General features: G+C 65.4%; 97 protein-coding genes, 1 tRNA gene and 1 pseudogene (2 of these 99 running past the window's edge). 55 read left to right on the forward strand and 44 right to left on the reverse strand.

Annotation, left to right across the window (positions count from 1 at the left end; all coding sequences use genetic code 11):
* The 3 genes from JAO74_RS14175 to JAO74_RS14185 form a co-directional block, all read right to left on the reverse strand.
* A protein-coding gene (locus JAO74_RS14175) for a Y-family DNA polymerase (RefSeq protein WP_199039397.1) crosses the window boundary here: on the reverse strand, positions 1-516 show its 5' portion. Its footprint begins 756 nt before the window's first position; 516 of the gene's 1,272 nt are visible here — the first part of the coding sequence; its start codon is at positions 514-516; the stop codon falls past the left edge of the window.
* Positions 513-914, reverse strand: a complete 402-nt coding sequence (locus tag JAO74_RS14180; RefSeq protein ID WP_332908819.1) for a LexA family protein — start codon at positions 912-914, stop codon at positions 513-515. Before JAO74_RS14180 ends, JAO74_RS14175 begins: the two co-directional genes overlap by 4 nt.
* 75 nt (positions 915-989) lie before the next feature.
* Entirely contained in the window at positions 990-1,193 is a 204-nt protein-coding gene (locus JAO74_RS14185; RefSeq protein WP_199039400.1) for a hypothetical protein, read from the reverse strand.
* 135 nt (positions 1,194-1,328) lie between these two features.
* Between JAO74_RS14185 and JAO74_RS14190 the strand changes: the two genes are divergently transcribed.
* Both JAO74_RS14190 and JAO74_RS14195 read left to right on the forward strand, forming a co-directional pair.
* Positions 1,329-1,565: a hypothetical protein gene (locus JAO74_RS14190; protein WP_199039403.1), complete on the forward strand. Its 237-nt coding sequence runs from the start codon at positions 1,329-1,331 to the stop codon at positions 1,563-1,565.
* 3 nt (positions 1,566-1,568) lie between these two features.
* Positions 1,569-1,976, forward strand: coding sequence for a hypothetical protein (locus JAO74_RS14195; RefSeq protein ID WP_199039406.1), 408 nt, complete (start codon positions 1,569-1,571; stop codon positions 1,974-1,976).
* 51 nt (positions 1,977-2,027) lie between these two features.
* Here the strand turns inward: JAO74_RS14195 and JAO74_RS14200 are convergent, their stop codons facing one another.
* On the reverse strand, positions 2,028-2,321 hold the full coding sequence (locus tag JAO74_RS14200) for a hypothetical protein (protein ID WP_199039409.1): 294 nt from the start codon (positions 2,319-2,321) through the stop codon (positions 2,028-2,030).
* Positions 2,322-2,849: 528 nt separating this feature from the next.
* Here JAO74_RS14200 and hsdR point away from each other — a divergent pair.
* From hsdR to JAO74_RS14220, 4 genes are read left to right on the forward strand one after another with little or no spacing between them, the layout of a single operon-like run.
* Positions 2,850-6,230: a type I restriction-modification system endonuclease gene (gene hsdR / locus JAO74_RS14205; RefSeq protein WP_233151022.1), complete on the forward strand. Its 3,381-nt coding sequence runs from the start codon at positions 2,850-2,852 to the stop codon at positions 6,228-6,230.
* A gap of 13 nt (positions 6,231-6,243) precedes the next feature.
* The gene (locus JAO74_RS14210) at positions 6,244-7,725 is read left to right on the forward strand and encodes a class I SAM-dependent DNA methyltransferase (protein WP_199039415.1); all 1,482 of its coding nucleotides are present in this window, start codon (positions 6,244-6,246) and stop codon (positions 7,723-7,725) included.
* Positions 7,722-9,182 carry a restriction endonuclease subunit S gene (locus JAO74_RS14215; protein ID WP_199039418.1) on the forward strand — a complete coding sequence of 487 codons (1,461 nt, stop codon included), beginning with the start codon at positions 7,722-7,724 and terminating at the stop codon, positions 9,180-9,182. The genes JAO74_RS14210 and JAO74_RS14215 overlap by 4 nt, the downstream gene beginning before the upstream one ends.
* A gap of 2 nt (positions 9,183-9,184) precedes the next feature.
* Entirely contained in the window at positions 9,185-10,285 is a 1,101-nt protein-coding gene (locus tag JAO74_RS14220) for a PDDEXK family nuclease (protein ID WP_199039421.1), read from the forward strand.
* Positions 10,286-10,295: 10 nt separating this feature from the next.
* Here JAO74_RS14220 and JAO74_RS14225 read toward each other — a convergent pair whose 3' ends face one another.
* Positions 10,296-11,636: a tyrosine-type recombinase/integrase gene (locus JAO74_RS14225; RefSeq protein WP_199039424.1), complete on the reverse strand. Its 1,341-nt coding sequence runs from the start codon at positions 11,634-11,636 to the stop codon at positions 10,296-10,298.
* Between the two features lie 223 nt (positions 11,637-11,859).
* On the opposite strand from JAO74_RS14225, the gene JAO74_RS14230 reads away from it, so the two are divergent.
* The 4 genes from JAO74_RS14230 to JAO74_RS14245 all read left to right on the forward strand — a co-directional run bounded on the left by JAO74_RS14230 (position 11,860) and on the right by JAO74_RS14245 (position 15,868).
* Positions 11,860-12,393, forward strand: a complete 534-nt coding sequence (locus JAO74_RS14230; protein ID WP_199039427.1) for a helix-turn-helix domain-containing protein — start codon at positions 11,860-11,862, stop codon at positions 12,391-12,393.
* A 927-nt stretch (positions 12,394-13,320) separates the two neighbouring features.
* Positions 13,321-13,920 carry a hypothetical protein gene (locus tag JAO74_RS14235; RefSeq protein ID WP_199039429.1) on the forward strand — a complete coding sequence of 200 codons (600 nt, stop codon included), beginning with the start codon at positions 13,321-13,323 and terminating at the stop codon, positions 13,918-13,920.
* 746 nt (positions 13,921-14,666) lie between these two features.
* Positions 14,667-15,299: a hypothetical protein gene (locus tag JAO74_RS14240; RefSeq protein WP_199039432.1), complete on the forward strand. Its 633-nt coding sequence runs from the start codon at positions 14,667-14,669 to the stop codon at positions 15,297-15,299.
* A 499-nt stretch (positions 15,300-15,798) separates the two neighbouring features.
* A tRNA-Ser gene (locus tag JAO74_RS14245) sits at positions 15,799-15,868 on the forward strand.
* 34 nt (positions 15,869-15,902) lie between these two features.
* On the opposite strand, the gene JAO74_RS14250 is transcribed toward JAO74_RS14245, so the two are convergent.
* The gene (locus JAO74_RS14250; protein ID WP_199039435.1) at positions 15,903-16,688 is read right to left on the reverse strand and encodes a DUF2189 domain-containing protein; all 786 of its coding nucleotides are present in this window, start codon (positions 16,686-16,688) and stop codon (positions 15,903-15,905) included.
* Between the two features lie 50 nt (positions 16,689-16,738).
* Entirely contained in the window at positions 16,739-17,224 is a 486-nt protein-coding gene (locus JAO74_RS14255) for a TspO/MBR family protein (RefSeq protein WP_199039812.1), read from the reverse strand.
* A gap of 41 nt (positions 17,225-17,265) precedes the next feature.
* Here JAO74_RS14255 and JAO74_RS14260 point away from each other — a divergent pair, with 41 nt between their 5' ends.
* Genes JAO74_RS14260 through bchO form a run of 3 tightly spaced genes read left to right on the forward strand, consistent with a single transcriptional unit; the run spans position 17,266 to position 20,791 of the window.
* Complete coding sequence (locus JAO74_RS14260) at positions 17,266-18,240, forward strand: ATP-binding protein (RefSeq protein ID WP_233151047.1); 975 nt, start codon at positions 17,266-17,268, stop codon at positions 18,238-18,240.
* A gap of 59 nt (positions 18,241-18,299) precedes the next feature.
* On the forward strand, positions 18,300-19,919 hold the full coding sequence (locus JAO74_RS14265; protein ID WP_199039815.1) for a magnesium chelatase subunit D: 1,620 nt from the start codon (positions 18,300-18,302) through the stop codon (positions 19,917-19,919).
* Complete coding sequence (bchO, locus tag JAO74_RS14270) at positions 19,916-20,791, forward strand: alpha/beta fold hydrolase BchO (protein WP_199039440.1); 876 nt, start codon at positions 19,916-19,918, stop codon at positions 20,789-20,791. The genes JAO74_RS14265 and bchO overlap by 4 nt, the downstream gene beginning before the upstream one ends.
* Positions 20,792-20,910: 119 nt before the next feature.
* On the opposite strand, the gene JAO74_RS14275 is transcribed toward bchO, so the two are convergent.
* Positions 20,911-21,843, reverse strand: coding sequence for a hydratase (locus JAO74_RS14275; protein WP_332908824.1), 933 nt, complete (start codon positions 21,841-21,843; stop codon positions 20,911-20,913).
* On the reverse strand, positions 21,744-23,297 hold the full coding sequence (crtD, locus tag JAO74_RS14280) for a 1-hydroxycarotenoid 3,4-desaturase CrtD (RefSeq protein WP_199039446.1): 1,554 nt from the start codon (positions 23,295-23,297) through the stop codon (positions 21,744-21,746). The genes JAO74_RS14275 and crtD overlap by 100 nt, the downstream gene beginning before the upstream one ends.
* A 72-nt stretch (positions 23,298-23,369) precedes the next feature.
* On the opposite strand from crtD, the gene JAO74_RS14285 reads away from it, so the two are divergent.
* The 11 genes from JAO74_RS14285 (at position 23,370) to JAO74_RS14335 (ending at position 34,440) form a co-directional block, all read left to right on the forward strand.
* The gene (locus tag JAO74_RS14285) at positions 23,370-24,500 is read left to right on the forward strand and encodes a methyltransferase (RefSeq protein WP_199039818.1); all 1,131 of its coding nucleotides are present in this window, start codon (positions 23,370-23,372) and stop codon (positions 24,498-24,500) included.
* Between the two features lie 63 nt (positions 24,501-24,563).
* Positions 24,564-25,490 (forward strand): chlorophyll synthesis pathway protein BchC, encoded by a 927-nt coding sequence (bchC, locus tag JAO74_RS14290; RefSeq protein WP_199039449.1) that lies wholly within the window; start codon positions 24,564-24,566, stop codon positions 25,488-25,490.
* Positions 25,487-26,470 carry a chlorophyllide a reductase iron protein subunit X gene (locus JAO74_RS14295; RefSeq protein WP_199039451.1) on the forward strand — a complete coding sequence of 328 codons (984 nt, stop codon included), beginning with the start codon at positions 25,487-25,489 and terminating at the stop codon, positions 26,468-26,470. The genes bchC and JAO74_RS14295 overlap by 4 nt, the downstream gene beginning before the upstream one ends.
* A complete protein-coding gene (gene bchY, locus JAO74_RS14300; RefSeq protein ID WP_269845949.1) occupies positions 26,460-28,067 on the forward strand; it encodes a chlorophyllide a reductase subunit Y in 1,608 nt (535 codons plus the stop codon). Before JAO74_RS14295 ends, bchY begins: the two co-directional genes overlap by 11 nt.
* Positions 28,064-29,524 carry a chlorophyllide a reductase subunit Z gene (bchZ, locus tag JAO74_RS14305; protein WP_199039454.1) on the forward strand — a complete coding sequence of 487 codons (1,461 nt, stop codon included), beginning with the start codon at positions 28,064-28,066 and terminating at the stop codon, positions 29,522-29,524. Before bchY ends, bchZ begins: the two co-directional genes overlap by 4 nt.
* A gap of 147 nt (positions 29,525-29,671) precedes the next feature.
* Positions 29,672-29,836, forward strand: a complete 165-nt coding sequence (pufB, locus tag JAO74_RS14310; protein WP_199039457.1) for a light-harvesting antenna LH1, beta subunit — start codon at positions 29,672-29,674, stop codon at positions 29,834-29,836.
* Between the two features lie 48 nt (positions 29,837-29,884).
* A complete protein-coding gene (gene pufA, locus JAO74_RS14315) occupies positions 29,885-30,064 on the forward strand; it encodes a light-harvesting antenna LH1, alpha subunit (protein ID WP_199039459.1) in 180 nt (59 codons plus the stop codon).
* 122 nt (positions 30,065-30,186) lie between these two features.
* The gene (pufL, locus tag JAO74_RS14320; RefSeq protein WP_199039462.1) at positions 30,187-31,011 is read left to right on the forward strand and encodes a photosynthetic reaction center subunit L; all 825 of its coding nucleotides are present in this window, start codon (positions 30,187-30,189) and stop codon (positions 31,009-31,011) included.
* Between the two features lie 14 nt (positions 31,012-31,025).
* Complete coding sequence (pufM, locus tag JAO74_RS14325; RefSeq protein ID WP_199039465.1) at positions 31,026-32,000, forward strand: photosynthetic reaction center subunit M; 975 nt, start codon at positions 31,026-31,028, stop codon at positions 31,998-32,000.
* Positions 31,997-33,115: a photosynthetic reaction center cytochrome PufC gene (gene pufC / locus JAO74_RS14330; RefSeq protein ID WP_199039468.1), complete on the forward strand. Its 1,119-nt coding sequence runs from the start codon at positions 31,997-31,999 to the stop codon at positions 33,113-33,115. The genes pufM and pufC overlap by 4 nt, the downstream gene beginning before the upstream one ends.
* An 83-nt stretch (positions 33,116-33,198) precedes the next feature.
* Entirely contained in the window at positions 33,199-34,440 is a 1,242-nt protein-coding gene (locus JAO74_RS14335; RefSeq protein WP_233151024.1) for a c-type cytochrome, read from the forward strand.
* Positions 34,441-34,453: 13 nt separating this feature from the next.
* Here JAO74_RS14335 and hemA read toward each other — a convergent pair whose 3' ends face one another.
* Genes hemA through bchF form a run of 14 tightly spaced genes read right to left on the reverse strand, consistent with a single transcriptional unit; the run spans position 34,454 to position 49,653 of the window.
* Entirely contained in the window at positions 34,454-35,677 is a 1,224-nt protein-coding gene (hemA, locus tag JAO74_RS14340; RefSeq protein ID WP_199039474.1) for a 5-aminolevulinate synthase, read from the reverse strand.
* Positions 35,674-36,468: a putative photosynthetic complex assembly protein PuhE gene (puhE, locus tag JAO74_RS14345; RefSeq protein WP_199039476.1), complete on the reverse strand. Its 795-nt coding sequence runs from the start codon at positions 36,466-36,468 to the stop codon at positions 35,674-35,676. The genes hemA and puhE overlap by 4 nt, the downstream gene beginning before the upstream one ends.
* Positions 36,465-37,532 (reverse strand): magnesium-protoporphyrin IX monomethyl ester (oxidative) cyclase, encoded by a 1,068-nt coding sequence (gene acsF, locus JAO74_RS14350; RefSeq protein WP_199039479.1) that lies wholly within the window; start codon positions 37,530-37,532, stop codon positions 36,465-36,467. Before acsF ends, puhE begins: the two co-directional genes overlap by 4 nt.
* Positions 37,529-37,825, reverse strand: a complete 297-nt coding sequence (locus tag JAO74_RS14355; protein WP_199039482.1) for a hypothetical protein — start codon at positions 37,823-37,825, stop codon at positions 37,529-37,531. The genes acsF and JAO74_RS14355 overlap by 4 nt, the downstream gene beginning before the upstream one ends.
* A complete protein-coding gene (gene puhC, locus JAO74_RS14360; protein WP_199039485.1) occupies positions 37,822-38,301 on the reverse strand; it encodes a photosynthetic complex assembly protein PuhC in 480 nt (159 codons plus the stop codon). Before puhC ends, JAO74_RS14355 begins: the two co-directional genes overlap by 4 nt.
* Complete coding sequence (puhB, locus tag JAO74_RS14365; protein WP_199039488.1) at positions 38,298-38,933, reverse strand: photosynthetic complex putative assembly protein PuhB; 636 nt, start codon at positions 38,931-38,933, stop codon at positions 38,298-38,300. The genes puhC and puhB overlap by 4 nt, the downstream gene beginning before the upstream one ends.
* Positions 38,930-39,691 (reverse strand): photosynthetic reaction center subunit H, encoded by a 762-nt coding sequence (gene puhA / locus JAO74_RS14370; RefSeq protein WP_199039491.1) that lies wholly within the window; start codon positions 39,689-39,691, stop codon positions 38,930-38,932. Before puhA ends, puhB begins: the two co-directional genes overlap by 4 nt.
* An 11-nt stretch (positions 39,692-39,702) precedes the next feature.
* A complete protein-coding gene (locus JAO74_RS14375) occupies positions 39,703-41,148 on the reverse strand; it encodes a BCD family MFS transporter (RefSeq protein ID WP_199039494.1) in 1,446 nt (481 codons plus the stop codon).
* Positions 41,145-41,843 (reverse strand): magnesium protoporphyrin IX methyltransferase, encoded by a 699-nt coding sequence (gene bchM, locus JAO74_RS14380; protein ID WP_199039496.1) that lies wholly within the window; start codon positions 41,841-41,843, stop codon positions 41,145-41,147. Before bchM ends, JAO74_RS14375 begins: the two co-directional genes overlap by 4 nt.
* Entirely contained in the window at positions 41,843-42,748 is a 906-nt protein-coding gene (gene bchL / locus JAO74_RS14385) for a ferredoxin:protochlorophyllide reductase (ATP-dependent) iron-sulfur ATP-binding protein (RefSeq protein ID WP_199039498.1), read from the reverse strand. The genes bchM and bchL overlap by 1 nt, the downstream gene beginning before the upstream one ends.
* Positions 42,749-42,758: 10 nt before the next feature.
* On the reverse strand, positions 42,759-46,286 hold the full coding sequence (locus tag JAO74_RS14390; protein WP_199039501.1) for a magnesium chelatase subunit H: 3,528 nt from the start codon (positions 46,284-46,286) through the stop codon (positions 42,759-42,761).
* Positions 46,276-47,853, reverse strand: coding sequence for a ferredoxin:protochlorophyllide reductase (ATP-dependent) subunit B (gene bchB, locus JAO74_RS14395; protein WP_199039504.1), 1,578 nt, complete (start codon positions 47,851-47,853; stop codon positions 46,276-46,278). The genes JAO74_RS14390 and bchB overlap by 11 nt, the downstream gene beginning before the upstream one ends.
* Before the next feature lie 4 nt (positions 47,854-47,857).
* Positions 47,858-49,135: a ferredoxin:protochlorophyllide reductase (ATP-dependent) subunit N gene (locus JAO74_RS14400; RefSeq protein ID WP_199039508.1), complete on the reverse strand. Its 1,278-nt coding sequence runs from the start codon at positions 49,133-49,135 to the stop codon at positions 47,858-47,860.
* Positions 49,132-49,653, reverse strand: a complete 522-nt coding sequence (gene bchF / locus JAO74_RS14405; RefSeq protein ID WP_199039511.1) for a 2-vinyl bacteriochlorophyllide hydratase — start codon at positions 49,651-49,653, stop codon at positions 49,132-49,134. Before bchF ends, JAO74_RS14400 begins: the two co-directional genes overlap by 4 nt.
* Before the next feature lie 218 nt (positions 49,654-49,871).
* On the opposite strand from bchF, the gene JAO74_RS14410 reads away from it, so the two are divergent.
* From JAO74_RS14410 to JAO74_RS14420, 3 genes are all read left to right on the forward strand, one after another.
* Positions 49,872-50,774 carry a cobalamin B12-binding domain-containing protein gene (locus JAO74_RS14410; protein WP_199039514.1) on the forward strand — a complete coding sequence of 301 codons (903 nt, stop codon included), beginning with the start codon at positions 49,872-49,874 and terminating at the stop codon, positions 50,772-50,774.
* A gap of 36 nt (positions 50,775-50,810) precedes the next feature.
* Positions 50,811-52,253, forward strand: coding sequence for a transcriptional regulator PpsR (ppsR, locus tag JAO74_RS14415; RefSeq protein ID WP_199039517.1), 1,443 nt, complete (start codon positions 50,811-50,813; stop codon positions 52,251-52,253).
* Positions 52,254-52,638: 385 nt separating this feature from the next.
* Positions 52,639-52,911, forward strand: coding sequence for a hypothetical protein (locus tag JAO74_RS14420; protein WP_199039520.1), 273 nt, complete (start codon positions 52,639-52,641; stop codon positions 52,909-52,911).
* A gap of 102 nt (positions 52,912-53,013) precedes the next feature.
* Here the strand turns inward: JAO74_RS14420 and paoC are convergent, their stop codons facing one another.
* From paoC to paoA, 3 genes are read right to left on the reverse strand one after another with little or no spacing between them, the layout of a single operon-like run.
* Entirely contained in the window at positions 53,014-55,224 is a 2,211-nt protein-coding gene (gene paoC, locus JAO74_RS14425; protein ID WP_199039523.1) for an aldehyde oxidoreductase molybdenum-binding subunit PaoC, read from the reverse strand.
* Positions 55,221-56,171, reverse strand: a complete 951-nt coding sequence (locus JAO74_RS14430) for an FAD binding domain-containing protein (protein WP_199039526.1) — start codon at positions 56,169-56,171, stop codon at positions 55,221-55,223. The genes paoC and JAO74_RS14430 overlap by 4 nt, the downstream gene beginning before the upstream one ends.
* Positions 56,168-56,800: an aldehyde dehydrogenase iron-sulfur subunit PaoA gene (gene paoA / locus JAO74_RS14435; protein WP_199039529.1), complete on the reverse strand. Its 633-nt coding sequence runs from the start codon at positions 56,798-56,800 to the stop codon at positions 56,168-56,170. Before paoA ends, JAO74_RS14430 begins: the two co-directional genes overlap by 4 nt.
* A 91-nt stretch (positions 56,801-56,891) precedes the next feature.
* Between paoA and JAO74_RS14440 the strand changes: the two genes are divergently transcribed.
* On the forward strand, positions 56,892-57,821 hold the full coding sequence (locus JAO74_RS14440; protein ID WP_233151026.1) for a LysR family transcriptional regulator: 930 nt from the start codon (positions 56,892-56,894) through the stop codon (positions 57,819-57,821).
* 428 nt (positions 57,822-58,249) lie between these two features.
* Here the strand turns inward: JAO74_RS14440 and JAO74_RS14445 are convergent, their stop codons facing one another.
* From JAO74_RS14445 to JAO74_RS14465, 5 genes are all read right to left on the reverse strand, one after another.
* Positions 58,250-61,216, reverse strand: coding sequence for a M16 family metallopeptidase (locus JAO74_RS14445; protein ID WP_416194313.1), 2,967 nt, complete (start codon positions 61,214-61,216; stop codon positions 58,250-58,252).
* A 132-nt stretch (positions 61,217-61,348) separates the two neighbouring features.
* Positions 61,349-62,356, reverse strand: a complete 1,008-nt coding sequence (locus JAO74_RS14450; RefSeq protein ID WP_199039539.1) for a FecR family protein — start codon at positions 62,354-62,356, stop codon at positions 61,349-61,351.
* The gene (locus JAO74_RS14455; protein WP_199039542.1) at positions 62,353-62,922 is read right to left on the reverse strand and encodes an RNA polymerase sigma factor; all 570 of its coding nucleotides are present in this window, start codon (positions 62,920-62,922) and stop codon (positions 62,353-62,355) included. Before JAO74_RS14455 ends, JAO74_RS14450 begins: the two co-directional genes overlap by 4 nt.
* Positions 62,923-63,111: 189 nt before the next feature.
* Positions 63,112-66,237, reverse strand: a complete 3,126-nt coding sequence (locus tag JAO74_RS14460) for a TonB-dependent receptor (RefSeq protein ID WP_233151027.1) — start codon at positions 66,235-66,237, stop codon at positions 63,112-63,114.
* Positions 66,238-66,497: 260 nt separating this feature from the next.
* Positions 66,498-69,356, reverse strand: a complete 2,859-nt coding sequence (locus JAO74_RS14465) for a M16 family metallopeptidase (protein ID WP_199039549.1) — start codon at positions 69,354-69,356, stop codon at positions 66,498-66,500.
* Between the two features lie 416 nt (positions 69,357-69,772).
* Between JAO74_RS14465 and JAO74_RS14470 the strand changes: the two genes are divergently transcribed.
* From JAO74_RS14470 to JAO74_RS14490, 5 genes are all read left to right on the forward strand, one after another.
* Entirely contained in the window at positions 69,773-70,432 is a 660-nt protein-coding gene (locus JAO74_RS14470; RefSeq protein WP_199039551.1) for a TetR-like C-terminal domain-containing protein, read from the forward strand.
* Positions 70,429-71,181: an SDR family NAD(P)-dependent oxidoreductase gene (locus JAO74_RS14475; RefSeq protein WP_199039555.1), complete on the forward strand. Its 753-nt coding sequence runs from the start codon at positions 70,429-70,431 to the stop codon at positions 71,179-71,181. Before JAO74_RS14470 ends, JAO74_RS14475 begins: the two co-directional genes overlap by 4 nt.
* A 74-nt stretch (positions 71,182-71,255) precedes the next feature.
* Positions 71,256-71,402, forward strand: coding sequence for a hypothetical protein (locus JAO74_RS14480; protein ID WP_233151029.1), 147 nt, complete (start codon positions 71,256-71,258; stop codon positions 71,400-71,402).
* On the forward strand, positions 71,395-71,763 hold the full coding sequence (locus JAO74_RS14485) for a hypothetical protein (RefSeq protein WP_199039561.1): 369 nt from the start codon (positions 71,395-71,397) through the stop codon (positions 71,761-71,763). The genes JAO74_RS14480 and JAO74_RS14485 overlap by 8 nt, the downstream gene beginning before the upstream one ends.
* Before the next feature lie 252 nt (positions 71,764-72,015).
* A complete protein-coding gene (locus JAO74_RS14490; RefSeq protein ID WP_199039563.1) occupies positions 72,016-72,756 on the forward strand; it encodes an SDR family oxidoreductase in 741 nt (246 codons plus the stop codon).
* 57 nt (positions 72,757-72,813) lie between these two features.
* Here JAO74_RS14490 and JAO74_RS14495 read toward each other — a convergent pair whose 3' ends face one another.
* Complete coding sequence (locus JAO74_RS14495; RefSeq protein WP_199039566.1) at positions 72,814-73,062, reverse strand: hypothetical protein; 249 nt, start codon at positions 73,060-73,062, stop codon at positions 72,814-72,816.
* On the opposite strand from JAO74_RS14495, the pseudogene JAO74_RS14500 reads away from it, so the two are divergent.
* Positions 73,059-73,388: pseudogene (locus JAO74_RS14500) on the forward strand (integrase core domain-containing protein); the annotation flags it as partial. The gene JAO74_RS14495 and the pseudogene JAO74_RS14500 sit on opposite strands and share 4 nt — an antisense overlap.
* A 118-nt stretch (positions 73,389-73,506) precedes the next feature.
* Positions 73,507-73,821, forward strand: coding sequence for a hypothetical protein (locus JAO74_RS14505; protein WP_199039572.1), 315 nt, complete (start codon positions 73,507-73,509; stop codon positions 73,819-73,821).
* Here JAO74_RS14505 and JAO74_RS14510 read toward each other — a convergent pair.
* Complete coding sequence (locus JAO74_RS14510) at positions 73,797-74,498, reverse strand: PEPxxWA-CTERM sorting domain-containing protein (RefSeq protein WP_199039575.1); 702 nt, start codon at positions 74,496-74,498, stop codon at positions 73,797-73,799. The genes JAO74_RS14505 and JAO74_RS14510 overlap by 25 nt on opposite strands.
* Positions 74,499-75,692: 1,194 nt before the next feature.
* Here JAO74_RS14510 and chlG point away from each other — a divergent pair.
* From chlG to JAO74_RS14535, 5 genes are read left to right on the forward strand one after another with little or no spacing between them, the layout of a single operon-like run.
* Entirely contained in the window at positions 75,693-76,601 is a 909-nt protein-coding gene (chlG, locus tag JAO74_RS14515; RefSeq protein WP_199039579.1) for a chlorophyll synthase ChlG, read from the forward strand.
* Positions 76,598-77,938: a BCD family MFS transporter gene (locus JAO74_RS14520; RefSeq protein ID WP_332908821.1), complete on the forward strand. Its 1,341-nt coding sequence runs from the start codon at positions 76,598-76,600 to the stop codon at positions 77,936-77,938. Before chlG ends, JAO74_RS14520 begins: the two co-directional genes overlap by 4 nt.
* The gene (locus JAO74_RS14525; protein ID WP_199039583.1) at positions 77,935-79,119 is read left to right on the forward strand and encodes a geranylgeranyl diphosphate reductase; all 1,185 of its coding nucleotides are present in this window, start codon (positions 77,935-77,937) and stop codon (positions 79,117-79,119) included. Before JAO74_RS14520 ends, JAO74_RS14525 begins: the two co-directional genes overlap by 4 nt.
* Before the next feature lie 6 nt (positions 79,120-79,125).
* Positions 79,126-79,608 carry a TspO/MBR family protein gene (locus tag JAO74_RS14530; RefSeq protein WP_199039585.1) on the forward strand — a complete coding sequence of 161 codons (483 nt, stop codon included), beginning with the start codon at positions 79,126-79,128 and terminating at the stop codon, positions 79,606-79,608.
* 6 nt (positions 79,609-79,614) lie between these two features.
* Complete coding sequence (locus tag JAO74_RS14535) at positions 79,615-79,860, forward strand: hypothetical protein (protein ID WP_199039884.1); 246 nt, start codon at positions 79,615-79,617, stop codon at positions 79,858-79,860.
* A gap of 43 nt (positions 79,861-79,903) precedes the next feature.
* Here JAO74_RS14535 and JAO74_RS14540 read toward each other — a convergent pair whose 3' ends face one another.
* Entirely contained in the window at positions 79,904-80,440 is a 537-nt protein-coding gene (locus JAO74_RS14540; RefSeq protein WP_199039588.1) for a c-type cytochrome, read from the reverse strand.
* A 161-nt stretch (positions 80,441-80,601) separates the two neighbouring features.
* Between JAO74_RS14540 and JAO74_RS14545 the strand changes: the two genes are divergently transcribed.
* Both JAO74_RS14545 and zwf read left to right on the forward strand, forming a co-directional pair.
* Positions 80,602-83,862, forward strand: a complete 3,261-nt coding sequence (locus JAO74_RS14545; protein WP_416194314.1) for a glycoside hydrolase family 2 TIM barrel-domain containing protein — start codon at positions 80,602-80,604, stop codon at positions 83,860-83,862.
* Between the two features lie 65 nt (positions 83,863-83,927).
* On the forward strand, positions 83,928-85,421 hold the full coding sequence (gene zwf, locus JAO74_RS14550; protein ID WP_233151030.1) for a glucose-6-phosphate dehydrogenase: 1,494 nt from the start codon (positions 83,928-83,930) through the stop codon (positions 85,419-85,421).
* 111 nt (positions 85,422-85,532) lie between these two features.
* Here the strand turns inward: zwf and JAO74_RS14555 are convergent, their stop codons facing one another.
* Positions 85,533-85,949, reverse strand: a complete 417-nt coding sequence (locus tag JAO74_RS14555) for a hypothetical protein (protein ID WP_199039591.1) — start codon at positions 85,947-85,949, stop codon at positions 85,533-85,535.
* A gap of 97 nt (positions 85,950-86,046) precedes the next feature.
* On the opposite strand from JAO74_RS14555, the gene JAO74_RS14560 reads away from it, so the two are divergent.
* Together JAO74_RS14560 and JAO74_RS14565 are read left to right on the forward strand one after the other, a co-directional pair.
* Positions 86,047-86,277 carry a hypothetical protein gene (locus tag JAO74_RS14560; RefSeq protein WP_199039594.1) on the forward strand — a complete coding sequence of 77 codons (231 nt, stop codon included), beginning with the start codon at positions 86,047-86,049 and terminating at the stop codon, positions 86,275-86,277.
* Positions 86,274-88,076, forward strand: a complete 1,803-nt coding sequence (locus JAO74_RS14565) for a hypothetical protein (protein ID WP_199039598.1) — start codon at positions 86,274-86,276, stop codon at positions 88,074-88,076. Before JAO74_RS14560 ends, JAO74_RS14565 begins: the two co-directional genes overlap by 4 nt.
* Before the next feature lie 3 nt (positions 88,077-88,079).
* Here JAO74_RS14565 and uxaC read toward each other — a convergent pair whose 3' ends face one another.
* Positions 88,080-89,519, reverse strand: a complete 1,440-nt coding sequence (gene uxaC / locus JAO74_RS14570) for a glucuronate isomerase (protein WP_199039601.1) — start codon at positions 89,517-89,519, stop codon at positions 88,080-88,082.
* 56 nt (positions 89,520-89,575) lie between these two features.
* On the opposite strand from uxaC, the gene JAO74_RS14575 reads away from it, so the two are divergent.
* Together JAO74_RS14575 and JAO74_RS14580 are read left to right on the forward strand one after the other, a co-directional pair.
* Positions 89,576-91,084: a UxaA family hydrolase gene (locus tag JAO74_RS14575; protein ID WP_199039604.1), complete on the forward strand. Its 1,509-nt coding sequence runs from the start codon at positions 89,576-89,578 to the stop codon at positions 91,082-91,084.
* Positions 91,081-92,502, forward strand: coding sequence for a mannitol dehydrogenase family protein (locus JAO74_RS14580; RefSeq protein WP_199039607.1), 1,422 nt, complete (start codon positions 91,081-91,083; stop codon positions 92,500-92,502). The genes JAO74_RS14575 and JAO74_RS14580 overlap by 4 nt, the downstream gene beginning before the upstream one ends.
* A 148-nt stretch (positions 92,503-92,650) precedes the next feature.
* Here the strand turns inward: JAO74_RS14580 and JAO74_RS14585 are convergent, their stop codons facing one another.
* The 4 genes from JAO74_RS14585 to JAO74_RS14600 all read right to left on the reverse strand — a co-directional run bounded on the left by JAO74_RS14585 (position 92,651) and on the right by JAO74_RS14600 (position 98,341).
* Positions 92,651-93,289: a 2-dehydro-3-deoxy-6-phosphogalactonate aldolase gene (locus tag JAO74_RS14585; RefSeq protein ID WP_199039610.1), complete on the reverse strand. Its 639-nt coding sequence runs from the start codon at positions 93,287-93,289 to the stop codon at positions 92,651-92,653.
* Entirely contained in the window at positions 93,286-94,167 is an 882-nt protein-coding gene (locus JAO74_RS14590; protein WP_416194315.1) for a 2-dehydro-3-deoxygalactonokinase, read from the reverse strand. Before JAO74_RS14590 ends, JAO74_RS14585 begins: the two co-directional genes overlap by 4 nt.
* Positions 94,164-95,747: a sodium/sugar symporter gene (locus tag JAO74_RS14595; protein WP_199039613.1), complete on the reverse strand. Its 1,584-nt coding sequence runs from the start codon at positions 95,745-95,747 to the stop codon at positions 94,164-94,166. The genes JAO74_RS14590 and JAO74_RS14595 overlap by 4 nt, the downstream gene beginning before the upstream one ends.
* Positions 95,748-95,971: 224 nt before the next feature.
* Positions 95,972-98,341 (reverse strand): TonB-dependent receptor, encoded by a 2,370-nt coding sequence (locus JAO74_RS14600; protein WP_199039616.1) that lies wholly within the window; start codon positions 98,339-98,341, stop codon positions 95,972-95,974.
* Positions 98,342-98,482: 141 nt separating this feature from the next.
* Between JAO74_RS14600 and JAO74_RS14605 the strand changes: the two genes are divergently transcribed.
* A complete protein-coding gene (locus tag JAO74_RS14605; protein ID WP_199039619.1) occupies positions 98,483-99,577 on the forward strand; it encodes a mechanosensitive ion channel family protein in 1,095 nt (364 codons plus the stop codon).
* Between the two features lie 83 nt (positions 99,578-99,660).
* On the opposite strand, the gene JAO74_RS14610 is transcribed toward JAO74_RS14605, so the two are convergent.
* The 4 genes from JAO74_RS14610 to JAO74_RS14625 form a co-directional block, all read right to left on the reverse strand.
* Positions 99,661-101,052 (reverse strand): alpha,alpha-trehalose-phosphate synthase (UDP-forming), encoded by a 1,392-nt coding sequence (locus JAO74_RS14610; protein WP_199039622.1) that lies wholly within the window; start codon positions 101,050-101,052, stop codon positions 99,661-99,663.
* Positions 101,049-102,830 carry a glycoside hydrolase family 15 protein gene (locus JAO74_RS14615; protein WP_199039625.1) on the reverse strand — a complete coding sequence of 594 codons (1,782 nt, stop codon included), beginning with the start codon at positions 102,828-102,830 and terminating at the stop codon, positions 101,049-101,051. Before JAO74_RS14615 ends, JAO74_RS14610 begins: the two co-directional genes overlap by 4 nt.
* The gene (otsB, locus tag JAO74_RS14620) at positions 102,830-103,573 is read right to left on the reverse strand and encodes a trehalose-phosphatase (RefSeq protein ID WP_199039639.1); all 744 of its coding nucleotides are present in this window, start codon (positions 103,571-103,573) and stop codon (positions 102,830-102,832) included. Before otsB ends, JAO74_RS14615 begins: the two co-directional genes overlap by 1 nt.
* Positions 103,574-103,740: 167 nt before the next feature.
* The gene (locus tag JAO74_RS14625) at positions 103,741-105,111 is read right to left on the reverse strand and encodes a helix-turn-helix domain-containing protein (protein WP_199039642.1); all 1,371 of its coding nucleotides are present in this window, start codon (positions 105,109-105,111) and stop codon (positions 103,741-103,743) included.
* A gap of 128 nt (positions 105,112-105,239) precedes the next feature.
* Between JAO74_RS14625 and JAO74_RS14630 the strand changes: the two genes are divergently transcribed.
* The 8 genes from JAO74_RS14630 to JAO74_RS14665 form a co-directional block, all read left to right on the forward strand.
* A complete protein-coding gene (locus JAO74_RS14630; protein WP_199039834.1) occupies positions 105,240-106,748 on the forward strand; it encodes an acyl-CoA carboxylase subunit beta in 1,509 nt (502 codons plus the stop codon).
* Positions 106,749-106,844: 96 nt separating this feature from the next.
* Entirely contained in the window at positions 106,845-107,261 is a 417-nt protein-coding gene (gene mce, locus JAO74_RS14635) for a methylmalonyl-CoA epimerase (RefSeq protein WP_199039644.1), read from the forward strand.
* Positions 107,261-108,043: an enoyl-CoA hydratase-related protein gene (locus tag JAO74_RS14640; RefSeq protein ID WP_199039646.1), complete on the forward strand. Its 783-nt coding sequence runs from the start codon at positions 107,261-107,263 to the stop codon at positions 108,041-108,043. Before mce ends, JAO74_RS14640 begins: the two co-directional genes overlap by 1 nt.
* A 1-nt stretch (position 108,044) precedes the next feature.
* Positions 108,045-110,375 carry a methylmalonyl-CoA mutase gene (scpA, locus tag JAO74_RS14645; protein ID WP_199039648.1) on the forward strand — a complete coding sequence of 777 codons (2,331 nt, stop codon included), beginning with the start codon at positions 108,045-108,047 and terminating at the stop codon, positions 110,373-110,375.
* The gene (locus JAO74_RS14650; protein ID WP_199039651.1) at positions 110,372-110,752 is read left to right on the forward strand and encodes a lysozyme inhibitor LprI family protein; all 381 of its coding nucleotides are present in this window, start codon (positions 110,372-110,374) and stop codon (positions 110,750-110,752) included. Before scpA ends, JAO74_RS14650 begins: the two co-directional genes overlap by 4 nt.
* On the forward strand, positions 110,683-111,744 hold the full coding sequence (gene bioB, locus JAO74_RS14655; RefSeq protein ID WP_416194316.1) for a biotin synthase BioB: 1,062 nt from the start codon (positions 110,683-110,685) through the stop codon (positions 111,742-111,744). The genes JAO74_RS14650 and bioB overlap by 70 nt, the downstream gene beginning before the upstream one ends.
* A gap of 117 nt (positions 111,745-111,861) precedes the next feature.
* Positions 111,862-113,964 carry an acetyl-CoA carboxylase biotin carboxylase subunit gene (locus JAO74_RS14660; protein WP_199039654.1) on the forward strand — a complete coding sequence of 701 codons (2,103 nt, stop codon included), beginning with the start codon at positions 111,862-111,864 and terminating at the stop codon, positions 113,962-113,964.
* Positions 113,965-114,035: 71 nt separating this feature from the next.
* Positions 114,036-115,343 carry the 5' portion of an efflux transporter outer membrane subunit gene (locus tag JAO74_RS14665; RefSeq protein ID WP_199039657.1) on the forward strand. The gene runs 210 nt beyond the window's last position, so only the first 1,308 of its 1,518 coding nucleotides appear in the window; the start codon lies at positions 114,036-114,038; its stop codon lies off the right edge, out of view.

Consider the following 115,343-nt stretch of genomic DNA (forward strand, 5'->3'; position numbering starts at 1 on the left):
AAGGGCGTCATCGCGCAGATCAGCAACCCCGTTCATGCTCGGGTTCTTCTTGGCGGCGGCGTTGGCCAGCTTTGCCAGTGTCTTCGTCTCGGCGATACCGACGCACGTCGGGATGGTGGTCCACTGGCGCACCTGATCCCGCATCGCATGGGCATGGGCGACCAGATCGCGATCCTCGAATCCAGCCAGGTCGAGGAACGTCTCGTCGATCGAGTATATCTCGAAGTCGCGGGCGAAGGCTTCACAGGCGGCGATCACCCGCCGCTGCATGTCACCGTACAGCGTGTAGTTCGACGACAGCACCCGGATGCCATGCGCCCGCACCTTGTCGCGCAGGTGATGGATGGGGTCGCCCATCTTGATGCCCAGCGCCTTCGCCTCGGCCGATCGGGCAATGGCACAGCCGTCGTTGTTCGACAGGACGATCACCGGCACGCCGACGAGGCTGGCATCGAACGCCCGCTCACAGGACACATAGTAGTTGTTGCAGTCGATCAGGGCGATCGGAGGGCTCATGCCATCTTGCGGGCAACGCCGACGACGACGCCCCATATCTCGACGTTCTCATCCACCAGGATCTCGGTAAAGCCGTCAGCTTCCGGCACCAGCCAATGCCTGCCATCGACATAGCGCAGCCGTTTCAAGGTCCGGTCGCCGAACACCAGCGCGACGACGATCGCGCCCGACTGCGGCTTCTTCGCGCGGTTCACGACGATCAGATCGCCGTCGTTGATGCCGGCGCCTGCCATCGACTGGCCATCGACCCGCATGATGTAGCTGGCGGCGGGGTGCTCGACGAGCCAGGCGCCGAGATCGATCGGCTCCTGCATGTCATCCTGAGCGGGCGAGGGAAAACCCGCCGGCGTATCGCACAGGAAGAACGGCACCTCGTGTGGCACCAGCTCGAACGGCACATCATGAAGGGTGAGAGCGACCCTAGGACGCCTTGTCGTCACGATCGAGAGGCGGGGCCTTGCGGGGCGCGTCACCTACAGGATCGCAGGCAGCGGAAGCTGCTGGTGGGGGACGGCCAGTACGGCCCGCGCGTCCTGCGCTGCACCCACCGCCTGCCGATAGTGGACAGTGCAGTACCGCTCAGCCTCCTCGAAGCCGATCGGCGCCCATTCGTCGGACGGATACACGTTCTCGTAAATGGCGCGGGCAGCCGCGCGCAGCTGCAGATCATGCTGCATTTCGTCCTCCAGCAGTGGCGATCACCGCGGGGGCGGCGTGGACATAGCTACGCGCATGACCGATTGATTCGCAAGAACATTGCGTGAACATCGGTTTGATGCGATGCCGCCGGCCGACACCTGAAGGGCTCGACCATGACCGATTATGACGACAACCAACCAGCCGAGAAGCCACCGTTCGGCAAGTGGCTGCTGACCCAGCGCGATCGCGGCGACTGGGTCGATGGTATCGCCGATGCCGCCCGCGCGGACCGGACGTTTCCGAAGAACGGCGACCCCGAGGCGGTTCGTGGCCACCTCCGCAAGCAGCAGGCTGACGGTGATGCCTTCGCGGCGATCGACGACGCCGAGAGCGACTGGATGGCAGCCTGACAAATGATCATTGCCACGTTGATTGCCGCCGCCCTGCCCTACTTCACCTGCGACGTGATCAAGGTTCACGACGGCGATGGGCCGCTCTGGTGCCGGTCGGGTGAGAAGATCCGTGTTGCGGGCATCCAGGCGCCCGACTTCGAGAGCGCCGAGCCGTGCCGCCGGCCGGTTGCCAGGCGAGCGAACTACACCTGCGATGATCGGGCGGCCGAACGGTCGCAGCGCATCATGTCCAGACTGACCATGGGCAAGCGGCTGTCTTGCCAGCCGACCGGCAAGAGCTTCAGTCGCATCGTTGCGCGCCGTACCCTGCCGGACGGCCGGTCACTGTCCTGCGCGGCGATTGCCGGCGGGGCAGCGATCAGGTGGGATCGTTATTGGCGGCAATACCGGATGGGGGAATGCAACTAGCGGTTTTGGATGCCTTACCGGCACGGCTAGTTGCCGGCCGGCCTACCGGATTCAAACGTCAGGCCCCGCGTAGGGCGTGATCACTTTGTCGAGCGTAGTGATCACCCAGCCAAATCCCATCTGATACTCGCCGATGCCCGCGACCTCACCAAGCAATGACTCACGCACCTCAGCATGCTGGTTCTTTTGAATATGCTTTCGCCAAGCGGGATCAATTGAAAACTCGCTGGGCTCAATCCCTTTCATCTGATGCCATGAAGTTGCTAAAACCGCCGCATGATCAATTGACCATGCGAACACGACCTGCGTCGGGTGCGCAGCACTCTCAAGTATGTAAACTTTCATCAATTCATCTCATTAACGTTATTGGTTTAAAAGCAATAACTACAATCTTAATAAGATGCGGCTGGATTTTGTATATTAGGATAAAGTTTTTGAATTAATCATCTTGTTAACTCTAGAAGATTCTCGCTGTCAGCAAACCGCTTTGTTAGTTTGCCTCCCCTTAACGCATCGGAATACCCATCGTTAACAGCGTCAAATGCGGCATGAGGGCCGAGAAGTGTGACCACTGACAATGCATCGTCCTTCCTGAGCCGCGCGTATCAAAGACACCGGGTCTGGAACGACCGCCTCACCGTCAGGCCCTTTATACTGCGATGCTATCATTCTAACCGCTTCTATAGGAACTGAACGTTAGCCTAGTCTGCAGGTCGACTAGCTGTCATTTGAGCCTTAGACGGACTGACATCATAGCGTCCCGCTATCCCGGGTGAGCGACGTACGACCCGGAATAGCATGCTCGTTTTCGGATCTGCGAATCCAACATCTTGAGGTCCGGGGACTTCGTGTTAGGGTTACGCCATGGGGGACATGACTGGCAATTTCGCGTTCTTAACGGCTCATAGTCCTCAATTGACCAAATTGGGTCAATTGGCTGAACGCTATTTTGCAGACGACCCGCCGGCCGGATTAATCAAGTTAAGGCAGTTTGCAGAAATCACGGCCAAGAGCGTTGCTGCTCGCCATGCCTTACTACCGATTCAAACGGTGTCGTTCGATGATGTACTGCGGAGGTTGCGCGCTCGATCGATCCTGCCTCGTGAAATTGCCGATCTTTTCTATCATCTGAAGCGCACTGGAAACGCAGCGGTTCACGAGGATTTGGGCAGCGCGGGTGATTTACTGACGTCGCTGAAAATCGCCCGCGAGATCGGCATCTGGTTCCACCGGAGCTATGAGGGGCACCCCAATTTTAAGCCGGGTCCATTCGTCCCGCCGGTGCCGCCCACCAATGTCGGCAAGGTGCTCGCGGACGAAATGGCGCAATTGAAAAAAGCTATCGCCGCGAGCGCGAATAGTGAGGCGAAGGCTGTCCTAGCCGCGCAGGGCGCCGAGAAACGGCGGGCGCTCAGCGAGGATCAGGCGGAGCGGGACGCACGGGACAAGGCGTTCTGGGAGAACTACGCAGTCGAGACCGAAGCGGCCTTACGCACAGCGGAAGCCGCTCTCGCGAGCATGCATGGACGCGCTGCTACCACCCCGCCTCAGCAACTTGACCTGTTGGCGAACCTCGCGGGCGAGGGTGCGAAGCGGGTCGAACTGGATGAGCAGACGACGCGGGTTCTCATCGACGATCGGCTGCGGGCGGCCGGCTGGACGGTTGATAGTGCAGTGCTCAGGCATGCGCTCGGCGCAAGACCTGACTATGTCACGCCGATCGCGATTGCGGAGTGGCCGACCAATAGCGGTCCCGTCGACTATGCCCTGTTCATCAAAGGGCGCTGTGTCGGCGTGATCGAGGCGAAGCGGCAAACCAGCGATGTGCCCGGCCGGATCGGTCAGGCCAAGCGGTACGCTCGCGACATTACGTTGACGCCCGACGAGTTGCCACCCGGCGGCCCTTTGATCGAAAACGAGGACCGTTTTCAGATACCCTTCGTCTTTGCCACTAACGGCCGCGCCTATGTGAAGCAGCTCGCGACCAAGTCCGGTACCTGGTTCTGGGATGCCCGTGTTCCTGGCGAGCCGCCACGCGCGTTAGTCGACTGGTTCTCGCCCCGCGATCTAAGCGAGCGGCTGGAGCAGAACATCGGCGTTGAGCTTGGCATCGTCGGCGAACGCGAACTTGGCGTCACTGGCCTGCGCCCCTATCAGCGTGATGCCATCACAGCGGTCGAGAACGCCATTGCCGGTGGCCGGCACCAGATACTCTTGGCAATGGCCACCGGCACCGGCAAGACCCGCCTCGCTATCGCGCTGATGTATGAGCTGCTTCGTACACAACGTTTCCGCCGCATTCTATTTCTCGTAGATCGCAATGCGCTTGGCCGCCAAACACGAGATGCGATGAGCACCACCGACACGAGTGGGTTCTACAAGTTCGATCAAGTTTTCCCGGTAGCCGACATGGCGCGCAAGTTCCCTGAGGCGACCGATCGAGTCCAGGTCGCCACCGTCCAAGCAATGATTTACCGTGTCTTTGACAATCCCGGCGCCGATCACCCCACCCCCGGTACCTACGACCTTGTGATCGTCGATGAAGCGCATCGCGGCTACACGCTTGACGCGGAACTGCGGGAGGACGATCTCGGTTTCCGAAATCTAGAAGATTACCTGTCGGCCTATCGCCGCGTGCTCGACTATTTCGATGCTACCAAGGTTGCGCTGACCGCTACGCCCGCGCTCCACACTCGTGACATCTTCGGCGCGCCCGTCTTCCGCTACGGCTATCGTCAAGCGGTGATCGACGGCTATCTGATCGACCACCGCCCGCCGCGCCGCATCACCACTGCGCTCAGCCAGACCGGGATCAGCTTCGAGCAGGGTGAGGAGGTCACGATCTTCGACCCGCGCACCGGCGAGGTCGACCTGTTCGACCTCGAGGACCAGGTCGATTTCGAGATCGCGCAGTTCAACAAGCAGGTCCACACCCGCGCCTTCAACCGCGCGGTCGCCGAGGCCATCGCCGCCGAATGCCCGCCCGACCAGCCCGGCAAGACGCTGCTGTTCGCCGCGCGCGACGACCATGCCGACATCCTCGTCGACGAACTCCGCGCCGCGCTCATCGCCGAATACGGCCCGCAACCGCACGACATCGTCGAGAAGATTACCGGCTCGATCGACAAGCCGCTCGACCGCATCAAGGCGTTCAAGAACGATCCGCGCCCGAAATACGTCGTGACCGTCGACCTGCTCACCACCGGCATCGACGTCCCCGCGATTACCAACCTGGTGTTCGTCCGCCGCGTCAACAGCCGCATCCTCTACGACCAGATGATCGGCCGGGCGACGCGCCGCTGCGACGAGATCGCCAAGGAGTATTTCCGCATCTTCGACGCAGTCGACATCTACGCCAACCTCCAGGAGGTCACCGACATGCGCCCGGTCGTGGTCGATCCCGGCCTGACCTTCGGAACGCTTGTCGGCGACCTCGAGCGCGCCGCCACCGACGAGGACCGCGCCTTTGTCCGCGATCAGATCGTCGTCAAACTACGCCAGCGCATCAAATACATCAGCGACGATCGCCGCGAGGCGCTCGAACTCGTCGTCGGCCCACTCGGTGACTTGGCCGACCGGCTGAAGGACGCGCCCGTCGCCGACACCATCGCGCTCTTCCGCCAGCACCCGTCGCTCGCCACCGTGCTTGATGCCGCCAACCCCGCGCGCACCAGCGACGGTATCTACATCTCCGACCACGACGACGAACTCGTCTCGATCGAGGATGATTTCGGCGAGAAGGCGACGCCCGGCGATTATATCGAGAGCTTCGAGGCGTATGTCCGCGACAACATGAATGCGGTTCCGGCAATGATCGCCGCCACCCAGCGCCCGCGCGAGCTGACCCGCAAAGAGCTGAAGGAACTCGCCATCCTCCTAGACGCCAAAGGCTTCTCCGAGGCGAGCCTCCGCCGCGCTTACGGCAGTGCGCGCAATGCCGACATCGCTGCGCACATCATCGGCTTCGTCCGCCAGGCCGCGCTCGGAGACCCGCTCGTCGCGTATGAAACGCGCGTCGACAACGGCGTGCAGCGCATCATCGCCAGTCGTACCTGGACCGCCAAGCAGAAGCAGTGGCTCGCCCGGATCGGCCGTGTCCTGCGCGCGCAACCGGTGGGCGATCCCGAGATTCTCTCGGACCCCCTATTCGCACAACATGGCGGCTTTGCAGTAGTCGACCGCGAGTTCGATTCCGGGCTAGGGGAGGTGCTCAAAGACCTGAACGTCGCGATCTGGGAGACCCGCGCGGCATGACGAAAGATCCCGTATGAATCCCTCCGCCGACCTGGTGAACAAGCTGTGGCGCCTGTGTGCGCTGCTCCGCAAGGATGGCGTAACCTACCAGCAATATGTCACCGAGCTCACCTATCTGCTGTTTCTCAAGATGGCGTCCGAGCAGAAGGATGAGAGCCGCATCCCCGAGCAGTATCGCTGGAGCGCGTTGAAATCTGCAAATGAGACCGAGGTCCTGACGCGCTACCGCCAGGCGCTGATCGATCTGGGCGACGGTACCAAGATCGCCGACCGCTCGATCGTCGCGATCTTCCAAAATGCCGCGACGATCGTCCGTGAGCCCGTCAACCTGCGCAAGCTCATCGACGCGATCGACGGCCTGCACTGGTATAGCGAGGAGCGCGATGCGTTCGGCGATGCCTATGAGGGCTTGCTCCAGAAGATGGCGGAGGAAACCAAGCGCGGAGCTGGCCAGTATTTCACACCGCGCGTCCTGATCGACGTGATCGTCCATCTGATGCAACCCGAGCCGGGCGAGGTCATCCAGGATCCGGCGGCCGGCACCGGCGGCTTCCTTATTGCCGCCGACCGCTACATGCGCGCAATCACCGACGATTATTTCACCCTGTCGCCCAAGCAGCAGGCGTTCCAACTTAATCAGGCGATGCGCGGCATCGAGAACGTGCCCGACACCTTCCGTCTGCTCCAGATGAACCTGCATCTGCACAATATCGACCCCGATCACCTCGATCTGGCCGATACGCTAAGCCCGCGCGGCGCGGCGGCGAAATACAAGAATGCGGACCTGATCCTTACCAACCCGCCGTTCGGACCGGCTGGCGGTCCGCCGACGCGCGACGATCTGACGATCACAGATCGTGTCTCGTCCTATCAACTCCCCTTCGTCGAGCACGTCATCCGCTCGCTGAAGCTCGGCGGCCGGGCGGCGGTTATCGTGCCCGACAACATCCTGTTTGACGACGGCAAGGGCAAGCTCCTGCGCCAGCGCCTGATGAGCTGGTGCAACCTCCACACCATCCTGCGCCTGCCGATTGGCATCTTCTACGCGCAGGGCGTTAAGACTAACGTCCTCTTCTTCACCCGCTCAGACAAAGAGGCACCGCTTGAGGACGCGACCCAAGCTGTATGGATCTACGACGCCCGCGCCAACATGCCGAGCTACGGCAAAAACAGACCGTTCGGTATGTCCGACCTCGACGATTTCGTTGCGGCGTTCGGCGATGATTGCGATGGGCGTGCGGACCGGGCCGACGAGGGTGAGGGAGGCCGGTTCCGTCGTTTCGGACGCGAGGCGGTCGCTGCACGGGGCGACAATCTCGACATTAGCTGGCTTAAGGACACTAGTGGCGACCCCGAGGACGGGCTGGAAACACCCGACGAGATCGCCGCGGCGATCGAGCTGCATCTCGCCAACGCGATGGTCGAAGTGCGCGATCTAATTGAAGACATGGAGGAGAACGTGCCGGCGATCGTTCTGGCGGAGCCGGTAGAGTGACGTTGCCAAACGGATGGGCGGCTGCAACTATTGCCGAGATTGCCGACACGAAGCTCGGTAAGATGCTGGACGCTGCCAAGAATAAGGGCGATCACGTCCCGTACCTGCGCAACGTAAATGTTCGCTGGGGAGAGTTCGACCTATCCGACTTGTTCGACATGCGCGTCACGCCAGACGAGTATAATGATCTCGCAGTTCAGGATGGAGATCTTTTCGTCTGTGAGGGCGGGGAACCAGGACGTTCGGCTATTTGGTGCGGAGGTCCTCAACGCATCGTTTTTCAGAAAGCCCTTCACCGAGTTCGTACGCGCGCAGGGATTGAGCCGAGCTATATAGCCCGGTATCTCAAACATGCGGCGGATACGAACGCACTCTCTGACCTTTTAACCGGCAGCACGATCAGGCATTTACCGCAAGTTGGACTGCAAAGAATACAGCTTAACCTACCACCATCTGCTGAGCAACGTCGCATCGTCTCCAAGCTGGACGTGCTGACCGCCCGCCTCGCGCGTGCGCGGGTAGAGCTGGATCGGTTGCCGACGCTGTCTAGACGCAGCGAACTGTCAATCTTGCGCGCCGGCGTCACCGGCGCACTAAGTGAGGGATGGCGAGCAAATTCAGGTTTTGAGAGCACCTTCGAGTTGCTGAAACGCATCCCCATGCCGGTTCAGGGCAGAGGGGGGCGCGAGGCCACTGGTAAAGTAATTCAAGGAGTCGCAGCGTTAGCTGTTAATGATCCGGCTACGCCATTACCCGTTGGATGGGCTTGGGTGCCGCTCCTTCGCGTCGCGAAACAAGAAACCGGTCATACGCCGAGCCGCTCAAAGCCGGAGTATTGGGATGGAGGCGTGCCTTGGATCGGGATCCGTGACGCCGGTGCACATCACGGCCGGCCTATTGCCGAAACAATGCAGACGATCTCTACGGAAGGGCTCGCGAATTCGTCGGCGCGGTTGCTGCCTGCGGGAACAGTCTGCCTGTCTCGCACGGCATCGGTCGGGTACGTAACCATGATGGCACGGCCGATGTCTACCAGTCAGGACTTCGCCACTTGGACCTGCACTGAAGCTCTTATACCCGAATACCTGATGTACGTCCTGATGGCAGAAGGCGAAGACATCAAAAAGTTCGGGATGGGGTCGACCCACACGACAATCTATTTTCCAGAAGTTCGCGCGTTTCACATCGCTTTACCTCCGTTAAACGAACAGCGCGAGATCGTGGCGCGGATCAAGGCATCGCTTGCTCGCGCCAACCGCGTCGAAGCGGAGACCGTCCGCGCCCGCGCCCTCCTCGACCGGCTCGAGTCCGCAATCCTCGCCAAGGCGTTCCGCGGCGAACTGGTGCCGCAGGATCCGAATGACGAGCCTGCCAGCGTCCTGCTCGCCCGCATCCGCGTCGAGCGTGCCGCCGCGCCCAAACCGAAACGCGGACATCGCGCGGCGGCGGGTGCCTGACCATGCCGATCCGTCATAGCATCTGGAAGGTCGGCAGCTCACCTGCGCCGCTCGGTGAGTCAGCGTTGCCGAGCGAGGCGCTGCTCGAGCAGATGATCGTCGCTGCGCCGCAGATCCTCTCTGACGAATGGATGATCATCGGCCGGCAGGAAGATACAGGCTTCGGCGGCCGGATTGATCTGCTCGCGATCGCCCCCGACGGCGGGCTGGTCCTGATCGAGCTGAAACGCGGGCGCACGCCGCGCGACGTCGTAGCGCAGGCGATCGACTATGCGATCTGGGCCGAGGCGCTAGATGCGGAGGCGATCGGCCGCGTCTATGCACGCTTCTCGAACGGCGGTAATCTCGCCGCGGATTTCCGCGCGCGGTTCGGCCTGCTGCTCGACGAGGCGATGCTCAACCAGAGCCTGCAAATCGTCATCGTCGCGGCCAGCCTCGATGCCAGTTCGGAACGGATCGTCGGCTATCTTGCCAAGCGCGGGATCGCGATCAACGTGCTGTGCTTCCAGGTGTTCGACACCGCAGCCGGCCAGCTCCTGAGCCGCGCCTGGCTGATCGACCCGGTCGAAACACAGGTCGCGGCTACCGTCGACACACGACAGGGCGAGCGCGAGCCGTGGAACGGCGAATATTATGTCTCCTTCGGCCACGGCATGGGTCGCGACTGGGATGAGGCACGCCGCTTCGGCTTCATCTCGGCCGGCGGCGGTGCCTGGTATAGCGGTACGCTGCGGCTGCTCGATCCGGGTGACCGGGTCTGGGTTAAGGCGCCGGGATACGGCTTCGTCGGGGTCGGCGTGGTGCGCGGCGAGCCGGTGGCGATGCGCGACTTCGAGCTGCGCGACGGCGACGGCCCGGTGTTATCGGCGGCGGACATTCTTACCAAGGCCAGCTATCACAACGAATTCATCGACGATCTTGACCGCTGTGAATATTTCGTACCCGTAGAATGGATCGCTACCGTTGGCTTGGATGCCGCGATCCACGAGGTTGGCATGTTTGGAAACCAGAACACCGTCTGCGCACCGAAGACACCGAAGTGGCGCCATACTGTCGACCGGCTTAAAACGATGTTTCCAGCTTGGAGCAACGCTCCAAGATGAGCGTAAGGCGTCACACCATCAGGTGGAAAATCTTTGCCCTGTTATGATCGAGCAGGTGAGCTTTGGTCAGCTTGCCCACATCAGCCCAGAATGACTCCACTCCGTCAATAAACTGCGTGAGGTACTCCGGCCGAAGGTGTCGGTAATGCCGATTATTTGTGCCAGTACCTCGGTGGCCCGCTGCCGTCTCGATCTGAGCCTCCGGGACACCCCGTCTATGCATCTCCGTACTTGTGGTGTGTCGAAGGGTGTTGGGCGAGCCTAATCCAATCAGCTTCGGTCGCGGTACGGTTTCACCGAGCTTGTGCCTCGGCGGAAGCCATACTGGTTTGCCATCACCATCTAATGCCTGCTGACAGATCCCAGCGGCGACAAGCGTCTTATTAAATGCGTTCTTGATGCTGTCTGTGGGGAGGTATTCAAACCACGGCTCGCCGGTATCGCGATCGACGTGTCGCTTCTGCCACTGGATCGCGCGCCCTTGATATAGCTCTAGCCACGGCGCAAGCGTCGGGCAGATCGGGACGATCGATCGCCGCTTCTTGGTCTGTTGACGGCCGGGCGCATTGAAGTGAATGAGCCCGTCGCGAACCTGCTTGTCCTTATCGAGATCGAGAACCGCCTCTACCCGGGCATTGGTACTCAGCATAATCATCGCGAACATGTGAATGTGCTGGCGGTCTCTAAGCGACCATGCCGCCTCCAGCAGCTGCGCAACCTGTTCCACACTGTAGACTACGTCACGAGGCTCGCCCTTGTTCTTCACGTCTGGAACGAACGGTGCCGAGGCAATCATATTTCGCTTCCAAGCCCAATTAAGAGGCTGCCGAAGGGCTGCGGTATCTCGTGCGATTGTATGGCCGCTGACGCCCTGTTGAACTCGCCACGCATGGAAACGCTCTACAAGTGCCGAGTTGATGTCTGCGACCGTCGGTGGTCCAGAAAGGCGACCCGCGCTTCGCTCTTCAGCAAAGAATTGCAGCCAATGCGCGACCCCATTTGCATACCGCACCGGGTCAGCGAGGTTTGGTTGCGCATGTTCGATAAGCCAATCAGCCATGAGCTTCTCGACATAAACCTGAGCAATCGGGGCCTCGACGGGCTTTTGGTTTGATAGGTAGTGCTCGGCTAAAGCGTCTTGGGCGGCCTTCGGCGGCTGACCCGTGTTACCGCCGCCAATGCCAAGCGACTTGCGGCATGTCCGACGTCCTCGGCCGTCTGTCCCATCAACATACCAGCAGATGGCCCAATCGTCTCGATCGGCGCGATACCAGAGCCAATAGGCGCCGAGCTCATGGCGCTTCGAGCCAACGTTCTTTGTGGCACGTGATCGTGGTTGTCCTGCTGGCATAGAGCATTCAATTCTTCGGCTTCGAGGGTGGCTATGACCGCGTACACGCGGGGGGACATGAGCACTTGAACCTGGGCGTGATCGAGATGCAGGCGACCACCATTGCGAACTGCCTTTCTGAGTTTGTTCGCGAGATCGTTACAAGCTGTCATGGTGTATGTGGTATCACATACACCATGACAGGTCTAGCTCTGCGCGCAGCGGAAACGCTAAGGTCGTGGTTGTGAAAGAGGATGTGAAAAGTGACCATCCGTTGGCCGGTACGAAAGCGGCACGTATGCTTGCTCAAGGCATACAGATGGCGGCTGAGCGCGATAAGCTGAGCCTTCGTGAGATTGCCAAGGCATTAGGTCACAAGAACCCATCCATGCTTTCGCAATGGGCTAATGGTCGTGTGCCCATCCCGATCGAGCGGGTCGCAGAGCTGGCTGATGCGTTGCAATTAGATGGCCAGTTGTTCATGCTGGCCGTGCTGTCCCAGCGCCATCCATCTGTGGACTGGGGTATCATCGAAGATCGACTCACGCCGGCTTACGCCTTTGTAGAACGGCTTCAGAGTATCGCTGGCAAGCCAATCGAAGAGTTTGAACCGGGACAGGTCAAGGTTATGAACGAGGTTGCGGCGGATCCGCAAGCAGACCGCCGTTGGATTTCGGCTCAAGAGTCGGAGATGATTGAAGCTCTTAGAATACTGACTTGGCCTATGGCGGATGACGAGGTTAGTAGGATTGCCGCAAAACTTTATTCCAATAAGTAATAGATAAATACCATGGTGATACGCACCGTCCTTATAATGCGGCAATTATCCAAGAGTATATCGGTCATAAGGCTGCGGATGGTCTCGTGGATGGCTAATATCCGCAAATTATTCGACCAATAGGCAGCATCCGGATGTTTGGCATGATTGTTTACTAGGACATGTCTAACATAGAACATATGCATAACCCGTCGTACCCTGTCAGTATAGGCGATGCACGCCATTAATTTGACCGCAAAGGATCAGTTAAATGGCCTCGTCACGGGATTGCTAGGGCAAGGTAAAGTCCAATCGGGCTTAAATATCATGGGCCGGGCGAAGGTGTACTGGAAACCATGAGAACTCTATGTTGATTAGTAATAATTGCGCAAAAACAACAATATATCGCTATTTTCCTGTATAACAGAAACTTGAAGGTGGCCATTAAGTTAAGGCGCAGCCGGAAACCACCGGCTGCCCGCTGGACGGCTTGAATGAGGCAGATGAAGCGGTAAGAGCCGCTTTTTGCATCAAGCGTATGGCATCATGGCGACATCAGACCCCAAAAATATCGATCAAATTGAACGTATTCTAAATCTATCCTATCGAAACCAGCTGTATTGGGCAGCAGGGTCGCATCCGTGGCAAGATATGACGCTGCCGGAAACCCCTATCGATTACGCGATGGTAAGTGAGATAGAAGGAAACGTCACCCGAATGCCACCTCTTGGGGGGCGGCCGTGTTTTGGAAATCCAATCGCATGGGCCGTGCATGGTGTCGTCGAAAGCATACCTACTAGAAGAGGGCCACAAAAGACACGGTGCGGAAGGTGTAAGGCACGTCCCGCATGTGGTCGGATTTCTGAAGCGCGACTATCCGTGACAGCGGAGGTTCAGGCGGCATACAGCAATTTTCGGAAGGCTGGGGGACCGTCAGGACTTGCTTCGTTGAACCGGGAGGGCGCCAAGCGGATGCTAGGAGGGCTCATACAGGTGTTGGTAGCACACGGTGAGTTTACCAGCGTGAACGACGCTTATGCACTTGCTTGGCCGGTCATGCGGAGGGAGCATATACGTCGCCAAGCAACTCTCCGACAGCAAATTCAGCGTCGTCGAAATGTCAAGACAGAGCTTAGCAATGGCCAAATCCCCGAGGTGCTTTCAATGCACATGGAGGTGGAGCGGCAGCATCGTTCTATCCGCTTCCGTGAATATGCCAAATGCAAGGAGGCGCCACTACAAATCAGGATCGACCCAGGCGGCGACAATGCTCGCTTTACCGCCGATGCGTGGCTTGCACGTGAACGACGGAAGATACGGCGTCAGTCTGTGACTGCATACGGTATTGCCAAGGAGCTGAAGGAAATTGAGCGGTCCTATGGTCTTGGCTTTGAAGTTTTGCGCGACCGAGTAAATAAGGCGTTGAAGCGCATTGAAATTTTAGAGGCGGCAACATTTCGAGAGTCTGGAGAAAGGGTGTGGGATCGCTTTGATGCTAAAATTGCCCTTAGGGATCTGATGGTTCCACCCCCCTACGAAGCCGTATGATGTGCAAGTGTCAAACCCCCTACGAAAGGCAGGGGTGAAGCTTGTTTCAACAAGTTCTGCGGGATGAAGGAACTTGGTCTGACCACCGACGGTACCCTACGAAAACACGTCACGCATTTTCGCAACCTTCTCTTGAAGAAGGTATTCGTGGGTGGGGTATCCTACCACCCACACAGAAAGAAAAAACAAGAGTGAATGGGCGCCTCGGTGTTCTCAACGTTAGCTTGACCATTATTTGAATAGGTGTCCCTCGGCGTTGACCCATTGTCAGTCTGTGAGTACCCCTTTGTCGTCCGTCGTTTAAGTGGTTAAGACGCGCGCCTTTCCTCAGGCCATTGGCCTGCCTTCCACCGCGTAATGCTGGGGTTCGATTCCTCGGCCGGACACCAATCATGCCGCTTGTGCTCAACCGAACGCCGCCTTTCCGACGCTTCCAGGGCCGCATCGGAAGTTCCACTTATCGTTTGAACACGATTTTCGTGGGTTTGGAAAGTATTGCTGAGGGTCGGTCCACCACTGGGGCTCTTGCTGTCAGTTGGCCTGTTCCTCCAATCGAAAAGGCTCGGCAAGTTGCTGATCAAGCTCGGATCTTCGCGTCTACCGGCGCTCTGGTTATGTCAACAGACCTACTTGACGTCTACGTAAGAGAACTAGCTAGGCAAGATTGGCTGACGTTTAAAGTGGAAGCTGCGAAGATAGCTACGAAAGCGGTAACACGGCCGAGTAATGCTGGGGGAGAGTATTCAATGAGCGAAAGGTTTGGTGCTCTTTGCGCAGATTTAGCGATAAGCTGCGACGTTGAGCTTGCAATCATCGATATGATTTCAAAGTGGCGGAATGTAGCCGTGCACACAGATGATAGATCGGTGAAGCTGGCTTCTTCCACGAAAGCAATCTTAAAGGACGCAGCTCATTCATTGCGTCAGAAAAATTCTCACATCGACATCAATCTGGCCGTCGAAAATCTCGAGAATAGAAAGATGCCAGTGCCGAAGGAGATTACGACGCTTATTTCCATGTCCGTAAACTTTTGCCGTAAAGTCGATCAAGCAGCGATCGTTCGAGTGGCGGGAAACCGCGAAGGGATGCGGCAAGTGGTGGACCGGATACTAGCTGATTGCCTTCAACAGAGTGACAAAGCGTCGGCAATGCTGGCAGAGCTAATGCAGGGCAGCTTGGATCGCAAGAAGCGTGGTTTGAGGAACGTCCTGAGAAATTTAGGAATCAGCGAATTAGCAACTACCCAAGGGCGATCGGCGGGGCGTCGGACAGATGACGGCGAAGCCCTCCCCGTCTCTGCCCTTCTCCCGGACAGCTACCTTGACGAGCTGGCGGAATTATCGTTGCCGCAGTTGAGGCAACGCTTTCTGCTTGCTTAAGTGTGACGGCGCGCTTTGTAGACTATGAGCGGCGCCATTGAGGATGAGGGCCACCAAGTGTTCTCGCAGCTGCACCAATACGTCCGGGAGGGTAACATCATCCAAATTTTCGCAATTGACCGCCTGGACTGCGACACGCTCAACGATCGCGCAATGGTCCATAGCTTATCGACAAGGGTGTCTCACCGACGTTCTGGACCTCGGCGTTATCGGTAGAGGCGTAGGGGAGCTGATCGTCGCCATCTTGGCGGAGTTGGCCGAAAGGGAGCGTCAGCGGATCAGGGAGCGGTACGAGAGCAGACGCAAGGCTGCCCATGTGGTACTTAGAGCGGCGGGTTGGACTCATAATGCCAAGGTGAGCTTGGTAAGCCCTAGAGCGGCCGACGGGAGCGAGGTCAGGGCGTGGCAGTAGGCGAACCTTGGTATCGCGCTGGTATCGCAAATGCTAAAAAGTGGGGGTCGATCAGGACTCTTAAACTACAAAAACTACCAGTTTTCAGCCCTTTTTGCATGATATTCTCGCATTCGTAATGCGGGGGTCACAGGTTCGAGTCCTGTAAGCGGCACCATATCATCGATCCATCCACCACCGTTGCCCGCTGTTCAGCGGACGACGACGCGCGTGTAGAGGTGCCAAGTGGCGTAGCCGAGCCATGGCAGCACCACCGCCAGCCCGATCGCGGCGGGCAGCAGGCCGAGCAGCAGCAGACCGGCGACGCGCAGACCCCAGCCGAACGCCTCGCGCGGATTCTTGCTGACGGCGGCGATCGAGGTGCGGACGGCGACGCCGGCGTCGACGGGCTTGTCGACGACCATCGGGAACGACACCCAGGTGAAGACCAGCGTCGCGATCGCGAAGGCCGCACCGGCGAGGTTGCCGAGCACGATCATCATCCAGCCGGCCTCGGTCGTGAAGACGCGGGACAGGAAGGCGGAGATATCAAGCGGGGCATCGACGCCGAAGGTGGCGCCGTAGATCGCATAGGCCACGATCAGCCAACCGACGAACAGCACGGCAAGGCCGGCGGTCAGCATCGCCAGCGGCGTGCGGCTGCGCCCGTTCAGGGGATCGAGGAAGTGCCACCAGCTCGAATCGCGACCCTCTTCGCGGCGGCGGGCCAGTTCGTAGAAGCCGGAGGCGACCGCCGGCCCGGCGATCGACAGCCCCGCCACCAGCGGGAAGAACAGCGGCAGCAACGGATCGTTGAACGTCACCACCACCGCGATCAGGCAGATCATTGGATAGAGCAGGCCGATGAACAACAGATCGCCGCGCTTCTCCTGAAAATCCTTCCATCCTTCCGCCAGGGCCCATTTCAGGTCGCCGTTATCGATCCGCCGGATGTCGGGGATGGTCGGAAGCGCTGCGGTGTCCTGAAAGGTCGGCATGGGGAGATCTCCATATCCTGTCGGCGCGGGCTACCCCCCGCGTCATGGGGTCAGTCGAATGGACGGTTGAGACGAACGATGGCGCTGTTCAGCCACGCGGCGAAGCTGACCCAGAGCAGGTAGGGAACGATGAGCAGGCTGGCGAAGGACGAGATCGGCCAGAGTCCGACGACCAGCGCGACGAGCGATGCCCACAGGAACACGACCTCGATCAGCGCCCAGTCGGGGCGGCGGGCGCGAAAGAACAGGGGGCTCCACAAGGCGTGCAGGACCGCGTTGGTCGCGAACAGGGTCACCACGCTGATCCGCGCCGTCCGGTCAGGCGCGGCGTTCCAGGCGATCACCGCCGACCATGCGGCCAGCCCGAGGATGATGGTCCAGGCCGGGCCGAACAGCCAATCGGGCGGTTGCAGCGCCGGTTTGCGCAGGTCGCGATACCATTCGCCGATCGGCGTCATCAGCCCGCCGAACACCCCGAGGAACAGGGCGACGGCGGCGGCCACGATGATCGGCGTCGAGGGCAAGACGGTGTCCATCTTGTGAAGTGTCCAACGCATGGTACACCTTGTGCGTGCGGATGTCCTTCCCCTTTTCTGCGATCGTCGGTCAGGACGAGATGAAGCGGGCGCTGCTGATCGCGGCGGTTGACGCGTCGGTTGGCGGCGTGATGGTGTTCGGCGATCGCGGCACCGGCAAATCGACCGCGGTGCGCGCACTGGCGGCGCTGTTGCCGCCGGTCGCGGCGGCGGACGCGGGGTATCAGGACGGCAGCCCGCGCAAGGGCAATGTCGCGGTGCCGTTCGTCGACCTGCCACTGGGCGCGACCGAGGACCGGGTGGTCGGGGCGCTCGATCTGGAACGGGCGCTCGGCGCCGGGGTGAAGGCGTTCGAGCCGGGGCTGCTGGCGCGCGCGCATGGTGGCTTCCTGTATATCGACGAGGTCAACCTGCTGGAGGATCATATCGTCGACCTGCTGCTGGATGTCGCAGCATCGGGCGAGAATGTCGTCGAGCGCGAGGGGCTGAGCGTGCGGCATCCCGCGCGGTTCGTGCTGGTGGGCAGCGGCAATCCGGAGGAGGGGGAATTGCGGCCGCAATTGCTCGACCGGTTCGGACTGTCGGTGGAGGTGCGCACACCGCAGGCTTTGAAGCAGCGCGTCGAGATACTGAAACGCTGCGATGCGTTCGAACGCGCGCCCGATGCCTTTGCGGAGACATGGCGGCGGGCGCAGCGCAAGACGTTGAAGCAGATCGCGCGGGGGCGGGCGGCGCTGGCGGCGGTGACGGTGCCGGATTCGGCGCTGACCTTCGCGGCACGGCTGTGCATGGCGGTGGGGGCGGACGGATTGCGCGGGGAGTTGACGCTGATGCGATCGGCGCGGGCGCTGGCGGCGCTGGACGGCGCGACGGTGGTGACCGCCGACCATATCGCGACGGTGGCGCCGATGGCGCTGCGCCACCGCTTGCGCCGCAACGTGTTGGACGAAACCGGATCGACGGCGCGGATCGAGCGGGCGCTGGACGATCTGGCTTTGGAGGACGCGGCGGCGTGAGCGGGGCGGGCGACGTGTCGTCCGATCGACCGGCGCCCGATGCGCTTTGGGACGCGGTGATGGCGGCGCGGCTGTGCGCGATTGATCCGGGTTTGAGCGGCATGGTCCTGCGCGGGGGTGGTGAGGTGCGCGATGCGGTGATCGCGACGTTGCGCGACGGGATGCCCGATGGCGCGCCGATGCGGCGGGTGCCGTCGCATATCGATGACGAACAGTTGCTGGGCGGGATCGACCTGACCGCGACATTGGCGTTGGGCAGGGCGGTGGCGCAGGCCGGTCTGCTGGCGGAGGCGGATGGCGGGATCTTGGTGCTGCCGATGGCCGAGCGGCTGTCCGATGCGGTGGCGGGGCGGTTGGCGGCGGCGATCGATTCGGGGGCGTCGCGGTTCGTGGTGGTGGCGCTGGACGATGGCATGGAGCCTGACGAACGGCCGCCGACGGCATTGATCGAACGGCTGGCGTTCCGGGTGGATTTGACGGAGGTCGTCAGGTGGCGGGGTGGCGAGGGATTGTCGCCGGACCTGTCGGCGCGTGACTCTTCCACGGCAATAACGGAAGCGGATGCCGTCGATGCGCTGGTCGCCAGCGCCGCTGCGCTGGGCATCGATTCGGCACGGGCCTCGCTGTTCGCGCTCAGGGCGGCGCGGGCGTCGGCCCGGCTGGCGGGTCGCGACTCGATGGCGGCGGAGGATGTGGCGCTGGCCGCTCGGCTGGTGCTGGGGCCGCGGGCCGTGCGGATGCCGGCGCCGTCGGACGAGTCCCCGCCCGACGCGCCACCGCCGCCGGCATCCGACGTTGGCGACGAGGAGCGGGGCGAGCCGGGTGCGCTCGACGACATCGTCCTGGCGGCGGCGCTGGCGGCGTTGCCCAGGGACATTCTCGCGCGCATCGCCGCCGGGCGCGGGCGCAAGACGACACGGGCGAGCGGGGCGGGCGAGCGGCGGGCCTCCGGCGCGCGGGGGCGGCCGATGGGCGCGCGGGCCGGCATGCCCGGCGGCGGACGGCGGCTGAGCCTGATCGATACGCTGCGCGCGGCGGCACCGTGGCAGCGGTTGCGCAGCGGCACGGGGGTGAAGATCCGGCGCGACGACCTGCGTATCCGCCGGTTCGAGACGCGGGCGCAGGCGCTGACGATCTTCGCAGTCGATGCGTCCGGCTCCTCTGCGCTCGCCCGGTTGGCGGAGGCCAAGGGCGCGGTCGAACTGTTGCTGGCCGAAGCCTATGTGAAGCGGGCGGAGGTGGCGCTGGTCGCGTTTCGCGGGGTGGCGGCGGAGTTGTTGCTGCCGCCGACGCGCTCATTGGTCCGGGCGCGGCGATCGCTTGCCGAATTGCCGGGTGGTGGGGGAACACCGCTGGCGGCCGGGATGAATGCGGCGCGCGAACTGGCGCAGAATGCGCGGGCGCGTGGGCGGACGCCGTTCGTCGTCCTGCTGACCGACGGTCGCGCCAACATCGCCGCCGACGGCACCGCTGTTCGGGCGGTGGCGGAGGCCGATGCCGAAGCGGCGGCGCGGGCGATCGGGGCGGCGGGGATCGCGGCGGCGTTCGTTGATATCTCGGCGCGACCGCGACCGGAGGGGGCGGCGCTCGCCGCTGCGATGCGCGCGCGCTATCTGCCGCTGCCGCGCGCCGATGCGGCGGCGATGCATGCGGCGGTACGCGCGGCGCAAGCCGGATGAGCACCGCGCCGTGCTGGGACGTGGAGGGGCGCGACTGGCCGAACCGGGCGCACAGCCGTTTCGTCGATGCCGGGCGGTTGCGGTGGCATGTGCAGGCATGGGGCGAGGGGCCGGTCTTGCTGTTGCTGCATGGTACGGGGGCCGCGACGCATAGCTGGCGGGCACTGGCGCCGTTGCTGGCGAAGTATTTCACCATCGTCGCGCCCGATCTGCCGGGGCATGGTTTCACCACGGGTCGGCCGGTCGGCGGGCTGTCGATGCCGGCGGTCGCGCGGGCAGTGGCCGATCTGTTGCGGGCGATGGCGCTCGTGCCACAGGTGATCGTCGGCCATTCCGCCGGCGCGGCGATCATGATCCGCATGACGATCGATGGACAGGCGGCGCCGGCCGCGCTGGTCGGTCTGGATGCCGCGTTGCTGCCGTTTCCGGGGCTCGCCGCGCAATTGTTTCCGGCGCTCGCCCGTGCGCTGTTCGTCAATCCGTTCGCGCCGCATCTGTTCGCGCAGATGGCGCGACGGTCGGGAGAGACCGGCCGGTTCCTGGCGCGCAGTACCGGGTCGCGGATCGATGCCGAGGGGGTGCGTTGTTACGAGCGATTGTTCGCGACGCCGGGGCATTGCGCCGGGGCGATCACGATGATGGCAGACTGGAATCTGGAAGCACTGCGCCGCGACCTGCCGCGCCTGTCGACGCCATTGCTGCTGGTGCATGGCGAGGGCGACACCGCGATCCCGATCGCCACCGCGCGCACGGCGGCGGCGATGGTCGGCGACGGGCGCGTGATGCCGCTCGCCGGACTGGGCCATCTGGCACATGAGGAGCGGCCGGGCGAGATGGCGGCGATCATTCGCCGGTTCGTGGAGGGCCGATGATGGGAAACTGGTCGTTCGGACTGCTCGACATGGCGATCGTCGGCGTGCCCGCGATCGTGTTCGGCATCTGGCAGCTGGTGTCGGTCAACCGTGCGATCGCGAAGGACCGGAAGCCGCCGTCACCAGAACGCCCGCGGCATCCTGTAGGGGAGCATCGACTGGACGATCGGTGAGCGGAACCGACCGAGCGACAGGCTTTCATGGACCGCCGCCACGTCTTCGCCGAACAGCCGCGTCGCAAGTGCGGTGCGGGCATAGAAGGGCGCGTCGATCCACGTCTTGATGACGCGGGGGGCGTGGCCGGCATCGGCGCGGGTGGCGCGCTTCACCAGCCAGCCGGTGCGCGGCAGGGCGGCGGCGGCAGGCTGGACGACGTCGTGCCAGCGTCCCTGTCGGTCGAATTTCAGCGCGAGATCGAACGGTGCGCCGTCATGCCGGCGACCTTCGTACAGCACGGCGACGTCGTTCTTCAGATGCGCACGCGACCAGTGCCAGTCGTCGAAACCATCCTCCAGCGGCTCTTCGCCGAAATTCGAATCGACATACCCGTCGCCGGACCAGCGCACGCCCGGATGCGTCATCTCGACCGAGACGCGGGCGCGCGGCGCGACGGGATGCCAGCGATGCCGCCCGGCGGGGTCGAGGGCGAAGGCGGTGGTGCCGATCATCTCCGGCGAGACGCGCACCGTGCCGCGCACACGATATGGCAGCGGCGCGGAGATCTCGTCGATCTCGATCACCAGCGTATCGCCGTCCCATGACAGGCCACTGGGGCCGACGGTGAAATGATCGGCGCCGCGATCGACGCGGGTCGCGGGGCGCTCGGTCATCGCCCAGGCGTTGGCGCGCGGACCGCTGAGCGAGACGTTGATCGCGCAGTGGTTGTCGGGCCGGCGACGGCCGCTGAGCTTGTAATAGGGGGAAAAGACGCTGCCGACGAAGGCGATGATCGTCAGCCCGTGGACACCGTCCGCACTGGTGGCGTCGATATACCACCAGGCATAGCCGTTCGGACGGACCGCGACGTCGAAGCGCGGTCCCTGAGCAGGCAGGCGGCGGCTAGTCGGCCGGAAAGCGCCGCCATCGGGATGCCCGCGCCGGGGTGGGTGCTCCCGCCCGCGCAATAGAGCCCAGGGATCCGTGTCCGGCTGCCCTGCCGGCGGAAGGAGGCCGCCCACCCGTGCGAGGCCGGTCCATAAAGGGCTCCACCCGTCGACGGAAACATCGCCGCGAAATCGACCGGCGTCGTCAGCACCGTCGACGGCGCCAGATCGAGCGAAAGCCCCGCCCGCGAAACGCTGTCCAGCATATGCCGTCTGCATGTGTCGATCTCCGCTGGGGTGAAGCCGGCGCCGTCGCCGGTGGGTGGGGCGTTGACGATGATCTGCAGGCGCTCGTCGCCGGAAGGCGCCTTGCCGGTGTCGTCGCGGTCCTGCGCGCAGACGTACACGCTGGGCGCGTCCGCGAGCCGTCCGGCGGTGAGGGCGGTGAACTCGGCGGCGTAGTCGGGGGAGAAGAAGACGTTGTGGCGAGCGAGCGGAAAGCCGGATGCCCGCGCCTGTGCCGTCCAGACCATCGCGCTCAACGAGCGGCGTCGCGGTGCGACCGGCGCGGCGGCGTGCCGGGCCGCTTGCCCGAACGCGCCGGCCCCGATCGCGGCGGGATCGGCGTTGCAGACCACGGCGGTCGCGCCGATCCGCTCGCCGTTCGCCAGCATGACGCCGGCGGCGCGGCCGTGTTCGACGAGGATATCTCGAACCGGGGTGCCGTAGCGAAAGCGTACGCCATGGCGTCGTCCGAGCGCTTCGAGTGCCTGCGCCAGCCGGTGCATGCCGCCATCGACCAGCCACACGCCGCTGGCTTCGACATGTGCGATCAGCATCAGCGTGGCGGGGCATCGGAAGGGGGAGGATCCGCAATAGGTGGCGTAGCGGCCGAACAATTGCCGCAACCGGGCGTCGCCGAAATAGCCGCCGAGCGCGCGCCACAACGATGTGTAGGGTCTGAGCGTGCAGTAATCGACGAAGCCTCGCGCACCCATTCGCCAGCCGAGCGTGATCGGATCGGTCTTCGTGTCGCGCAGGAACGGGGCGTCGAGGGCTTCGAACAGCCGCTTCGCCTCGACGCGGAAGGCGCGATACCCGCGCGCATCGGCCGCACCGGCGAAGTCGCCGATTGCGGCCTCGCTCCGGTCTGGATCGGCGAACAGGTCTAGCCGGGCACCGCCCCATGCATGGCGAGCGAGCGTCGTGGCGGGCCGCATCGTCAGGTGATCGGCGAGCGACGCGTCGCAATCGGTGAAAATCTCTTCGAACACATGGCGCAGCGTGAATACCGTCGGGCCGCCGTCGATCGGCCGACCATCGACCATCACCGCCCTTAGTTTGCCGCCCGGCCCCGACGCCGCATCGACCAGCGTCACGTCGCATCCGCGGGCGGCGAGCAGGGCGGCGCTGACCAGCCCGCCGACTCCTCCCCCGATCACGACCACGCGTTCGTCCGGCATGCGTCCGCATCCTCCGTTGACCTGACGCTAGCATGTGTCCAGACAACTGGACATATGGTTTCGTCTATCATCATGAATTCCGGGTGGCGTGGCCGCTGGATCGGCTGGCGGAACCACTGGTTGTCATCGCCCCGGTTTCAGCGGTTCGCGGCACGCTTTCCCCTGACCCGGCCGATCGCTCGACGACGGGCGCGGACGTTGTTCGATCTGGTCGCCGGCTTCACCTATTCGCAAATCCTGGCTGCGTGCATCGAAACCGGGCTGCTGGAGATGCTGGCGGAAGGGCCGCAGGATACGGCGACGATCGCCGCGCGGATCGACCTGCCGCTGGCCGGTGCGGAGCGGCTGTTGCGGGGGGCGACGGCGCTGGGGCTGGTCGAGCGGCTGGGCGATGGATGGGCTCTCGGTGGCGACGGCGCGGCATTGCGCGGCAACCGCGGCATTGCGGAGATGGTGGCGCATCACCGCCTGCTCTACGCCGATCTTGCCGATCCGGTCGCGTTGTTGCGGCGGGGCGGCGGCGGCGGGGCGTTGTCCGGCCTGTGGCATTATGCGGAGGATTCAGGGCGCGGCGATGCCGCGTCGGTGGCGGATTATTCGGCGCTGATGGCGGCGTCGCAGCCGATGGTCGCGGCGCAGGCGATCGACGCCTATTCTTTTCATCGCCATCGGCGGCTGCTGGATGTCGGTGGTGGCGAAGGGGCCTTTTTGCAGGCGGTGGGAGAACGCGTACCGGCGCTGGCGCTCGGATTGTTCGATCTGCCCGCCGTCGGCGATCGCGCGCGTGTGCGGTTCGACTCGGCCGGTCTGTCCACCCGGACGCAGATATATGGCGGTGATTTCCTGCGTAATCCTCTGCCGCCCGGGTATGACATCATCTCGTTGATCCGCGTGCTGCACGATCATGACGATGCGTCCGCGATGGCGTTGTTGCGTCAGATCAATCGCGCGCTATCGCCGGGCGGGACGCTGTTTCTGGCCGAACCGATGGCGGAGACGCGTGGGGCGGAGCCGGCTGGCGACGCCTATTTCGGGTTCTATCTGCTGGCGATGGGGTCGGGCCGTCCGCGCAGTGCCAAAGAGATTGCGGCCATGCTGCGCGCGGCCGGGTTCTCGCACATTCGGCATCGACGAACGGCGATGCCCATTACCACTTGTGTCATTACGGCAAAATCAAAGTGTCCAAATAAATTGACAATATAAAGCGTCCAGATAAGATTACGGTTGACGCAGCAGTTTACGGTCTGCGCATGGGGAGATGGGCGTGTGGACGCGGTAGCGGTCATACTGGAGGCACCGGAAAGATTGGCGCTGCGAAAGCTGGCGCTGACGCCGATGACCACCGACCATGTCCTTGTCGAGATCGACTGGAGCGGCATTTCATCCGGCACCGAAAAGATGCTGTGGACGGGCCGGATGCCGAACTTCCCCGGCATGGGGTACCCGTTGGTGCCCGGGTACGAGTCGGTCGGCCGGATCGTCGATGTCGGCGCGGAGGCGCGGTCGCGGATCGGCGAATGGGTCTTCGTCCCCGGCGCGAATTGCTATCAGGGCGCGCGGGGATTGTTCGGCGGTTCCGCCCGCCATGTCATCCTGCCCGCCGCCCGCGCCATCCCGATCAGCGAGTCGCTGAGCCGTGACGGCATCCTGCTGGCGCTGGCGGCGACGGCGCATCATGCGATCGCGATCGGTGGCGTGCCCGACCTGATCGTCGGCCACGGCATTCTCGGCCGGCTGATCGCGCGGATCGCCGTGGCGTGTGGCGGTAGCATTCCGACGGTCTGGGAAACCAACCCGGATCGCCGCGGCGGGTCTGGTTACGAGGTGATCGATCCCGCCGCCGATCCGCGTCGGGATTATGGCGTCATCTGCGATGCCAGCGGCGCGCCCGACATTCTCGATCTCGCCTTTGCCCGGTTGGCCAGGGGTGGCGAGGTGATGCTGGCGGGGTTCTACGATCGCCTGTCCTTCGCCTTTCCGCCGGCGTTCATGCGCGAGGCGCGGCTGCGGATCGCGGCCGAATTCTCGCCCGCCGATATCGCCGCCACGCTGGCGCTGATCGATACCGGGCTGCTCGATCTGGATGGCCTCGTCAGTCATGTCCGCCCGGCGGCAGAGGCGGTCGATGCCTATCGGCAAGCCTTCACCGACCCGGCCTGTCTGAAGATGGTCCTCGACTGGAGAGCGATATGAGCATGTTCGATCCCGGCGCGCTCCGCAAGGAAGCGTCGCACGAGCCGGATCCGGTGCCGACCGGGCCGGTGACGAAGGAAACGCAGATCATCGCGATCTATGGCAAGGGTGGCAGCGGCAAATCGTTCGCGCTCGCCAATCTCAGCTATATGATGGCGCAACAGGGCAAGCGCGTGCTGCTGATCGGCTGCGACCCCAAATCGGACACGACCAGCCTGTTGTTCGGCGGCAAATCGACGCCGACGATCATCGAGACCAGTTCGAAGAAGAAGCTGGCCGGCGAGGAGATCGGGATCGAGGACGTCTGCTTCCAGCGCGACGGCGTGTTCGCGATGGAACTGGGTGGGCCGGAGGTCGGGCGCGGATGCGGCGGACGCGGCATCATCCATGGGTTCGAAACGCTGGAGAAGCTGGGCTTCCACGAATGGGGCTTCGATTACGTGCTACTCGATTTCCTGGGCGACGTGGTGTGCGGCGGCTTCGGCCTGCCGATCGCGCGGGACATGTGCCAGAAGGTGATCGTCGTCGCATCGAACGACCTGCAATCGCTCTATGTCGCGAACAATGTCTGCAAGGCGGTCGAATATTTCCGCAAGATGGGCGGCAATGTCGGCGTCGCGGGGATGATCCTGAACAAGGACGACGGCACGGGCGAGGCGAATGCGTTTGCCGCCGCTGTCGGCATCCCGGTGCTGACCGCGATCCCGGCGAACGAGGACATCCGCAAGAAATCCGCGAACTACCAGATCATCGGCAAGCCCGGTGGGCAATGGGCGTCGCTGTTCGAGGAACTGGCGGTGAACGTCGCCGAGGCGCCGCCGCTGCGGCCCGCCCCGCTCGACCAGGACGGGTTGCTGGGTCTGTTCAGCGCGGATGTTACGGGGGCGGACTATGCGCTGAAACCGGCGACGCAGGCCGATATGCGGGGTGCGGCCTATGTCGCGAAGCCGTCGCTGGAAGTGGTGTACGATGCGGTCTGACGTCGTTCTCGATCCTCCCCGGCAAGGGGCTGAGGGGAAGGGCGTGCGGCACGTCGATACGCTCGATCTGGGCGGCTCCCCTCCACCACGGCCTGCGGCCGCGGTCCCCCTCCCCGTGCCGGGGAGGATCGAGGAAGGTGGCTGCGGATCGAAGGACACGCTGCGTGCCGCTGCGATCACTGCCGGTAAGTCCGACGTGCTCGATCGCTACGCCGCGGATTATCCCAAAGGCCCGCACGACCAGCCGCAATCGATGTGCCCGGCGTTCGGATCCTTGCGCGTCGGGCTGCGCATGCGGCGCACCGCGACGGTGCTGTCGGGGTCGGCGTGCTGCGTCTATGGCCTGACCTTCACCTCGCATTTCTACGGCGCGAAACGCAGTGTCGGATATGTGCCGTTCTCGTCCGAAACGCTCGTCACCGGCAAGCTGTTCGAGGATATCAAGGAGGCGGTCGAGGGACTGGCCGATCCGGCGCTGTACGACACGATCGTCGTCACCAATCTGTGCGTGCCGACCGCGTCGGGCGTGCCGTTGCAACTGCTGCCCGACCAGATCAACGGCGTGCGCGTGATCGGTATCGATGTGCCGGGCTTCGGCGTGCCGACCCATGCCGAGGCGAAGGACGTGCTGGCTGGTGCCATGCTCGCCTATGCGCGGCGGGAGGCGGAGGTCGGGCCGGTCGCGGCGCCCGCCAATCGCGTCGATCGTCCGACCGTGACGCTGCTGGGTGAGATGTTCCCCGCCGACCCGCCGGGTATCGGCCTGATGCTGGAACCGCTGGGCCTTGCCGCCGGGCCGGTTGTGCCGACGCGCGAGTGGCGCGAATTGTATCAGGCGCTGGATGGCGCGGTCGTGGGGGCGATCCACCCGTTCTACACCGCCAGCATCCGCGAGTTCGAGGCGGCGGGGCGGCCGGTGGTGGGATCGGCGCCGGTCGGCGCGGACGGCACGGCGGCATGGCTCGACGCGATCGGCGCGGCATGCGGGATCGCGCAGGACAAGGTCGATGCGGCCAAGAACCGCTTCATTCCCGCCATTCGCGGTGCGCTGGCTGCCCGCCCGATCGCGGGGCGGATCACGGTGTCCGGCTATGAAGGGTCGGAGCTGCTCGTCGCGCGGTTGCTGATCGAGAGCGGCGCCGATGTGCCGTATGTCGGCACCGCCTGCCCGCGCACGATATGGTCCGATCCCGATCGCGCCTGGCTGGAGGCGCATGGCGCCCGCGTTCAGTATCGCGCCAGCCTGGAACAGGACATCGCTGCGGTCGCGGAATTTGGTCCCGATCTGGCGATCGGCACGACGCCCGTCGTCCAATATGCCAAGCAGCGGTCGATCCCGGCGCTGTATTTCACCAACCTGATTTCGGCCCGGCCGCTGATGGGGCCGGCGGGGGCGGGAAGCCTGGCGATGGTCGTCGGCGCCGCGCTCGCCAACCGGCACCGGTTCGAACGGATGACCGCATTCTTCGATGGGGTGGGCGTCGGCCCGACCGCCGGGCAATGGGAAACGACGCCAGTCGCCCGACCCGAGTTCAAGGCCAAATTCGCCGCCAAGCGCATCGCCGCCGCCAAGGCGGAAGAAAGCGTCGGCGTATGACGCTGATCCTCGATCATGACCGCGCGGGCGGGTATTGGGGCGCGGTCTACGCGTTTACCGCAATCAAGGGATTGCAGGTCATCATCGATGGCCCGGTGGGGTGCGAGAATCTGCCCGTCACGTCGGTGCTGCATTACACCGACGCGCTGCCGCCGCACGAATTGCCGATCGTCGTCACGGGGCTGGGCGAACAGGAGCTCGGCCGCGACGGGACCGAGGGCGCGATGAAGCGCGCGTGGAAGACGCTCGATCCCGATCTGCCGGCGGTGGTCGTCACCGGATCGATCGCCGAGATGATCGGCGGCGGCGTGACGCCGGAAGGCACCAATATCCAGCGCTTCCTGCCGCGCACGATCGATGAAGATCAATGGCAGGCGGGCGACCGTGCGCTGACCTGGTTGTGGACGCAGTTCGGGCCGAAGAAAGTGCCGGCGCCGCGCGTGCCGAAGGATGGCGGGAAGCCGCGCGTCAACATCATCGGGCCGATGTACGGCATTTTCAACATGCCCTCCGACCTTGCCGAGATACGCCGGTTGGTCGAGGGGATCGGTGCCGAGATCGGGATGGTGTTCCCGCTCGGCAGCCATCTCGCCGATGTGCGCAGGCTGGCCGAGGCGCAGGTCGATATCTGTATGTACCGCGAATTCGGACGCGGACTTTGCGAGGCGCTGGAGCGGCCGTATCTGCAGGCGCCGATCGGGCTGGAATCGACGACGCTGTTCCTGCGCAAGCTGGGTGAACTGACGGGCCTGGACCCCGAACCGTTCATCGAGCGCGAGAAGCATACTACGATCAAGCCGCTATGGGATCTGTGGCGGTCGGTGACGCAGGATTTCTTCGGCACCGCCAGTTTCGGGATCGTCGCGACCGATACCTATGCGCGCGGCATCCGCCATTTTCTGGAACAGGATATGGGGTTGCCCTGTCACTTCGCGGTGTCGCGCTGCGCGGGTTCGAAGTCCGACAACCAGACGGTCAGGGACATGATCCGCGACAATCCGCCGCTGGTCCTGTTCGGCAGTTTCAACGAGCGCATGTACATGGCGGAGGCGGCCGGAAGTGCCGGGGGAATGCGTGGGTGCTACATCCCGGCCAGTTTCCCCGGCGCGGTGATCCGCCGGCACACGGGAACGCCGTTCATGGGCTATGCCGGCGCGACGTACCTCGTCCAGGAGGTCTGCAACGCGCTGTTCGACGCGCTCTTCCACATCCTGCCGCTCGCGGGGCAACTCGACAAGACGGAGGCGACGCCGGCACGGATCGAGCGCGCGGTGATGTGGGACGACGCCGCCAAGACCGAATTCGACGCGGTCGTCGATCGCGCGCCGGTGCTGGTGCGCATCTCGATGGCCAAGCGCATCCGCGATGCCGCCGAGCGCGCCGCGCGCCGCGCCGGCGAACCCTCCGTCACCATCGAGCGCCTGACGCTCGCCATCACCGAAAGCCGCGGCACATGACCGCGACCAGCCTTGCCCGCCCGATCGCCGCCCCACTAGGCGCACCGGGGCGGACCACCCGATCCCCGTGGGCGTCCTGCCTGCGCGGATGCCGCCGGGGAGCGCGTTTCACGCTCCTGTCCTCGTCGGAGCAAACGGAGACGTGAAATGAGCGACTTACGACATACGGACGAAAGGATGGGGCCGGGTACGTACCTGAGCCCCGAAGAAGCCAAGGAATTTCACAAGCTGTTCATCACCAGCTTCCTGATCTTCACCGCGGTGGCGATCGTCGCCCACTTCCTGGTGTGGAACTGGCGGCCCTGGCTCTGACCGGGCCGGTCGGGAATTTCGGATACAAGACGAGAAAGGAACCACGCCATGTGGAGACTCTGGCTGATCTTCGACCCGCGCCGTGCGCTGGTCGCGCTGTTCATCTTCCTGTTCGTGCTGGCATTGCTGATCCATTTCATCTTGCTGAGCACCGACAAGTTCAACTGGCTGGATGGACCGCGCACCCCGCCCGTCACGACGGCGATCCCCGCGGCCCCCGCGACCTGAACAAGGATCGCGATCACGATCCCGGATGGACGGGGCCGACCCAGGTGTCCGCCACCTCCGTTCGGGATCAGGGTATCATCTGAACGACGACCGCCGTGCGATGGCGGCGGGGAGGTGTGGGCATGGCGCTGCTGAGCTTCGAGCGAAAATACCGGGTGAGGGGCGGCACGCTGATCGGCGGCGACCTGTTCGACTTCTGGGTCGGGCCTTTCTATGTCGGTTTCTTCGGCGTCATCACCGCGATCACCGCATCGCTGGGCACCGCCCTGATCTTCTACGCCGCGTCGCTGGGACCGACCTGGAACCCGTGGCTCATCAGCATCGCGCCGCCCGATCTCAGTTACGGTCTGGGGCTGGCGCCGCTGCGCGAGGGTGGGTTCTGGCAGATCATCACGCTCTGTGCGATCGCGGCGTTCACGTCGTGGGCGCTGCGCGAGGTCGAGATCTGTCGCAAACTAGGCATCGGATATCACGTCCCCTTCGCCTATGGCTTCGCGATCTTCGCCTATGTCAGCCTGGTCGTCATTCGGCCGTGGATGCTGGGCGCTTGGGGCTTCGGCTTTCCTTATGGTATTTTCAGCCATCTCGATTGGGTGTCGAACACCGGCTACCAATATCTCCATTTCCATTACAATCCGGCGCATATGCTGGCGGTCAGCTTCTTCTTCGTGACCGGGGGGGCGCTCGCTTTTCACGGCGCGCTGGTACTGTCGTCGGTCAACCCGCCCAAGGGGCAGCCGGTGAAGTCGCCGGAATATGAGGACGCGTTCTTCCGCGACACGATCGGCTATTCGGTCGGCACGCTGGGCATCCACCGGCTCGGCCTGTTTCTCGCGCTGTCGGCGGGTTTCTGGAGCGCGATCTGCATCATCATATCGGGGCCGCTGTGGACACGCGGCTGGCCCGAATGGTGGACGTGGTGGCTCAACCTGCCAATCTGGTCTTGAGGGGGAGACGGACGATGGCACGTTATCAGAACATGTTCACCCAGGTGCAGCTGCGCGGACCGCTGGAGGCCGGGCCGCCGCTGCCCCCCGGCAGCTTCGCACGCGGTAACCTCAGCGTCTATAATTACTGGGCCGGCAAGCTGGGCGCGGCGCAGATCGGACCGATCTATCTGGGCAAGCTGGGCATCGCCTCGCTGACCTGCGCCTTTCTCAGTTTCGAGATCATCGGGCTGAACATGTTCGCCAGCGTCAACTGGGACCCGGTACAGTTCGTCCGGCAACTGCCGTGGCTGGCGCTGGAGCCGCCGGGGCCGGGATGGGGCTTCACGCTGGCGGTGCCGCTGGCGCAGGGCGGCTGGTGGCAGATGGCCGGATTCTTCATGACGAGCGCGCTGATCCTGTGGCTGCTGCGCACGTTCCGCCGGGCAAAGGCGTTGGGTCTTGGCAACCATGTGCCGTGGGCGTTCGCGGCGGGCATATCGCTGATCCTGACGCTGGGTTTCATCCGGCCGATGCTGATGGGCAGTTGGGCCGAGGCGGTGCCGTTCGGCATCTTTCCTCACCTCGACTGGACCGCGGCATTTTCGATCCGGTACGGCAATTTGTTCTACAATCCGTTCCACTGCCTGTCGATCGTGTTCCTGTACGGGGCGACGCTGTTGTTCGCGATGCACGGTGCGACGATCCTGGCGGTCGGTCGCTATGGCGGCGAGCGCGAGATCGAGCAGATCACCGATCGCGGTACGGCCGCCGAACGCGCCGCGCTGTTCTGGCGGTGGACGATGGGGTTCAACGCGACGATGGAATCCATCCACCGCTGGGCGTGGTGGTTCGCGGTGCTGTGCCCGCTGACGGGGGCGATCGGCATCCTGTTGACGGGGACGGTCGTCGACAACTGGTATCTGTGGGCGGTGCTGCACGGTTATGCGCCGGATTATCCGAGCACCGGCGTCATCGATCCCGCCACCTTGCCGGGAGCGCCGCAATGAGGGGACATTGGAACAGCATCGCCGTCATCGGTGGTGGCACCGCCGGGCTGTTGCTGCTGGCCGGTTGCGAGCCCGGTGCCAAGAATGTGACGCAGACCGGGTATCGCGGCGCCGGACTCGACCAGATCGTCGACCGCAGCAGCCTGGCCAAGGCGGCCGCCATCCCGGCCGAACCCTATCCCCTGCCGCCCGATGGCGGCCCGACCGCCGGCGAGAGTTATGAAAACGTCCGGGTGCTGGGTGCGGTGAGCAAGGAGCGGTTCGACCATCTGATGGCCGAGATGAACCAGTGGGTCGCGCCGCCCGAGCAAGGATGCAATTACTGCCACAACCCGGAAAATCTGGCGTCGGACGAGAAATACACCAAGGTCGTCGCGCGGCGGATGCTGCAGATGACGCGAACGATCAATTCGCGCTGGGCCAGCCACGTCAAGGATACCGGCGTGACGTGCTACACATGCCACCGCGGCAATGCCGTGCCCGAGTATAAATGGGCGTTGGCACCCGGTGCGCTCAATCCGCATTCGATCCTGGGCAACAAGCACGGGCAGAACACGCCGGACGCCAATGTCGGCTATGCGTCGCTGCCGTCCGATCCGTTCGCCGCCTATTTCGAGGGGAAGGGCAACATCCGGGTCGCGTCGAGCGAGGTGTTCCCGTCATCGAAGCATGTCGTGTCGATCAAGGACGCCGAGAAAAGCTATGGCCTGATGATGCACGTCAGCTCGGCGCTGGGCGTAAATTGCACCTATTGCCACAACACCCAGTCGTTCCGCGCGTGGAACCTGAGCCGGGCGCAGCGCGGCACGGCCTATTACGGCATCCGCATGGTCCGCAACATCAACGACGACTATCTGACGTCGCTGGCATCGGTGTTCCCCGCCAATCGCAAGGGGCCGCAGGGCGACGTGTACAAGGTCAACTGCACCACCTGTCACCAAGGCGTGTCGAAGCCGCTGGGTGGCATCAGCATGATCGCGCAGGCGCCGTCGCTGAGGGGGCCGGCGGTCGAACCCGCCGGCGCGGCCGCCGGGGCAGCGGTGCCGCGCGCGTTCAATCAGCCGGGGGCGATGACCGGCAAGAACGAACCAGCACCGATTCCTGCAAGACCATGATCCTGTCGTGCCGCCGGAGATGGGCGGCATGATAACTTAACATCGATCAGGAACCTTTGCTGCGGATCGGCATTTTCGGTTCTATGCTCGGATGGCTTTTCCCCCGGCGAGCGACCCAGTGGCTGGGCCCGCTTTTCGCCGCCGGCGCTGGTGCGCTGTTGCTTGCCGTCATCGTCGTCACGACCGGCATCGTCGATCTTTCCGCCGCCAAGCCGCACCCGGAAGGATGGGCGCGTTTTCTCCATTATGTCTTCGAGCGATCGACGGCGTTCCATGCGGATGCGAAGCCGCCGGCCGATCTCGATACGCCGCTGCGCATCGCAGCCGGTGCTGCCTATTACGGGCAGGTCTGCGCGCGCTGTCACGGCGGGCCGGGCTTCGGCCAGAATCCGGTGGTGCTGTCGATGCATCCGCGGCCGCAATATCTGGTTTCCGATCTGCCCGTTGCCGGGTTCACCGCCCCTGAACTGTTCCGGATCGTCAAGGCGGGGGTGAAATACAGCGCGATGCCGGCCTGGCCGGCCGAGCGTCGAGACGACGAGATCTGGCATCTGGTCGCGTTCCTGCGCGCGATGCCGCGGATGTCGCCCGACACGTTTCGCCGGCTTGCGGTCGTCGATCCGGGCAACGGAGCGGCGACGATTCCGTTTGGTCCGCCCCCGGCCTTGCATCGCTATGGCCTGCGCAATGATAATGAGCCGCCGGTCGGTGATTACGGGTACAAGACGCCGGTGTACGGCATGGCGGGCTACGCGACCGGCAGTAACGTCATCGCGACCTGTGCGCGGTGCCACGGTGCCGATGGCGCGGGCGGCGGTGCGTTTCCGAACCTGACGTTGCAGCGTCGCGACTATCTGGCCGCGACGTTGACCGCCTATGCCGCCGGGCGGCGGCGCAGCGGATATATGCAGATGATCGCCACCGAATTGTCGCCCGCGCAGATCGCGGCACTGGCGGATTATTATTCGGCATTGCCCCGCCGATCGAGCGCCACGCCGGCAACCGTCCCGGGGATCGGTCAGCAGGTCGCCCTGAGCGGACTGCCATCGGTTGGGGTCGCGCCCTGCGCCTCATGCCACGGCATCACGCGCGCGGCGTCGCGCGCCTATCCGCTGCTGGAAGGGCAGGCGGCATGGTATCTCGCCAACCAGATGCGGGTTTTCCGCAGCGGCGGGCGCGGCAGCATTGTCGGCGACAAGCCCGACGATCCGATGGTCGCGATCGCCAAGCGGCTGACGGATGCGCAGATCGACGCGGTCGCCGCCTACTACGCCGCGCAACCACCCGCCCGCGTGCAGAGCTTTGCAGCGGTCGGGGGGCGGTAAAAGGCGGGCGCGCCTATGCCGCCATCTGGCGACGGGCCAGCGCGCATTGCGACCAGATTTCGCTCAGCGCCTCGATCAGCCGGTCGATGTCGTCGTCGGTATGGACGGGCGATGGCGTGATGCGCAGGCGTTCGGTGCCTTTCGGTACGGTCGGGTAGTTGATCGGCTGCACATAGATGCCGTGATGCGCCATCAACCAGTCAGAGATCATCTTGGCGTGGTGCGGGTCGCCTACCATCACCGGGATGATGTGGCTGGGATTGTCGAGATGCGGGATGCCCATCGCGTCGAGCCGGTCGCGGACAATCTTCACCCGGTTCTGATGGCGGACGCGTTCGATCTGGCTTTCCTTCAGGTGCCGGATCGATGCCGCGGCCCCCGCCGCGACCGCTGGTGGCAGCGCGGTCGAGAAGATGAAACCGCTGGCGAAGCTGCGCACGAAATCGCACAGGTTCCTCGACGCGGTGATGTACCCGCCCATGACGCCGAAAGCCTTGCCCAGCGTCCCCTCGATCACGTCGATCCGGTGCATCAGCCCTTCGCGTTCGGCGACGCCGCCGCCGCGTGGACCATAGAGGCCGACGGCATGGACCTCGTCGATATAGCTCAGCGCGCCATGCCGTTCGCAGACGTCGAGGATCTCGGCGATCGGCGCGATGTCGCCGTCCATCGAATAGACGCTTTCGAACGCCACCAGCTTTGCACGGCCCGGTTCCACTTCGGACAACAGCCGGTCGAGATCAGCGACGTCGTTATGCTTCCACCGTCTGCACGTCGCGCGGCTGTGGCGGATGCCCTCGATCATCGACGCGTGGTTGAGCGCATCGGACAGCACCACGCAATCGGGCAGCCGCGACGCCAGCGTCGACAGCGCCGCCCAGTTGGATACATAGCCCGAGGTGAAGATCAGCGCGGCTTCCTTGCCGTGCAGATCGGCAAGTTCCGCCTCCAGCAGGACATGCTGGTGATTGGTGCCGGAGATGTTGCGCGTGCCGCCCGCCCCCGCGCCGCAGCGGTCGAGCGTTTCGTGCATCGCGTCCAGCACCTTGGGATGCTGGCCCATGCCCAGATAGTCGTTGGAGCACCAGACGGTGACGTCCTGAACCTGCCCGTCATCGGTCCATCGCTTCGCCCGGGGAAACCGGCCGGCCTGACGTTCGAGTTCGGCGAAGACGCGGTAATTGCCCGCTTCACGCAATCCGTCGAGCTGTTCGGCGAACACCGCGTCGTAGTTCATTGTCCTCTCCCCACGCATTCGATCGATGCGGCCTTTGCGGCCTTGTTGTTGATCGCCCAGCGAAACATCCTAGCATCGCGCAGCGGCAATACCAGAAACAGATGTTCGACCACGCCCAGCACCGCGAGACCGGCGATCAGTGTCGCGCTCGCCGCCGCACCGCTGCCGGCAGGTGATGCCTCGGCCACCAGCCACGCCCGGACGGCAAGCCCGCTGCCGAACAGGATCGACACCGGGAACAGCGGGTTGCACCGGCGGCGGCGGAAATAGCTTTTCAGATACGCCAGCTGCGCCGGAAACACCTCGTCGCTGAGATTCGGGACACCCAGATACAGGTTGAACTTGGCCGACAGCCGCAACACGAACAGCAACAGGAACGTCAGCGGTGCGGCCTGGTTGGGCTGGTTCCAGGCGATCGCGAACAACAGGCCTGCGGTTGCGGCGATCGCCAGCTCGTGATGGATGACTGTCGCGGTCGCGGCCTTGAACCGCGTCCAGCCGACCGCACCCGCCGGGCATTCGTCACGGTTCGGGCCGGCGACCTCGCCCATCAGGAAGCTCATCTCGTGCCAGCCCCAGATGACGATCGCGGCGGCGAAACCGGCATAGGCCGCACCCGCGCCGTCATCGCCGGCCTTCAGCCACACCAGTGCGATGGCGGCGATCGCGACCAGCCCGGCGAGCGTCAGGCTGGTCCGGAATGTATGCCGCGGACGGCTGTCGAGCCAGACGATCGCGGCGGTGCCGATGAACCACATCAGGAGCGCGAAGAGGAGCGGCGGGATGCTCACCAGGCCGGGACCAGCCGGACATTGGCGGGCGCCTCGTTACGCTTCACCGGCGTGGTGTAGAGCCGTACGAAGGCGATGGCGGCGGCGGCGGTCAGTGCGACGCGCCTGATCCCGCCGATCACACCGCCGCGCTTCTTGGCGGCATCGATGCCGCCGGCGATACGGCGCATCCGCTCCAGCCCGCGCGCGAAACGGGGGCTGTCGGTATCGAGCACCACCGGGAACACCTGACGCGTGATCGTCGAGCAGATCGTGAAGACGCGCGCGTCGTACTCGGTCGGGTCGATGCCCAGCGCCTTGTGGAAAGCGGGGCGGTTGTGATCGCGGACATACATCGTCGCATAGACGGCGACGAGGAAGAACCGGATCCACCATCTGTTGATGCCGCGAAGCAGCGCGGGGTCGGTGCGCATCAGGATCGCGAAGGCGTCGCCGTGGCGGAATTCGTCGTTGCACCACAATTCGAACCAGTCGAAAATCGGGTGGAAACGCAATTCGGGATGCGCCGCCAGATGGCGGTAGATCGTGATGTAGCGCGCATAACCGATCTTTTCGGACAGATAGGTCGCGTAGAAAATGAATTTCGGCCGGAAATACGTGTATTTCTTGGTGCGGGTCAGGAAGCCCAGATCGATGCCGATGCCGGCATCCTTCAGCGTATCGTTGATGAAGCCGGCGTGACGGCTTTCGTCGCGGCTCATCAATTTGAACAGCTGGCGGATATCGGGGTTGGTCACCCGCTTGGCGATTTCCGCATAGAGGATGCAGCCGGAGAATTCGGCGGTCAGCGAACTGACGAGGAAGTCGATGAATTCCTGGCGCAGGCCATCGGGCAGGCTCTCGATCACGCCGTCGAACGCCTGTGTGCGTTTGAAATGCAGCCTGTTGGGATCGCTCGCCATCTCGGCGATCAGCGCGTCCCATTCGGCGCGGACGGGGGAGACGTCGATGCGATCCATCGCGGCGAAATCGGTGGTGTAGAAGCGTGGCGACAGGACGGTGTCCTCGCGCGCGATGGCCAGCGTTTCGGCGTCGGCGCGGTTGATGGGGGTGATCGCGTTCATACCATGGTCCGATCGCTGAAGCTGACTTCGTAGAGTTCGGTCATCTCGAAATGGCCGGCGAACTTGGTCCAGAGCCGCTCGATCGTGCTCGCGCGTTCGACCGTGGCGATGCGATCGACGACGCGGCGCTCACCGAAACCGATGCTGATCGGCGCTCCGTGCACGCGCACCCGGTCGCCGGGGCCAACGGCGTAATCGCCGGCGAGCACGACATGCGCGCACAGGAATTCGTCGCTGTGTTCGATCTCGACGCGGCAGGGCGTGTCAAAGGACGTGCGATGCAGCGCGATCATGCCGTGGGTGCCTTCAGCAAGGCGGCGAAGGCGGCGCGGTTGCTCGATCCGAATGCGGTCAGCTCGATCGAACGGCCGGTGGCTGTGTCGGTCAGGGAAAGTTCGCCATCATGCCATGATGTCAGCGTGAACGGCGGTGCATCGCCGATGCCGTGGGCGCGTCGTTCACGGGCCAGTCCGCGCATCACGCCGCGGATGAAGCCGGTCTTCTCGCCCGCGTGGATCACCGCCGCCGTCCGGTGCGGGTCCACATCCTCGATCACCACGGCCCCGTCGGCGCGATCGAGAAAGCGCAGCGTGCGCGTGGCGACCGGCGCGATGTGGTTCTCCGCCCGCATCGCGACGGGCGACGCGGCGGCGGGGATATGCGCGATCCGCACGATGCTGGTCGCTGCCAGCGCGAACGCCACCAGTCCGCCGGCGATCACCAGCGTGCCGCGCGGCAGCATGTCGGCATGGGAGGCGGGGGCGCTCATGCCGCCTGCGCCTTGGCGAATGCCGGCATCGATGCGTCGCACGGTTCGACGGCGGCGATGCGGCCATCGGGTTGGGCGGCGAGGCAGGTGCGCGCGACCAGCGCCGCCACCGCTTCGGCGTCGGCGATCGATCGCAGCATCGGCTGCGGCGCGGTGACCTTCCACGGCCGGGCATGGGGCCAGAGCGCGAGGTAGCCGAGCGTCGGCGACCCCGCCGGGGCCAGCGAGACGTCGCCGGTGGCGTCGGCGCGGAGGGCGAGATCGACCGAGGCGATCATTCCCAGCGGCAGGTTGATGCACTTCGGCACCGCGATGCCGACACGCATCACGATGCGGCGATTGGTGAGCGTGTAGATGGTCGTGCGCGCCGATCCCCACGCCAGCAGATGGAGAAGCACGACGCCGACGATGCCCAGCGTCGCCGTCATCACGACGCCGACATAACTCTCGCTCGATAATGCCAAAGCCAGCGCCACCACGGTCAGCGCGGCGAAATAGCCGGCGATCAGCCGGGTGTGGAACGCGGTGCGGGCGAGGGCGCGCCAGTCGGGCGATCCCTGCCACAGGATACGCTCGCCGGCGGGCAGTTCGCCGGGCAGGCCTGGGATCGGTTCGATCTCGTATTCGGTCACAGGTATGGCTCCTGTCGGGCGGCGTTGGCGTAGAGATAGCCGCCGCCGAAATAGGCGGCGACGCGCTCTTCCTCGTACAGCGTGATCCGGTCGAGCGCGGCGGGCCGGGGGACGCCGGCGAACTGCGCGCCGTTCAGCGCATCGATCACGACCCGGCGACGGCGGCGATCGACCCGGGCCATCATCATCGGCGCCAGCACGCCGTCGGTGCCGATCTGGATGTAACGGACCAGCCGGTCGGCCCGGTCGATCCACAGATCGCTGACCGTTCCCGCCACGACGCCATCCGCGCCGACCACCGGCCAGCCGTGCAGATCGGAATCCTTCGCGGCGACCCAGAAGTCGGCGGCGGTGCTGATCGGGACGATGCGGGGATGCCCCTCCATATCCAGATCGGGCCGTCTGGCGCGCTCGACCCAGGCGGCCGGGCCGATGCCATCCACCAGCGGATCGCCGGTCGGCGCATAGGGCGCGCCCGCGAAGCGATCGGTACGGCGTGCGGCGATATCGACCGGCTCGCGGCCCTTGGTGGGCGCGGTGACGACGCCGTGCCCGAACGGCAGCAGGAACGACTTGGTGGACGCGGTGTGCATCGCGCCGCCGAAGCTCTCGATCCGGCCGGACACCTCGTCCTCCAGCGGATAGCCCTCCCGCCGGTCTTCGCGGCGGAGGTAGAAGACCAGCACGACGAAGAATAGGACGAAGGCCCAGAAGACCAGCAGCGCGACATCGAGGCCGGGGGTGAGGGTGGGATGCATGGCGGTCCCTTTCAGATCGGAAATTCGCTGAGGCCGAAGCGGGTGGACGGCGGGTCGGTGCGGACGCCGGCATCGGCGCGGACCAGCGGCCCGAGCGCGATGAGCGTGCCGAGCAGCAACAGGATTTCGATGCCATAGACGACGGCGTAGCCGGTCGCCGGCCCGGCAAGCGTCGAACCGAGCCGGTGCGCGACCGCCGCCGCCGATACCGCATCACGCGTCAGCGCGCCGATCGCGATGGCGAGACCGGCCGCCGTCGCCTGCACCGCGCCCCATGCGCCGAGTGCAAGGCCGGTGCGGCCTTCTTCCGGATCGGCGATCGCCATCGCCGCGGTCAGCGTGCCGACCGAGAACAGCCCCCCGCCCGCGCCGATAAAGGTCGCACCGACCGCCAGCAGGGCGGGTGCCTGCAACGGACCGGCGAAGATCACGCACAAGAACGCGGCGATGCCGGCGACGCCGCCGAAACCGGCCAGCCGATGCGGATCGGCCCCGGCGGCGAGCTGGCGCGCGGCATAGGTGAAGCCGGCCAGCATCCCCGCCGCCCACAAGGCGGTGAGGGAGGTCGTCGCGCCGACCGACAGGCCGAGGATCTGGCCGCCATAGGGTTCGAGGAGCACGTCCTGCATACTGAACGCCGCGGCGCCCAGCCCGACCGCCACCAGCAACCGGATCGTACGTGGGCGGGCGATGAAGATGGCCCAGACCTCACGGAAGGCCGGATGCGCGGTGTGGATCGCGGTGGCGTGGCGGTTGCGCGCTTCCTGTTTCCATAGCGCGACGATGTTCAGCACCATCGTCAGCACCGCCGCGCCCTGCACGATCTGGACGAGCCTGGTCGGGGTGAAATCGGCGAGCGCACGGCCGATGACGATCGCGCTGACCAGCATGCCGACCAGCAGCATGACGTAGAGGAGGGCGACCACACGGGGCCGTGACTGTTCGGTAGCCAGATCGGTGGCGAGCGCGAGTCCGGCGGTCTGCGTCGTATGCATCCCCGCCCCGACCAGCAGGAATGCGAGCGCGGCGCCGATATGGCCGACGATCGCCGGTCCGTCCCCCTGGCCCGTCATCACCAGCAACGCGAACGGTAGCAGGGCGAGGCCGCCGAACTGCATCAGCGTGCCGAACCAGATATACGGCACCCGCTTCAACCCGAGGACCGAACGATGCGTATCGGACCGAAACCCGATCAACGCGCGCAGCGGCGCGAACAGCAGCGGCAGCGACACCATCGCCGCGACGATCGACGCCGACATGCCCAGCTCGACGATCATCACGCGGTTCAGCGTGCCGGTGAGCAACACCGCCGCCATTCCGACCGATACCTGAAACAGCGACAGGCGCAGCAGCCGGCCGAGCGGCAATTCCGCCGTTGCCGCGTCGGCGAACGGCAGGAAACGCGTGCCGATGCGGTTCCAGAACGCGCCGCTGCGCAGGGTCGCGATACGGATCACCGCGGCAGCACCTCCAGCGCGTGGCTGGTGTAGAAACCGCTGGAGATGCGTTCGCCGCGACCGATCCGGGCGTGTGGCATCGCACCGGCGATCAGCGTGCGCAGCAACCGCTCGCGGACCGGTTCGATCGCCGGGGCCCGGTCGGCGCGCGGGAACAGCTTGCCGATCGCGTGCATGACGACGAGCGGCCGGGTCGATGGCGCGAAGGTGAATAGCAACGAACCGCGCGTGCGATCGGCAAGGCCGGCGACGACATCGACGATATCGAACGCGTCGTAATGGATCAGCGAATCCATCGCGACGACGTGATCGAACCGGCCGAGCGCGGGATCGAGCATATCGCCGACGCGCCAGTCGATGGTCAGGCGCGCGGGCGCCCGTTCGCGTGCCACATCGACCAGACTGGCGGCGACATCGATCGCGACCACCTCTGCCCCGCGCCGCGCCGCCTCGACCGCCAGTGCACCCGTTCCACAACCGGCATCGAGCAGCCGCAGGCCCGTCATGTCGGCGGGCAGCCACGACAGCAACGTCTTGCGCATCCGGTCGCGGCCGGCGCGGACGGTGGCGCGGATACCGCTGACCGGCGCGTCAGACGTCAGCCGTTCCCACGTCTTCGATGCGGTGCGATCGAAATACGTCTCCAGCCGGGTACGGCGGTCGGCGTAACTGGTCGAGGGAAAAGCGGTCGCCATCACTCGAACCCCAGGAATTCGAAAATCTCGCGATCCTTCATCGGCTGCGCGTCGAGCGGTTCGCAGCCGGCCCACATCTGCGCGGCGAGACGCTTGTATTCGAGGCAGGCGGCGTCGACCTCGGGTGTCGATTCCATTTCGAACAACGTGCATTTCTTCAGGCGCGACCGGCGGATCGCGTCGAGATCGGGGAAATGCGCCAGCCGCTTCAGGCCGGTCGCCTCGTTGAACCGGTCGATCTCGTCGGTGGCGGCGGAGCGATTGGCGATGACGCCGGCCATGCGCACGTCGTAATTCCTCGCCTTCGCCTTGATCGCGGCGACGATCCTGTTCATCGCGAAGATGCTGTCGAAATCGTTCGCCGCCACCACCACCGCGCGTTCGGCATGCTGCAACGGCGCGGCGAACCCGCCGCACACGACATCGCCGAGCACGTCGAAGATCACGACGTCGGTATCTTCCAGCAGGTGGTGCTGTTTCAGCAGCTTCACCGTCTGGCCGACGACATAGCCGCCGCAACCGGTGCCGGCCGGCGGGCCACCTGCCTCGACGCACATCACGCCGTTGAATCCTTCGAACATGTAATCTTCGGGCCGCAGCTCCTCGGCGTGGAATTCAACGGTTTCGAGCACGTCGATGACGGTCGGCATCAGCTTCTTCGTCAGCGTGAACGTGCTGTCGTGCTTGGGATCGCAGCCGATCTGCAACACCCGCTTACCGAGCAGCGAGAAGGCGGCGCTGAGGTTGGACGAGGTGGTCGACTTGCCGATCCCACCCTTGCCATAAACGGCGAATACCTTGGCCGTGCCGATCCGGTCGGCGGGGTCGAGCGCGACCTGCACCGACCCCTCGCCATCGAGGGTCAGACGGTCGCGGGTGCGGATCGGGGGATCGAACAGGGCCATCAGATTTTCCTCATGCCGCCACCGCGGTGACGCCTTCCAGGCGGTCTTCGAGTTCGTCGCTGGCGGCGTGGAGCGCCGCGAGGGTGGCGGCATCGGGCGCCCAGAACTGCCGGTCGCTTGCCTCGATCAGGCGGTGGGCGACGCGCGCCGACGCCTTGGGATTGAGCGTGGCGAGCCGTTCGCGCATCGCGGCGTCGAGCACATAGGTTTCGCTGATCCGCTGATAGACCCACGGGTTCACCGTGCCGGTCGTCGCCGACCAGCCCATCGTGTTGGTGACATGGCTCTCGATCACGCGCACGCCCTCGAACCCGTGTTTCAGCATCCCCTCGTACCAGAGCGGGTTGAGCATCCGGGTGCGGGTTTCCAGATCGACCTGTTCGGCCAGCGTGCGGACCTTCGTCGGCCCTTGCGTGGCATCGACGATGTAGATCGGCGCGGCGCTGCCCTTCGCGCGGGTGATCGAGCGGCTGATGCCGCCCAAAGCGTCGACATAATGGTCAATGTCGGTGACGCCGAGTTCGACCGAATCGAGGTTCTGATAGGCGAGATCGACGCCGGCCAGTGCCGATTTGAACAATGCCGCCTGTCGCGCGGGGATGCCGGTGCGGCCATAGGCATAGCCCTTCTGCCGTTCGAACACCTCGGCGATCTCGTCGGGATCGCTCCATGCGCCATCGTCGATCAGCATGTTGACGTTGGCGCCGTACGACCCCTCGGCATTGGAGAAGACGCGCAGGGCCGCGGTTTCGAGATCGCAGCCATGGATGGCGGCGTGCGACAGGCTGTGCTTGCGGACGAAGTTCCGGTCGAGCGGCTCGTCGGCATCGGCGGCGAGCCACGCGGCCTCGGCGATCATGCGCGTCTGGAGGGGCAACAGGTCGCGGAAGATGCCCGACAGCGTGACGATGACGTCGATGCGTGGCCGGCCAAGCTCGGCGAGCGGGATCAGTTCCGCCCCCGCCAGCCGGCCATATCCATCGAAGCGCGGGCGGGCGCCGATCAGCGCCAGCGCCTGCGCGATCTGGATGCCTTCGGATTTCAAATTGTCGGTGCCCCACAGCACCATCGCCAGCGTTTCCGGGAAGGCGGCGGTCGCGGTGTGGCGGGCGATCAGTTCGTCGGCCTGCGCGATTCCCTCGGCACAGGCGAAGGCGCCGGGGATGCGGAAGGGGTCGAAGCCGTGGATGTTGCGCCCGGTCGGCAATACCTTGGGATTGCGCAGCACGTCACCGCCGGGCGCCGGCCGCACGAAACCGGCATCGAGCGCATGGACGAGCGCGTCGAGTTCACCATTGCCGTCGGTCAGGTCGGCACCGGCCGCGATCATCTGCGCGCGCTGATCCTCGGGAATCGGCCGGCCCAGCACGTGCAGGCCGTGCGGGATCAGTTCGCGCTCCACCTCGTACAGGCGCGCGGCGAGCGTCGAGATGTCGCCGGCATCGAGATCGAGCGTCCCGGCCTGCGTCGCGATCATCGGCGCGAGGGCGGCGCGCTCGTCCGCCGATGGCGACGACCGCCAGCGTTCGAGCAGCGCCTTCAGATCGGCCATCCCCTTGTACAGGCCGGATTGCGCGAGGGGCGGCGTCAGGTAGCTGACCAGCGTAGCGCCCGACCGGCGCTTGGCGATCAGCCCTTCGGACGGGTTGTTGGCGGCATAGAGATAGATGTTGGGCAGCGCGCCGATCAGCCGTTCGGGCCAGCAATCGCCGGTCAGCCCCGCCTGCTTGCCGGGCATGAATTCGAGCGCGCCATGGGTGCCGAAGTGAAGCACGGCCTGCGCCCCGAAATCCTCGCGCAGCCAGCGGTAGAAAGCGCTGAACGCGTGGGTGGGGGTGAAGCGGCCCTCGAACAACAGGCGCATCGGATCGCCCTCGTAACCGAAGGCGGGCTGGATGCCGACGAACACCTGCCCGAACTGCGCGCCCAGCACCTGAATGCTGCCGCCGTCGCTTTGCTGTTTGCCCGGCGCGGGGCCCCATTGTGCCTCGATCGCGGCGAGATGCGGTTCGCGGCGGACATGGTCGTCGGCGGGGATACGGACATGGACATTGGCATCGGCGCCGTAGCGGGCGGCGTTGCCGTGCAGGACGGCGTCGCGCAGCGCATCGACATCGGCCGGCACCGCGACGTCATATCCTTCGCCCGACAGGCGGGTCAGCGTGGCATGCAGCGATTCCCAGACCGCCAGATGCGCGGCGGTGCCGGTCGCGCCGGCATTGGGCGGAAAGTTGAACAATATGATCGCGAGCCTGCGGGTCGCCCGCTCGCTACGGCGTAACGTGACGAGCGCGGCGACTTTCGCGGCAAGCGCCTCGGCCCGTTCCGGGCAGGATTGCATCTCGCGGGTCAGGCCGGAGGCGGGAAAGCGGCAGCGTCGCCCGCAGCCGGTGCAGGGCTCGCCCGATCCGTCCGCCCGGCCGCCGAACACGCTCGGCAGGATCGCACCGTCCAGCTCGGGAATGGCGACCATCATCGTCGCCTCGATCGGCAACAGTCCCTGACGACCAGCACCCCATTGCTGGAGCGACTGGAACTCGATCGGGTGCGCGGCGATGTAGGGAACGTCGAGCTGCGCGAGCATCGCCTCGGCCGCGGCGTCGTCGTTATAGGCGGGGCCGCCGACGAGGCTGAAGCCGGTCAGCGACACGACCGCATCGACGGTGGTGCGGCCGTCCTTCATGAAGAACTTCTCGATCGCGGGGCGCGAATCGAGGCCGCTGGCAAAGGCGGGGACGACGCGCAGACCCCTGGCCTCCATCGCCGCGATCACGCCGTCATAATGACCGGTATCGCGGCCGAGCAGATAGGAGCGCAGCATTAGCAGGCCGACGGTGCCGTCTGTTTCCTTCGCGGCCGGCAGTGCGTCGATCCGCTCGGCCATGCGGCCCGGCATCCGTGGGTGATAGACGCCGACATCGGGATAATCGCGCGGCGCCTCGGCCCGCTCGGTGTGGCCGGCATAGCGATGCGCGAGCGCGCGGATCATGGCGACGACATTGTCGTCCGACCCCGCCAGCCAATATTGCAGCGTCAGGAAATAAGCGCGGACGTCCTGTGCGGTGCCGGGGATGAAGCGCAGCATTTTAGGCAGTCGGCGCAGCATCTTCATCTGGCCGGCGCCCGACGAACCCCCTGATTTCGACGAGCCGCGCAGGCGTTTCAGCAGGGCGAGCGGGCCTTTGGCGGGCTTGTCCATCCGATAGTCGCCGAGCCGCGTCAGCCGCACGACCTCGCTGCCCGACATCAGGCCCAGCATCGCCGCGCATTCCTCGCGCCGCGCCGCCAGTGCGGGGAGGACGGCGCGAATGTGATCGTCGAGGAACAGCATCGTCGCGATGACGATGTCACCGCGCGCGATGTCGGCGATGCAGCGGTCGAGCGCGCCGGGGGTGCGGTCCCAGTCGGCAGCGGCGTGGAAGCCGATCGTGATACCCGCATCCTCCGCAGCGAAGCGAGCCGCCGCGCGCTCGGCCGCGCCCGACAGATGGTTGTCGAGCGTGACGATCACGACGTGCAGGGGCGCGCTACCGGGCATAATGCGCCTTCGCGTCGTACAGCGTGTCGAGCGTGATGGTGGACAGGTTGCGCTCGGTGGCGAACTTTTCGGTGTTCCGCCGCGCCTTGCCGCGGACGAAGAACGGGATTTTCAGCAGCTCGCGTTCCGCATCGGCGGACCATAAATCCTCCTCGGCACGGGGAGGGGTCAGGGGTGGGCTTGTTCCATCGTAGTTTGCTGTCGAAACAGGCCCTCCCCCGACCCCTCCCGCAAGCGGGAGGGGAGCAGAGGGAAGATGGCTGGCGCCGCCGGCATCCGAGAATTCGAAATCGTCGCGGAACATCGTCAGCAGATGCTCCTCCAGTCCCATCACCAGCGGATGGACCCAGGTGTCGAACAGCACGTTCGCGCCCTCGAACCCCATCTGCGGGGCATAGCGAGCGGGGAAATCCTGCACATGGACGGGTGCGGAGATAACCGCGCAGGGGATGCGCAGACGCTTGGCGATGTGGCGTTCCATCTGGGTGCCGAGCACCAGTTCCGGCTGAAGCGTCTGGATCGCCGCCTCGACCGCGAGATAATCGTCCGTGACGAGCGGCTCGACGCCGTAGAGGGCCGCCGCGACGCGCAGGTCGCGGGCGAACTCGCGGTTGTAGCAACCGAGGCCGACGACCTCGAACCCCAGTTCGTCGCGCGCCACGCGGGCGGCGGCGATGGCGTGCGTCGCGTCGCCGAAGATGAAGACGCGCTTGTTGGTCAGATAGGTCGAATCGACCGATCGGCTCCACCACGGCAGGTTCGATGTATCGAGCGCGACGGTGGCATCGACGCCGGCGATCGCGGCGACCTCGGCGATTAAGTCGCGGGTCGCGCCGTGGCCGATCGGCACGGTGCGCACGGTCTTCTGGCCGAAGCGGCGTTCGAGCCAGCGGCACAGCGTGTCGGCGATCTCGGGATAGAGGCAGATGTTGAAATCGGCATCGCCCAGCCGCGCCAGATCGGCGGGCGTCGCGCCCAGCGGGGCGGTGACGTTCACGGCGATGCCGAGACGGTCGAGCAGACGCGTGATCTCGATCACGTCGTCGCGGTGGCGGAAGCCGAGCGCGGTCGGCCCCAGGATGTTGGCGGTGGGCCTGCCGCCATCGGGCCGCGGGGCGGGGACCGTATCGGCGCACATCCGGCGGGCAAGCTGGTAGAAGGTTTCCGCCGCGCCCCAGTTCTCCTTGCGCTGATAGCTGGGCAGTTCGAGCGCGACGACCGGGCAGGGCAGGCGCATCGCCTCGGCAAGGCCGGCGGGGTCGTCCTGGATCAGTTCTGCGGTGCAGGATGCGCCGACCAGCATCGCCTGCGGCTGGAACCGGGCATAGGCGTCGCGCGCCGCCTGCTGGAACAGTTCGGCGGTATCCTTGCCCAGATCGCGCGCCTGAAACGTCGTGTAGGTGACCGGCGGACGCTGCCCCCGCCGCTCGATCATGGTGAACAGCAAGTCGGCATAGGTATCGCCCTGCGGCGCATGGAGGACGTAGTGGACACCCTGCATCGCGGTGGCGATCCGCATCGCGCCGACATGGGGTGGTCCCTCATAGGTCCAGACGGTCAGCTGCATCGCCTCAGACCCTCAACACGTCGCGCCGCCGCAGCGGTCGCGCGAAGAGTTCGGCGAGGTCGCCGGCCTGGTCGAAGCCGTGGATCGGCGAGAAGACCAGCTCGATCGCCCATTTGGTCGTCAGCCCCTCCGCCTCCAGCGGGTTGGCGAGGCCGAGGCCGCAGACGGTCAGGTCCGGCCGTGCGGCGCGGAGGCGGTCAAGCTGGCGATCGACGTCCTGCCCCTCGCTGAGGAGCGTTCCCGCCGGCAGCAGCGCGAGCTCTCCAGCGAGGTGGCGGCGGTGGAGATAGGGCGTGCCGACCTCGACCGGGATCATGCCGGCCTCGGTGGCGAGGAAGCGTGCCAGCGGCACCTCCAGTTGCGAATCGGGCAGGAAGGTGATGCGCTTGCCCGCCAGTCGATCGCGCGAATGCTCGATCGCGCGCTTGGCGCGCTCGCGGCCCGGTGCGATCACGCGGCGGAAATGCATCTCGTCGATGCCGAAGGAGCGGGCCGCGGCGTGCAGCCAGTCGGTCGTCCCCTCCGCGCCGAACGGGAACAGCGCGTCGAGGCGGCGTGCGCCGCGATCTTCCAGCGTGCGGGCGGTCTCGCCGAGGAACGGCTGGGCTAACAGGAAGCGCGTGTGGGGGCCGACCGGCGGCATGTCGTCCGCCCGCCGTGCCGGCAGGACATGGACGGGAGCGATGCCGAGGTCGGCGAACAGCCGCAGGAACTGGTCCTCGACGACATCGGGCAGGGCGCCGACGATCATCAGGCTCGGCGCATCGGTGGTGTCGGCCGGCAGATCGGCGACCAGCGCGGCGAGGCAGGCGTCCTCGCCCTCGGTAAAGGTCGTCTCGATGCCGGAGCCGGAGTAGTTGAGGATCTTCGTCACGCCGGCATGCTTGACCGACAGGCGCGCGGCGGCGCGCGTCAGGTCGAGCTTGATGACCTCCGACGGGCAGGAGCCGACGAGGAACAGCAGCTTGATGTCGGGGCGGCGGGCGAGCAGCCGATCGACGACGCGGTCGAGTTCCTCGTTGCAGTCGGCCATGCCGGCAAGGTCGCGTTCCTCGATAATCGCGGTGGCGAAGCGCGGCTCGGCGAAGATCATCACGCCCGCGGCGGATTGCAGCAGGTGCGCGCAGGTGCGCGAACCGACGACGAGGAAGAACGCGTCCTGCACCTTGCGATGCAGCCAGATGATGCCGGTCAGGCCGCAGAACACCTCGCGCTGACCACGCTCGCGCAGCACCGGTGCGGCGTCGCACCCCGGGGTCGTCGCGGGCAGCGCCGGGGTCACCCGGACACCGCCATGCGGGCGGGCGCACCACCCTGAAGCCGTGCGGCGCGCAGTTTCAGCAGGAACTGCGTCGCGTTGATCGCATAGGTGGCATAGGCCGCCAGGGCGAGCAGCATCCGGTTGCGCTCGGTGCCGACATCACCGGCCAGCGCCACCAGATAGGCGGTGTGGAGGGCCAGCACGAGCATGCTGAACACGTCCTCCCAGAAGAAGGCGGGGACGAACAGCCAGCGGCCGAACACGATCTTTTCCCAGATCGATCCGGTAATCATGATGGCGTAGAGCGCGATCGTCTTCACGACGATCGAGATCGTGGCGGCCTCTGATCCCCGACCGGTGGCGAGGTAGCGCAGCACCAGTGCCAGGCTGATGAGGAAGATCAGGAACTGGATGGGGGCGAGAATGCCCTGCACCAGCGTCCACCGGGTCGAGTCGCGGCGGCGGCGCTGGTCGGCGTCGTACAGCGGCGGGGTGCCGCTTCGTATCGCTTTTGCGAAATCTGGGTCGTTCGCCCGCATCGCTCTCCCTCGCCCTTATTGTCAGCGAGACTAGAACTACCTCGATCAAAGTGTCAATTAAAACTGACGTCCAATGTTGTTGACACATAGTGCGGTGCGGCGTGTTTGGGTTGTTGCCTCTACCGTTGATCGAGGATAAGTTTCGAGTCGCGAAGCATGGCGAAAACGCCGGTCTCGCAAGTAGGGCGATTGGGTCGGCCTGGCTGGGAGAGCCGGTGATGGCGTCGTTGGCGAGATATGGCGATACGGATGCGGCCCGGAGCGATGCTTCGTCGGCCCGCCGGTTTCGCGCCGATGCCGAGGGACTGGCCGCGTTTCGCCTGCTCGCCGATGTCGAATGCGAGCGATCACTGTCCGCCCTGATCGAAAGCGAAATCATTCCGCGCCTGATGATCGCGCACGCATCCGGCCTCCCCGATGCGCCGACGACCGATGGCCGCGCCACGATCGACGCGGTCGAGATCGCCGATCTCGCGCCGCTCGCGCTGATGGTCGAGGCGGACGCGTTGCTGGCCCATGTCGAGGCGATCCTGGCGCGGGGCGTATCGGTTGAGACCGTGATGGTCGACCTGCTGGCGCCGACGGCACGCCTGCTGGGCGAATATTGGGAGGACGATCGCTGCGATTTCGTCGAGGTGACGATGGGATTGTGGCGGTTGCAGGAGGTGGTCCACGAGATCGCCGCGCGTTCGCCGGGCAATCGGCCGGTCGCGCCGGGCGGGCGGCGCGCGCTGTTCGCCTCGATGCCCGGCGACCAGCATAATTTCGGCACCGTGGTGATCGACGAACTGTTCCGCCGCGATGGCTGGACGACCGACCGGATGAGCGATGCCGCAACGCCCGACCTGCTGAAGCGGGTCGGCGAATCATGGTTCGACATGATCGGATTGACGATAAGTTGCGACTGCCATATCGCCGGCCTGACGTCGGTTATTGGTGCGATGCGGAATGTATCGAAGAACCCACGTGTCTGCATCATGGTCGGCGGCCGGATTTTCAGTGCCGATCCCGATCTTGCGGCACATGTCGGTGCGGATGGTACGGCGCAGGACGCCAGACTTGCCCTGAAGGTCGCTGCGGATCTGGTCCGTGCGCGTGAGGGGGATATCCTGACGGTCTGAACGATTATCGGTCTTCCGGGAGTGCGACGCTCGTCGATGAACAAGCCTATCGCCCTGTCTCGTAAAGCGACCTTTGCCACGCCCGATACCATGCCGGGCGCGTTGTCCGCCGGCGTCGCCGCGACGTTGCTGGCGGCGGTCGGGGACGTCGCGTTCATCCTGTCGGCCACGGGGGACATCTTGGATATCGCCGTGTCGCACGGCGATCTGGTCAATCACGGGTTCGCCGACTGGGTCGGCAGCGCGTGGATCGATACGGTGACGGGCGAGAGCCGGACGAAGATCGCCGAGATGCTGGCCGCGGCGACGGCGGGCGATACGGCGCGCTGGCGGCAGGTGAACCATCCCGCGGCCGGGGGCGACGTGCCGGTCCGGTATCTGGTGATCGCGCTGGGCGAGGGAGAGCGGCTGATCGCGATCGGTCGCGACATGCGCGGCGCGGCGGCGATGCAGCAGCGGCTGTTGCAGACCCAGCAATCGCTGGAGCGCGACTATATCCGGCTGCGTCAGGCCGAGACGCGGTATCGCCTGTTGTTCGACATGGCATCCGAGCCGGTGCTGATCGTCGATGCCGAAACGCGCCGCATCCGCGAGGCCAACCCGGCGGCGCACGACCTGCTGGACGTCAGCGATGGCGCGCTGATCGGCAATCCGGTGAACATGATCGTCGCGATCGAGCAGCGCGACGACCTGATCGCGCACCTGGGTGCGTCGGAAGCGGCCGACGATGTCAGGCCGGTCATCCTGCGGCTGGCCAACCGGCGCGGCGAGGCGCGGATATCGGTGCGGCTGTTCCGGCAGGCGCGCACGCCGATGCTGATCCTGCGCATCGAGCCGGCCGAGAACACGATCGCCGGCCACCGGTTCGACGCCACGCTGGCCGAGGTGGTCGAGCGGATGCCGGATGCGTTCGTGCTGGTCGATCGCGACATGACGGTGCTGACCGCGAATGCGGCGTTCTTGGAACTGACCGAACTGCCGTCGATCGACCGGGTGGTCGGCGGGCGGCTGGGGACGTGGCTGGGCCGGCCGGGCATCGATCTGGAACTGATCGTCGGTCAGTTGCGCGAACATGGATCGGTGCGCAACGTCGCGACCATCCTGCGCGGCGCGGCGGGGGCGCAGGAGGAGATCGAGATTTCCGGCGTCATCGCGCCCTCCGGACCTTTGGCCGGGCAGGGCGAGTGTTACGGCTTCACGATCCGCAATGTCGGGCGGCGGCTGCGCAGCGTGCCGGCGGCCGGCGGCGATGTGCCGCGGTCGGTCAGCCAGCTAACCGAACTGGTCGGGCGGATGTCGCTGAAGGAGATCGTGCGGGAAAGCACCGACATGATCGAGCGGCTCTGCATCGAGGCGGCGCTGGTCTATACCTCGGACAATCGCGCATCGGCGGCCGAAATACTGGGGGTCAGCCGGCAGAGCCTGTATTCCAAGCTGCACCGGCATGGGCTCGGCAATCTGGTGTCGGGCGACAACTGACGCCGGGTACGGATGCGCGCGGAAAGTCGCTAAAGTCACACTCTCCCACGTGCGCGCGGGCGGGCGCATGGGTGTACGCGCGCGGGGGCGGGCGGGGATTATAGATCGACGGTGGCAAAGAGCGGTTGTTCGACGGGGGTAGTTCTTCGTCTTCGTGTAGGACAGGGGTGATTTTGTGATGGCTGAACCCGGCGGCTGGCTGAAGTTTGATGATCCATTTCTGTCCGTTCGTGTTGAGTAGGGACCGAGTGGCTCCGCAGGAGCGTATCGAGGGCTCGTATCGAAGCACTGTTCCGCGTGATGATCTGTCTCTCGATATGGACCCCTTCGACTGCCTGCCCATGCACGCGCTTAGCAACCGTATCGCGGGTCAAGCGGGATCGACATGCCATGGTCGATCATGGCGTCGGCGGTTGCCTCGTCGATGCGGCGATCTCTTGGCCAGAAAGGCCAGATGCCGCTCGACAGAACCGGTGACGGGCGGCTGGCCCGGGATCAGTTCGCGCTGCTTCTCTTGGGCTGCGGCATCGACAAGTTGGCGACGTCGGCGGACCGCGATGCCGAGCGTGTAGCGTGTGAGCAGCGCGGGCAATCAGATACCGGACATTGCCGCCCGAACTTCGTGCTTTCGACGACACTACCAACTAGCGGATCGTAGCCAGGAACAGCATGTGGTCATTCACGTGCCTTGATCCGCCCGTCAATTCAGACGCTGGTTCATCTCCGCCGTTCAAAATGCCGGGCGAGATTGGCCATCGAATCACGCAAGCGCCGGCAGCCGGTCGAGATGCTTCTCAAGCGTGATCGGATATTCCCGCACCCGAACACCCGTCGCGTTGTAGATCGCATTGGCGATCGCCGGCGCCACTCCGGTCAGACCCAGCTCACCCACCCCCTTCGCCTTCACCGGCGAGATCGTCGGATCGACCTCGTCGATAAAGAAGGCGTCGAGATGCGGGATGTCGGCGTGTACCGGCACCTCGTAGCCCGCAAGATCGTGGTTCACGAAAAAGCCGAAACGCTTGTCGATCGCCATGTCCTCCATCAGCGCCGCACCGACGCCCATCACCATCCCGCCGATCACCTGGCTGCGCGCGGTCTTGGCATTGAGGATGCGTCCCGCCGCGCAGACCGCGAGCATGCGTCGCACCCGGACCTCGCCGGTATAGGCGTCGACGGCGACCTCGGCGAAATGCGCGCCGAAGGTTTGCTGCTGGAATTGGTCGGCTAGCTTCGCAAACTCCATCAGGTCCTCGACCACGATGTCGCCGTCCTTGGCCGCGTCGGCGAGTTTTACCGATCGGTTGCCGCTATGCACATGCCCATCGGCGAAATCTACGTCGGCCGTATTGAAGCCGAGCCGCTGAGCCACGGTTTCGCGCAGCTTCGTGCACGCGGCATAGACGCCCGCGGTCACCGACGGCGCGCCCTGCTGACCACCCGATCCCGGCGTTTCCGGGAAAGTGGAGTCACCGAGTTTGACGACGATCCGGTCGGGCGCGACGCCCATCATCTCGGCCGCGGTCTGCTGGACGACGGTATAGCTGCCGGTGCCGATATCCGTCATGTCGGTCTCGATCGTCACGACGCCGGTCCGGTCGAGCCGCGCCCGCGCACCGGCCTTGGCGATCTTGCCACCACGGATCGCCCCGGCCATCCCCATGCCGATCAGCCATTGCCCCTCGCGGACGGCGCTCGGCGTGCTCCGGCGCTTGTCCCAGTGGAACCGTTGCGCGCCCTCTCGCAGGCAGCGGACGAACGCTCTGGTGGAGAAAGGCTTGTCGGGATTTTCGGGATCGACCTGCGTATCGTTCACCACGCGCAGCTCGATCGGATCCATCTTCAGTTTTTCCGCCAGCTCGTCCATCGCAATCTCGAGCGCCATCAGTCCGGGCGCTTCGCCGGGTGCACGCATCGCGTTGCCCTCGGCCAGATCGAGCGTTGCCAGCCGCATCCGGGTCAGCCGGTTCGCGCCGGCGTAGAGCGTCCGTGTCGAGGTGACGGTCGGCTCCGTCCGCCCACCGACGAGGTTGCCCGACAGGCTGTCGTGCCCGATCGCCGTCAGCCGCCCGTCACGGCCCGCCCCCAACTGGACACGCTGGATCGTCTTGGGCCGATGGATCGTGGTGTTGAACATGATCGGCCGCTGCAACGCGATCTTCACCGGGCGCTTGACCACGCGCGCGGCGATCGCCGCCAGCGCCAGATCGATCTGCACGGTCCCCTTACCGCCGAAGCCCCCGCCGATGTAGGGCGAGATCAAGTGGACGTTCTGCTTGGGGATGCCGAGGATCAGTCCCAGGTCGCGCGTCCCCCAGTTCATCTGCTGGATCGATGTCCAGCACGTCACGCGGTCGCCGTCCCATTTGGCGATCGAGGCATGCGGCTCCATCATCGCATGGGCCTGATCGGGAACCGTGTAGGTCTCGTCGACCTTGACCGGAGCCGCGGCGAACGCCCTGGCAAAGTCACCGACCCGCTTCTCATTGGGACCACCGAACTCGCCCTCCGGCGGAACCGGCGCGCTCCCGTTCTGCGCCGCCAGATCGAACCGTCCCGCCGTCCGCTGGTAATCGACGCGGACCAGCCCTGCCGCCGCCCGTGCCTGCTCGAAGGTTTCCGCGACGACGACGGCGACCGGTTGATGATAATGGTCGACCTCCGGCGCGGCGAGCATCTTCTGGACATAGAACTTGCCGACCCCGGGTTTGCCTGCATTGAGGTACGTAACGACCCCGATCACGCCGGGCGCGCGTTCCGCATCACGCGTATCGATCGACGTGATCCGGCCCCTGGCGATCGCGGCGCCGAGGATGTAGCCATAGGCAAAACCGGGCGCTACATCCTGCCATTCATAGGCATAGGTCGCCGTGCCGGTGGTTTTCAGATGCCCTTCGTAACGATCGAGAGGCTTGCCGAGCACCTTCATCCGGTCGGTCGGATTGGTGCCTGCGGGTGTATCGAAGATCATGGCTTTACCTCTGCAAGCACCGCCGCGAGGGTGCGCGTCGCGAGTGGGATCTTGAATGCGTTGTCGTCGGTCGGCCGCGCGTCGGCGAAAACGGCGTTCGACATCTCGACCGCACCGCGGGGCATCGCCGCCTCCGCGGCCTCCACTCGCCAAGGGCGATGGGCGACACCGCCGAACGCTGCGCGTCCGCTGCCGTCGCGCTGGACGATGGCGGCGACCGAGACGAGCGCGAATGCATAGGACGCGCGGTCGCGCACCTTGCGGTAGACATGCGTCCCACCGACCGGACGCGGTAGCGTGACGGCGGTGATGAGTTCACCGTGATCGAGCGCGTTATCGCGTTCCGGCGTGTCGCCCGGCAGCGTATGGAAGCTGCCGATCGGGATGGATCGTGTCTTCCCGTCCGCCCTCACCGTCTCGACCGTGGCATCGAGCACGCGCATCGCAACCGCCATGTCGCCGGGATAGGTTGCAATGCAGGCGTCGCTCGATCCGATGACGGCAAGCTGGCGCGAATAGCCGCCGATTGCCGCACATCCCGACCCTGGCTTGCGCTTGTTGCAGGGCTGGTTCGTGTCGTAGAAATACGGGCACCGCGTCCGCTGAAGCAGATTGCCCGCGGTGGTCGCCTTGTTCCGCAGTTGGCCGGATGCACCCGCGACGATGGCGCGGCTGAGTACGCCATAGTCCCGCCGGACCCGCTCGTCGCTCGCAAGTGCCGTGTTGGTGACGAACGCTCCGATCCGCAGCCCGCCAGCCTCAGTCGGCTCGATCCGGTCGAGCTTGAGGTCTTGTACGTCGACCAGATGGGTAGGCGTCTCGATCTCCAGCTTCATCAGATCGAGCAGGTTGGTACCGCCCCCCAGGAACCGCGCGCCGGGATTGCTCGCGACTATCCCAGCCGCGTCGGCAGGCGTCGTGGCTCGCTCATAAGTGAAGCTCTTCACGCGCGCGCTCCTGCAACGTCGGCCATCGCGTCGACGATGTTGGAATAGGCACCGCAACGGCAGATGTTGCCGCTCATCCGTTCCCGCATCTCGGCACCGGTCGGCTTTGGCGCTGCCATCAGATCGGCCTGGGCATGGCTTGGAATGCCCCGCTTGATCTCCTCCAGAACGGAAACCGCGGAGCAGATCTGGCCGGGCGTGCAGTAGCCGCACTGGTACCCGTCATGCTTCACGAAGGCAGCCTGCATCGGGTGGAGGCGCTCTGGCGTGCCGAGGCCTTCGATCGTCGTCACGGCATCGCCTTGATGCTGGACAGCAAGGCTGAGGCAGGCGTTGATCCGCTCGCCGTTGACGATGACCGTGCACGCGCCGCACTGTCCGTGATCGCAGCCCTTCTTGGTACCGGTCAGGTGCAGATGTTCGCGCAGTGCATCGAGCAGCGTCGTGCGCGGGTCGAGCGTCAGCGTTTGAGACGCGCCGTTCACTGTCATGGCGACCTTGTACGTCGGCACGGCTTTCACGGGCGGCGCGGCTTCGGCCGTTTCACTTGCAAATGAAGATACCGCGGCAGTGGTGGCGCTGCTCATCAGCATTTCCCTTCGGGATAATTGAAAAGTCTCACTGCCCATCCGGACCTCCGCATGCGCGCTGTCGGCGCCGATCAGGACTATTAAACGCTTTCGGGCGAAGCAGGTTACCCGGAGGCTACTTGATGCGACCATGAATCAGGTTCAGCATCAGCCCATGCTTGTCACCCGTACAAACCTGACTGATCTGACCTACTTTCTGGCGATTGCGCGGCATCGCAATTTTCGCATGGCCGGGCTCGAGCTTGGCGTGTCCGCCTCCGCGGTCAGTCATGCACTGAAGAGTTTCGAGGGGCGTGCAGGCGTCCGCCTGATCAACCGGACGAACCGAGCCGTGACGTTGACGTCGGCAGGCAAGGCGCTGGAGAAATCGGTTTCGGGGTCGTTTGCCGACATCGGCTCTGCACTCGAGGGTCTCGATCAGCTCCGCGCCACTCCTGGCGGGAAGATCCGCATCAACGCCGTGGTCGACGCGGTAACGCTGGTGCTGGGCCCCGTGCTGGCTGAACTGTCTCGCCGCCACCCCGATATCGAAGTCGATCTGGTATCCAGCAACCGCATTGTCGATGTCGTGGGCGAGGGGTTCGACGCCGGCGTGCGCTATGGCGGGACCGTTCCCGAAGACATGATCGCGCAGCGTCTTTCGGCCGATCTCCGCTGGGTTGTGGCAGCCTCCCCCGGTTATCTTGAAGAGCACGGCACGCCGGCTCATCCAGACGAGTTGAAGAAGCACCGCTGCCTGGGGGTGCGTCTCGGTGACGACAGCATCTATCGCTGGGAGTTCGAGGGGCCGGACGGTGAATTCGATGTGGCCATCAAAAGTGCGATGACCGCTGACGACAGTCGATCGACCCTGGCGATGGCGCTGAACAGTGGAGGCCTGACGTTCGGCCTTGAGCCGCTGTTTGCCAAGCATGTTGCCGACGGTAACCTTCGCCTCGTGCTGACCGACTGGGCGACGACGGGGCCGGGCTTCTATTTATACTATTCCGGACGCCGGCAGGTACCAGCGGCTTTGCGTGCCCTGCTGACTATAGCGGGTGAACTGAAACCGCTTGGCTGACACCTGCTTGTGTCATCAGGCATTCACCTGCGTCGTCGAAATCTAGTTCTTCCCTCGACGATGCGACGACCCCAATCATGGCCATTCCAGCGAATGGCGGCCTTTGTAGAACCGGTCATTCCGAAGGGAACGAGTATCCGCAAAGGAATATCAAGGTACGCCGAGAGGCGGTAGATCGATGCGCACCCCATCCTGCCGGATGGCCTCATTGGCGCCAAACCCCGATGGAGCGGGCTTTTTCGTCAGGTCTGGCATAGCTGACCTGACGAAAAGAGAGCCGGTTTTCTTATCAAGACCGGACCAGAGACGGTGTGAGGCTCACCTCGATTCAGACTGTATAGTCAATGGACCAATCAGACGGGAGTAGCTCGATCGCAAAGCCCGCTACTGGTTTTCGAAAGCTATTCACTGGCTTCTGACAAATTGGGTCAAAGCGGCGGCAGGGCGTCCTCTGCTTTCATGACCCTGACGGGAAGTTTCAGCGCGTCGAGTTGAGGCCGGATGATGGCGGCATTGCCGACGATGGCCCATACCCAGCGATCGGCCGAAAGCTGGGCGCGCAGCGCCGCATTGGTTTCCTCGAGCGTGACCGCCCGGTATCGGGCGTTCGCTTCCGCCGGGTAGGTATCGGACCGGCCATTCCGGCGCACATCGTCGAGCGCGCCGACAATGCCATCGCGCGTGGCGAAGCGCGAAGCGGCACCACCGAGTGCTGCCGCCTTTGCAGCCGCCAGTTCGTCGGCCGTTATCGGGCGCTCGTCGAGGACTTCCTTAAGCTCCCTGATCACCTCGGCGATGACGGGGCCTGCCTTGTCCTGCTGGACGCTGCCCTCGAAGGAATATTGCGATCCGTAACGCCGGCGATCGAAGCTGGCATATGACCCGTATGTCCAGTGCTTGTCCTCCCGCAGGTTCATATTGATTCGAGATCCGAAGCTGTTGCCCAGCACCTTGCTGGCCAGGATCAGGGCCGGGGCCGGCTCGCTGTCACCGATCGGCACGGTCTGCCGGCCGACGATATCGGCCTGTACCGCCCCGGGAAGATCGATGAGGACGATCCCGGGCACGCCGGGTCTGGGGTGATGGACGACCGGTGCACGGGGTTCCGTCTTGCCGGAAACCTTCCAGTCACCGATGGTCCGCTCCAGTACGGGCAGCAATTCGGCCAGACTTTTGTCGGACACGACGACGATGCTGGCATATTCCGGCCTGATCCAGCGGGTGAACGACGCCCTCAGCCCCGCCTGGTTGACCGCGCCGATATCTGCCGCGGTGTCGTACATGAGCAACCAATTGTAGGGCGAGCCCGCGTCGACCAACGGCGATATGGCTTCGGTCGTCAGCGTCGATGGTGACAACCGCGCGCGCGCCAGCCGATCGATGCTTTCCCGCTTAAGGCGTTCGAGCGCGGCCGCAGAGAAATCCGGTGAGATCAACATGTCGCGGACCATGCCGAGGCCATCGCCGAGGCTGACGTCAGGCGCATCGAGCACGACGCTGCCCTGGTCCAGACCGATACTGGCACCCAGATTCAGGCCGAGGAGTTCCTTGCGCCTGTTGATCGACTCTTCGCCCTGTCCGGCAAACCCCTTGTCGAGCAGCGCGTACATGAATCGGATGGAATAATCGCCGGGCACGTCCAGCTGAGTGCCTTCGAAGCTCATCGAGATCTTCGTGAAAGGCACGGCCGATCCGCGGGCATACAGCACGGGAATGCCGTTGCTGAGACGGGTCCGTTCGATCGCCGGAAAACCGGGATCGGAGGGTGCGGCGACGGACGGCAGCGGTCGTGGCTTGCGCCTGGCGGCCAATTGCGAGGGGGGCTCCGGTGCGATCGCCGGCACCGCCGGCACGGTCACAGCAGATCCGTCGATGCCCTCGTCTTCCTTCGGGGTCACACGCGGTCCGGGCATCACGGTCAATTCATATCGCGGCCGGTCCAGCCACTTGCGAGCGACGGCCATGAGGGAGGCCGGCGTCTGCGCCGCGTAGATGCGAAGGTTGCCCTTGTAGGCGTCGGGGCTGCCTTGCGTCATCATGCCGTCTGCAAGCGTCGAACCACGTGATGTCACATTCTCCAGCGAGCGGGCAAAGCCATAGGTATACCGCGCCATGAAGCGGGCGACGGCATCCGCATCCGGTCGACCGGCAAGAAAGGCGGCGATCTCGCGATCGAGTGCGGCGGCTGCGACCGCGGGATCGATCCCCGGGCGCACCGTGCCCGTGATCGTGAACTGCCCCACTTGCGCATTCGAGGAGTTATCGACGCTGACTGTCTGAAACAGCTTTTGATCGCGAACGAGATGTCTCGTCAGAAGATCATCCTCGCCACCGTTCAGAACTTCCATCACGGCATCCAGCACGAAACTGTCTCGGTCCTGGACGCCGGGCACCGACCATTCCCGGACGATGATGGGACTTGTGACGGGCGCCGTGACCGTTTCACTGATCGTGCGTTTCAGGGGTGCCGGCACGACATCGGGGCGAATGTTGCGCGGTCCCGCGGGGATAGCACCGAAATACTTCGTCACCAGCCGGCGCGCAGTAGGCAGATCGACATCACCGGCAAGGACGAGCAGCGCGTTGTTCGGGGCGTAATGCGCCCTGAAGAACGACCGCACGTCGTCCAGATCGGCGGCGTCGAGGTCCTTCATCGATCCGATGACCGAATGACCATAAGGATGGCTGGGGGGATATAGCGCGGCGCGCGTCATGGTGTCGACGATGCTGGTGGGCGAGGCAGACCCGTTTCTCTTCTCGTTCTGGACGACACCCCTCTGTTCGTCGAGCGTCTTCTGGTCCAACGCCCCCAACAGGTGACCCATCCGGTCGCTTTCCATGAACAAGGCACGATCCAGCGCCTGCGTGGGGATGTATTCGTAATAGTTGGTGCGGTCCGAATTCGTGGAGCCGTTCACGCGGCCGCCGACATCGGTGAGTGGCTTGAGATAGTCTCCCGGTACGTTTTCCGACCCATTGAACATCAGGTGTTCGAACAAATGGGCAAACCCGCTACGCCCCGCCGGTTCGTGCTTGGAACCGACATCATAGGAGACGCTGACCAGAACCATCGGGGTGTTGCTGTCGTGATGCACCAGAACGCGCAGCCCGTTGGGCAGCGTGAAACTGTCATAGGGGATATTCACCTGATCGATGAAGCGACGGATATCCGCGCTTGCAAGGGCAGTGTCTGTATTCGGGTTTTCGGCCGTCGGCGTGACCATCGGCTTCGCCATGGCTGGCGCTGCCATCAGCGGGAGGAAGAAGGCGCAGCACATCAGGACGTGGCGTAGGCGCATGAGATGGTCACTCCAAAAGCGCTGTGGATTCCGCGATCGGATGCCCTGATGCCTGCCGTTTGGCGCATCGACGTCCGTCCGGAGCGTCGCCGTCATGAATGGGTTGGTACCCACCCGTCCCCGGTCGCTCAGGAGGGAAGACAATCGACCGACGCAAACCCGTAACGCCTGGATTTCAAGCAGCAGCTTGCGGGATCGGTGCGATGCGCTGTTACGGCCGGCGATGGATCAGCGGCTGAGGACGATCGCCCGATCCTTGCGACTGACCCGAACGCCGTAAGCCCGTTGAAGAAGTGCGACGAAATTGTCCGCTTCATCGGTACGGAACGATCCTCCGATCCGCAGCGTACCGACGGCAGGATCGGTGCGCATGGGCGGGTTACCGTAACGATTGAACTCGGCGACGGCATCCGCGAGCGGCGTGTTGTCGAACACGATCCTGCCGTCGCGCCAGGCCGTGAGTGCTTCCACCTTCTCCGGCAGATCGGGATCTACCTCGATCCGGTCTGCCCGAGCGACGGCGATATCGCCTGCATCCACGACGACGCTCTTGATCGATCCGGCAGACGCCTGCGTGTCACGTACGTTCACCCTGCCGGACAACACGACCACTGTGACCTTCGCGCCGTCGTTCCGCACCGAAAAACGCGTGCCGAGCACGGTAATGGTGCGCGGACCGGCGTGGACGACGAAGGGCCGGCCGGGATCGTGAACGATATCGAAATAGGCCTCGCCGCTGTCGAGCCAGACTTCCCGGCCCTGCAGGTCCGGGGAGCGCCGCAGCAGGGTAGCCGTGTTCATGTCCACATGGCTGCCATCGGCAAGCGTCAACGATCGGCGTCCGCCCTGAGGCGTCCGATAGTCTCCAGTCTCGGCCTTTCCCCACGGCCTGATCGGACCACCCCACCAGATCCCGCCGACCGCGAGAGTCAGCGATGCGGCAATTCCCGCGGACAGCGCCCACCGGGGCAGGTAGTCGGGCATCTTGGTCCAGCGCGAGGATCTCCGGCGGCGCAAAGGGCCGGCGGCACGTGCTTCCCCCAGCGCAGCAATCCTGTCCGCCGCCTGCCAACCATGTTCAAGCCGCCAAAACGCGGCGCGGTGCGTCATGGCCAGATCGAGCCATGACGCCAGTTCGGCTTCGTCACGCTCGGTCCATTCGGGCTCCTCTCGCCTGAGTATCCATCGCGCCGCCTCTTCCTCGATCACGACGGCTGATCGACGGTCGGCAATCATTGCATTTTCTCTCTGCGTGATCGCACCGAAGGTCCACGTTTGATTCGCCCGCTACCACCCAGCATGGCATCGGCCATTGCGCGAACACCAAGCACGAGTTGTCGTTCCACGGTATCACGCCCGACCCCCATGCGCTCTGCCGTTTCACGGGTCGAAAGGCCTTCCACCTTGCGTAAACGGACGACTTCTCGACAGCGGGGTGGTAGAGCCTCCAGGCCGTCATTTGCCCGCCGCAACGCGTCGCGTGCGTCGAGATGTCGATCCGACGCCATGAGATCAGCATTCCTGTCCATCGTTTCGATATCGCGTAATTGCTCGAACTGCACGACGCGGCTGCGCTTGGTGCGATTGATAAGCATGTTGCGAGCAATCGCAAACACATAGCCGCTAACGTTTACTGGAATTTCGTGGCGGGCGCCAGAGAGCGCCGCCTCATAAACGTCTTGCCTCAGATCGGCCACATCGTCGCCCGATCGCCAATTCCGGGCCAAATACCTGGTGAGAGCAGGCTCCAAAGGAAGAACCTGCTCACAAAACCAATATTTTAACCTTAAGTCGTCAATCATGTGAAGAGCGCTGCATGCCATCACCTATCTTGTGGTGATGGCGGTGGACAGGGATATGTTTGCAACGGCTGGCGATTAACGATCTGCTGCCGGCAAGCACTTAACCGGATCACAGATGCACTTGGAAGTTATCCGAACAACTGATTGCTGTCCGAAATGCCCGTCGCCCAGCCCCGTCGACGTATCGGCTCAGAACACTTTCTGGACGCGAAGGTAGAACGAGCGCAAGCGTGGATCTCCATAGGAGCTATAATATAGCGGTGCAGTGCTCGTGTCGAATGGCGGACGCTTGTTCAAAACGTTATTGATCCCGGCGCTGATCGTCGTTCCGGACAATACCTGATAGCTGGCGTTGATATCGTGATAAGTCTGGCTTTTCACGTAAGCAGAACCTTGCGCCGGGACAAAACCTCTCTCTTCGTTCAGTGCATACCGGTCAAAGTAGCGAATCTGCCAGCCGAGATTGACATTATCCTTGCTCCAGTTGATCGCTGCGCTTCCACGCCAGCGCAGCGATCCGTTCGACCCGGCAGCCGTCGCAAATCCCAAGGGAACGACGCCGGCATAGTCGATTGCCGGCAGGCCGGGGAAACTCTCCACCAGCAGCGACCTCACGAAGGTAGCGCGCGAAGTGACGGCCAGATCGCCGCCCAGCAAGCGGTGACCATAGTCGAGCACGAAATCGACGGCTTCGGTCGAGGCGCCGAGAAGGTTGACGAGCGACACATCCAGGCTTGTGATCGGTCCGACGGCAAAACCGCCCGATGCCTGCCCCCGGGTGACCCGATCGGGGTTGGCGGCGAGAAATGTTTCGAAGAAGGCCTGGGTTTCTCCGATCAGAAGGGGGAATTGCGGATCGAAATAGATGTCACGCTTCTTGATACGGGTCCAGTCGGCGGACACCCGCAGGCCAGGCACGAATGCCGGGGTCACGATCACCCCCGCCGACAACGTCTTGGATGATTCGGGTCTGACATCGGGGTTGCCCCCGCTGGCACCGGGTATCTCGTTTGCGAAGGCACCGGGGGTGCCTATGACTTCATTACCGCGCGCGGGATCTTTGAGTAAGAACTGCAGCGCTGGCTGTGGCACCTTGACCAACTGCGTCAGGCTCGGCGGAAGATAGCCCGTCGTATAGGATCCGCGGATGACCAGCGGTTTGACGGGGATCCAGCGGAAACTGATGCTGGGGTCGATATGAGAATTGCGGGTGGTGCTGCGCACGACCTCGGCACCGGCTGGCGGACAGCTTGCGAATGGATCGGTGGCGGGTAACGCCGAATTGCTGCCGAAGCAGGCATAGGGATCGGCGCCATTCCCGACATATTTCTCCGCGCGGGCGGACAGGCGCAGTTCGAATTGCCGGATCAGCGGCAGTCGGTTGGCTTCACCGATGATTGGAAATGCAATTTCTCCATAGGTCGACCAAGTGCGTTGATTGGCAGGCGCCGCATAGGTCAGAATGGATTTCGTTACTCGATTGGAGGCCGATACGACCGCGCCGTTACGTTGATCGACGAACTCGATGTTCAGCGTCATCTGCGTTTTTCCGCCGGGCAACTGAAGCGGAAGTGGACCGGCAACCCGCAATGACGGCGCAAATGTCGATGACGTGCCGGGGGTCCGTTTACGACCAAAAGGGAGATCGTCGTAATTCAACACGAGTGGTTGGATAGTCAGATCGCGCAGGACGTTTTGCTGCCCCTCGGAGAGCTCCAGTTCCGTTGTCGTGCTGATGCGGGACAACTCGACGTCGCTGACGAACCGGCTTTTCGCGTAAGACAAATCCACCGCCGCCTGCCAGTCCCACGGCAGTTTCGCGATGAAACCACCGATTACAGACATGCTTTTTTGACGGTTGCGGACGGTGCTTTCCAAAGCGACCCCAGGCAGGGCAACCTGAATTACCTGCTGAAAAGGATTCTCGGGCGCATCCTCTGAGACGTAAACCGTCTGCGGTCCGCGAGAGACGCCGCTGGACGAGTTTGTTCGCGCCCATGTCGCACCGACATAGCCTGTGAGACGATCGTTGAATTCGCGTCTGACCGTAAGCGAGCCGTTGATCCGCTCCGATCCGTACAGCAGCGGTGCGCGACGACCGGACCCGACGGAAGAGTCGTTCAGATCGTAATTGTACATCCCATTGGCAGCGACCAGGGGCGCAACGCCGTCCGTGGACAGCCCGCGATAGCCGGCGGGAATGGTCCCGTAGGTCAGGGGCATGGTTGCGCCGCCATATTCGGGCTTGAGCGTCAAGGCGTTGGCGTTCGTCGTGAAGTTGGGCTGTGTCCCGTTAGGAACGGTTTGAAAACGTCCTTCGAAAAAAGCCGGATCGTTCGCGCGGATTCTGGCGATCGAACGTGCCGCCAGATCGGCGCGATCACCATAAAGCAGTGGTCGCGACTTTTGCCAGCCGCCGGCGAAGGATATTCTGGTGCGTCCCCCTTCCACGGGGAGGCCGTAGGTGACGTCGACCTGCCCCTCACCCTGGGCGAAATCGGTGGTATTGCCGTAGGATGCCGAAATCTCACCGCCGGTATAGTCGCGCTTCAGGACGATGTTGACGACGCCCCCCGAAGCACCGCTGCCGTAGATGCCCGACGCCGAGGAGGCGAGCACTTCGATACGCTCGATCGAGGCGAGCGGGATGCCGGTGATCGAAGGCTGCGTCAGGTTGCCGTCCCCGATATTGACGCCCGGCTGACGGCGGCCGTCGACGAGGATCAGGGTATCGCGAGCACCGAGGCCACGCAGGTTGATGGAACTGAGCCCCCGCGTATTGTCGGTGCCGCTGTTGGCGCCGCGCGCCTGCTGGCTGACGACGGGCGATGTATTCACGTTGAGGCGATCGCGCAGGAACGTTTCCAGATTTGGGGAGCCGCTGCGCTGGATCTCCTCGCGCGTCAGGACGATGAAGGGCTGACTGTCATTCTGCGTACGGGCGATGCCGGTATTCAGCGACCAGGACGATCGACCGGTCACTAGAATGTCAGGCGTGGCGTTGCCGCCATCCGCCTCCACGACCATCTCCTTCGGGATGATCGCGACGGCGCCGTCCGGCTCGTCCATTCTGACGAAGCCCGAGCGGGCAAGGAGGATGTCGAGGGCCTCGTCGGCCGACATCATGCCCCGCACGCCCGGCGTACGTTTGGCAGTCATATCCTCAGAGCGGAAGATGATCGACCGCTTCGTCAGCCGCGACCATGTCTTCAGCGCCGCATCCAGTGAGCCGACCGGGATGTCGAAGGTCTGTCGATCGGGAGCAGTCTTGTGCAGGCCGGTCTGCGCATGCAGCGGCGCTGTCAGCGCCAGCATGGCGGTACCGAGCAGGGTGGCACGAATCCGGGACCGGACGAAAGGCATGTCGATATTCTCCCCCGGCAGCCTTTCCCCAAGACTGCATCTACATGCAGGGACAATCGGCAGTCACAAACCCGTAACGTATTTTGGTTCCCCGATCGGATTATCCGAGAAAATATATATGGTGACCCGTTTCATGGACGGTGCCGGTTCCGCCGGGATGGGACCATCGTCGCGTCCGGAGCCGGCAGCTTGCCGGCCCCGGGCACAGAACCTCAGAGCGGCGGCAGGACGTCCGCGGCTTTCACGACCTTCACGGGAAGCCCCAGCGCATCGAGCTGGGGCCGAATGATCGCAGCGTTGCCGACGATGGCCCATACCCACCGATCAGCCGAAAGCTGTGTGCGCAAGGCGGCGTTGGTCTCTTCAAGCGTTACCGCGCGGTAGCGGGCGCTCGTTTCTGCGGGGAAGCTGTCCGGCCGATCATATTTGCGGATTTCTTCGAGCGAACTGGTGATCCCGTCACGACTGGACAGGCTGGCCGCGGCCTGTCCGAGCGCCGCGCCCTTGACCGCCGACAGCTCCTCCGCCGTTATCGGCCGCTCGTTCGTTACCGATTTGAGTTCCTTGAGAACCTCCGCGATCGTCGCGCCGACCTTGTCCTGCTGAACAGCGACGTCCAGATGATATTGCGAGCCATATCGCTGGCGATTGAGACTGCCGTAGGAGCCGTATGTCCAGTGCTTGTCCTCACGCAGATTCATGTTCAGCCGTGATGCAAAGCCTCCGCCGAAAGCATAGCTTGCCATATCGAGGGCCGTTGCCGGTTCGCCGAAACCTATCGGTACGACCTGTCGACCGTTGATTTTCGCCTGTACGGCACCGGGAAGGTCGATGAGGACGATCATCGGTTCACCGGGTTTGGGACGATAGTCGAGCGGCGGTATCGGTGCCGCCTTGCCGGGCACCTTCCAGGTGCCGACCGTCCGTTCGAGCATCGGCATCAGTTCCGCCAAACTCTTGTCGGATACGAGGACAATGCTGGCATACTCGGGCCTTATCCAGCGTTCGAACGACGCCACCACCCCCTTCCTGTCGACCTTGTCGATCTCCGCAGCGGTGTCGTACTTGGCCAGTGCGTTATAAGGCGAGGCCGCATCGACCAGCGGCATCAGGATCTCTGCTGTCAGAACACTCGGGGAGAGCCTGTTGCGTACCATCATATCGTTGGTTTCGCGCTTCAGGCGCTCCAGCGTCACGGTAGAGAAGGTCGGCGATGTCACCATGCCGTGGATCATGGTCAAGCCTTCATCCAGGCTGCCATCCGGTGTGCTCATTCTGACGCTGCCGGCATCCCAGCCGATATCGGTGCCGAAAGACAAGCCCAGCAGTTCCTTGCGGCTGTCGATCCACTTCTCGTCGTGTCCGGAATAGCCCATCCCGAGCAGCTGGTACATGAACCCCATCATATGGTCGTTCGGGGCATCCACCACCTCCCCTTTGAAATTCATCGAGAAGTCGGTGAAGGGAACACCCGTCTTGCGGGCGTAAAGCACGGGGATGCCGTTGGCGAGGCGGGCGCGTTCGATCGCGGGGAACCGGGCATCGCCCGGCGGAGCTACGGCTGGAAGCGCTACGAGCTTGCGCCCGGCGACGGATTGCAGGCCGGGCACCGGCACGGCCGGCATAACCGCCGGTGCGGCCGGGGCCGATCCGTCGATACCGTCATCCTCCTCGGGCGTCACCCGTGGTCCGGGTGTCACGGTGAGTTCGTACCGTGGCTGATTCAACCATTTGCGAGCGGTGGCCATGACGCTGTCCGGCGTCTGGGCGGCATAGACGTTGAGGTTCTGTCTGTAGACTGCGGGATCGCCTTGCGCGATGGCGGTTTCGGCCAGCACCGAGCCGCGGGTTCCGACGTTTTCAAGCGACCGGACGTACGGGTAGGTAAACCGGGCGACGAAACGGGCGATGGCTTCCGGATCACCCTTTCCCTTGAGAAACGTGGCGATCTCCCGGTCGAGAGCGGCAGCGGCGACCGCCGGATCCACCCCGGGGCGCACCGTTCCCTTGATCGTGAATTCCCCGGCCTGGCCAAATGAGGAATTGTCGGCGCTCACACTGATGAACAGCTTCTGCTCGCGGACGAGGTGGTCGGTCAGCGGGTCATTTGCTCCCCCTCCCAGCACTTCCATGACGGCATCCATCACGAAGCCCTCGCGGTTGTCGATCCCCGGTACCGGCCACACGCGAAAGATACTTGTAGAGGTCACGGGTGCGGTGACCGTCTCGCTGATCGTGCGGGTCAGCGGCATCGGCACGATATCGGGGCGGACGGTGCGCGGGCCCGCCGGAATGCTGCCGAAATACTTCGTCGCCAATCGGCGGGCGGTCGGCATGTCGATATCGCCGGCGAGGACCAGCACGGCGTTGTTCGGGGCGTAATGCGCCCTGAAGAAGCTTCTCACATCGTCGAGGTCGGCGGCATTGAGGTCCTTCATCGAGCCGATGAGTGAATGACCGTAAGGGTGACCGGGCGGATAGAGCGCTGCGCGCACCTTGTGGGCCACGATGCTGAGTGGCGATGCGGCGCCGTTGCGCTTTTCGTTCTGAACGACGCCGCGCTGCTCATCGAGCGTCTTCTGGTCGAGGGCGCCCAGCAAATGCCCCATCCGATCGCTTTCCATGAACATAGCGCGCTCCAGCGCCTGCGTCGGGACATTCTCGTAATAGTTGGTGCGATCCGGACTGGTGGTGCCGTTCACGTCCCCGCCGACGCTTAGAAGCTTGTTCAGGTAATCGCCCGGTACATTTTCCGAGCCGTTGAACATCAGGTGTTCGAAAAGATGGGCGAACCCGCTTCGCCCGGCTGCCTCGTGCTTCGAACCGACATCGTAGGTGACGCTGACGTGAACCATCGGCGCGCTGCTGTCCTGATGCACCAGCACCCGCAGGCCGTTGGGCAGCGTGAAGCTTTCGTAAGGGATCTTTACCTGATCGATGAAGCGGCGCAGATCCGCCATGGTAGAGGCGGCATCGACCTTGGCGACCTTGGCCTTCGGCGCAGCGGCGATCGCCGATACGGTCATTAGCGGAATAGCAACGCAGGTCATCAGGACGTAGCGTAGGCGCATGATGGAGTGTCTCCGGAACGCTGTGAGTTCAAGCGGCCGGATGCGTCGATGCCTGCCGGCTGACACACCGGCATCCGTCCGGAGCGGCACGATCGCGGATGGGCCATCCCACCCGTTACAGGTCACTCCAACGGCAAGACAATCGACCGACGCAAACCCGTAACACGGCGGTCGCAAATATCCATTTTACGCCAAATCCTGATACATCGCCTCGGAATAGCGGGCGATGAAGCGCAGGGCGTTCTTTGAGCCGAGCGAAGATCGAGGGGGGGGGGCAGAGCCGGTTCGCTCGGAATGCTGGATCGATAAAGAAAACCATTCCGGCTGAGGGAGATCGCATCTACAAAATAGAACTTGATAGTACCGGAACTGATTAGTATCGGCATGAAATGCCTATGGTCCCTCATCCTCTGCCCATGAGCGAGTCCGACGAGATTGATCGACCGGTCCGTAGCGGCGGACGCAAACGAGACACTTCCCGCGATGCCACGATCCTGAGCGCCACGATCGACATCCTCGTAGAGGTCGGCTTCGAGAAGATGACGGTGGACATGGTCGCGGCGCGGGCGAAGGCGGGCAAAGGCGCGATGTACCGCCGTTGGCCATCCAAGGCTGAGATGGTGCTGGAAGCGGTTGCGCGCCTGAAACGTAATATGATCGATCTCGATCACCTTCCTGACACCGGCAGTCTGCGCGGCGACATGCTCGCCTTGTTTCAGGCAGGATCGGCGGAGCGTGACGAGCGCTTCTATCGCGCAATGGCGGGACTGGCCGCGTTGCTTGCGCAGCAACCGGAGATCGCGGATGCCGGTCACGATGCGTTGATCGAGCCCTGGATAGAAGCCAATCGCATTCTGATCGGGCGGGCCGTCGCTCGTCACGAAGTGACATCCGGGGCGGACGTAGCGGTGGCTGCACAGGTGATCCCGGCGATGGGCGGCTATCGCTCCCTCATTCAGCGCCGGCCGTTTGATCGGCGTTTCCTCGTCGACCTGCTCGACAACGTGCTTCTGCCGGCCCTCGGCATCGCCGCATCGCATCTGTCGGCTGATCCCGGCATCGGAGACAGGCAGTGAACCTCGGGAACAAGAAGGCTTTGGTGACAGGCGGCGGTGCCGGTATCGGCCTTGCCATAACACGCGCACTGGTTGCGGCGGGCACCCATGTCCTGATCGCGGGTCGCGATATTGCCCGACTCGATCGGGTCAAGGCCGAACTGGGCGACGTCACCACCATTCAGGTCGACCTCTCTGTGCAATCAGAGCGTGAACGGCTCATTGCCGCGACACTGGCATCCGAACGTCCGCTCGACCTGCTCGTGAACAATGCCGGCACCATGCAATACTTCGCCTTGAACGACAGTCGCGCGCTGGCGCGGCTCGACGCGGAGCTTGCGCTCGACCTGCACGCGCCACTCCACCTTTCGACCGCGCTGTTGCCACACCTTCTTGCCCGACCCGAGGCCGCGATCGTCAACGTCACCACCGGGCTCATCTATGCCCCGTTCGGCAATACGCCGGGCTACAGCGCGGCCAAAGCCGGACTGCATGAATTCACCCGGTCGCTCCGCTGGCAGACCCGCGGCACTGCACTGAAGGTCATCGAGCTGATGCCACCGACCGTCGAAACGGCGCTTACCCGTCAATACGATGGACCAAAGACCGACCCAGCCCGCATCGCGGCAGCGCTGATCGATGGTATTCGGAAGGGCAGGGACGAGATCAGGCCAGGGCAGACCAAGGCTCTGTACGCCATGTCGCGCCTCGCGCCGGATTACATCTATCGTACATTGAACAAGGCTGGGGACAAGGTGCCGCTCGACTGACAGCGGTCGGCAGCGCTGGCCAGAAGCGCCTTGGAACCCCCAATCCCCATACCCAAGAAAAAAAGGGAATGACGATGACGATCGCCCGGGAGTTGAAGCTGATGTTCGCCGGCTTTGCCACGAGCTGCGCGATCATTCTCTGCGTCGAACAGATCGCACCGGATGTCAGTCGGATGTTCGCTCTGGCTGGTCATTTCAAAGCGACGATAATCGGTGGTTGATCAATCGAAGTCGCTGTTGCGATGTTCAACAAATGGCCGGGGCCTTATGCGCATACATATCGCAGCAATTTTACCATTTGGCCTGCTCTTCGTATCGAACCCGGCATCGGCAAGGCACGGCGTGGCAGTCCCCGCACTGCATCCGGTCGCGATCAATCTGGTCACGGCGACGCCGGCCAAACGGTTTCTGAGCGATCGCGGGCGAACATCATCGGCCCGGATCGCCATCGTCGATCAGGGCCGCGTGAAGTGGATTGCGATCGACCATCTGCAGCGTTTGCCGGATGAGACGCTGGTGCTGGTGGATCAGGCTGGCGCACCAAAGGAGGGTACGCGGGTCATCGTAGCTGAAATCATCTGATTTCCGGCATTCGAGTGGCGGTGCGTATTGTTCTACGCGTTGAATGTCGCTTGCTGCGACCTGTGCGAACCAGTAAACCGGTCGTGTCGAAAGAGTGCTGATCGGATGGTAGCCCGGTCGCCGGCCAGATGGCCGGCAACTCTTCCTCTCGAGGTATCCGCGACACCTGGCCGGCTTGCCGGCAAAACAGGTGTGTCTGCGGGTCATCTATCCTCGACGGCACGCCCTTGCGTAGTGAGGAAGGCGTTCGACATGAAGCTCGATGGCAAGACGATTTTGATTACCGGCGGTGCGGCAGGCATCGGTTTGGCGCTGGCGATCCGATTTTCGGCGTTAGGCAAACAGGTAATCGTGTGCGGGCGCAATCAGGATCGCCTTGATGAGGCACAAGCGGATATTCCGGGACTGATCACGCGGGTCTGCGACGTCGCGGACGCCGAGAGCCGCCATGCGTTGGTAGCATGGCTGGCGACCGATCACCCCGATCTGAACGGGCTGATCAACAATGCCGGCGTCCAGCACGGCCGCGACTTTGCCGGCGATCCGGGGATCGACACACTGGACGACGAGGTGGCGATCAACCTAACTGCGCCTATCCACCTGATCGCGGAGTTGATCCCCGCGCTGAAGCGGCAGGAGAAGGCCTGGATCGTCAACGTCAGTTCCGGCCTGGCCTTTTCGCCGATGGCGGATGTCCCGGTCTATTGCGCGACGAAGGCCGCGCTTCACTCCTTCACGCTTAGTCTTCGTCATCAATTGCGCGCGACGAACGTCCGGGTGGTCGAGCTTGCACCGCCGATCGTCGATACGGGTCTCGGCAGCAATGGCAGAAGTGCCGGAACGGCGAATCGGCACATGATGTCTGCGGAAGACTTTGCGTCCGAGGCTGTGGCGCAACTCGAAGCAGATCGTGATGAAATCCTGATCGGGATGGCGGCGGAGAGCCGTCGGCACGGTGAAGCATTGTTCGAACGAATGAACAGCCGCGCTTAACCGGCATTCCGCTCCATCTATCGGGCACCATCTGAAACGGACCGGAGCAGGCTGTACTCAAGTCATTTGCAGCCATCGCCTGAAACGGAAAGCCGTCAGATGAAGATCATCGTCCTCGAAGAACATTTCCTGCTGCCCGAGATCGAGGCCACCTGGTGCGAACTGTCTCCTGTTCCCCGCGATGCGGTTCTCGATCTCGCCGATCTGGCCACGCCGCTCCTTGAACTGGGCCGGTCGCGGCTGGACGCGATGGACGAGCCCGGGATCGAGGTGCAGGTGATGTCGCTCACCTCGCCGGGCGTACATGGCGGGTGTCGATTACACTCGACGCCGAGTTCTGCATCGAGGGGCTGGAGGAGGAAGCGCTGGCCCGCCACGGCAAGCCAGCGACCTTCAACCCCGACAAGGGCTCGCAGGTTACCAGCACCGCGTTCACCGCCGTCCTCCTGCGCGAGAAGATGGCTATCAAATACGGGGAACTCTACCTCAACGCCTATGCCTCGGTCCCCGAGGCCCGCGCCAGCATCGGTCGATACTTCGCGTTCTACAATGCCGTCCGGCCGCATTCTGCGCATGGCGGTCGTACACCCGACCAAATATACTTCCATCAGCCGCTGCTCGCAGCGGCGTGATCAACCAGCGGCGATCCACTTCTTAATCTGCGAGTCTGTGCAGACCAACCGAGCCACCCCTCAGCGCTTCGATAAATGCGGGGTGGCATCCCTGGTCGGCGACGTCCCTTTGCACTGAATGGGATTCACTGCGGCAGACGCACTTGGATCATGCTGTTCTTCCAAGCCGTCCATAGGTTACGGCGATCTGATTGAACCGCTTCAACAAGAACGTATCACCACTTTCGGCGAAGTAAGTGAGCTGTTCGGTCAGCCAGAGAGCGCCATGCTCCCCAAGGACCTTGTGGATGGCCACAGCCTCATCGATCCACAAATTAGCAAGCATCTGTTATCCAGTATGGAAAGCGAAGGGCCGCCGGAAACGCTTCCCGACGGCCCTCTGTCATCATCTGATGAACGAGAAGAATGTCAGGCGATGGCAGCAGTCGTGTGACGACGACGGTAACGCGATGCGGCACCGACCATGGCAAAGCCGATCAGCATCATCGCCCAGGTTGCCGGCTCGGGGACGGCTGCCGTGAAGGCGACGTTATCGAACTCGAATGAACCGAGGTTGTCGGTGTTGGAGAAGCGCACGCCATAGATCGCGGTGCCGCCATCGGCGGTAAAGGTCACGCGGCGATTGCTGCCCGGCTGGGTCGTGCCAGGGAATGTCGGCACGAAGCCGGCGATCTGCGTACCGTCGAAGCTGGTGATCACGCTGCCTGCCTGATCGAGCAGCGTCACGACGTTGTATGCATCGAGCGAACCGATGAAGACGCTGACACTGGACTGCGCAACCGAGCCGAGCAGCTTATACGTGCTGTTGCGACCGACGCCGTAGTAGGGGGTGCTGTCGTTCGGGTTGGGCTGGAAATAGTCGTTGCCGCTGTTGTCGACGTTGAACAGCGTGGTGTTGAAGATGCCGACGTTGGTGCCCGACGTGGTGGCGGTGAAGCCAGCCGTCGTGTTGCTGCCGGTGTTATAGTCGACGACGGCGGTCGAACCGGCCGGTGCGGCATAGTTCGCGGCCGTGCCGGCATCGGACTGGGTGATGGTGACCGCGGCATATGCCGGAGCGGCGATAGCGGCGGTGCCGAGAGCGAGCGTGGTCAGTGCGGTACGGATCATGGATATTCCCTTCAGTTGATTCTGTGTCATTACGAAGTACCCCGAGATGAAAGCCGAGCCGTACCGCGATGACCGCCTGTTAGATTGGCCTATTCGGTCAGTATAGCCCAATTTCAGTCTCAGATCGGGACGTATCATCAGGGTTACATCTTTGTATGGTCGATTAACCTGCGGTTTATCTGCGAATAGAAGGATGAATGTTTTAATAGCTGCTCTATTTATACTGACAGTTTACAAAACTATACTAAAGTATAGTTATAACTGCGAGCTGGTCCGCAATGGTATTAGCAGTGGCGTGGTGGTGGCTCGGGCGGGGGAGTACGGTTCGGCTACCCACCTAATCTCACCCGCGAGCGGATCGCGCCGGGGAACAGTTCGTGAACCGAGGTATATCAGTGCGCGAAGCCGCCAGGTTGCCATGGTGCCACCATGCCTTGCTCTACCAAGCGCTGACCGGCTCGACATCAGGCCCCCCGGATGCGGCCCCTCCGCAGCCCGCCGCAGCCCGCCGCACCGGAGGGGGTGGCTTGATGCCGATCCGTCCCGAGCACATCTTTCCATACCTATCGACTGGCCGCGCCTCTCGCTCCCTCTGCGCTTCGTACGGCGAAAGGGCGCTTGCGAGCATTTTGGGCGGTCCATAGGCAAAGAATGTTCCATCTGCGGGATGGACGATGGTGGGACCGCACGCGGCGTTGTTGGCAACGGCCATGGACGCGTACGCCGACCAACGGAGAACATCCTGCAGCACGGCGCCTGGACGCCGGTTGTGCTTGCCTGCGCACACCCCGACCACGATTCCAGCGACAGTGCCCTGGCCGTTCGGGACGATTACGAAAGGAGCAGGCGACGAGCTGAGTTACGATCTCGGTGACCAGGGACAGGCAAGATCCGCCCGCTTCCGCGGGGGACGGGTCAACCCGGACCACCGCGGGATAAGCGCATTACATCGGTGCCAATTCTGCCAGCAATATACGAGGACAGGCTTCGACAGGCTTTGCTGAGTTCATCGAAGGGTTCAGTCCCTACTCGGGACGAACGGACGGCGGACGCGTCAACCGAAGTTGGCAGGCTCCTTCCACCCCTGCGACCCTCAACCTTCCGCGGTACCTCTCCCTCCCTCCCCGGTGGGCGAGGGATAAATCCGTCAATTTGGTTTGACGCCTTCATGCGTCAAGCATAGCCTTCGCCTTGATGGACCCCTTGAGCGCCCCCGGTATCGCGACACGGTTTCCCGCTCCCCGCGACGTGCTCGAACTGCTCAAACCGGTGACGTGGTTTCCGCCGATCTGGGCATTCATGTGCGGGGTGGTGTCGTCGGGCGTGGCGATCGCGGATCGCTGGCCGTTCCTGATCGCGGGCGTGGCGCTGACCGGGCCGCTGGTGTGCGGGACGAGCCAGGCGGTCAACGACTGGTTCGACCGGCATGTCGATGCGATCAACGAGCCTGGCCGGCCGATTCCGTCGGGGCGGATCGCCGGGCGCTGGGGCCTGTGGATCGCCCATATCGGCACGGCGCTGTCATTGCTGGTCGCTTGGGCGACGGGGCCGTGGGTGCTAGGCGCGACGTGCGTCGCCCTGCTCTGCGCATGGGGGTACAGCGCGCCGCCGTTCCGGTTCAAGGTCAGCGGCGTGTGGGGGCCGGCGGTGGTCGCGCTGACCTATGAGGGGCTGACATGGTTCACGGGCGCCAGCGTGATGGCGGGGGCGTTGCCGGCGCCGCCGATCCTGATCGTGCTGGCGCTGTACAGTCTGGGCGCGCACGGCATCATGACGCTGAATGATTTCAAGGCGGTGGAGGGTGACCGGGCGACCGGGCTGCGGTCGCTGCCGGTCGTATTGGGGGTCGGGCGTGCGGCGCGGGTGGCGTGCGTGGTGATGGCGGTGCCGCAGATGGTGGTCGTCGGATTGCTGGCGCATTGGGGACATCAGGCGGCGGCCGGGATCGTCGCGGCGCTGCTGGTCGGGCAGATCGTGCTGATGCGGCGGCTGTTGCGCGATCCGCGTGGGCAGGCGCCGTGGTATAATGCGACGGGGACGACATTGTACGTGCTGGGCATGCTGGCCTCCGCCTTCGGGCTGGGCGGGGTGGCGGGATTGTGAGCGGTCGCGATCCGACCGCGCCGCTCGGCTGGCCGGGGATCGCCCGGCTGGGGCTGGTGCAGAGCGCGATCGGGGCGATCGTGATGCTGGCGACGTCGTTGCTGAACCGGGTGATGGTGGTCGAATATGCCCTGCCGGCCGCGCTGCCCGCCGGGCTGGTGGCGTGGCATTATGCGGTGCAATTGTCGCGACCGGCCTGGGGGCATGGATCGGATCGCGGGCGGCGGCGGACGCCGTGGATCGTGCTGGGCATGACGACGCTGGCGCTGGGGGCGATGCTGGCGATCGGGTCGCTGGGGCTGATGGCGGTGCGGTCCGCCTGGGGGTTCGTGCTGGCCGTCATGGCGTTTTCGATGATCGGGGCCGGGGTCGGCGGGGCGGGCACGTCGCTGCTGGCGCTGCTGGCGACGCGGGTGGCGCCCGAACGGCGGGCGGCGGCGGCGTCGATCACGTGGATCATGATGGTCGCAGGCATCGTCTTGACGGCGGGGGTCGCAGGGGCGCTGATCGATCCATTCTCGTTGTCGCGACTGGCGATGGTGGCGGGCGGTGTGGCGGGCGGTGCGTTGTTGGTGGCGATCGTCGCGGTGTGGGGTGTCGAGGGGGTGGTGGCCGCTCCCGTCGTCGCCGGGTCGCCGACGCCGGCGTTCGGCGTGGCGCTGCGCGAGATGTGGGGGGACGCGGCGGCGCGGCGCTTCACGTTGTTCGTGTTAATGTCGATGCTCGCCTATTCGATGCAGGACCTGATCCTGGAGCCGTTCGCGGGATTGCTGTTCGGCTTCACGCCGGGGCAATCGACGCAATTGTCGGGGGTGCAGCATGGCGGCGTGCTGGCCGGGATGATCGTCGCCGGGGTCGGCGGCAGCGCGTTCGGCGGGCGGAGTCAGGCCCAGAGTCAGGCGGGGTTGCGGCCGTGGATCGTCGGCGGGTGCATCGGATCGGCGATCGCGCTGGGTGGACTGGCGATGGCGGCGCGGGCCGGGCCGGGATGGCCGCTGGCGGGGAATATCGCGCTGCTGGGCTTTGCCAATGGCGTGTTCGCGGTGGCGGCGATCGGCGCGATGATGGGGCTGGCGGGCGGTACGGGCGGAGAGGGCGCGGGGCGTGAGGGCATCCGCATGGGCGTATGGGGCGCGGCGCAGGCGATCGCGTTCGGGCTGGGCGGCCTGATCGGCGCGCTGGGCGTCGATGCCGGGCGGGTGCTGACCGGATCGACGGCGCAGACCTTTACGGTTGTGTTCGGGGTGGAGGCGCTGCTGTTCCTCGCCGCCGCGTCGCTGGCGCTGCGGGGCGGCAGGCGGGATCGCGCGGTGGCGATCGTTGGGGAGCCGGCATGACCGGTTACGACTGCGTCGTCGTGGGGGGCGGGCCATCGGGGGCGACGGCGGCCACCGATCTGGCGGCGGCGGGGCACCGGGTGTTGTTGCTAGACCGGGGCGGGCGGATCAAGCCGTGCGGCGGTGCGATTCCACCGCGGCTGATCCGCGATTTCGCCATCCCCGATCACCTGATCGTCGGGCGGGCGGTGGCGGCGCGGATGGTGGGTCCATCCGACATCTCAGTAGATATGCCGGTGGATCAGACGGGCGAGGGCGGCTTTGTCGGCATGGTCGATCGCGAGGTGTTCGACGAATGGTTGCGCGCGCGGGCCGTGGCAAGCGGGGCCGAGCGTCGGACCGGCCGGTTCGACCGGATCGAGCGCGACGGCGTTGAGGGTGCGATCGTCGTCTATGGCGAGAGGCCGGGCGAGCCGGAGCAGCGGGTACGGGCGCGCTGCGTGATCGGCGCGGATGGTGCTCGGTCGCGCGTGGCGCTGACGACGCTGGATGGGGCTGAGCGGATGCCGTGCGTGTTCGCGTATCACGAGGTGATCCGGTCGCCCGCCGTTGACGCGCTGGATCGCGGGCGGTGCGACGTGTTCTATCAGGGGTCGTTGTCGCCCGATTTCTATGCGTGGATATTCCCGCATGGCGACACCGCGAGTGTCGGCGTCGGCAGCGCGAACAAGGGGTTCGCGTTGCGCGACGCGGTCGGCCGGTTGCGCGCGCGCGAAGGGCTGGACGGATGCGAGACGATCCGGCGGGAGGGCGCGCCGATCCCGCTCAAGCCCTTGCGGCGATGGGACAATGGCCGCGACGTGCTGGTGACGGGTGACGCCGCCGGGGTGGTGGCGCCGGCATCGGGCGAGGGCATCTATTACGCGATGGCGGCGGGGCGCGAGGCGGCGCAGGCGGCGGGCGCGTTCCTGATATCGGGGGATGCCCGTGCGCTGCGGCAGGCGCGCCGCGCGTTCATGCGGGCGCATGGCCGGGTGTTCTGGATTCTTGGGATCATGCAGCATTTCTGGTATCGCAACGACCGGCGCCGGGAGCGTTTCGTGACGATGTGCGAGGACCGCGACGTGCAGCAGCTGATCTGGCCGGCCTATATGAACAAGCAGCTCGTCTATGCCCGGCCGATCGCCTATCTGCGGATATTCCTGAAGGATATGCGTCACTTGCTGCAGACGGCGGGCTGAGGCGGCATGAGCCGCGCCTGGATCTTCCCGATCGTCATCGCCGGTATGCTGGCCGTCATCGTCGCGGTGCTGGGGGCGACGATCACCGATATCGGGCCATGGTATCGCAGCCTGATCCAGCCGCGCTGGGCCCCGCCCGATATCGCGTACGGCGTGGCGTGGACTGCGATCTATGCGTTCACCGCACTGGGCGGCGTCACCGGATGGCTCGCGACGCCGAGCTGGCGGGAGCGGGAGTGGTTGCTGGGGCTGTTCGCATTGAACGGGTTCCTGAACATCCTGTGGAGCCTGTTGTTCTTTCGCCTGCATCGGCCCGACTGGGCGTTGGTCGAGGTGGTGGGATTGTGGCTGTCGGTCGCGGCGCTGGTCGTTGTGATCTGGCGCCGGTCTATGACCGGAGCGGTGCTGTTGCTGCCCTATCTGATGTGGGTGACGTTCGCGGGGTATCTGAACATGACGATCGTGCGGCTGAACGGACCGTTCGGCTGAGCGGTGATGGTGTGGCTGTTCGCCAGCGGTCATGCCGTCGATATCGTGCTGGCGGTGATCGCGGTCGAACTGATCTGGCTGGTCGCAGGGCGAGGATGGCGGATGACGGACGCGCTGTTGCGGCTTGGCCCCGGCGTGCTGATGCTGGTGGCGCTGCGGTTCGCACTGACCGGGCATGACTGGCGCTGGATCATGACGGCCTTGCTGTCGTCGTTTCCCGTGCATCTGGCCGACCTGATGCGGCGGCGCTGACACCGGCCCGGCGATGTGGATCGCCGGACCGGTGCGGGCAAGCTCAGGAATTGGTCTTCAGATAGGCGATCACGTCGGCGCGCTTCTGCGGATCGGAGAAGCCGGCGAAGGTCATCTTCGTACCGGGCACGACGCGCTGCGGATTTTCGAGATACTGGAACAGTTTCTCGGGCGTCCAGGTGATGCCGCTGTTCCTGTTGGCCGGGGTGTAGTTGAAGCCCGCGATGGTGCCGGCCGCGCGACCGACGACCGCGTGCAGCGACGGGCCAATCTTGTTCACGCCGGCGTCGATCGAATGACAGGTCTGGCAGGTGACGAAGGCGACCTTGCCCTTGGCCGCATCGCCGGTGAAGCTGGCATATTTCACGCCGGTGATCGTGTCGGTGTTGTCGGCGGCGGGCGCGGCGGCCGGCGCGGGTGCGGCCGGTGCGGCGGCGGCTACCTCGGCCGTGCTGGCGGTGGTCGGCGCGGTAGCGGTACTCTTCTCCTCGGCTTTCTTGGAACAGGCGGCCAGGGCCAATGCGGACAGGCCCACGCCCAGTGCCAGTCGTCCAAAACGCGTTGTCGATCCAGAATGCATCATCCCGTTCCTCTCCACTGCGGACTCTACTCCCGTCGCGCCTATTGTCGGCGCGTACCGGATAATTGTCCAATAGTCTTTACAACGCAGATCATGGAAAAAAGTGACAGGGGCTGGTGTTGCCACGGCTGTCACCGGCGCTGTTTCTTTCCGGCGCGACGATGCTATCGCTGTCAACGATCGCGCGCCGGGTGATGCGTGACGATCGCGAGGAGGGGCCGGCGATGGGCATGATGGCAGCGAGGGCGATCGGACGGTGTGGGCGGACCCAATGGCGGCGGGCGGCCCTCCCCATCGTACTGCTGATGGCGCCGGCGGCGGCGCAGAAGACGATCATGCCGATCCAGCCGCAGGTCGATCCTGCGCGGCCGGACTGGGAGAACCCGGCGGTCTTCGCGATCGGCAAGCTGCCGGCGCGCGCCACCGGCTTTCCGTTCGAAACGCGGGCGCTGGCGATCACGCGCGATCCATCGCGGTCCAGCCGGTTCGTGTCGCTGGACGGGGCATGGAAGTTCGCCTTCTCTGCCGACGCCGATCGGGCGCCGAAGGATTTCTTCCGGACCGATTACGACGTGTCGCGCTGGAAGGACATCAAGGTGCCGGCGGACTGGCAGGCGGAGGGGTACGACCAGCCGCGTTACAACAACATCACCTATCCGTTTCCTGCCAACCGTCCGTTGATCCCGCATGCGACCAATCCGGTCGGCTCGTACCGCCGCGACATGACGATGCCCGCCGGTTGGGCGGGGCAGGACGTGATCCTGCATATCGGTGCCGCGGGATCGGCGTACTATGTATGGGTCAATGGCGAGCGCGTCGGTTATTCCGAGGACTCCAAGTTGCCGAGCGAGTTCGATGTTACCCGCTTCGTTCGGCCGGGCCGGAACACGGTGGCGATCCAGATCTATCGCTGGTCGGACGGATCGTATCTGGAGGATCAGGATTTCTGGCGCGTGTCGGGGATCGAGCGGTCGGTGTGGATGATGGCGACGCCCAAGGCGCGCATCGCCGATACGGGCGTGACGGCGGGGCTGGCGAACGGGTATCGCGACGGGACGCTAGACGTGGCGCTGGACCTGACCGGCGCGGCGCGGGGGATGACCGCGCGGGCGACGGTGCTGGACGGCACGCGGACGGTGCTGACGCGTGCTGCGCCGGTGGCGGGGGCAACGCTGCATCTGACCGGCGCGGTGCCGGGCGTGCGGGCGTGGACCGCCGAGACGCCATCGCTGTACACCTTGCTGGTCGAACTGGTGGATGCGCAGGGGCGCGTGGTGCAGGCGACCGCACGGCGGATCGGCTTTCGCGACGTGGCGATCCGGGGCGGTGTCGTCACCGTCAATGGCCGGCCGATCATGATCCGCGGCGTCAACCGGCACGAGCATGATCCCGAGACGTTCCATGTCATTTCAGAAGCGTCGATGCGCCGGGACATCGAATTGATGAAGCGCGCCAACATCAACGCGCTGCGCACCTCGCACTACCCCAATGACGAGCGATTGTACGATCTGGCCGACGAATACGGCCTGTACGTGATGGACGAGGCGAATATTGAGAGCCACGGCTATCTCATCAACGCGCGCCGCCATGACGTCGACCGGACCAAATCCGAGATCGGATACGACCCCGCGTGGCGCGCGGCGCAGGTCAGCCGCGTCGTCAACATGGTCGAACGCGACAAGAACCATCCGTCGATCATCTTCTGGTCGCTGGGCAATGAATCGGGCAACGGCCCCAATTTCGAGGCCGCCGCCGCGGCGGCGCGAGCGCTTGATCCGACGCGGTTGATCTCGTTCCTGGGATGGACGCAACTGGAGGATCACCGGCCCAACCCGTTCGTCGACATCTATGCGCCGATGTACGACACCGTCGACCAGATGGTCGATTACGCGAAGCATACCGAATTCAAGCAGCCGATGATCCAGTGCGAATATGCGCATATGCAGGGCAATTCGGGCGGCAACCTGATCGATTACTGGAACGCGATCTATGCGCATCCGGACCGGTTGCAGGGCGGCTTCATCTGGGACTGGGTGGACCAGTCGATGTACCGGTACGACAAGGCGGGCCGGCGGTATTGGGGCGATGGCGGCGAATATGGCCCCAACCCCGGCGGCGAGATCGAATTCGGCGACGGCCTGATCCAGCCGGACCGCACGCCCAACCCTGCGCTGTTCGAGTTAGAGAAGGTGTATTCGCCGATCCAGTTCGCCGACGTCGATGCGAAGGCGGGGCGGATCGTGGTCATCAACCGGCATGATTTCCGCGACCTGTCGGGCTTCGCGTTTGATTGGGAGGTGACCGCCGACGGACGATCGATCGCGAAGGGCAACCTGCCCCGTATCGCCACCGCCGCGCGCGCTCGCGAGACCGTATCGCTGGCCCTGCCACGGCCGACACAGGCGCCGGGGGTGGATTATCAGCTGACGATCAGGGCGCGGGCGAAGGCGGATTCGATCCCGCTGGTGCCGGCGGGTCAGGTTGTCGGCTGGGAGCAATTCGCGCTCGGCGATGCGCCGGCGGTGCCGAGGGCGGTGACCGGCGCGGTTCGGGTCGCGGAGTCGGCGGCGGCGATCACGCTGTCGGCCGGGCAGGCGAGCCTGACGATCGATCGCCGGACAGGTCTGGTCGATGGATATCGGGCGGGCGGTGCGACCTTGCTGGCGGGCGGCGCGCCCAATTTCTATCGCGCGCCGACCGATAACGATCTGGGCACCGGATCGGACGAGAAGCAGGCGGTGTGGCGGGCGATGTCGGAACGCCGCCGGGTGGATTCGGTGACGGTCACGCCGGCCGCCGGCAGCGCGGGGGCGGCGGTAACGGTCCGATATGCATTGGGCGATGGCGCGGCCTCGGTCGATGCGACGTACCGGATGGCCGGGGACGGCAGCGTTGCGGTCGAGGGGCGGTTCGTGCCGCTGAAGCCCGATCTGCCGCCGCCGCTGCGCATCGGGTTCGCCTATACGACGCCGTCGCGGCTAGGCACGCTGGCCTGGTACGGGCGGGGGCCGCACGAGAATTACGTCGATCGCAAATCGGGCGCGGCGATCGGGTTGTGGCGGGCGCCGCTGGCGGACCAGTATCACGATTACATCCGGCCGCAGGATACCGGCAACAAGGTCGATGTGCGCTGGCTGGCGCTGGCGGGCGGGGGGACCGGGCTGCGCGTCATCGGCGATACGCCGCTGATGATGAACGCGCTCGCCTTTCCCTATGCCGATCTCTACCGGCGCCCGCCGGGGACGTGGAAGAGCAGCGACGTGCGGCCGCAGGGCGACGGTACGCTGCTGATCGACGGCGCGCAGGCGGGGGTCGGCGGCAACACGACGTGGAACGCGTCGGGCCAGCCGCTGCCGGCGTATCGGGTTGCGTTGACCGAGCATCGCTTCGGGTTTCGGCTGGAACCGGTCGCCGGGCGATAGCGGGCAACGCTCGGCGCTTTGCATCGTTGGGCGGTGATTGCTGGTCCATCACAGGGAGCGCCTTCTTGCCCACGCCCGACATCCATGTTCCGCCCGCGCCGCCGGTCACGCTCGTCATTTTCGGCGCGACGGGCGACCTGACCCGCCGGTTGCTGGTGCCGGCGATCATCAACATGACGCGGCTGGGGATGGCGGGCGACGACCTGACGGTGCTGGGCATCGGCATCGAGGATCGCGACGCCGAGGATCTGCGCGCCTCGCTCGATTCCTTCCATGCCGAGGCGGGGGGCGAGGGCGCGGTGGAGAAGGGCGCGGCGTGGGAGCGCCTGCGCGGGCGCATCGATTACCTGTCGGGCGACTTCACCAAGGATGCGATCTACGAAACGCTGTCGTCCCGGCTGTCTGGCAACGTCGCCTTTTACCTCGCGGTGCCGCCGCGCTTCTTCGGCGATATCGTCGACAGGCTGGCGGATCATGGCCTGATGCGCGAGGGCGACGACGCGTTCCGCCGGATCGCGGTGGAGAAGCCGTTCGGCCATGATCTGGCTTCCGCACAGGCGCTGAACGCGCGGATGCTGGGCAAGGTGGCGGAGCGGCAGCTGTTCCGCATCGACCATTTTCTGGGCAAGGAGACGGTCCAGAACATCATGACGGCGCGCTTCGCCAACACGATGATCGAGACGCTGTGGACCAGCAACAGCATCGACCATATCCAGATCACCGCCGCCGAGACGGTCGATGTCGGTACGCGCGGCAGCTTCTACGACCCCACCGGCGCGCTGCGCGACATGGTGCCGAACCACCTGTTCCAGTTGCTGGCGATGGTGGCGATGGAGCCGCCCAACAGCTTCGACGCCGAGGCGATCCGCGACGAGAAGGGCAAGGCGCTGAAGGCGATCCGCGTCTATCCGCCGGACGAGGCACGCGCGAACGGCGTGCGCGGCGTGTATGGCGCGGGCGAGGTGCAGGGCAAGCCGGTGGCGGCTTATCACGCGGCCGACGGCGTCTCGCCGGACAGCACGACCGAAACCTATGTCGCGCTGAAGCTGATGGTCGATACGTGGCGCTGGGCGGGCGTGCCGTTCTACCTGCGGACGGGCAAGGCGATGACGGCGCGCGATACCGAGGTGGTGGTGACGTTCAAGCACGTGCCCTATGCGCAGTTCGGCGGCATGGGGGCGGAGCGGTTGCCGCCCAATCGCCTCATCATCCAGGTGCAGCCGGACGAGGGATTGAGCATGGAGATGCTCATCAAGCGGCCGGGTCTGGCGGTGGAGACCGCGCCGGTTAGCCTGGATTTCCATTATGCCGATCGCTTCGGCATCGCCGCGCTGACCGGGTACGAGACGTTGCTGTACGACCTGTTCACCGGCGACCAGACGCTGTTCCAGCGCGCCGATGCGATCGAGGCGGGATGGGCGGCGGTGCAGCCGTTCCTCGACGCGTGGGCGGAGGGGAAGCCCGATGGCTATGCCGCGGGAAGCGCCGGGCCGCAGGCGGCAGCCGATCTGATCGAGCGGGACGGGCGGGCGTGGCACGATCTGGCTGCGCCGGATTGAGATAGCTGGCGATCGGGCTTCGTGTTCCTGCGAACGCAGGAATCCAGATTGACAGAAGGTATCGCTTTTGGCTCTGGGCTCCTGCGTTCGCAGGAGCACGGGGCGCCTGCTTTAGGCGGCGCTGGCGACTACCTCGACGAGCAGGACGGCGGTGATGCCGGGGTCGCGGTGGTGCAGCGTCGCGGTCAGGTCGTGGACCAGCATTTCCGCATCGACGGCGACATAGGGCGAGGCGTGGAGGCGGGCGAATTCGCTGGCGCCGGCCAGTGCCGCTTCGCGCAGGGCGGGCATGTCGGTGGTGATCTTCGCGGCGCCCGGGGCGTCGGCGGCGCGCAGGACCAGCTTCAGGCGCAGGCGCGCGTCTGACCGGTTGCCCTCGACGATCGGCACGTCGATCGGCTTCATCTCGACCAGGCTGATGCCCCCGCCTTCGCCGCCGCCGCCATGGCCCGACGCCAGCGCGGTCGCCGGCAGCACGGCCAGCGACAGCATCGTGGCGAGGATCGGCAATTGGCGCATAGCGATCATGGGCAACCTCCCGAAGGGCGGCGCGAACCGTGCGCCACGACCGGCTATGCCCGCCACGACCTATAATTGTGTTTAGGTGGATGGTTAAGGACGGGCGATGAGTCAGGATCAGAAACCCGGTCGCGTCCGGATGCTGGCGGGAGGGGGTGCCGGATCGACCGGTACGCCGGGCCCGCTCGCCGATAGCACGACGGTCGCCACCGCGGGCGCGCCGGGTGGTGACGTGGCGGCCAAGGGCGACAGGAGAGCCGGCCTGTTGCCGGTCCTGTTGTTCATGGCGGGGTGCATCGGTGGCGGGGTCGCGGTCGCGCGGTTGGGGCCGTTATGATCCGGTTGCTGCTCGCCGCCTCGGTCGCGGCGGCGTCGGCGGGGCATTCGTCGGCGCCTGAACCCTCCGCACCGTCACATGGCGCGCGCGGTGGTCCTGTGCTGCCCGGTTTCGCGGCCGCGCTGGCGGAGCGACCTATGCCGGCGGGGACGGCGGCATGGCCAAAGATGTCGCGCGCGGAGGGGTGGTCGCGACTGGCCGCCGCGTCGTCCGACGAGCGGCAGGGCGTGCGCTGGGACTTCGCGAACGGCCTGATCGCGGACGGGCGGGGGGCCGATGCGCTGGGCGTGCTGGAGGTGATGCGCGCCGACGATCCCGATCTGGCGCTGGTGCCGGCATGGCTGCGCGCGAAGGGTGTCGCCGCCGTTCAGGCCGCGCATCTGGAGGACGGCATGGCCTCACTCGCCGATCCGATGCTGGTGAGCGATGCGGAATCCTGCCTGTGGCGATTGCGCGCGCTGACGACGCAGGGGCAATCGCGGCGCGCGCTGGCGCAACTGCGTTGTGCGATGCCGGCGCTCAATGCGCGCGGCCGGCGCGGGCGATATCCGTTCATTCTGGCGGTGGCGACGGCGGGGGTGGCGCTGGGCCAGAACCGGCCGGTGATCGATTGGCTGGCGGTGCTGCCCGATCAGGACCCGGCCGCCAACCTGTTGCGCGGCGAGGCGATGCTGGCGCTGAACGATATTCAGGAGGGCAAGCTGCGGCTGGCGCGCGTGGCGCTGAGCGGCGATGGCGAACAGCGCGCCGCCGCCGAACTCGCCACGCTGCGCGTCGATCTGGCGAGCCATGCCGTGCCGACGGCGGAGGCGGCGAAGCGCCTCGATCGGCTGACCTTTACGTGGCGCGGTGACGAGGTGGAGGAGCAGGCGCTGCACCTTCGGCTCGATCTGGCGGTGAAGATGCACGATACGTCGGCGGCGCTGGCGGCGGGGGCGGCGCTGTTCCGCTATGGCGCGCCGGGGCCGGATGCCGGTGCCCTGTCGGAACAGTTGCGCGGGTTGCTCGCGACCGCGCTGTCACCGCAATCGAAGCTGCCGCTGCCGCAGGCGGCGGGGCTGTTCTGGGATTACCGCGATCTGGCGCCGGCGGGGGCGGCGGGCGATCGGCTGGTCGATAGCCTGATCGACCGGTTGCAGGGCGCGGGGCTCTACATGCGCGCGGCCGATCTGTTGCAATATCGCCTGACCGCGACGGCGCAGGATATCGAGCAGGGGCCGCTGTCGGTGCGGGTCGCCACGTTACGCATATTGGCGGGCAGGCCGGAACTGGCGGTGCGGTCGCTGCGCGAGACGGATCAGGTGGCATACCCCGCATCGATGCTGGCCGATCGGCGGCGGGTGGAGGCGGCGGCGCTCGATATCCTCGGTCGCCGGGCGGAGGCGCTGGCGGCGTTGCAGGACGTGCCCGATGCGGTGGGCATCGCGGCGGAAATCCACTGGCAGGCGCGCGACTGGGCGCATCTGGTCGAAGTCGGCGAGCCGGCCCTGCCCGCGCCGGGCAAGCTCAGCGATGTCGGGCAAGCGGTCGTCCTGCGCCATGCGATCGCGCTGGCGATGCTGCGGCGCGAACCGGCGCTGGCGCGGTTGCATGCCCGCTACGTTGCGTCGTTCGCCACCCTGCCCACGGCGGCGGCGTTCGCGCTGCTGACTGCGAAGCCGGATACGGTCGATCCCGCCGCACTGGCCAGGGCGATGGCCTCGCTGCCCTCGGCCAGCCCCGCCGGCGAGATCGGCGACCTGATCGAGGAAGGGCGCGAGGCGATGGCGACGGCGGCGGCGACACCACCCCCGGCCTGACCGTCAGGCGGCGTCGGCCAGTCCGGTGCCGCCGTCCAGCTTGTAGGCGCGGCGGACGAGGTTGTAGGCGAGATCGACCGCCGTTTCCGCCGCATCGTCGTCGCTCATCCGCCCTTCGGCGACGAGGCGGGCGAGGAAGCCGCAATCGATCCGCCGGGCCATGTCGTGCCGCGCCGGGATCGACAGGAAGGCGCGGGTATCGTCGTTGAAGCCGACGGTGTTGTAGAAGCCGGCGGTCTCCGTCGTCATCTCGCGGAAACGGCGCATCCCCTCCGGCGAATCGTGGAACCACCATGCCGGACCCAGCTTCAGGCAGGGATAATGGCCGGCGAGCGGTGCCAGTTCGCGGGCATAGGCCGTCTCGTCCAGCGTGAAGAGGATGATCGACAGCCCCGCCTCGTTACCGAAGCGGCCGAGCAGCGGCTTCAGCGCGGCGACGTAATCGGTGCGGGTGGGGATGTCGGCACCCTTGTCGCGGCCATAGGCGCCGTGCAGCCAGCGATTATGGTTGCGCGACGAGCCGGGATGGATTTGCATGACCAGCCCGTCGTCGAGGCTCATGCGCGCCATCTCGGTCAGCATCTGCGCGCGGAACAGCTCCGCCTCCGCCGGGGTCGGCGTGGCGTGCATGACGGTGGCGAACAGCGCCTCGGTGTCGGCGGCGGACAGGTCGGCGGTGGCGGCGGTCGGGTGGCCATGGTCGCTGGAGGTGGCGCCCATCGCGATGAATGCCTGACGCCGCGCGCGGTGCGCGGCCAGATAGCCGCGCCACTCGCCGACATCCTCGCCGGTCAGTTCGGCGAAGCGGGCCAGCGCGCTGCGGAAATCCTCGTGATCGGCATCGATCACCGCATCGGGGCGATAGGCGGTGACGACCTTGCCCTGCCAGCCGGACCGGCGGATCGCCTCGTGATGTTCCAGCGTGTCGTGCGCGCCTTCGGTCGTGGCGATCAGCTCGATCCCGAACCGGTCGAACAGCGCGCGCGGGCGGAAGGCGGGGGTGGCGAGCAGCTCGCCGATCCGGTCGAAATACAGGTCGGCGGTGTCGGCGGACAGCGTCACGTCGAAGCCGAATACCTCGGCAAAGACATGGTCCAGCCACATCCGCGACGGCGTGCCGCGGAACAGGTGCTGGTGGCCGGCGAACACCCGCCATGCCGCGCGGCGATCGGTGGTGGAGGGCTTGCCATGAGCGGGCACCGCCAGCGTATCGAGCGCGATGCCCTGGCTGTAGAGCATCCGGTAGAGATAGTGATCGGGGGCCAGCAGCAGGTCGGTGGCATTCTCCCACGGCGCATCGGTGGCGAACCAGGCGGGGTCGGTATGGCCGTGCGGGCTGACGATCGGCAGCGTCGCGACATCGGCATATAGCGCGCGGGCGACGTCGCGCGTGGCCGGATCGGCGGGGAAAAGGCGGTCGGGGTTCAGGGTCAGGCGCGTCATGGTCGATAATCCTGCTGGCTTGTGCCAGCGATGGCACAAATGCTATCGCTCTGGCAATGTCATCCGCACCTGCCCCTTCCGTTGCCGACCTGCCGCCGCTGGTGCGGGTCGATCCTGCCGATCAGGTCGGCGTCGCGCTGCGCCCGCTGGTGCCGGGGGAGACGGTGAGCGTCGCCGGCATCGCGGTCACGGTCGCGAACCCGGTGGCGACGGGACACAAGATCGCGCTGACGGCGATCGCGGCGGGGGACGACGTGCGCCGCTATGGCTGGCCGATCGGTCGGGCGACCCGGTTGATCGCTGCGGGCGAGCATGTCCACAGCCATAACGTCGCGACGAAGCTGGTGGGGGAGGAGCCCTATCGATACCAGCCCACCGCCGTCGCGCCGCGTCCGGCCGGTCGGGTGCGGGGCTTCGACGGTTATGTTCGGGCGGATGGATCGGTCGGGACGCGCAACCAGATCTGGGTGATCCCGACCGTGGGCTGTGTCGGCCGCACCGCGCAGCGGGTAGCGATGAAGGCGGCGGCGACCGCCGGGGTCGAGGATGTGCTGGCCTTCGCGCATCCGTTCGGTTGTTCGCAACTGGGCGACGATCTGGATGGCACGGCGCGGGTGCTGGCGGCGCTGGCGTGTCATCCCAATGCGGGCGGCGTGCTGTTGCTGGGGCTGGGGTGCGAGGAGAACCAGTTGTCGGCGTTGCTCGAACGGTTGCCGCCCGAACGCCGCGACCGCATCCGAAGCGTCGGGGCGCAGATGAGCGCGGACGAGCATGGCGATGCGGCGCGGGCGATCGCCGAACTGGCCGAGATCGCAGCGGCGGATCGACGGACACCGGTGGGGCTGGATGCGCTGCGGCTCGGGTTGAAATGCGGCGGGTCGGACGGGTTCAGCGGGCTGACCGCAAATCCGCTGATCGGGCGGGCGGCCGATGCGGTGACGGCGGCGGGGGGGACGGCGATCCTGACCGAAATCCCCGAGATGTTCGGGGCCGAGCGCCTGTTGATGGCGCGGGCGACGGATGAGGCGGTGTTCGACCGGCTCGTCGTGCTGGTGAACGATTTCAAGCGGTACTTCCTCGACCATGGCGAGCCGATTTCCGAGAATCCCAGCCCCGGCAATGTCGAGGGCGGGATCACCACGCTGGAGGAGAAATCGCTGGGCGCGGTGCAGAAGGGCGGCCGGGCAGCGGTGACGGATGTGCTGGGTTATGGCGAGCGGGTGCGGCGGCCGGGCCTGGTCGTGCTGGAGGCGCCGGGGAACGATGCGGTGTCGACGACGGCGCTGGCGGCGGCGGGGGCGACGCTGACGCTGTTCTCCACCGGCCGGGGGACGCCGCTGGGCAGTCCGGTGCCGACGATGAAGCTGGCGACCAACCATGATCTGGCGACGCGCAAGCCGGGCTGGATCGACTTCGACGCGGGCAGCGTGCTGGACGACGGGCTGGACGCGACGGCGGAGGCGCTGATGGACCGCATCTGCGCGGTGGCATCGGGGGAACCGGCGAAGAACGAGATCAACGAGGAGCGGGAAATCGCGCTCTGGAAGCGTGGAGTGACCCTTTGACCGTATTGTCGAATGCCACCTTGCCTGCCCTGCCGGCGGGGGTGGGCCGCCCCGGTTACGATCGTGCCACGCTGGTGCCGGGGATCGTGCATGTCGGGCCGGGGGCGTTCCACCGGGCGCATCAGGCGGCGTATGTCGATGTGATCCTGCGCGACGATCCACGCTGGGCGATCAGCGCGATGGCGCTGAATTCCACCGACGTGGCGGATGCGCTGCGGCCGCAGGACGGACTCTACACGCTGGCGCTGCTGGGTGAGGAGATGCGGTTGCAGGTCGTCGGATCGATCGTCGAGCTGCTGACGCGCGGCGATGGCGAGGCGTTCGCACGGCGTCTGGCCGCGCCGACGACGCGGCTGGTGACGGCGACGGTGACGGAGAAGGGATATTGCCTGACCGCCGATGGTGGTCTGGACCGGGACAACCCGGCGATCGCGCGCGATCTGGGCGATCCGGCGGCGGCGACGAGCTTCGTCGGGCGGCTGGTCGATGGATTGTCGCGGCGGCGGCGGGAGGGCGTCGGCGGACTGACGGTGCTGTCGTGCGACAATCTGGCGGGCAATGGCCGGCGGCTGGCGCGGGCGGTGGGCGATTACGCGGCGGCGATCGATGGCGATCTGGCGCGGTGGATCGCCGATGAGGTGCGCTTTCCCTGCTCGATGGTCGATTCGATCACGCCGGCGACCGATGACGATCTGCGCGCGCGGGTCGCGGCGGCGGGGATCGGGGATGCGTGGCCGATCCAGCGGGAGCGGTTCACGCAATGGGTGATCGAGGATGATTTCGCCGGCGAGCGGCCGCCGTTCGATCTGGCGGGCGCGCAGTTCGTCGGCGACGTGACCGGGTTCGAGGAGGCGAAGCTGCGCCTGCTGAACGGGGCGCATTCCTCGCTGGCCTATATCGGCCTGCTGTTGGGGCATGAGACGGTGCGTGACGCCATGGGCGATGCGGCGCTGGCGCGGTTCGTGGAGGCGATGATGCGCGACGACATCGCACCGACGCTGGGGGAGACGGCGGGGCTCGACACGGCCGCCTATGTCGGCGCGATCCTCGACCGGTTCCGCAATCCGGCGATCCGGCACCTGCTGGCGCAGATCGCGTGGGACGGATCGCAGAAACTGCCGTTCCGGTTGCTGGCGACGATCGCCGAGGCACGGGCGGCGGGGCGGCCGGTCGACCGGCTGGTGGTGCCGATCGCCGCGTGGATACGCTTTCTGGCGCTGCCCCGCCCACCGGCGGCGGCGCTGGTCGATCCGGCGGCGGCGACGCTGGTGCCGCTGGCGGGTGATCCGGATGCGCTGGTGGAGCGGAGCGGGGTGTTTCCGGCGGCGCTGGTCGGGGATGCGGTGTTTCGGCGGGCGCTGGTGGCGGCGCATGCCGGAATGGCGACGCCGGACGGGGTGCGTGCGGCGATCGGTTGAGCGGGCGGAAAGTCCCGAAAGTCACACTCACCCACGTGCGCGCGCGGGCGCGCACGCGAGGACGGGCGGCGGGGACGGTCGACGATGAGAAGGAGCGGTCGTCGGACGGGATACGTTAGTGCGGTGCTGTAGGACAGCCTGCTCGATGCTACCGGGCGACCGCTTCCACGAAGCGGGTCGCCTGTCGCGCGACGTCGGCGGCGTCCTGTCCGGGTTTATAGAGGGCGGAGCCGAGGCCGAAGCCGTCGCATGCCTCGCGCCAGTCGGGGATCGTGTCGGGCGTCATGCCGCCGACCGCGAGGATCGGGACGTCCTTGGGCAGCACGGCGCGGTGGGCCTTGATGACGGACGGAGAGGCGGCCTCGGCGGGGAACAGCTTCAGGCCGGCGGCACCGGCGGCCAGCGCAACGAAGGCTTCGCTGGGGGTAAAATAGCCGGGTAGCGCGATCAGGCCGGCATCGGCGGCGGCGGTGATGACGGCGGGGTTCGTGTTGGGCGAGATCATCAGGCGCGCGCCGGTGTCGCGCAGCCGGGCGACGTCCTCGACCGTCAGGACGGTGCCGGCGCCGACCAGCGCGCGGTCGCCGAGGCGGGCGACCAGCCGGGCGATGCTGGTGAAGGGATCGGGGGAGTTGAGCGGAACCTCGATCATCGAGAAGCCGGCGTCCACCAGGGCATCGCCGACCGCATCGACCTCTGGCGGGGTGATCCCGCGCAGGATTGCGACGAGGGGGCAGCGGGTCAGGGCGTCGCGGAGTTCGTCGCGCTGGATGTCCGGGGTGGTCATGCAGCCAGTCTCCAGATGGCGGTGATGCCGGCGAGGAAGGCGGCGTGGCTGTCCACCGCCACCGGCGTGCCGCCGGCGTGGCGGACGGCGGCGGCATAGAGCGCGGCCAGACCGGGTTCGGCAAGGATGTGGACGGTGGCGCCGGGGGCCAGCGATCGTTCGCGAACGTCGCTGCCGATCAGCAGGCCGCTGACGCGGGCGGCGACGTCGGCGGCGGCGTTGCGGCCGAGGACGGCGCCGGCACGCTCGCCGAACAGGCTGGTGAGGGGCGTGCCGCGATCGGCGAGCGCGAGGCCGTCGTGGAAGGCGGGGCCGTCATCGACCGGGCCGGTCATGAAATCGGTCAGCAGGCTGCGGTCGCGGAGCAGGGCGAACAACTCGCCGGTCATCGCGGTGCGGAAACCGGTGATCGCACCGTTCGCGATCATCGCCCATTTGCTATGGGTGCCCGGCTGGCAGAGCAGCGCGTCGGACGGGGCGAGGCCGGCGGCGACGGCGCCGAGCAACTGGACTTCCTCGCCGCGCATCACGTCCGGCGCGTCGTCCTTCACGCCGGGGACGATCGCGGTGCGACCGGGTTCCGCCCAGATCAGGCTGGCGGCGAGATCGGCCAGCGTGGCGGGGCAGGCGACATAGGGTGCCTCCACCCAGCCGCGGGTCGATCCGACCATGCCGGCGCACAGGACCGGTACGTCGCCGAACCGGTCGCGCATCGCCGCGACCTCCGCCGGGAAGCCGCCCGCCGGCACCGACAGGATACCGCGCGCGTCGCGGTCGGTGGCGATCACGCCGCCATCGGCGTCGATCGCATAGCAGCGGCGGTTGGTGGTACCCCAGTCGACCGCCAGAAACGCCGGTGGCAAGGCGGTTTGGCTCACCACCAGGTCGCGTACAGCGCCACGAGGATCAGGATGACCGCGATCGCGCCGACGTTGAAGCCGGTGGTGGTGCGATAGCTGACGCTGGCGGTGTCGATCGTGTCGGTGCCGGCGCGGGCCTGTTTGGCGACGAGCGAGACGACGACCGCCAGCACGACGGTAAGCAGGAACACGATACCCATCCGGTCCATGAACGGCAGGCCCGGCGCCATGACCTTGAAGCCCCATGACAGGAGCACCGATCCGGCGGCGGCGGCGAGCGCACCGGCCTCGTTCGCGCGCTTCCAGAACAGGCCGAGCAGGAAGATCGTGGTGATGCCCGGCGTGAAGAAGCCGGTGAATTCCTGGATGAACTGGAACGCCTGATCCGACGCGCCGAGCAGCGGGCGAGCGGTGGCGATGGCGATCAGGATCGCAACCGTCGCGGTGATCCGGCCGACCATCACCAGATGCCGGTCCTCGCCGTCCCTGCCCGCGACATAGCCGCGCCGCTTCGAATAGAGATCGAGGGTGAAGATCGTGGCGATCGAATTGATCTTGGACGCGGTCGACGCGATGATCGCGGCGATCAGCGCGGCGAAGACGAGGCCGAGCAGGCCCGACGGCAACAGGCGCATCATCGTGGGATACGCCTCGTCCGGCTTGGCCAGATCGGGGGCCAGGACGACGGCGGCGATGCCGGGCAACACGATGACGAGCGGCATCACCAGTTTCAGGAAGGCGGCGAACATCACGCCCTTCTGCGCTTCGGGCAGCGACTTGGCGGCCAGTGCGCGCTGGATGATGTACTGATTGAACCCCCAATAGCTGAGGTTGGCGATCCACATGCCGCCGATCAGCACCGACAGGCCGGGCAGGTCCATGTAGAACGGATCGCCCTTTTGCAGGATCATGTGGAAGTGATCGGGGACGGCGGTGGTCAGCTTGCTCCAGCCGGCGAGCACGCCCGCGCCCGCGCCGATCTCGTCCAGCGTCAGGTATGCGACGACGAGGCCGCCCAGCACCAGCAGCGCGACCTGCACGATGTCGGTCAGCGCCACCGCCTTCAGCCCGCCGCGCAACTGGTACACCAGCGCGAAGAGGCCGAGGATGACGAGGGCGATGTTCTGGTCGATGCCGGCGACCTTCGTGACCGCGATCGAGCCGAGCCAGATGATCGAGGTGAGGTTCACGAAGACGTAGAGCGCCAGCCAGAAAAGCGCCATCAGCGTGCGGATCGACGGGCCGTACCGCCGTTCCAGAAACTGCGGCATCGTGTAGATTTCGTTCTTCAGGAAGATCGGCAGGAAGAATTTGCCGACGATCAGCAGCGTCAGCGCCGCCATCCATTCGTACGATGCGATGGCGAGGCCGATGGCATAACCCGATCCCGACATGCCGACGATCTGTTCGGCCGAGATGTTGGCGGCGATCAGCGAGGTGCCGATCGCCCACCATGGCAGGCTCTTCGAGGCGAGGAAGTAATCCGTCGTGTTTTTCGGACCCGCCCCCGCCTTGTCGCGCGAGACATATTGCGCGAGGCCGAAGATGAACACGAAATAGATCGCGACGACCACGATATCGATGGTGGCGAGATGCATCGCTGGCGGCTTCCTTCCCCGAACGCCGCTACCCTGTGGGTGGCGGTCGCATATATATGATAAGCGAGCCTAGCAGCGGCGCGGGGCGGCGCGCAACCCGCCGTCCGTGCTGACGATCGACCGGGATATTCGATTTCAACCCGCGCCGTCATTGCGAGCGTAGCGAAGCGACACAGGGCGTCGTGCGTGGCGCTGGATTGCTTCGCTACGATTGAAACGACAGGTCAGATTCGCACGCGGAAGGTGGCGCCGATGACGCGGGGGTCGCTGGGCGTGGCGACGATCAGGCCGCTGTTGCCTGCCTGGATCGTCAGGTTCTGGATGTAATCCGCGTCCAGCAGATTGCGCGCGAACACCGCCAGTTCCCAGCCGGCGATCGAACGATAGCCGATCGAGGCGTTGGTCAGGTTGTACCCCTCCACCCAGGTAAAGCGGGACAGCGAGGACTCGCCGTTATAGCCGGAGCGCGAATTGCTATCGACATGGACGAAGCCCGATCCGGCATCGCCGATCGGCTGCGCGTAATCGGCGCTGGCGCTGATCGACCAGCGCGGCAGCGAGGCGAGGCGGCGGCCCGACAGGTCGCACGCCGCCGTTGCGGCGGTCTGGCGTTCGAGCGGGCAGGGCCCCTGCGGATAGCGATCATAGGTGCCATCGGCATAGGCGAGACCGATACGGGTCGACAGGCCGCGGGCGATACGGGCGGTGGCGTCCACCTCGAACCCCTTCACCACGACGCGGGGGATGTTCGAGAGGTAGCCGCGCAGCGCCACGGTCTGCGAACTGTCGACCAGCGTGGCCTGGAAATCGTCGACGCGGGTGTAATAGGCGTCGGCGTTCAGGATCAGGCGACGGTCGAACACTTGCGTCTTCAGTCCCGCCTCGTACGTCGTGTTGCGTTCCGGGCGGACGACGGCGGTGGCGAGGACGGGCTGGTTGGCGGCGTTGACCGGCAGGCCGGACATGTTGATGCCGCCCGATTTGAAGCCGCGCGCATAGCTGATATAGCCCAGCACCCGGTCGGTTGCCTGCCACGACAGGTTGGCGCGGCCCGACAGGCTGCCGTCATGGTCGCTGGCGGCATAGGTCTGGGGCCGGATGATCGACAGCTTGGCATTGTCGAGCGCGGTGCCGGGGGTGGTGGGCAGGCCGCCGAAGCGATTGGAGGTGTAGTAGCCGTCCTTGTCCTCGTACGTGTAGCGCAGGCCGCCGGTCAGGGTGACGCGGTCGATCAGCTTCAGGTTCGCCTCGCCGAACGCGGCATAGCTGCGCGACGTGAAGTCGGTGTAGCCGTCGGTGCCGTAGCCATCGAGCAGGTTGGCGGGGACGCGGGTGCTGTTCGCGCCCGTGGTCGGGCCGATCAGCCAATAGGCGGCCTGTGACGAATAGACCGAATTCGGCCGCCCCTCGATATTCTGGAAGAAATAATAGAGGCCGGCGACCCAGGTCAGCCGGTGGTCGCCGTTCGACGCGATGCGCAGTTCCTGGCTGACCTGATCCTGGCGCGAGGGGATGTGCTGGACCGTCTGGATCGGCACACCGGTGTAATCGCGGTCGTTGGCGGCATCCCAGTTCCAGAAGCGCCATGCGGTGACGGAGGTGAGCGTGACCGGACCCATGTTCCAGTCGGTGATCGCCGAGACGCCGCCTTCGTTGGTGTCGACGCCGAGCGGCGCGTCGATGTCGGTGACGCGGTCGTAGGGATCGGTGCTGGCGGGGCGATAGCCGAGGCCGGCGGCGAGGGCCGGATATTGACGCGAGGCGGGGCGCAGCGACTGGCCGACGCGTAGATAGACCTGCGTGCAGCAATTGCTCTGGAAATTGGTGAAGTCGGCGATCAGGCGCAGTTGCAGGTCGTCGGACGGCTTGATGAGCAACTGGCCGCGGACCGCCTGATTGCCGATCTGGTTGTGGTCCTGACCGGTGCGGACGTTGCGGATCACGCCGTCGCGGCGGGTGACGACGCCCGACAGGCGGAAGGCGACGGTGTCGTCGATCGGGCCGGAGCCGGCGAAGCGCGCCTGCACGAAATTATAGTCGCCATAGGACAACTCGCCCTGGAATTCGGGGGTGAATGTCGGTGCGCGGGTGGTGATGTTGATCGCGCCGGCGGTGGTGTTCTTGCCGAACAGCGTCCCCTGCGGCCCGCGCAGTTCCTCGATCTGTTGGATGTCGGAGAAGTCGAACGCGGCGGTGGCGGGGCGGGCGTGATAGACCTGATCGACATAGAAGCCGACGCCCGGTTCCAGCCCGTCGTTCGACTGGCTGACCGCGACGACGCTGGAGCCGAGGCCGCGGATCGTGAAGGCGGTGTTGCGCGGGTTGGCGGACGAATAGTTCAGGCTGGGGATCAGCACCGCCAGATTTTGCGTGTTCACGGTGTAGCTCTGGTCGAGCAGGTCGCCGCCGACGACGCTGAGCGCGCCGGGTACGCGCTGCGCATCCTCGGCGCGGCGGCGGGCGGTGACGATGACGGCGGGGAGAGCGTCCTCGTCTGTGGTCGCGGCCGTATCGGGCGGGGTGTCCGTCTGTGCCCATGCCGGCACCGCCGTGCCGGCCAGCCACAGCGCCATGGCGGTCGAAATCCCCTTCATCGCGTATTCCCCGTTTTTCCGGACCCTTAGGGTCCTGTCCCCGGCACCACTGATATATACGAAGGAATATAGCAATAGGCGCGACCGGGGCGTTTATGCTGCACTGCGGAACCGGCGTCGTCCGGCCCGGTTGAGGACGGCATGAAGATATCCGACTGGCGCGTGCCGCACGAATGGGTCTGGGTGCAGAGCGTCGCGATCGTCTCGCTGGCGGTGCTGGTGGCGCTGGCCGCGCACTGGCTGGTGATGCGGATCGCGCTGCGGACCGGGCGGCGGCGGACGCGGGAAGCGCGGGCGATGGTGCTGGGTGAGATACGGCGGCCGTCGCAGTGGGTGTTCGTGTCGATCGCGGTCAGCTTCGCCGCACGCACGCTGCCGATGGATCGCGACGTGCGGGAGTTGTGGGAACAGTTGCTGGGCTTTGCGGTGCCGGCGCTCCTTGGCTGGTCGGCGATCGCGGGGATGCGGGCGGTGCAGCGGATCGTCGAGCTGCAATCCGATATCAGCGTCGAGGACAATCTGGCCGCCCGGCGCAAGCGGACGCGGGCGACGATCCTGGGGCGGATATCGTCGTTCTTCATCATCTTCGTGACGGTGTGCCTGATGCTGCTGAGCGTGCCGGGCATCCGCACGATCGGCGTCACGCTGATGGCGTCGGCGGGTATCGCCGGACTCGTCGTCGGTGCAGCGGCGCAACCGGCGCTGAAGAACCTGATCGCCGGCGTGCAGATGGCGTTCACCGAGCCGATCCGGCTGGACGACGTGGTGATCGTGGCGGGCGAATGGGGGCGGATCGAGGAGATCAGGCTGACCTTCGTTGTCATCAAGCTGTGGGACGAGCGGCGACTGGTGGTGCCGGTGTCGAAGTTTCTGGAGGAAAGTTTCCAGAACTGGACGCGCGAGACGAGCCGGCTGCTGGGATCGGTGTTCTGGTATGTCGATCCGGCCGCCGACGTGGCGCGCATCCGTGAGGCGGTGGGCCGGGCGGTGCAGGCGAGCGAGCGGTGGGACGGCCGTTTCTGGAACTGTCAGGTGACGGACGTGAAGGCGGACGCGGTGGAGATTCGGGGGCTGATGACGGCCAAGGATGCCTCGATCAGCTTCGACCTGCGCTGCGAAGTGCGCGAGGCGGTGCTGGCGTTCATGCGCGACGAGATGCCCGAAGCGATGCCGCGTGGGCGTATCCTGTTCCCGGAGGCTGTCGCTTCGCCGCAGCAGGATGGGCGGCGGTTGTAGGGGCGGGCGTCATTGCGAGCGTAGCGAAGCAACCCAGGACGCCCTGGGTTGCTTCGCTACGCTCGCAATGACGGAAGGGGTGGTCAGGCGTGTTCGTGGGCGTGTTTGCCTTCCAGCGCATCGAGGAACAGGCGGCACCACCAGAACACGTCCTCACGGCGGAGACCGTCGATCATCGATTCCCAGCGGCGCTTGCGTTCGGCGAGCGGCATTTCCAGCGCCTTGACGATGGCATCGGCCATGTCCTCGGCGCTGTAGGGGTTGACCAGCACCGCCTCCTTCATCTGTGCGGCGGCGCCGGCGAAGGTGGAGAGGATCAGGACGCCGGGATCGTCGGGGTCCTGTGCCGCGACATATTCCTTGGCGACGAGGTTCATACCGTCGCGAAGCGGCGTGACCAGCGCGATGCGCGCCGCGCGGTAGATGCCGGCCAGTTCCTGTCGCGGATACCCTTGGTTGACGTAGCGGATCGGCACCCAGTCGATATCGGCATATTCGCCGTTGATCCGGCCCGACAGCGCATCGAGGTCGCTGCGGATCTCCTGATAGGTATCGACCGTCGCCCGGCTGGGCGGCGCGATCTGGAGCAGATAGACGAGCGCACGGCGATCGGGGTTGTTGGCGAGGAAACGCTCGTATCCCAGCAACCGCTCGCGCAGGCCCTTGGAATAATCGAGCCGGTCGACGCCGACGATCAGGCTGCGGCCGGTGGACGACATGTGCATCCGGTCGCGGGCGAAGCGGGCTTCCTTCGAGCGGGCGGCGGCCTCGAATTCGGCGGTGTCGATGCCGATCGGCGCGACGATCGCGTGGACGCGGCGATCGCCGACGACGGCGCAGCCATCCTCGTCGATCGTGCCTTCGAGGATATCGACGACGTAGCGGCGGAAACTGTCGAGCCAGTCCTCGGTATGGAAACCGACGACGTCATAGGCGAACAACGATTCCACCAGCTTGCGATGGCTGGGCAGCGAGGTCAGCAGCCGCGCCGGCGGCCACGGCGTGTGCAGGAAGAAGCCGAGCCGGTTCTTCAGCCCGCGATCACGCAGTTCGCGACCGAGCGGGATCAGGTGGTAATCGTGGACCCAGACGAGGTCGTCATGATCGATCAGCGGCATGACCGTATCGGCGAAACGCTTGTTCACGCGGCTGTAGCCGCCTGCGAAATCGCGTTCGAATTCGGTCAGGTCGATGCGGTAATGAAACAGCGGCCACAGCGTGCGGTTGGCGTAGCCGTTATAATATTCGTCGAGGTCCTGTTCTTCCAGATCGATCGTCGCGGTGGTGACGCCGTTGCCCTCGGTCCGGTGGATTTCACCGGTGAACTGTTCGGTCGTCTCGCCCGACCAGCCGAACCAGATGCCACCGTGTTCGCGCAGTGCCGACAGGAGCGCGACGGCGAGGCCACCCTGATTGCCGCTGGCGTCCGCCTTCGGCACGGCGACGCGGTTCGAGATGACGACGAGGCGGCTCAACGTACTTTACTCCAGGGTTCGCTCAACAGTCCGGCGCAGTTGATGAGTCCCACAAGCGAATAGGTCTGCGGATAGTTTCCCCACAGCTCGCCGGAGGTGGGATCGATATCCTCCGACAACAGGCCGGCGGGGGTGCGACGGGCGACCATCTCCTCGAACAGGGCGCGGGCATCGTCGCGCCGGCCGGTGGCGTGCAATGCCTCGATCAGCCAGAAGGTGCAGACGTTGAACGCGGTCTTCGGCAGGCCGAAATCATCCTCGCTGTCGTAGCGGAGCATATAGGCGCCGCGGCGCAGGCCCTTTTCCACCGCTTCCAGCGTCGATTGAAACCGGGGGTCGTCGGGCGTGAAGAAACGCAGGTCGAGCAGTTCGATCAGGCTGGCGTCGAGGTCGTCGCCGTCGAACGTCGCCGACATGCGCTTGGTGTCCTCGCGCCATGCCTGCTGCTCGATCGTCGCGCGCATCGTCGTCGCGCGATCGTCCCAGAAACGGCAGCGTTCGGTCAGGCCGAGGACGCGGGCGGCGCTGGCGAGGCGGTCGCAGGCCGCCCAGCACATCGCCGCCGAATAGGTGTGGACGGCGACCTTGGTGCGCAGTTCCCACAGGCCGGCATCGGGTTTGTCATAGACCTGCCAAGCCAGTTCGCCGACGCGTTCCAGCGACCTGAAATCCTCCTTGCTGGCGAGGCGATAGAGGCGGGTGTCGTGGAACGCCTGCACGTTGGACAGGACGATCTGGCCATAGGCGTCGTGCTGGACCTGTTCATACGCCTGATTGCCGACGCGGACCGGCCCCATGCCGCGATAGCCGACGAGATCGTCGGCGATCCGCTCGGGCAACTCCGCCTCGCCCGACACGCCGTAGAGCGGCTGGATATGGCCGCCATCGGCATCGTCGACGATGTTGCGGAGATATTCGAGATACCCCTCCAGCACGTCGAGCGCGCCGAGCCGGTTCAGCGCCTGCACCGTGTAATAGGCATCGCGAATCCAGCAGTAGCGGTAATCCCAGTTGCGCCCGGAATCGGCATGTTCGGGCAGGCTGGTCGTCATCGCCGCGACGATCGCGCCGGTTTCCTCGTGCTGGCACAGTTTCAGCGTGATCGCGGCGCGGATCACCACGTCCTGCCATTCGAGCGGAATGGCGAGGCCGCGGACCCATTGCCGCCATTCGTCGCGGGTCTGGTCGAGCATCATGTCGACGCCGTATTCCAGACTGCCGGCGAAGCTCTCGTCGGGGCCGAGGAAGAAGCGGAGCGGCTTTTCCAGCCGGAAATATTCCTCGCGGCGCAGGCGGTCGATGGGGGCGGTGGTCGTCAGTCGGACGGTCTGGTCGCGCATCAGGAAGCGGATGTGGTTGGAGCCGGCGGTGATGCTGGTCGGCTTGCCCCAGTCGGTGGCGACGCGCAGCGCCATGCGGATACGCGGCGATCCCGCCACCGGCCGGACGATGCGCGCAAAGGCGGTGGGACGGTAATCGCGGTCGTTGCGGCGGAAGCGCGGGCAGAAATCGGTGATCTCCACCGCGTTGCCGGCCGCATCCTCATGCCGGGTGACGAGGATCGGGGTGTTGCGCAGGTAACGCTGTTCGGTCTTCACCGTGTCGGCGAGATCGATCGACCAGTATCCGGTGTCGGGATCGCCATCGTCGAGCAGCGCGCTGAACGCCGGATCGCCATCGACGCGGGGGATGCAGCCCCAGACGAACCGGCCGGTGGCATCGACCAGCGCCGACACCTGGCAATTGCCGATCGGCCACAGGTTCATGGTCGCTTCCATCAGGCGGCGTCCGCCAGCTCGTTCAGCCAGATGCGCAGCGCGGCGACGTCGTCCAGCCGGTACGCGGCCTGCGTCTCGCGTTCCGGACCGATCAGCACGCCCGCTCCGCCAAGGGCAGCGGCGGCGGCGAAACCGTCCTCGTCGGTGACGTCGTCGCCGAAGAACCAGGGGAGCATGCCGGTCATCGCGTCGTCGGTCGCCAGCGAGCGGAGGCCGGCGCCCTTGTCGCCGGGCAGGCGCACCTCGGCCATCATCTTGCCCGGCTGCATGGTCAGGCCGTGCGTGTCGGCGACGCGGGCGGCCATGGTGGTCGCCTCCTGCTCCAGTTCGGGGCGCTGGCGGAAATGCAGGCCGGCGCCGAGGCTCTTGGCCTCGAAGATGATGCCGTTCAGGTCGGCAAACGCCTGTAGTTCGGCGGCGGCCGCTTCGAGGGCGGGGGAGCGTTCGGGCAGGACATGGCCGGCGGCGGGGGTGCGGCGTTCGGCGCCGTGACTGCCCGAGACGGCAAGGCCGGTCGCGCGGTCGCCGAGGAAACCGTCGAGTTGTGCGACCGAGCGACCGCTGACGATCGCGACGCGGCCCGGCATCGCGGTGGCGAGGCGATCGATTAAGTCGGCGAGGTCCGACTCCACGACCACGGCGTCGGGGCGGTCGGCGAGATCGACCAGCGTGCCGTCGAAATCGAGATACAGGGCGATGGTGGCGGGATCGGGGAGCGGCGGGGGGAGCAGGGCTTCGGTCATGCGCGTCCTAACGGTGCACGTCCGGTTCCGTTGCGCGGCCGGAACGGGAAAGGGTCTGCGCTGTCCGGTTGGGGGGACCGTTCCGATCGACCGGACTGTCTCTCGATACGGGCTCTCGACGAGCTCGATCCTTACTCGAGACGAACGGGAAGGAGGCGAACGGGGGGTCAGACCACCCGGTAGGGCACGATGCGGCGCGTTTCCGGCTCCACCGCGATGGCGCGGTCGGCGGGGGGGAAGGCGCGCTGGTCGCAGTCGGGGCGGGGGCACAGGCGGCAGGAGATACCGATAGGGGTGGCGGCGCCCGCCCGGTCGACGGCATCGGCATAGACGAAATCGGCGGCGTGGATCGCCTCGCACCCCAGCGCCACCGCATAACGGCGCGGCAGGCGGGCGAAGCGGCCCGATGGCTTCACCAGCCCCTTGGCCATCGAGACGTAGCGGACGCCGTCCGGCGTCTCGGCATGTTGCACCAGGATGCGATCGGGGATCGCGGCGGCTTCGTGGACGACCCATAACGGACAGGTGCCGCCGAAGCGCGCGAATTGCAGGCGAGTGGCGGAATGACGCTTGGTAATGTTGCCGGCCATGTCGATCCGGCAGAAGAAGAACGGCACCCCCGCCGCGCCCGGCCGCTGCAAGGTCGACAGACGGTGGCACGCCTGTTCGAAACTGACGCCGAAGCGCCGTGACAGGCGGTCGATATCGTGGCGCACCGCCCGCGCCTCTCGCCGGAAACGCTCGTACGGCATCGCGATCGCGCCGCCGGCATAGTTGGCGAGGCCTACGCCGAGCAGCCGGCGCGCCTCCTCGCTCGCCAGTCCCGATCCGTCGATCACCGCCGCGATCGGGGCGGCGAAGGCGCGGGCGGCGAGCCGGTGGGCGATCTGGAAACGGCGGCTCTCAGCCGGCAGCGCGCCGTTCAGCACCAGCACGACGCCGTCGATCCGGGCGAGCGGCGCGTCCGCGTTCGGATCGATGCGGATGCCCAGACCGTGGTCGCGGAGGGCGACGACCAGCGACGATTCGTCGGGCGCGGCCTCACCCAGGGCTTCGGCGGCGCGGTCGAGCGGGTCGACATAGTTGCCGGCTTCGTGGAACCAGTCTCGCACCGCCTCCCATGGCAGGCGGGTCGCGCCGCCGGCGGTCAGCGTTTCCTCGGCCAGCGCCAGCCGATCCTCCGCACCGCGCTTGGCGGCGTGCAGGGCGACCAGCCGGTCGGCGATGTCGGGGCGCTCCTCCGCCAGCCGCTGCGTCGCCTCCGCGCCGAGCGGCGGGAGGGCGGGGTCAGCGAGCGCCTCCGCCAGCGCGGCGAAGCGGCGGGCGGGGCCTTCGCCCTCGATCGCGGCCAGCGCCTGCGGGTAATGGCGGGCGAGGGCGGCGGTGACGGCGGCGGTCAGCGGACGCTCGCCCCCCTCCAGCTGCGACAGATAGCTGACCGACAGGCCGAGGCGGGCGGCCATGGCGCGCTGGTTGATCCCGGCGGCGCGGCGCAGCGCACGCAGCTGATCGCCGGCATAGAGGCGGGGATTGGGCATCGCCACACGCTAGTTCGCAAGATGCTCATTCGCAACTTCGCAAATTCACATTTGCGTGAGGGGGCGGGGGCGGGCAGACAGGGCGCAGCCGCGTACGCCAGGAGGATGCTGTGTCGTCTACGAACTTAATGCTCGGGACGAAACGCGCGGCGGCCAAGCTGGGCGGCGGTGAAAAACGCATCGCCGCCCAGCACGCCAAGGGCAAGCTGACCGCGCGCGAGCGGCTGGACGTGCTGCTCGACGAGAACAGTTTCGAGGAACTCGACATGTTCGTCGAGCATAACTGCGTCGATTTCGGCATGCAGGATCAGGTGATCCCCGGCGACGGCGTGGTCACGGGTTCGGGCACGATCAACGGCCGCCTCGTTTTCGTCTTCAGCCAGGATTTCACCGTGTTCGGCGGGTCGCTGTCCGAGCGCCACGCCGCCAAGATCTGCAAGGTGATGGACATGGCGATGAAGGTCGGCGCGCCGATCATCGGCCTGAACGATTCGGGCGGCGCGCGCATCCAGGAAGGCGTCGCGTCGCTGGGGGGCTATGCCGAGGTGTTCCAGCGCAATGCGCTGGCCAGTGGGGTGGTGCCGCAGCTTAGCCTCATCATGGGACCGTGCGCGGGCGGCGCGGTGTATTCACCGGCGATGACTGACTTTATCTTCATGGTGAAGGATTCGAGCTACATGTTCGTGACCGGTCCCGATGTGGTGAAGACGGTGACGAACGAGGTGGTCAGCCAAGAGGCGCTGGGTGGCGCGGTGACGCACACCACGAAGACCAGCGTGGCCGACAATGCGTTCGAGAATGATATCGAGGCACTGCTGGCGGCGCGCGACTTCATCGATTTCCTGCCGCTGTCGAACCGGCTGCCGGTGCCCGAGCGGCCGACGGCGGATGCGTGGGACCGGATCGAGGACAGTCTCGACACGCTGATCCCGGCCAGCGCCAACCAGCCGTACGATATGCACGAGCTGATCCGGAAAGTGGTCGACGAGGGCGATTTCTTCGAAACGCAGCCGGCGCATGCGGGCAACATCATGACCGGCTTCGGGCGGATCGAGGGGCGCACGGTGGGCTTCGTCGCGAACCAGCCGATGGTACTGGCCGGGGTGCTCGACATCAATTCGTCGAAGAAGGCGGCGCGGTTCGTGCGCTTCTGCGACGCGTTCGAGATTCCGATCGTGACGTTCGTGGATGTGCCGGGCTTCCTGCCGGGAACGGCGCAGGAGCATAACGGGATCATCAAGCACGGCGCGAAACTGCTGTTCGCCTATGCCGAGGCGACGGTGCCGAAGATCACGGTGATTACGCGCAAGGCCTATGGCGGGGCGTATGACGTGATGGCGTCGAAGCACCTGCGCGGCGACCTGAACTATGCGTGGCCGACTGCGGAGATTGCGGTGATGGGCGCGAAGGGCGCGGTGGAGATCATCTTTCGCGGGCGTACCCCGGAAGAGATCGCAGAGCGGACGGCGGAATACGAGGCGCGCTTCGCCAACCCGTTCGTGGCGGCGGCCAAGGGCTTTATCGACGAGGTGATCCAGCCCCATTCGACCCGGCGGCGCATCGCGCTGGGGTTACGAAAGCTGCGGGGGAAGTCGTTGGAGAATCCGTGGAAGAAGCATGACAATATTCCGTTGTGATTGCTTTGCTGCGGGTAGGGACATGCGATCGGGCGTTCCGCGTGGCGCCTTGGTTTGCTTCGCTGCGCTCGCAATGACGAGGGGTGTGGGGCGCGCATGACTCTTGGTCGGCTCAACCATGTCGGTGTCGCGACGCCGTCGATCGAGCGGTCGGTGGAGACGTATCGCACGTTGCTGGGCGCGACCGTGATCGGGGTGCCGTTCGACTTGCCGGCGCAAGGCGTGCGGGTGTGTTTCGTCGATGCGCCCAATACGCAGATCGAACTTATCGAGCCGCTGGACGATGCATCGCCGATCGCGGGGTTCCTTCGCAAAAACCCGGCGGGTGGGCAGCATCATCTGTGTTTCGAGGTGGCCGACATCCACGCCGCGATCGCCGACCTGACCGGCAACGGTGCGACGGTGCTGGGCGAGCCGCGGATCGGGGCGCATGGCACGCCGATCGTGTTCGTGCATCCGCGTGACATGGGCGGGTTGCTGGTCGAACTGATGGAAGAATCGAAGGACCATTGATGGCCCCTGTGCATATCCTCACCGAGCGGCGCGGCGACGTGCTGGTCGTCACGCTCAACCGGCCCGATCGGCTGAATGCCGCGCCGCCGGCGATGTTCGAGGAGATTGCCGGTGCGCTGCGCGATCTGGATGGCGCGCGGGCGGTGCTGGTGCAGGGGGCGGGGCGGGCGTTTTGCTCCGGGGCGGATGTCGCTGGCGGTGCGCTGGCGGCGGCCGATCCGCGGGAGGCGACGTTCGCGGCGCTGACCGACAGTTATAATCCGACGCTGGCGCTGATCGCCGATCTGGCGGTGCCGGTGGTCAGTGCGGTGCGCGGGCCGGCGGCGGGGATCGGTTGTTCGCTGGCGCTGGCCGCCGATTTCTGCGTGGCGAGCGATACCGCGTATTTCCTGCAGGCGTTCGTCAATATCGGGCTGGTCCCCGATGGCGGCGCGTCGTGGATGCTGCCGCGGCTGATCGGCAAGGCGCGGGCGGCGGAGATGATGATGCTGGGCGAGCGGGTGTTCGCGGCCAAGGCGCTGGAGTGGGGCATGATCCACAAGATCGCCGCCGATGCGGTGCTCGACCACGAAGCCTTCGCGCTGGCCGAGCGGCTGGCGGCGGGGCCGACCTTGGCTCTGGCGGCAATCCGGCGTCAGCTTCATGCCGGCTATGAGAGCGATTATGCCGCCGCGATGGCGCGCGAGGCGGACAACCAGCGCGCGATGCGTGGCACCGCCGACGCCGTCGAGGGCGGTCGTGCGTTTCTTGAGAAGCGCACACCGGCGTTCAAGGGCGAGTAGCATGGCCGAAATCGAGACGAACACCGGCGAGGATGCCGGCGCGGCACCGCCTGCGCCGCCGCAGCCCGAACCCGTCAAGCAGCCGACGCTGGCCGACTGGCAGGCCGCCGCCGCGCGTGAGGTGAAGGGCCGCGACCTGACGTGGCCGACGCCCGAGGGCATCGACGTGAAGCCGCTCTATACCGCCGATGACGTGAAGACCGATCCCGGCCTGCCCGGCTTCGCGCCGTTCACGCGCGGCGTGCGCGCATCGATGTATGCGGGGCGGCCGTGGACGATCCGGCAATATGCGGGCTTTTCGACCGCCGAGGAATCCAACGCTTTCTATCGCCGCAATCTGGCGGCGGGGCAGAAGGGGCTATCGGTCGCGTTCGATCTGGCCACGCATCGCGGGTACGACAGCGATCATCCGCGCGTGACCGGCGATGTCGGCAAGGCGGGGGTCGCGATCGACAGCGTCGAGGACATGAAGATCCTGTTCGACGGTATTCCGCTCGACCAGATGTCGGTCAGCATGACGATGAACGGCGCGGTGATCCCGATCCTGGCGTTCTTCATCGTCGCGGGCGAGGAACAGGGGGTGGCGCGCCACCTGCTCGACGGGACCATCCAGAACGACATCCTGAAGGAGTTCATGGTCCGCAACACGTATATCTATCCGCCCGATCCATCGATGCGGATCATCGCAGATATCATTGCCTATACTTCGGCCGAGATGCCGAAGTTCAACAGCATCTCGATCAGCGGTTACCACATGCAGGAAGCCGGCGCGACGCAGGTGCAGGAGCTGGCCTTCACCATCGCCGACGGCCGTGAATATGCCCGCGCGGCGATGGCGGCGGGGCTGGACATCGACAGGTTCGCCGGGCGCCTGAGCTTCTTCTTTGCGATCGGCATGAACTTCTTCATGGAGGTCGCCAAGCTGCGCGCGGCGCGGACGTTGTGGCACCGGGTGATGACCGATCTGGGCGCGAAGGACGAACGGTCGAAGATGCTGCGCACGCATTGCCAGACGTCGGGCGTGTCGTTGCAGGAACAGGACCCGTACAACAACGTGATCCGCACCACGATCGAGGCGATGGCGGCGATGTGCGGCGGGACGCAAAGCCTGCACACCAACGCGCTGGACGAGGCGATCGCGCTGCCGACCGACTTTTCCGCGCGGATCGCCCGCAACACGCAGATCGTGTTGCAGGAAGAGACGGGGATGACGAAGGTCGTCGATCCGCTGGGCGGCAGCTATTATGTCGAAAGCCTGACGCAGCAACTGGTCGATCAGGCATGGACGATCATCGAGCGCGTCGAGGCGGAGGGCGGCATGGCGGCGGCGGTCGCCAAGGGCTGGCCCAAGGCGATGATCGAGGAAGCGGCGGCGGCGCGGCAGGCGCGCGTCGACCGGGGCGAGGACGTGATCGTCGGCGTCAACAAGTACCGGCTGGCGGAGCAGGATCCGATCGACATTCTCGACGTGGACAATGTCGCGGTGCGGGAGGCGCAGGTGGCGCGGTTGCAGACGATGCGGGCAACGCGGGATGAGGCGGCGTGTCAGGCGGCTCTGACGGCGTTGCGGGAGGCGGCGCAGAATCCTCCCCTACAAGGGGAGGAGGACCATGCAACGCATGGTGGAGGGGGTTCTCCCCACACGATATCGCCTGGGGAAGCCCCCCTCCGTCAGCCTGCGGCTGCCACCTCCCCGTCCCGGGGAGGACTGGAGGACAATTTGCTGGCGCTTGCCGTCGAGGCGGCGCGGGCGCGGGCTTCGCTGGGGGAGATTTCCGCCGCGATGGAGGTCGCGTTCGGGCGCTATGGTACGCAGCCGACGCCGGTCAGCGGTATCTATGGCGGTGCCTATGCCGACGATCCACGCTGGGCGCGGCTGACCGATGGCGTCGATGCCACGGAGCGTCGGCTGGGGCGGAAACCGCGGATGTTGGTCGCCAAGATGGGGCAGGACGGGCATGATCGCGGCGCCAATCTGGTCAGCAGCATGTTCGCCGATCTGGGGTTCGAGATCGTGCCGGGCCCGCTGTTCCAGACCCCGCAGGAGGTCGCCGGGCTGGCGCTGGAGAAAGACGTCGACGTCGTCGGTGCATCGTCGCTGGCGGCTGGGCACAAGACGTTGATCCCCGAGCTGATCGGCTATCTGCGCGATGCCGGGCGGCCGGATATCAAGGTGATCGCCGGCGGCGTAATTCCGGCGCAGGATTACCAGATCCTGCGCGACGCCGGTGTGCAGGCGATCTTCGGCCCCGGCACCAATCTTGTGCAGGCGGCCGAAGAGGTGTTGAGGCTGCTCGGCCATAACATGCCGCCACAGGAGGATGCCGCATGATCCGATATGCACTGCTCGCCGCGCTGATGCTGGCGGGACCGGCCGTCGCCCAGACGCAGACGGCGATGAACCAGCAGGCCGGCGCCGACTGGAAAGCGGCGGATGCGGCGATGACGGTGCAGTGGCAGCGCACCTATGCGGCGATGAAGCGGCGTGATGCGGCCGATACGACACGCGGCGGCGGGGTCGGCTATGCGGCTGCGACGCTCGCGAGCCAGCGCGCGTGGTTGCCGTTCCGCGATCGCCAGTGCGTGATCGAGGGGGCGGAGTATGCGGGCGGATCGATGCAGCCGATGGTACAGCGACAATGTCTGGCGCGGGTGACGCGCGAACGGACCGTACAATTGAAGGATATGATGTGGCAGCGGGGACGATGAACGACGTGCGCAACGACTGGACGCGGGGGCAGATCGCCGACCTGTTCGACCTGCCCTTCACCGACCTGCTGTTCCGCGCGCAGACCGTCCACCGCGCGCATCATGCGCCGGACGAGGTGCAGTTGTGCACGCTGTTGTCGATCAAGACCGGCGGTTGCCCGGAGGATTGCGGATATTGCTCGCAATCCGCCACCGCCGACAGCGGGCTGAAGGCGGAAAAGCTGATGGACGTCGATGCCGTGCTGGCCAGCGCCGCCGAGGCGAAGGCGGCGGGGTCGCAACGCTTCTGCATGGGTGCGGCATGGCGCAACCCCAAGGCCCGCGACATGGACAACGTGGTCGCCATGGTCGAGGGCGTGAAGGCGATGGGGCTGGAAACCTGCATGACACTGGGCATGCTGGAGGCGTCGCAGGCGCGAGCGCTGGCCGAGGCGGGCCTCGATTACTACAACCACAATATCGATACCTCGCCGGAGAATTACGGCAACGTCATCACCACGCGGACCTTCGCGGACCGGCTGGAGACGCTGGGGCATGTTCGCGATGCGGGGATTTCGGTGTGCTGCGGCGGGATCGTCGGGATGGGTGAGACGCGGGGCGACCGGGTCGGCTTCGTCCATGCGCTCGCCACGTTGCCGCGCCATCCGGAAAGCGTGCCGGTGAATGCGCTGGTGCCGGTGAAGGGCACGCCGCTGGGCGATATGCTGGCGGGAACGCCGATGGCGAAGATCGACGATATCGAATTCGTCCGCACCGTTGCGGTGGCGCGGATCGCGATGCCGTTGTCGATGGTACGGCTGTCGGCGGGGCGCGAGAGCATGTCGGAGGCGACGCAGGCGTTGTGCTTCATCGCGGGCGCGAATTCCATCTTCACCGGCGACAAGCTGCTGACGACGGGCAATGCGGGCGACAGCGCGGATGCGGCGTTGCTGGCCAAGCTGGGCGTGCGACCGATGACCGGTGCGGAGCCGATGCGGGTGGCGGCGGAATAGTCCCCCCTCCCGCTTGCGGGAGGGGTTAGGGGAGGGTCTGTCTCTCCCGCAATCATATCGCCCGGACGCGGACAGGCCCTCCCCCGGCCCCTCCCGCAAGCGGGAGGGGAGAGTAGGATGTTCAAGAAAATCCTGATCGCCAATCGTGGTGAGATCGCGTGTCGCATCATCCGCACCGCTCGGGCGATGGGGATCGCGACCGTCGCGGTCTATTCGGATGCCGATGCGCGCAGCCGGCATGTGTTGATGGCGGACGAATCCGTGCGGCTGGGGCCGGCGCCGGCGGCTGAAAGCTATCTGAAGGCGGAGCTGATCCTGTTGGCCGCGAAGGAAACCGGCGCGGATGCGATCCATCCCGGTTACGGTTTCCTGTCGGAACGCGAGAGCTTCGCGCGGGCCTGTGCCGATGCCGGCATCGCCTTTATTGGGCCGCCGCCGTCCGCGATCGCGGCGATGGGTGACAAGATCGAATCGAAGAAGCTGGCGCAGGCGGCGGGGGTCAACGTCGTCCCCGGTTTCCTGGGCGAGATCGACGATACCGATCATGCGGTGCGGATCGCGGGGGAGATCGGTTATCCGGTGATGATGAAGGCGTCGGCGGGCGGCGGCGGCAAGGGGATGCGGCTGGCGTGGCACGAACAGGACGTGCGGGACGGCTTCGAGGCGACGAAGCGCGAGGGGCTGGCGAGCTTCGGCGACGACCGCGTGTTCATCGAGAAGTTCATCGAGAGCCCGCGGCATATCGAAATCCAGTTGCTCGGCGACCAGCACGGCAACATCGTCTATCTGGGCGAGCGCGAATGTTCGATCCAGCGGCGTCACCAGAAGGTGGTCGAGGAGGCGCCGTCGCCCTTCGTCACGCCGGCGATGCGCCGGGCGATGGGCGAGCAGGCGGTCGCGCTGGCGCGGGCGGTGGGGTATTTCAGCGCGGGGACGGTCGAGCTGATCGTGTCGGGCGCGGATACCAGCGGCACCGGGTTCTACTTCCTCGAAATGAACACGCGGTTGCAGGTGGAGCATCCGGTGACCGAGGCGATCACGGGCCTCGATCTGGTCGAGCAGATGATCCGGGTGGCGGCGGGCGAGCCGCTGGCGTTCGGGCAGGACGATGTGACGCTGGACGGCTGGGCGATCGAGACGCGGGTGTATGCGGAGGACCCGTATCGGGGGTTCCTGCCGAGTATCGGGCGGCTGGTGCGGTATAATCCTCCGGTGCAATCCCCCTCCCGCTTGCGGGAGGGGTTAGGGGAGGGCCTGTCCGCAAATGATGCGGCTGAACTGACAGGCCCACCCCCAGCCCCTCCCGCAAGCGGGAGGGGGGAAGAAGAGGCCTACACCCGCATCGACGATGGCGTCGCCGAGGGGGGCGAGGTATCGATGTTCTATGACCCGATGATCGCCAAGCTCATCACCTGGGCGCCGACGCGCGAGGGGGCGATCGACGAGCAGATCGCGTCGCTGGATGCGTTCGAGATCGAGGGGCCTGGGACCAATCTCGATTTTCTGTCGGCATTGATGCAGCATCCGCGCTTCCGCGCAGGCGCGCTGACCACGGGGTTCATCGCGGAGGAGTATCCGGACGGATTCCACGGGGCGCCGGCGGATGCGACGCTGCGTCGGACGCTGGCGGCGGTCGCGGCCTTTGCGGCGACGGCGCAGGCGGACCGGGCGCGGCGGATCGATGGGCAGCTTGGTCGGCGTCTGCCACCGCCCGCCGACTGGACCGTGCGGCTGGATGGCGTGGAACATGAGGTTCGGGTGTCCACCGATGGCATCGTGGTGGATGGCGACGCGATCGACCTCGCGCTGGAATACACGCCGGGCGACCGGATGGTGCAAGCGGAAGCCAGTGCAGATGGGGACGACACCGCGCTGACGATCCGGCTGGCGCCGACGCGCACCGGCTTTCGCCTGTCGACACGGGGCGCCTCGCACGATGCGCGGGTGCTGCCGGCGCGGGCCGCGCCCTATGCGCGGCACATGATCGAGAAGGTGCCGCCCGACCTGTCACGGTTCCTGCTGGCGCCGATGCCGGGGCTGCTGGTGCGGCTGGATGTCGCGGCGGGCGACCGGGTGGAGGCGGGGCAGCCGCTGGCCGTAGTGGAGGCGATGAAGATGGAGAACATCCTGCGCGCCGGGAAGACGGGCGTGGTGAAGAGTATCGAGGCGGCGGCCGGCGAGAGCCTGGCGGTGGATCAGGTGATCCTGGAACTGGAGTGAAACCGCGTCCGCGACAAACTGCGACATAATAGCGCTGGACGGTTACACGCTGCCCGGCCATTTCTTGGGGCATGGTCCGAGCCCGCGTTTCCCTGATTGCCGCCACGCTCGCGTTGGGGGCGTGTTCCGTCGGGCCGGATTATCGGCCGCAGACGCCGACCGAACTGGGCGTACCGGTCGCCTATTCGGTGCCGGCCGCGCCGACGCCGGAAGACCTGACGCGCTGGTGGAACCGGTTCGACGATCCGGTGCTCGGCCGGCTGGTCGAACAGGCGGCGACCGCGAACACCGATATCGCACAGGCCGTCGCCCGCCTGCGTCAGTCGCGCGAGGCGCTGGTGCAGAGCAGGGCCAGCCTGTTGCCGACGCTGTCAGGATCGACCGGCTATCAGCGCAACGAGAATCTGCGGGGCGGCGGCCGGTCGTTCACGCTGCCCGACGGCACCGTCGTCGATACCGGCGCGGGCGGAACGAACAGCTATTCGATCGGACTGTCGGCCAGCTATCAGGTCGGCATCTTCGGTGAATTGCGCCGCACCGTGGAAGCGAGCCGCGCCCAGTATGAGGCGTCGGGATTCGATTATGCCGCCGTCCTGTTGTCGGTGCAGAGCGAGGTTGCGCGCAATTACGTGATCGCGCGGGGATTGCAGGCGCAGATCGCCAATGCGCGCGCGTCGCTGGGCATCCAGGACGACAATCTGGAGATCGCGGGTTTCCGCGTGCAGGCGGGGCTCGTCTCCAGTCTGGACAGTGAACAGGCGCGGGCGCAGCGGGCGCAGACCGCCGCGACGATCCCCTCGCTGGAACAGCAATACAACGCCGCCGTGTCGCGGCTGGGCGTGCTGACCGGGCAGGCGCCGGGCGCGTTGAAGCCCGAGTTGGCGACGACGAACCCGATTCCTGTCGGGCCCGCGACGGTCGGTATCGGCATTCCCGCCGATACGCTGCGCCAGCGCCCCGACGTCCGCTCCGCCGAACGCGCGCTGGCCGCGGCGACGGCGCAGATCGGCGTGGCGAAGGCGCGGCTGTACCCGGCGCTGGCGATCACGGGGAACATCAACACCAACGCGACGTCGCTGGCCGGGATCGGCGATGCAATCACCGGCGGCCTGTTCGCGGGATTGACGCAGGCGATCTTCAACGGCGGGCGACTGCGCAGCCAGGTGCGGACGCAGGAGGCGGTCGCGGATGGTGCGCTGGCCAATTACAAGGGCATCGTGCTGCTGGCGCTGGAGGATGTCGAGAACGCGATCGTCGCGTTGACGACGGCGCAGGCGCGCGAGCGGGAATTCGCGATCGCGCTGGATGCCGCGAACAATTCCGCGATCCTCAGCCGCAGTCAATATCGATCCGGCCTGACCGACTTCACCACGTTGAAC

The organism is Sphingomonas mollis (genome assembly GCF_016427505.1).
Lineage (GTDB): Bacteria > Pseudomonadota > Alphaproteobacteria > Sphingomonadales > Sphingomonadaceae > Sphingomonas > Sphingomonas mollis.

Bases quoted from the DNA above. Each gene is read 5' to 3' on its own strand.
- JAO74_RS14185 (WP_199039400.1), bottom strand. From the start codon at position 1,193: ATGCAGCATGATCTGCAGCTGCGCGCGGCTGCCCGCGCCATTTACGAG.
- JAO74_RS14190 (WP_199039403.1), top strand. From the start codon at position 1,329: ATGACCGATTATGACGACAACCAACCAGCCGAGAAGCCACCGTTCGGC.
- JAO74_RS14195 (WP_199039406.1), top strand. From the start codon at position 1,569: ATGATCATTGCCACGTTGATTGCCGCCGCCCTGCCCTACTTCACCTGC.
- JAO74_RS14200 (WP_199039409.1), bottom strand. From the start codon at position 2,321: ATGAAAGTTTACATACTTGAGAGTGCTGCGCACCCGACGCAGGTCGTG.
- hsdR (WP_233151022.1), top strand. From the start codon at position 2,850: ATGACTGGCAATTTCGCGTTCTTAACGGCTCATAGTCCTCAATTGACC.
- JAO74_RS14210 (WP_199039415.1), top strand. From the start codon at position 6,244: ATGAATCCCTCCGCCGACCTGGTGAACAAGCTGTGGCGCCTGTGTGCG.
- JAO74_RS14220 (WP_199039421.1), top strand. From the start codon at position 9,185: ATGCCGATCCGTCATAGCATCTGGAAGGTCGGCAGCTCACCTGCGCCG.
- JAO74_RS14225 (WP_199039424.1), bottom strand. From the start codon at position 11,636: ATGCCAGCAGGACAACCACGATCACGTGCCACAAAGAACGTTGGCTCG.
- JAO74_RS14240 (WP_199039432.1), top strand. From the start codon at position 14,667: ATGAGCGAAAGGTTTGGTGCTCTTTGCGCAGATTTAGCGATAAGCTGC.
- JAO74_RS14250 (WP_199039435.1), bottom strand. From the start codon at position 16,688: ATGCCGACCTTTCAGGACACCGCAGCGCTTCCGACCATCCCCGACATC.
- JAO74_RS14255 (WP_199039812.1), bottom strand. From the start codon at position 17,224: ATGGACACCGTCTTGCCCTCGACGCCGATCATCGTGGCCGCCGCCGTC.
- JAO74_RS14260 (WP_233151047.1), top strand. From the start codon at position 17,266: ATGTCCTTCCCCTTTTCTGCGATCGTCGGTCAGGACGAGATGAAGCGG.
- JAO74_RS14265 (WP_199039815.1), top strand. From the start codon at position 18,300: ATGGCGGCGCGGCTGTGCGCGATTGATCCGGGTTTGAGCGGCATGGTC.
- bchO (WP_199039440.1), top strand. From the start codon at position 19,916: ATGAGCACCGCGCCGTGCTGGGACGTGGAGGGGCGCGACTGGCCGAAC.
- crtD (WP_199039446.1), bottom strand. From the start codon at position 23,297: ATGCCGGACGAACGCGTGGTCGTGATCGGGGGAGGAGTCGGCGGGCTG.
- JAO74_RS14285 (WP_199039818.1), top strand. From the start codon at position 23,370: ATGAATTCCGGGTGGCGTGGCCGCTGGATCGGCTGGCGGAACCACTGG.
- JAO74_RS14295 (WP_199039451.1), top strand. From the start codon at position 25,487: ATGAGCATGTTCGATCCCGGCGCGCTCCGCAAGGAAGCGTCGCACGAG.
- bchY (WP_269845949.1), top strand. From the start codon at position 26,460: ATGCGGTCTGACGTCGTTCTCGATCCTCCCCGGCAAGGGGCTGAGGGG.
- bchZ (WP_199039454.1), top strand. From the start codon at position 28,064: ATGACGCTGATCCTCGATCATGACCGCGCGGGCGGGTATTGGGGCGCG.
- pufB (WP_199039457.1), top strand. From the start codon at position 29,672: ATGAGCGACTTACGACATACGGACGAAAGGATGGGGCCGGGTACGTAC.
- pufA (WP_199039459.1), top strand. From the start codon at position 29,885: ATGTGGAGACTCTGGCTGATCTTCGACCCGCGCCGTGCGCTGGTCGCG.
- pufL (WP_199039462.1), top strand. From the start codon at position 30,187: ATGGCGCTGCTGAGCTTCGAGCGAAAATACCGGGTGAGGGGCGGCACG.
- pufM (WP_199039465.1), top strand. From the start codon at position 31,026: ATGGCACGTTATCAGAACATGTTCACCCAGGTGCAGCTGCGCGGACCG.
- pufC (WP_199039468.1), top strand. From the start codon at position 31,997: ATGAGGGGACATTGGAACAGCATCGCCGTCATCGGTGGTGGCACCGCC.
- JAO74_RS14335 (WP_233151024.1), top strand. From the start codon at position 33,199: ATGCTCGGATGGCTTTTCCCCCGGCGAGCGACCCAGTGGCTGGGCCCG.
- hemA (WP_199039474.1), bottom strand. From the start codon at position 35,677: ATGAACTACGACGCGGTGTTCGCCGAACAGCTCGACGGATTGCGTGAA.
- acsF (WP_199039479.1), bottom strand. From the start codon at position 37,532: ATGAACGCGATCACCCCCATCAACCGCGCCGACGCCGAAACGCTGGCC.
- JAO74_RS14355 (WP_199039482.1), bottom strand. From the start codon at position 37,825: ATGATCGCGCTGCATCGCACGTCCTTTGACACGCCCTGCCGCGTCGAG.
- puhC (WP_199039485.1), bottom strand. From the start codon at position 38,301: ATGAGCGCCCCCGCCTCCCATGCCGACATGCTGCCGCGCGGCACGCTG.
- puhA (WP_199039491.1), bottom strand. From the start codon at position 39,691: ATGCATCCCACCCTCACCCCCGGCCTCGATGTCGCGCTGCTGGTCTTC.
- bchM (WP_199039496.1), bottom strand. From the start codon at position 41,843: ATGGCGACCGCTTTTCCCTCGACCAGTTACGCCGACCGCCGTACCCGG.
- bchL (WP_199039498.1), bottom strand. From the start codon at position 42,748: ATGGCCCTGTTCGATCCCCCGATCCGCACCCGCGACCGTCTGACCCTC.
- JAO74_RS14390 (WP_199039501.1), bottom strand. From the start codon at position 46,286: ATGCCCGGTAGCGCGCCCCTGCACGTCGTGATCGTCACGCTCGACAAC.
- bchB (WP_199039504.1), bottom strand. From the start codon at position 47,853: ATGCAGCTGACCGTCTGGACCTATGAGGGACCACCCCATGTCGGCGCG.
- bchF (WP_199039511.1), bottom strand. From the start codon at position 49,653: ATGCGGGCGAACGACCCAGATTTCGCAAAAGCGATACGAAGCGGCACC.
- JAO74_RS14410 (WP_199039514.1), top strand. From the start codon at position 49,872: ATGGCGTCGTTGGCGAGATATGGCGATACGGATGCGGCCCGGAGCGAT.
- ppsR (WP_199039517.1), top strand. From the start codon at position 50,811: ATGAACAAGCCTATCGCCCTGTCTCGTAAAGCGACCTTTGCCACGCCC.
- JAO74_RS14420 (WP_199039520.1), top strand. From the start codon at position 52,639: ATGCCATGGTCGATCATGGCGTCGGCGGTTGCCTCGTCGATGCGGCGA.
- paoC (WP_199039523.1), bottom strand. From the start codon at position 55,224: ATGATCTTCGATACACCCGCAGGCACCAATCCGACCGACCGGATGAAG.
- paoA (WP_199039529.1), bottom strand. From the start codon at position 56,800: ATGGGCAGTGAGACTTTTCAATTATCCCGAAGGGAAATGCTGATGAGC.
- JAO74_RS14440 (WP_233151026.1), top strand. From the start codon at position 56,892: ATGAATCAGGTTCAGCATCAGCCCATGCTTGTCACCCGTACAAACCTG.
- JAO74_RS14445 (WP_416194313.1), bottom strand. From the start codon at position 61,216: ATGACGGCGACGCTCCGGACGGACGTCGATGCGCCAAACGGCAGGCAT.
- JAO74_RS14450 (WP_199039539.1), bottom strand. From the start codon at position 62,356: ATGATTGCCGACCGTCGATCAGCCGTCGTGATCGAGGAAGAGGCGGCG.
- JAO74_RS14455 (WP_199039542.1), bottom strand. From the start codon at position 62,922: ATGATTGACGACTTAAGGTTAAAATATTGGTTTTGTGAGCAGGTTCTT.
- JAO74_RS14460 (WP_233151027.1), bottom strand. From the start codon at position 66,237: ATGCTGGCGCTGACAGCGCCGCTGCATGCGCAGACCGGCCTGCACAAG.
- JAO74_RS14465 (WP_199039549.1), bottom strand. From the start codon at position 69,356: ATGCGCCTACGCTACGTCCTGATGACCTGCGTTGCTATTCCGCTAATG.
- JAO74_RS14470 (WP_199039551.1), top strand. From the start codon at position 69,773: ATGAGCGAGTCCGACGAGATTGATCGACCGGTCCGTAGCGGCGGACGC.
- JAO74_RS14480 (WP_233151029.1), top strand. From the start codon at position 71,256: ATGACGATCGCCCGGGAGTTGAAGCTGATGTTCGCCGGCTTTGCCACG.
- JAO74_RS14490 (WP_199039563.1), top strand. From the start codon at position 72,016: ATGAAGCTCGATGGCAAGACGATTTTGATTACCGGCGGTGCGGCAGGC.
- JAO74_RS14495 (WP_199039566.1), bottom strand. From the start codon at position 73,062: ATGTACGCCCGGCGAGGTGAGCGACATCACCTGCACCTCGATCCCGGG.
- JAO74_RS14505 (WP_199039572.1), top strand. From the start codon at position 73,507: ATGGGATTCACTGCGGCAGACGCACTTGGATCATGCTGTTCTTCCAAG.
- JAO74_RS14510 (WP_199039575.1), bottom strand. From the start codon at position 74,498: ATGATCCGTACCGCACTGACCACGCTCGCTCTCGGCACCGCCGCTATC.
- chlG (WP_199039579.1), top strand. From the start codon at position 75,693: ATGGACCCCTTGAGCGCCCCCGGTATCGCGACACGGTTTCCCGCTCCC.
- JAO74_RS14525 (WP_199039583.1), top strand. From the start codon at position 77,935: ATGACCGGTTACGACTGCGTCGTCGTGGGGGGCGGGCCATCGGGGGCG.
- JAO74_RS14530 (WP_199039585.1), top strand. From the start codon at position 79,126: ATGAGCCGCGCCTGGATCTTCCCGATCGTCATCGCCGGTATGCTGGCC.
- JAO74_RS14535 (WP_199039884.1), top strand. From the start codon at position 79,615: ATGGTGTGGCTGTTCGCCAGCGGTCATGCCGTCGATATCGTGCTGGCG.
- JAO74_RS14540 (WP_199039588.1), bottom strand. From the start codon at position 80,440: ATGCATTCTGGATCGACAACGCGTTTTGGACGACTGGCACTGGGCGTG.
- JAO74_RS14545 (WP_416194314.1), top strand. From the start codon at position 80,602: ATGCTATCGCTGTCAACGATCGCGCGCCGGGTGATGCGTGACGATCGC.
- JAO74_RS14555 (WP_199039591.1), bottom strand. From the start codon at position 85,949: ATGATCGCTATGCGCCAATTGCCGATCCTCGCCACGATGCTGTCGCTG.
- JAO74_RS14560 (WP_199039594.1), top strand. From the start codon at position 86,047: ATGAGTCAGGATCAGAAACCCGGTCGCGTCCGGATGCTGGCGGGAGGG.
- JAO74_RS14565 (WP_199039598.1), top strand. From the start codon at position 86,274: ATGATCCGGTTGCTGCTCGCCGCCTCGGTCGCGGCGGCGTCGGCGGGG.
- uxaC (WP_199039601.1), bottom strand. From the start codon at position 89,519: ATGACGCGCCTGACCCTGAACCCCGACCGCCTTTTCCCCGCCGATCCG.
- JAO74_RS14575 (WP_199039604.1), top strand. From the start codon at position 89,576: ATGTCATCCGCACCTGCCCCTTCCGTTGCCGACCTGCCGCCGCTGGTG.
- JAO74_RS14585 (WP_199039610.1), bottom strand. From the start codon at position 93,289: ATGACCACCCCGGACATCCAGCGCGACGAACTCCGCGACGCCCTGACC.
- JAO74_RS14595 (WP_199039613.1), bottom strand. From the start codon at position 95,747: ATGCATCTCGCCACCATCGATATCGTGGTCGTCGCGATCTATTTCGTG.
- JAO74_RS14600 (WP_199039616.1), bottom strand. From the start codon at position 98,341: ATGAAGGGGATTTCGACCGCCATGGCGCTGTGGCTGGCCGGCACGGCG.
- JAO74_RS14605 (WP_199039619.1), top strand. From the start codon at position 98,483: ATGAAGATATCCGACTGGCGCGTGCCGCACGAATGGGTCTGGGTGCAG.
- JAO74_RS14615 (WP_199039625.1), bottom strand. From the start codon at position 102,830: ATGGAAGCGACCATGAACCTGTGGCCGATCGGCAATTGCCAGGTGTCG.
- otsB (WP_199039639.1), bottom strand. From the start codon at position 103,573: ATGACCGAAGCCCTGCTCCCCCCGCCGCTCCCCGATCCCGCCACCATC.
- JAO74_RS14625 (WP_199039642.1), bottom strand. From the start codon at position 105,111: ATGCCCAATCCCCGCCTCTATGCCGGCGATCAGCTGCGTGCGCTGCGC.
- JAO74_RS14630 (WP_199039834.1), top strand. From the start codon at position 105,240: ATGCTCGGGACGAAACGCGCGGCGGCCAAGCTGGGCGGCGGTGAAAAA.
- mce (WP_199039644.1), top strand. From the start codon at position 106,845: ATGACTCTTGGTCGGCTCAACCATGTCGGTGTCGCGACGCCGTCGATC.
- JAO74_RS14640 (WP_199039646.1), top strand. From the start codon at position 107,261: ATGGCCCCTGTGCATATCCTCACCGAGCGGCGCGGCGACGTGCTGGTC.
- scpA (WP_199039648.1), top strand. From the start codon at position 108,045: ATGGCCGAAATCGAGACGAACACCGGCGAGGATGCCGGCGCGGCACCG.
- JAO74_RS14650 (WP_199039651.1), top strand. From the start codon at position 110,372: ATGATCCGATATGCACTGCTCGCCGCGCTGATGCTGGCGGGACCGGCC.
- bioB (WP_416194316.1), top strand. From the start codon at position 110,683: ATGTCTGGCGCGGGTGACGCGCGAACGGACCGTACAATTGAAGGATAT.
- JAO74_RS14660 (WP_199039654.1), top strand. From the start codon at position 111,862: ATGTTCAAGAAAATCCTGATCGCCAATCGTGGTGAGATCGCGTGTCGC.